This window comes from Streptomyces sp. MUSC 14 (genome assembly GCF_001866675.1).
GTDB lineage: Bacteria > Actinomycetota > Actinomycetes > Streptomycetales > Streptomycetaceae > Streptomyces.
Genome location: NZ_MLYN01000024.1, coordinates 55,699 through 163,612, shown reverse-complemented (window position 1 = coordinate 163,612; position 107,914 = coordinate 55,699). Strand labels below are relative to the sequence as shown.

Genomic DNA, 107,914 nt, shown 5'->3' with positions numbered 1-107,914 from the left:
GGTTCGGGGGGCTGCTGGCGGGGGGCGACGGCTGGCTTGGGGGGCTGCTGGCTGGGATCGGGGGCCGGATCGGGGGACTGCCGACGGGAGTTGGCGGCCGGCTCGGGGGACGGTGGACCGGAATCGGTGTCTGGAACGGGGGACGGCGGACCGGGATCGGCGGCTGGTTCGGACGTCGGCCGAAGGGGGTGGGCGGTGCGGTGGCCGAGGCCGGGCCGGCGGTGCGGCCGGCCGACCCCTCCGAGAAGATCCAGGTCAGCGCGCTCCAGGCGCTGTGCCGGCAGGTCTTCGGGTTCCGGCTGGCGATGATCGCCCTGGCGGCACCGGCGGCTCTGCTCCACGCTGCCCCGGGGCTGGGTGTCCGCCTGGTCGGCGTGGCCGTGGTCGTCACCTTCATGGTGTCCTACGTCCTCTTCCGCGACTGGGAACGCTTCGGCCCCCTCCTGCTGCGCCACCCCAGCCTCCTCGCCGCCGACACCCTCCTCGGCTCCCTCCTCCTCGTCTCGGCCGGCCCGGACACGACGCTGGCCTACGTCAGCGTGTGCACCCCGCTGCTGGCCGGGCTGGTGTACAGCTGGCGCGGCGCGGCCTGCTTCGCCTCCCTGCAGGGCCTGATCCTGCTGCTGGTCCACGCCACGTTGAAGGCCGACCGGCACGCACCGGTCGCCGAGGCCCTGCTCCTGCCCGGCCTGTGCGTCATCTCCGGCGCCATGGGCTCGACCCTGCGGGGCCTGATGCTCCGCTTCGGCGCCGCGACCCAGGCCCTGACGGCGACCCAGGCGCGCCTCGCGGCGGCGGAGGCGGTGAGCGCCGAGCGCGCCCGGCTGGCCCGTGAGATGCACGACTCCGTGGCCAAGACCCTGTACGGCGTGGCCCTGGCGGCCGACGGCCTGGCCGCCACCGCCTCGGCCGAGTCGCCCGACCCGGCCCGCGTCAGGTCCGAGGCCGACCTGGTGTCCCGCTCGGCGCGCCGAGCGGCCGCGGAGTCGAGAGAGCTGCTGCGGGATCTCCGCCGGGAGGCGGCGTCGGAGAGCCGTGACGAGGCGCCGCTGTGGTCCGAACTGCGGTCGTACGCCCACGATTTCACGGCCCGCACGGGACTGCCGGTGAGGTGCGCACTCCCGCCCCCGGACGCCCCGCCCCTGCCGCTGCCCTCCCCCCTGGCCCGCCATCTGCTGTCCATCACGTCGGAGGCGTTGGAGAACGTCCACCGGCACGCGTCCGCGACCCACGTCGAGGTGCGGGCCGGGATCCACGGCACCCTGCTGCGCCTGTCGGTCCACGACGACGGCACCGGCCTGCCGTCGGACACGACCCTGGAACGGCTCCGGGCGTCCGGCCACTTCGGTCTGCTCGGCATGGTCGAGCGGGCGGCACAGGCGGGCGCCCGGATCCGGATCGGCCGGGGCGACCGGGAACGGGGCACGGAGGTACGCGTGGAACTTCCCCTGCCGATCACGGCCGGGCCCGAGAGGAGGCACCGATGAACCCCTTCCCGCCGCGTGCGGACGCCGCCCCGCCGCTGCGGCTGCTGGTGGCCGACGACAACCCCGTGGTCCGGGCGGGCCTGACGGCCCTGCTGTCCGGGCGGGCGGACACCACGGTGGTGGCGGAGGCGACGGACGGCCGCGAGGCCTACGAGGCGGCGCTGCGGCACCGCCCGGACGTCATCCTTCTCGACGTCCGGATGCCGGAAATCGACGGAATCTCGGCATTGCCGCACCTGGTGCGGCTGGCCCCGGTCATGATGCTCACGTACAGCCACGAGACGGAGACCGTGCGGGAGGCGTTGCGGCTGGGGGCGGGGGGCTATCTGGTGCACGGCGAGTTCACCACGGAGCAGTTGGTGCGGGCCGTACGGGATGTGCGCGAGGGCCGGCCGCATGTGACACCGGGGGCGGCGAAGGCGTTGCTGGAAGGGATCAAGTCAAGTGCATCTGCACATGTCGACCCTCAACACCCCCCTATTTTAAGGGAAAGCCCAACCAAAACTCTTTCGCATATGCAACCATCTATGGGACAGTCGTCCCGGTCCCGGTACCGGCTGAGTACGAGGGAGGCGGAGATCATGGACCTCATCGCGTCCGGCATGACCAACCAGCAGATCGCCGCCACCTGCTTCATCAGCGAGAAGACGGTCAAGAACCACATCAACCGCATCTTCGCCAAGCTCCAGACCACCACCAGATCCCAGGCCGCGGCGAAGTGGCTGGGGGTGGCGTGACATGGGGGAGTGGGCCTGGAGTTGGGCCCAGGGGCCCTGTGGCGACCGCCACGTCCGGCCGTACGGTGCCCGGATCGGAGGCGAAGCTGGAGGGGAAAACCGTGAGCAAATGGTTCAACACCACCGTCGCGTACCTACAGACCCGCGCCGCCCGCAGCGACCGGGGCCAGACCGCGGTGGAGTACCTCGGCATCATCGCGGTGGTCGTGGCGATCGTGCTGGCGATCACGGGTACGAGTATCGGGCAGACGATCTTCGACGCGATCACGAGGAAAATCTCCGAGGTCACCGGCGGCTGACCTCTCCATACGGCGACGCAGGGCAGGCCTTCCCCATCTACATCACGGTGGTGGCAGGTCTGCTCTTTCTCGCTCTGGCCTATCTTGCCGTCGGTCAGGCCTCGGTGAACCGGAGCGGAGCGCAGACCGCCGCTGACGCGGCAGCCCTCGCCGCCGCCCAGAACACGCGCGACCAGCTCACGGGCGCGTGGGTGAAGGTCCTGCTGGACCCGACGAAGTGGCAGGACATCCTGGATGGCAGGGCGGGGATCGACGATCCCGGCGCCCCGTGCGGGCGGGCCGAGGCGCTCGCCGCGCAGAACGACGCCCGACTGAGCGACTGTTTCTCCCCGGAGCTGCTGAAGTACCAGGCCGATGTGGCGACGAACAAGTCCGTCGGCCGGTCCGTCGTACCCGGCACGGAGAACGTGAAGTCGAAGGCGCATGCCGTCGCCGAGATCGAACCCCTCTGCACGTTCAAGCTCCCCGGCGCGGGTGCCAAGGGTGCCGATCTGCCCGAACTCACCTGCAGGGACAAGGTCTGGCAGCCCAAGCCGGACGATCCGGCGGGGCTCCCGAAGCCCGAAGACCTCTTCGACGTCCACCTGGCCGGCTGAGCCGACCGAGCCGACCGAGCCGACCGAAAAGCGAACGATGAATGACGAAGGAAGCGGAGCGATGAGCATTCGGTTCACTGCGAAGGCCCGCAGGGGGATGGTCGCGTGGGCTCTCGCGGCCGGTCTGGCCGTCGGCGTGACGGCTTGCGGCGGCAGCGGTGGCGATGACGCCAAGAAGCCGGACGGCTCGCCGACCGCCTCCCGGGCGAGCGACTCCGGCCCGAGCCCCCAGGAAGGGCAGTCGGACCAGCCCCTGGCCGAGGTGCGAGGGTCGGACGGCCTGCTCCTCCAGATCATCTCCGCGCAACGGGACTCGGGCGGGTTCGTCACCGTCAACGGCACGATGAAGAACGACGGTTCACAGACCGACGTGATCCCCTCCGCGCTCAGCGGCAACGAGACCGAGATCATCAGGAACGGCAAGTCCCTGGGCGGGGCCACACTGGTCGACTCGCAGGGCAAGAAGCGGTACTACGTGCTGCGGGACACCGAGGGGCGTCCGCTGACCACGACCGGCTTCTCGACGCTCCAGGCCGGCGACACCCTGGCGGTCTTCATGCAGTTCCCGGCGCCTCCCGCGAACACGTCCGAGGTCGAGTTCCAGCTGCCGACGTTCACCTCCGCCAGCATCAAGATCTCCGGTTGAGGCCCCAGTGACCCCCACCCGTCTCGCGCTCACCCTCACCGCCGCCACCGCGCTGCTGCTCACCGCCACCCCGGCCCGGGCCGACGGCACCGACCCCAGCCAGCCCCCCGACACCGCGCCGTCCGCCGCGGCCCCGGTGAAGATCGACCCCACCTCGCCGAACCTCAAGCTCCCCGAGGGGGCCACCCTGGCCGCGCCCAAGGTGCTGGACATCAAGTCGGTCGTGGAGGACCAGAGCGGGGACGAACGCCGCGAGGACACCAACGCGGACGTCACCTTCGCACTGCAGGCCGAGGTCCTGTTCAGCAAGGACAGTGCCAAGCTCAGCGACGACGCGAAGTCCCGCATCACCACCATCGCCGACGAGATCAAGAAGCAGAACGCGACCCAGATCCGCGTCTTCGGCTTCACCGACAACCTCGGCTCCGCCGCCCACGGCGACGTCCTGTCCCGCCAGCGCGCCAACGCCGTCCAGGCCGTCCTGGACCAGGACCTGAACGACCCGAACATCACCTTCGAGGTCCGCGGCTACGGCGAGCAGTACCCGATCGCCGACAACTCCACGGAGGAGGGCAGGAGGAAGAACCGCCGGGTGGAGGTGTCCTTCCCACGCACCCAGGACTAGGACTGCTCACCCACCTCGTACTCGAACCACACCCGATGGGTGCCGTCCGCGTCGATCCGCAGACCGCCGGCCCCTCGGATCCCGGTCAGCGCCCCCGTCCCGCTCCCCGGCACGATCACGAAGAACTCGGCCTCTCTGCCCTCCCCGAGCGTCGTGGCCGAGTGGGCGAAGTTGAAGGAGCCGCTTCGCCCGCCCAGCGTCCCCTCGAAGGACTCCATCGCGACATACGTGCCGGACCCGCTGGACTGGTCGTACGCCGCGGTGAACAGCGTCCCGGACACTCCGGCGACCTCCCCCTCGTACCGCTTGCGCATCGTGGCCACTCCGACGGGCACCGCCGTCTCGGCCACCGGCTCCGGCAGCCGCACGTCCGCCGGAGTGAACTCCTCGACCTTGAACGTCCCTTGAGCCCTCATGCCCGCATGCTAGGCCGCCCCACTGACAACGCCCCCGGCTTCGACGCTCACCCGCACCCCCGCCCTCACCCCCCACCCCGCCATCGTCCCCGCCTGCGCCTCCAGTACGTGGCGGGAACGCAGGCGGGGGCGGCCCAGGCGGGCGGGGGGCATGGTGCGGACGGCGAGGACGGTGAGGTGGCGGTCCAGGTAGGCGACGTCGATCGGGATGCGCATGCCGAAGGTGTGCACTCCGCTCGCCGGGGTCAGCAGCATCGCCCCGTCGATCGCGTCCCGGCCCAGCAGGCCCTTCGTGCGGGCCCGGTAGGAGGCGGCGATCTCCAGGGGGACGGACGTACCGGGCCCGGCGGCGTCCGTGCCCACGACCAGCCTGCCCCGCCCGTCCCGCCAGCGCCGTCGGCTCATCCGCTCGCCCGTCCCTCCCGCTCGACACACCTGACCCGTGAACACGTTGCCGTTCCACTTCCTCCCCCACCAGGAAGGCCGGCATGACTGAACCCGGTGCCGTCTTCCGTCCCCAGCTTCCTCCCGAGCGGCTGCGGGCCGTCGTCCGGGCCGCCGACGCGACGGGGCTCGACGAGCTGTGGCTGTGGGAGGACTGTTTCCGGGAGGGCGGGATCTCGACCGCCGCCGCGGCGCCCGCCTGGAGCGAGCGGGTGCGCGTCGGGGCCGGACTGCTGCCCGTCCCGCTGCGGAACGTGGCCCTCACCGCGATGGAGGCGGCGTCCCTGCACCGCATGTTCCCCGGCCGCGCCACCCTCGTCGTCGGGCACGGCGTGCAGGACTGGATGGGCCAGGTCGGCGCCCGCCCCGCCTCGCCGCTCACCCTCCTCGGCGAGCATCTCGACGCCCTGCGCGCGCTCCTCGCCGGTGAACGGCTCACCGTGCGGGGGCGGTACGTGTCCCTCGACGACGTCGCCCTCGACTGGCCGCCGAAGGAGGCGGTCCCCGTCCTCGCCGGTGCCACCGGGCCGCGCACCCTCGGCCTCTCCGGCGCCAGGGCCGACGGCACCGTCCTCACCGCCGCCACCCCGCCGGACGGCGTACGGCAGGCGCGGCGGCTCATCGAGGAGGGGCGGCGGGAGGCCGGGCGGGCCGGTGAACCGCACCGGGTCGTCGCCTGCCTGCTGACCGCCACGGGCCCCGGCGCCGAGGCCCGGCTGCGGGCCGAACTCGGCGCCGAGGGGCTGGAGTCGGTGCCCGGCCTCGGGGTCGCGGCCGACGCGGCCGATGCCGCACGGCGCCTCGCCGAGGCCGGTGCCGACACGGTCGTCCTCCAGCCGACCGGCGACGAACCCGACCCGGAAGGCTTCGTCCGGTTCACCGCCGAGGAGGTCCGCCCCCTCGTACGAACCGTCCCCCGGCCGTGAACACCGACACCCTCCCGTCCCTCTGTGACCGCCCGCGCCCGCTCAGCCCGTCGTACCCCCGGCCGGCGGGTGGTCGCCCGTCGTGCCGTCGATCAGTTCCCGCAGGATGTCCATGTGCCCGGCATGCCGTGCGGTCTCCTCGACCATGTGGACCAGCGTCCAGCGCAGGCTGACGGTGATGTCCCGCCAGGCCGGGCGGCCCTGCGTGTCCAGCGGCAGCTCCGTGATCATCGTGTCGGCGGCGCTGCGGGCCCGGCCGTAGAAGGCGATGATCTGCTCCGTCGTCTCCTCGGCGGTGATCCGCATGTCGTCGTACGGGTCGAACCACAGCGGCTCGGCCCGGCCGCCGAACGTCTCCACGAACCAGCCGTACTCGACGGCGGCCAGATGCTTCACCAGGCCCAGCAGGCTGGTGCCGGTCGGTGTCATCGGCCGGCGCAGCCGCTCGTCGTCGAGGCCCTCCAGTTTCCACAGCACCGCGTCCCGGTGCCGGTCCAGGCTCGCGTGCAGTGTCTGCTTCTCGTCGGCGGAGTACATCGGCGCGGGGGGCGTTCCAGGGGTCGTCATGGGCGCGGAAATTAGCAGGCCGTACCGACACCGGACTGCGATCATGCGGGTATGACCGCCACGCCGACGCATCGTTCCTTCGAGGACCTCGTGGCCGAGGGGGCCTCCGTGCCGACCGAGGGCTGGGACTTCTCGTGGTTCGAGGGACGGGCCACCGAGGAGCGGCCCTCGTGGGGGTACGCCGCGCTGGCGGGGGAGCGGCTGGCCCGGGCGCATGCGGTGCTCGACATCCAGACCGGGGGCGGTGAGGTGCTGGACTTCGCGCTGGGCCGTGCCGAGCCGGCCCGGCCCGTGCTGGTCGCCGCCACGGAGGGCTGGCCGCCGAACGCCGCCAAGGCCACGGCGCTGCTGCGGCCGCGCGGCGCGGTGGTCGTCGCCGCCCCGGACGACGCGCCGCTGCCGTTCGCGGACGGGGCCTTCGACCTGGTGCTCAGCCGGCATCCGGTGCGCCCGTACTGGGACGAGATCGCGCGGGTGCTGAGCCCCGGCGGCACGTATCTCGCCCAGCACGTCGGGCCGGCCAGCGTCTTCGGACTCGTCGAGTACTTCCTCGGGCCGCTGCCCGCCGAGGTGCGCGCCGGCCGGGACCCCGGGCGGGAGCGGGCCGAGGCCGAGGCGGCCGGGCTGGACGTCGTCGGGCTGCGCGCGGAGCGGCTGCGGACGGAGTTCCACGACATCGCCGCCGTCGTCCACTTCCTGCGCAAGGTGGTGTGGATGGTCCCGGGCTTCACGGTGGCGGCGTACGAGCCCCAACTCCGCGCGCTGCACGAGCGGATCGAGCGGGAGGGCCCCTTCGTGGCGCACAGCACCCGGCATCTCTTCGACGCCCGCAAGCCGGTCCGCTGACGTTCGGGTCGGACAGCGGGGACGGGGCGGAAACAGGGCGGAAACGGGCGTGGTTCATACGGGGTTTGCCCGGGGTTTCCACATTGTTATGCGCTCGGGTTCACATCCGTCCCGCACGTCACGTAAGTTCAGACCAAGGTAATTCGCGTGAGCAAAGCTGCGCGGCCGGTACCGCGCAGTGGAGGGGGCTGCGCGGTGCCGTGAGCCCGTCGGATCTCCGCGTGGCGCCGCAGCGGAACCGTCAAGTCGCCGTTCGCGGGCCGGGTAGCCCGTCGGGGGGACCCACGGACAACTCACCGCAGAGTCCTCAAAATGGCTCAAACCTTACGAATTCTTCCGAATGCCTTCGTAGTCGACTGGTTTTCCCTGGGATTCCGCTGTGAACCAGCCATGAGCCACCCTTGGATCCAGGCTTCCGCAGTCGCCGGGGCGTCGCCGGATGATTCCGGAGAGTAGTTGTTCCACGCCGATGCACCCACCATCCCTTACGAAGGGTTATGGTGGAAACCCCCCCTCGGGCCGGTCCGTCTCCCCCCCACGGACCGGCCCGTTTTTTCTGCCCGCGCTCCGGAACCGCTCAGCATCGGGCCGACGTCCCCATCAGGGAGGGCGCGGGGCTGCGCCCGGCATGTGGCCCCGCCCCGTGGGCGCGACGAGCCTCACCCGCTCGCAGCCCGCCGGCCCGCAGTCCACCGATCCGCCGCCCATGTACCCCAACCCATGACCCCCAGCCGACGACGAACCCGCACGAACCCCTCAGTCCCAAACCCCGAGCCGTGGCAAGCCCCGCGCACCGGTAGGCTCAACGCCTCAGGCGCCGCACGGCTCCGGCACCCACCTCTCCCGCCAATCCCCCGGAGGGCCACGTGAACCTGCGCGACACCCTGCGCAGCCTGCTCGTCAGGCTCTACGCACGCCGGGTGGAGGGCCACCTGGACCACGATCAGGTGCCCAAGCACATCGGCGTCATCATGGACGGCAACCGCCGCTGGGCGAAGGCGTCCGGCTCGACCACCGTGCACGGCCACCGGGCCGGCGCCGAGAAGATCGAGGAGTTCCTCGGCTGGTGCACCGAGACCGACGTCGAGGTCGTCACCCTCTGGCTGCTGTCCACGGACAACTTCGACCGGCCGCAGGAGGAACTCGTCCCCCTGCTCGGCATCATCGAGGGCGTCGTCCGCTCCCTGGCCGCCGACGGCCGCTGGCGGGTCCACCATGTGGGCGCGCTCGACCTGCTGCCGGGCGGAATGCAGCGCACCCTGAAGGAGGCCGAGGAGGCCACCGCCCACATCGACGGAATAGTGGTCAACGTGGCCATCGGCTACGGCGGCCGGCAGGAGATCGCCGACGCCGTGCGCTCCATGATGCTCGACGCGCACGAACGAGGCGTGGCGATGGAGGACCTCGCCGAGTCCGTCGACGTCGAGATGATCGGACGTCACCTCTACACCAGCGCGCAGCCCGACCCGGACCTCGTCATCCGCACCAGCGGCGAACAACGGCTGTCCGGATTCATGCTCTGGCAGACCGCTCACTCGGAGTACTACTTCTGCGAGGTCTTCTGGCCGGCCTTCCGCAAGGTCGACTTCCTGCGCGCGCTGCGCGACTACGCCGCACGTCACCGCCGTTACGGCGGCTGACCTCCGCCGCACGCCCCGTCGCCGCCCGGTGACGGGGCGTTGCCGTGCGCCCTGGTTCAGAAGGACGTCACCAGGAGTTCACCGGCGCGCTGTTGGCCGCATTTGCATGGCGGCGCATGTTCGAGGGCATAAGCCAGACAGGTTGACGCCCGAACCACGGGCGTCGGATCTCAGCGGGCGGCACGGGGCCGTCCGCCCGGGAGGCCCTTTGCACCAGCCCGACCGTGCGGTCACTGCACGGAAGCAGCCGCGGAGGGCCGGTTCTCGGCCCGCCGTGTGCGAGGGCCGGCGGCCGGCCTGGTCTCTGCCCGTCCTCCCGGACGGGGCCTTCCCGCCCTCGTCGGCGGGATTTTCCCCACCCTCCCGGCCCAGTTTCCACCTCGTCGCTCCCCGACCTCATCCGAGGGGGTACGTCCTTCCGTGGTGACCAGCACAAAGCGCCACAAGCCAGACCGGCGCACCTATGTTCTCGACACCAGCGTCCTGCTGGCCGACCCGAACGCCCTGACCCGCTTCGACGAGCACGAGGTCGTGCTCCCGATCGTCGTGGTCACGGAGCTGGAGGCCAAGAGGCACCATCCTGAGCTCGGCTACTTCGCCCGGCAGGCCCTGCGCCTGCTGGACGACTACCGGGTGAAGAACGGCCGCCTCGACGCCCCCATCCCGATCGGGGAACTCGGCGGGACCGTACGGGTCGAGCTCAACCACTCGGACCCCAGCGTGCTGCCCAGTGGCTACCGCCTGGGGGACAACGACTCCCGCATCCTCGCGGTGGCCCGCAACCTACAGGCCGAGGGGTACGACGTCACCGTCGTGTCGAAGGACCTGCCGCTCCGCATCAAGGCCTCGTCCGTGGGCCTCCTCGCCGAGGAGTACCGCGCCGAACTGGCCATCACGGAGAACTCCGGCTGGACGGGGATGTCCGAACTCACCCTGCCCGGCGAGCAGGTGGACGTCCTCTTCGAGGAAGGGCACGTGTACGTCCCGGAGGCCGCCGGCCTCCCGGTGCACACCGGCCTGACCATCCAGTCGGAGCGCGGCAAGGCGCTCGGCCGGGTCACGTCCGAGGGCAACGTCCGCCTGGTGCGCGGCGACCGCGAGGCGTTCGGCATCAAGGGCCGCAGCGCCGAGCAGCGCATCGCGCTCGACCTGCTGCTCGACCCGGACGTCGGCATCGTCTCGATGGGCGGGCGGGCCGGCACCGGCAAGTCGGCGCTGGCGCTGTGCGCGGGCCTGGAGGCGGTCCTGGAGCGCCGCCAGCACCAGAAGGTGATGGTCTTCCGGCCGCTGTACGCGGTCGGCGGCCAGGAGTTGGGCTATCTGCCCGGCACCGAGGCGGAGAAGATGAGCCCGTGGGCGCAGGCCGTCTTCGACACGCTCTCGGCGGTCACCAGCCGTGAGGTCATCGAGGAGGTCACCGCGCGCGGCATGCTGGAGGTCCTGCCGCTCACCCACATCCGGGGCCGCTCGCTGCACGACGCGTTCGTGATCGTGGACGAGGCGCAGTCGCTCGAACGGAACGTCCTGCTGACCGTTCTGTCCCGGATCGGCGCCAATTCACGGGTCGTTCTGACCCATGACGTGGCACAACGGGACAATCTGCGGGTCGGTCGCTACGACGGTGTCGTCGCTGTCGTCGAGAAGCTGAAGGGGCACCCGCTGTTCGCCCACGTCACGCTGACGAGGTCCGAGAGGTCCCAGATCGCGGCGCTTGTGACCGAAATGCTGGAGGAAGGTCACATCTGACCCGTCCCGCAGCGCAGTTGACGCCGTCCGGCAAAGGCCAAGAGCCTAGCCGGGCGGCGTCTCGGCTTGTGGAGCTTTCCGGAAATCCCCTGGGCCAAACGGGATGTGAGCTTTCACACGCAACACAGAATTGCCACCCGGCGGCCGGTTACGGCAGAGTCTCAGTCCTGTCAGGCCCCGCATACGACACACCTGTACCCCCAGCGGTACAGCACCACAGAAGCATCACCAACTCCATAGAGTTCGTCGTATGCCGCCCGAGCACCACACGGCGCTCCCTCCGGGGGAGTTGCCCACCGGGCCCGTGCCTCCCGTGACCCCGCAGTTGGGAGGCCAGTGCCAGGGGCACGATTGCGTCCGCCAGGGTCACCGAAGCGGGCGATGCTGGAAGGAAACCGTGTGAGCCGGATTTCGGTCCGGGGATTCGCAGTGGCTTCGGCCACCGCGGTCACCGCCGTCGGAAGCGTCGTCGGAGTTGCGTCGGGCAGCGTCGCGCAGAACAACAACAACGACGCCGAGTCGACGGCTGCCGACACCACGCTCCTCGCGGACATACCCGCGGGTCAGCAGGCCCAGGTCCAGACCGCGTCCCTGACGCAGCAGGCCGACGCCCAGGCCATCGCCGCGGACGCGAGCGCCAAGAAGGACGCCGAGGCAGCGGCCCGCAAGGCAGCCGCCGATACCGCGTACGCGAAGAAGGCGGCCGCCGAGAAGGCGGCGGAGGAAGCCAAGCAGCGCACGGAGACGCAGGCCGCGGCCAGCCGCAGCACCGACCCCGGCGGCGGCGACTCCAGCTTCCCGGTGCAGTCCTCCTACACCGTGGCGCAGGTCCAGGCCATCGCCCGGCAGATCGTGCCGGCCGGCCAGTACCAGTGCTTCAGCAACATCGTGACCCGCGAGTCCACCTGGAACTACCAGGCGGTCAACGCCGCCTCCGGTGCCTACGGTCTGGTGCAGGCCCTGCCCGCCGGCAAGATGGCGTCCGCGGGCGCCGACTGGCGGACCAACCCGGCCACCCAGATCAAGTGGGGCGTGAGCTACATGAACGAGCGGTACGGCAGCCCGTGCGACGCCTGGACCTACTGGCAGGCGAACGGCAACTACTGAGTCCGGCCGCGGCTCTCAACCTCGCGAAGCCCCTCCCCGTCCTCAGGGGAGGGGCTTTCGCCCTGTACGGTCTACCCGGATACCTCCTGGGGGAGGAGAGGTGGCGAACACGCGGGGACGCGGGGGAAGAGGACGGATCATGTCGCGAGTGCCAGGGTGGCTCGGCAAGCTCGGTGCCGGCCTCACCGAGATGAGCGAGCGCCTGGACGAGCGCCGCGCGGAGGTGGAGCAGGAGAGCGACCCGCTCGCCGCGCCCGAGCCTCCGGCTCCCGCCCCGGTCGCCGGGCCCCCGGCTCCAGTCGCCGACCCCCCGCCCCCGGCCGGCCCCACCGTGCCGTCTACCGGCCCCCGCCCCGACCCGGCCCTGGCCGTCCCCTGGGGCGTACGCGTCGCCGCCGAGGCGGGCTGGCGGCTACTGGTCCTCGCCGGGACCGTCTGGGTGCTGATCCAGGTCATCAGCGCGGTCCAGCTGGTGGTGTTCGCCTTCGTCATCGCCCTGCTCGTCACCGCGCTGCTGCAGCCGACGGTCGCCCGGCTCACCCGCCGCGGAGTACCACGCGGCCCGGCCACCGCGCTCACCGCGATCAGCGGCTTCGTCGTCATAGGGCTCATGGCCTGGTTCGTGACCTGGCAGGTCATGGAGAACATCGACACGCTCTCCAGCCAGATCCAGTCCGGCATCGACGACCTGCGCAACTGGCTGCTGAAGAGCCCCTTCCACGTCACCGACAAGCAGATCAACCAGATCGCCAAGAACCTGCGCGAGGCGATCGGCGCCAACACCGACCAGATAACGTCCGCCGGTCTGGAGGGCGTCCAGGTCATCGTCGACTTCCTCACCGGCCTGCTGCTGGTGTTCTTCTCGACGCTGTTCCTGCTCTACGACGGCAAGCGCATCTGGGAGTGGTTCCTGAAGCTCGTGCCCGCCGCCGCCCGTCCGGGCGTGGCCGGCGCCGGCCCGCGTGCCTGGCGCACCCTGACCGCGTACGTGCGCGGCACGGTCCTGGTCGCCCTCATCGACGCCACCTTCATCGGCATCGGCATCTACTTCCTCAACGTGCCGATGGCCGTCCCGCTGGCCGTCTTCATCTTCCTGTTCTCGTTCATCCCGCTCGTCGGCGCCGTCGCCTCCGGCGCCCTCGCGGTGATCGTGGCCCTGGTCACCCAGGGCGTCTTCACCGCCGTCATGACCCTCGTCGTCGTCCTCGCCGTGCAGCAGATCGAGGGCCATGTCCTCCAGCCGTTCATCCTCGGCCGCGCGGTCCGCGTCCACCCGCTGGCGGTGGTCCTCGCGGTCGCGGCCGGCGGCATGGTGGCCGGCATCGGCGGCGCCGTGGTGGCCGTACCGCTGGTGGCGGTGACGAACACGGTGGTCGGATATCTGAAGCAGTACTCGGAAGAGCTGCAACAGCAGAAGGCTCCCGCCCCGCCCGCGGCCGAGCCGCAGAACGCCGAAGACCCCGTCCACGCGGAGTGAACGGGGCCCTCGGACAACGGCCTTACTCGGCGAGGACCGCCTCGGCCTCCAGCGTGACGCCCACGGCCTGAACCACGGAGGCGATCTTGAACGCCTCCTGGATCACGTCGCGCTCCACGCCGGCCTTGCGCAGGACCTGCTCGTGCGAGTCCAGGCACATGCCGCAGCCGTTGATCGCGGAGACCGCGAACGACCACAGCTCGAAGTCGACCTTGTCCACGCCCGGGTTGCCGATGACGTTCATCCGCAGGCCCGCGCGCAGGGTGCCGTACTCGTGGTCGGACAGCAGGTGGCGCGTGCGGTAGAAGACGTTGTTCATCGCCATGACGGCGGCCGCGGACCTGGCCGCGTCGTACGCCTCCGGCGTGAGGTTCGCCTTCGCCTCCGGCGCCAGCTCACGCAGCACGATCGGGGAGCGGGAGGCGATGGCGGTCGCCAGCACCGTGCCCCACAGCTGCTGCGCCGGCAGGTCGGAGTTGCCGATGACCGAGCCCAGGTTGAGCTTCAGGTCCTTGGCGTAGTCCGGGACGCGGGACTTCAGCGAGTCGAGCGACATGGGTCACTCACCGGCCAGCAGCGCGACCGGGTCCAGGGTGTCCTCGCCCTTGCTCCAGTTGCACGGGCACAGCTCGTCGGTCTGCAGGGCGTCCAGGACCCGCAGGACCTCCTTGGGGTTACGGCCCACGGAACCGGCGGTGACCATGGTGAACTGGATCTCGCGGTTCGGGTCGACGATGAAGACGGCGCGCTGTGCGAAGCCGTCCTCGCCCTCGATGCCCAGGTCGCGCATCAGCTCGTGCCTGGAGTCGGCCAGCATCGGGAACGGCAGGTCGGTCAGGTCCGGGTGGTCCTTGCGCCAGGCGTGGTGCACGAACTCGGAGTCACCGGAGAAGCCGAGGATCTGGGCGTCACGGTCGGCGAACTCGTCGTTCAGCTTCCCGAACGCGGCGATCTCGGTCGGGCAGACGAAGGTGAAGTCCTTCGGCCAGGCGAAGACGACCAGCCACTTGCCCTCGTAGGACTTGTGGTGGATCTGCTCGAACTCCTTGCCCTTCTCCAGCGAGACGCAGGCGGTCAGTTCGAACTCGGGGAACTTGTCACCGACAGTGAGCACACGCTCTCCTTGCAGCGAAGAAACACCCCTTTTGGGGGAGTTTCCCGTGATGGGTTGGACGCTGCTGATGGTGGCACAGGGTGCATTGATTAGTGAAATAGCTACACTCGGTCTTGTTGATCGGAGGTGGTTATCAGTGACCATCAGTAGCGGCAGACGGAGACAGCCGAGCCTCGCACAGCTGCGGGCCTTCGCCGCCGTCGCCGAGTATCTGCATTTCCGGGACGCGGCCGCCGCGATCGGGATGAGTCAGCCCGCGCTGTCCGGCGCCGTCTCGGCGCTGGAGGAGACCCTCGGCGTGACCCTCCTTGAGCGTACGACGCGCAAGGTGCTGCTCTCGCCCGCCGGTGAGCGGCTCGCGGTGCGGGCCAAGGCGGTGCTGGAGGCGGTCGGCGCGCTGCTGGAGGAGGCCGAGGCGGTCCGGGCGCCGTTCACCGGGGTGCTGCGCCTCGGCGTGATCCCCACGGTCGCGCCGTATCTGCTGCCGACCGTGCTGCGGCTCGTGCACGACCGCTACCCCCAGCTCGACCTCCAGGTGCACGAGGAGCAGACCGCGAGCCTGCTGGACGGCCTCCACTCCGGCCGCCTGGACCTGCTGTTGCTGGCGGTCCCGCTCGGCGTGCCCGGTGTGGCCGAACTCCCGCTCTTCGACGAGGACTTCATGCTCGTTACCCCGCTCGACCACTGGCTCGGCGGCCGCGAGGGCATCCCGCGCGAGGCGCTGAAGGAGCTGAACCTGCTGCTCCTGGACGAGGGCCACTGCCTGCGCGACCAGGCCCTCGACATCTGCCGCGAGGCCGGGCGCGAGGACGCCCCGGTCACGACCACGGCGGCCGGTCTGTCCACGCTGGTCCAGCTCGTCGCCGGGGGCCTCGGCTGCACGCTGCTGCCGCGTACGGCGCTGAAGCTGGAGACCGCCCGCAGCAGCCAGCTGCTCACCGGCGCGTTCGCCGACCCGGCGCCGAGCCGCCGGGTCGCCTTCGCCATGCGGGCGGGGGCCGCGCGGGCGGCCGAGTACGAGGAGCTGGCCGTGGCGCTGCGCGGAGCGCTCGCCGCGCTGCCGGTGCGGGTGCTCGGCCCGGACGCCTGAGCCCGCGAAGCGATCAAATGACCAGGCGCGGAGGGTCGTGCGGGAACACAGCCTGTGAGGAAGCGGTTGTGGGCCCCCTCCGGAGGGGAGGGGGCCCACAGTGCACCGTGCGCTACTCCGTGCGCAGTCCGTCCGGCCGCATCAGCCGCAGCAGCGGCGGCAGGCTCAACAGGGTCACCGTCAGGACCACCGCCGCCCCCGCGCCGGTCAGCCCCAGGACGCTCGGCCAGTCCACGCCGACCGTCGAGCCGGCCATCTTCAGCAGCACCACGCCGAGCGTCAGCCCCACGGCCGAGGCGAGCAGCAGGCCGAGCGCGATCGGGATCGCCGTCTGCCACAGCACCGACAGACTCAGCGTGCGCCGCCGGGTGCCGAAGGCGATCAGCGCCGACAGCAGCTTCCGGCGTTCGCGCAGCTGCTCCAGCTGGGAGACCAGCAGGCTCGCGCCGATCAGCGCCAGCACACAGATGGCGCCGGCGAACGTACCGGTGCGGATGGAGGAGAACTGCGCCGTCCGCTGGGTGGCCGACCACTCCATCGCGTCCGCGAGCGGGTCGATCCGCGCCGCGGTGTTGCGGGCGCGCTCGAACGCGTCCGGTACCGAGGTGTCCACCGAGAGGTAGACCGTCGCGTTCAGCAGGTGGCGCATCCGCTCGGGCACGGCGCCCGGGGTCAGCAGCACACCGCTGTCCCTGGTCCCGCTCGGGCCGGTGATCGCGGTGGCCTGCCGCAGCCCGCCCGGCACGGTCCAGGTGACGTCCTTGCCGCGGCCGGTGCCGTTGACGTCGTCGATGTGGAGCGTGCGGCCCGGCCGGACGATCCTGGCCACGTCCGCGTCGTTCGTCCCGCCCGTGGCCACGAACATGTCCCCGTCCGTGCAGGACGTCAGCCGGGCCTCCTCGCGCAGCGCCGCGCAGGTGCCGACGGTGAGCAGTGATGTGTGGGAGGGCCCGCTCCGCCAGTTCCCGTCGCCCAGTTCGGTGCTGCCGATCGCGGTCGCCCTGCGGACGCCCTTGGTGGCCGCGAACTGCCCGGCGGCCCGGCCGAAGTCGGCGCCCCGGGACAGGTTGACCTGAATCTGGGCCCGGGTGGTGTCCTGCCCGGTGTTCTTGGTGTAGTCGCCCTGGACGCCCGCGAACAGCATCTGCATCGCGACCGCTCCGGCCACCGCGACCGCGATGCCGTTCACCATGCGGGCCGCCGAGCCGCTGCTCAACTGCAGCCGCCGTACGGCCAGTTGCCAGGCCACCGAGCCGCGTCCGAGCCGGGCCACGACCGCTTCGACGACCCAGGGCAGCAGCGTGGTCACGCCGATGAGCAGCAGCAGGACACCGCCGATCACCAGGTACGCGTTGAAGTCGCCGTTCGAGCGGCCCTGGCCGATCATCGGGGCGAGCATCGCGAGGCCGCCGACCGGCAGCAGCAGCCGCCACCACAGCCGGCGGCGCGTGGGCTTGGCCGTACGGACCACGCCCAGGGGCTCGATCACCACCCTGCGCAGCGCGAACAGCGTGACCAGCACCGCCGCCGCGGGCACGGCGACCGCGACCAGGACGGCCAGCGCGGGCGAGGGGTTGAGATAGCTGGGGAACACGCTGATCCCCACGACCTCGACCGAGCCCGCGAGCTGGCGGCCGAGCAGGAAGAAGACCGTGCCGAAGGCCAGCCCGACCAGCGATCCGGCGAGCGCCTCGCCCGCCGCGATCCGCCGGGTCATCCGGCTGTCGGAGCCCACCAGCCGCAGCGCGGCCAGCCGGCGGTCGCGCCGCTCGCCGCCGAACCGTACGGCCGTGGCGATGAACACCGCGACCGGCATCAGCAGCACCACGAAGACGACCAGGATCAGCAGGATCAGCACCGGGTCCATGCTGTTCGACGACGCCGCGGGGCGCCCGAACCCGGAGATCCGGGCCGTCTTCCACCCGTCGATGTGTGCCGCGAGGTTCTTCCCGCCGGCGTAGTAGGTCAGTTCGCGCGAGCCGATCAGGCCCTTCTCGGCGATCGTCCCGACGATCCGGTACGGCAGCCGCTCGCGCAGCAGCGCGCCGTCGCCGGAGCCGAGCAGCTCCTTCAGCGCGGGCGAGACGACCATCTCGCCCGGCGCCGGGTACCTCGTCAGGCCCGGGGCGACGGGGGCCTTGGGCCCTTCCGGTTCCACCAGCCGGCCGCGGACGTCCTCGCCGTGGTACGTCGTGTCGGCGTCGGAGATCACCAGGGTGTTCGCGGCCTTGGCGCGGGGCGGACCGTAGGTGTAGTCCATGCGGGCGTCGTCGCGGGCGTGCCGTACCGACAGCGCGTTCGGTATCGCGGTCGTCAGCAGCAGCAGGGCCACGCCGAGCCCGACGCCGACCGCCGTCAGGAGCACCCGGACATGGCCCTCGCGCCCGCCGGTGAAGGCGAACTTGACGCCCATGCCGAGGTCCCGCCCCCAACGTGCGTTCATGCCACGCGCTCCATGTCCCGGGACTTGCCGTCGCGTACGACGATCTCGCGGTCGGAGTAGGCGGCCACCCGGGCCTCGTGCGTGACGAGGACGACGGCCGCGTTGCTGGAGCGGGCCGCGTCGGTCAGCAGCTCCATCACGCGCTCGCCGTTGAGGGAGTCCAGCGCGCCGGTCGGTTCGTCGGCGAAGACCACACGGGGCCCGGTGACCAGCGCCCGCGCCACCGCGACGCGCTGCCCCTGGCCGCCGGAGACCTCGCCGGGCCGCTTGCCCAACAGGTCGTCCACCTCCAGGCGCTCCATCCAGGTGAGCGCGGCCTTCTCGGCCTGCCTGCGGGAGGTGCCGTTCAGCCGCAGTGGGAGGGCCACGTTCTCCACGCAGGTCAACTCGGGTACGAGCTGGCCGAACTGGAAGACGAAGCCGAAGTCGGAGCGGCGCAGGGCGCTGCGCTGGGCGTCGTTCATGCCGGCGAGTTCACGGCCGTCGTAGACGATGGACCCGGAGTCCGGCGGCACGATGCCGGCGAGGCAGTGCAGCAGGGTCGACTTGCCGGAGCCGGAGGGGCCCATGACGGCGACGACCTCGCCGGGATGGATGGAGAACTCGGCGCCGTCGAGCGCGACGGTGGGGCCGTAGGCCTTGCGCAGGTCTTCGGCGGCGAGCAGGGAGCCGGCGGGGGCGTTCATCGGGTCACCTCCGCACGGAGCTTGTCCAGACGCGCGGCGGTCAGCTCCAGCCAGCGCAGGTCGGCCTCCAGGTGGAACAGCGCGTGGTCGCAGATCAGCTGGTCCGCGAGGTCGCCCTTGCGCTTGCGGTCGGTCAGGATCCGCATGCTGCGCAGGTGCTCGGCGCGCTGGGTGTCGAGTATGTCGGCCGCGTCGCGGTGGGTCAGCAGCGCGAGGACGACCTTGGTGTAGAGCGTCGACTGGAGGTATTCCTCCGGCTTCTCCGGAGTGGCGAGCCAGCGCTCGACGTCGGTGATGCCGGCGTCGGTGATCGCGTACCGCTTGCGCTCGGGGCCGCCGCCGGCCTCTATCCCGTCGACCTCGACGAGGCCGTGCTTCAGCAGTCGGGACATCGTCGAGTAGACCTGGCCGTAGTGCAGCGGCCGGTCCTGACCGAACTTTTCGTCGAAGGCCCGCTTCAGGTCGTAGCCGTGGCGCGGGCCGGACTCCAGGAGCCCTAGGAGGGTGTGACCGATGGACATGACGAGCACTCTACACACGGTGTATACGAGGTGTGTATACACCGAGTGTGCAGATCATGGCCCGGAGTACGGCGGTGCAGGTGGGAGCCGATTGTCACGGTTCCGAAACAGGCGGCCTGCCTCTGCGTGGCATCGGCCCCGTCTCCTTCGGCAGCCGGCCCGCCTCCGCGAGCGCGCGGCGCAGCAGGAACTCGATCTGCGCGTTGGCGGAGCGCAGTTCGTCCCCGGCCCAGCGGGCCAGTGCGTCGTACACCGACGGGTCCAGCCGCAGCAGCACCTGCTTGCGCTGCTGCGGCCGTCGCTTCGGCGTCCGCGGAGTGCCGTCCGGGGAGTCCGCGGTGTCCGGGGAGTCCGGGGAGTCCGTCACTGGTAGAGGGACCCGGTGTTGAGGACCGGCTGCGGGGCCCGGTCCCCGCACAGCACGACCATCAGGTTGGACACCATCGCCGCCTTCCGTTCCTCGTCCAGTTCCACGATGTCCGCCTCGGCGATGCGGGCGAGCGCCGTCTCGACCATGCCGACCGCGCCGTCCACGATCTGCCGCCGGGCGGCCACGACCGCGCCGGCCTGCTGCCGCTGGAGCATCGCGGAGGCGATCTCGGGAGCGTACGCGAGATGCGTGAAGCGCGACTCGATGATCTCGACTCCGGCCGCCTGTACGCGGATTCGCAGCTCGGCGGCGAGCTTCTCGGTGATCTCCTCGGCGTTTCCGCGCAGCGACAGCCCGCCCTCCTCATGGGAGTCGTAGGGGTACTCGATGGCGATGTGCCGCACGGCCGTCTCGGTCTGCGTGGCGACGAACTCGGTGAAGTCGTCCACCTCGAAGGTGGCCTGCGCGGTGTCCTGGACCTTCCAGACCACGACCGCGGCCAGCTCGATCGGGCTGCCGTAGGCGTCGTTGACCTTCAGTACGGCGGTCTCGTGGTTGCGCACCCGGGTGGAGATGCGGGTCCGCGAGGTGAAGGGGTTCACCCAGCGCAGGCCGTCCTCGCGGATCGTGCCCCGGTAGCGCCCGAAGAGCTGGACGACCCGGGCCTCGCCCGGCGCGACCGTGTTCAGGCCGCGCAGCGAGATGACCGCGGCGAGGAAGACGACGATCCCGGCGACGATGAGCCCGGCCTTGGCGCCAGGGGCGGAGACGGCCGAGGCGGTGGCGATCAGCGCGGCGGTGGCGCCGAGTCCCAGCAGGCCGAGCAGCAGGGCGAGCCCGCCGCCGATGCTGTGCGCGGTGAACTCCCGGGTACGGGGAGCGGGCATCGCGGGTGCGTCGGGTGCGCCGAGCGCCTCGGGTGCGGAGTCGTTCGTGGTCATGGTGGTCCCCGTTTCGGTGGTGTCGACGGCATCTATCGCCGACCTATCTAAGTGATAACACTTTTCCCCGCCGAAGCAACCCTGTGGCCTCGTCAGTCGTCGGTTCCGTTGGGGCGGGTGCTGATTGTCACGTCCGTAAAAGAGCGGATCGGACGCCCTTTGTCATAGAGGCGGGTGTTAGCTTTCGAAGCTGACCCCGAGACGGAAGCGGAGCGTAGGGACCCATGGGACGAGCGGACGAGAGACGAGCGCGACAGCGCGGCGGCCACCGCGCAGCGCCCAGGCGAGGCCGCTCGCAGTCCGCGCCGGCCGCCACCGCCTCCCCGTCCGCACCGGCCGGCGGCAAACCCCCCAAGGGCCGAATACGCAGGCTCTTCACCTGGAAGAAGATCCTCGGGACGTTCTTCGGCCTGGTGCTGCTCGTCATCGGCGCGTTCGTCGTGCTGTACATGACGATCGACATCCCGGCGGGCAACGCCACCGCCCAGTTGCAGAGCAACATCTACAAGTACAGCGACGGCACGGTCCTCGCCCGCACCGGCGAGCTCAACCGCGAGAGTGTCGACCTCGCCCAGGTCCCCAAGGACGTCCAGCACACCTTCGTCGCGGCGGAGAACAAGACCTTCTACTCGGACTCCGGAGTCGACCTGAAGGGCACTGCCCGCGGCATCCTCAACACCCTTGAGGGACACGGCACCCAGGGCGGTTCGACGATCACCCAGCAGTACGTCAAGAACTACTACCTGGACCAGAACCAGACCGTCTCGCGCAAGCTGAAGGAACTGGTCATCTCGCTGAAGCTGGACCGCCAGAAGTCCAAGGACTACATCCTCGCGGGCTACATCAACACCAGCTACTACGGCCGCGGCGCCTACGGCATCCAGGCCGCGGCGCAGGCGTACTACCGCAAGGACGCCAAGGACCTCACGGTCCAGGAGGGCGCCTACCTCGCGGCGCTGCTCCAGGCGCCGAACCAGTACGACTGGGCGCTCGCCAGCGACACGGGCAAGAAGCTGGCGGTCGCCCGCTGGAACTACGTCCTGGACAACATGGTCAAGCAGCACTGGCTGGACCCGGGCAAGCGCCAGGCCATGAAGTTCGAGACCCCCGAGGCCCCCAAGGCGGCGCCGGGCATGAAGGGACAGTCCGGCTACCTGGTGGACGCGGCCAACTCGGCGCTCTACAAGCAGCTCGTGTCCCAGGGGGACGCCGCCAGCGTCGGGGATGCCGAGGCGCTGGTGAAGAAGGGCGGCTGGACCATCACGCTCAACATCGACCGCAAGAAGCAGACCCAGCTGGAGCAGGCCGTCAAGGACCAGCTGACCAGCAAGCTGGACGCGAAGCAGCGCTCCGTCGACGGCGACGTGCAGCCCGGCGCCGTCTCCGTCGACCCGACGACGGGCAAGGTCCTCGCCATGTACGGCGGCACGGACTACTTCAAGCACTTCACCAACAACGCGACCCGGCGCGACTACCAGCCCGCCTCCACCTTCAAGCCGGTGATCCTCGCCGCCGCCCTGGACGGCGGCGCCACGACGCAGGACGGCCGGGCGATCACCCCGAACACGATCTACGACGGCACGAGCGGCCGCCAGGCCGTGTCGGGCGGCGCCAAGGTCGGCTTCGGCCCGCCGAACGAGGACGACCACAACTACGGCAACATCACTGTCCAGACGGCTATGAACGACTCCGTCAACTCCGTCTTCGCGCAGATGGGCGTCGACGTGGGCATGGACAAGGTGATGGCCACCGCAGGCAAGCTCGGCATGGACACCAAGGGCATGGAGGCGGTCCCCGCGCAGACGCTGGGCTCCATGGGCGCGAGCCCGCTGGAGATGGCGGGGATCTACGCGACGCTCGACAACCACGGCAAGAAGGTCACCCCGGCGATCATCAAGTCGGCCGAGCACAAGGACCGTACGGTCAACCTGCCGGACCCGATCGGCGACCAGGTGATCAGCAGGACCGCCGCCGACACGGTCACCTCGGTGCTCACCGGCGTGGTCGACGACGGCACCGCCCAGCAGTCGGTGGCCGGCAACCCGGAGCGAGACGGCCAGCAGGTCGCCGGCAAGACGGGTACGTCCGACAACAACAAGTCGGCCTGGTTCACCGGCTACACGCCCGGCCTGGTCACCTCGGTCGGCCTGTTCGGCGAGTCCGCCAAGACCCACGCGCAGGTTCCGATGATGGGCGCGACCGGCCTGCTCGGCCCCACCGGCGGTCCCGGACGCGTCAACGGCGGCGACTACCCGGCGAAGATCTGGGCCGCGTACACCTTCGGGGCGATGGGCGACGTCAGCAGCTTCGACCTGAACACCACGCAGGGCGCGGCCGTCCAGCCGGCCTACACGCCGACGACTCCCTCGACGCCGTCCCACACGCCGTCGAAGACGCCCACCAGCAAGCCGCCGACGTCCGCGCCGCCGTCGCGGCCGGCGACCAGCAAGCCGCCGACGTCCACGCCGCCCTCCCCGCCGCCGACGTCCACGCCTCCCACGCAGCCGCCGACGACGCCGCCGACGGGCGGCGTCACCGGCGACCCGCTCGATCCGGGCGGCGGCCAGAACTTCGGCCAGAGCGCCGGCCAGTAGGAGCGCACACGAAGGGCGCCCCGGGACCCCGGGGCGCCCTTCCCTGACGTGTGCGGAGCACTCAGCTCCGGTTCAGCTCGAACCACACCACCTTGCCGGCGCTCAGCCGGGTCGCGCCCCAGCGGCGGGCCAGCCTGTTGACCAGGTACAGGCCGCGCCCGCCCTCGTCGGTGGCGCGGGCCTGGCGCAGCCGCGGCAGTTGCGGCACGTCGTCGCCGACCTCGCAGCGCAGCACGTCGGTCCGCAGCAGCCGGAGCGTCACCGGCCGGGAGGTGTACCGCACGGCGTTCGTCACGACCTCGCTGACCAGCAGCTCCACCGAGTCCGTCAGGTCCTCGAGGTCCCAGCGGGCCAGCGCGCGGCGGGCCAGCCGGCGGGCCTGGCCGGGGGCCGTCTCCTCCGGATCCAGCCGCCAGTACGCGACGTCGCTCGGCGCGATCCCGTCGAAGCGGGCCGCGAGCAGCGCGATGTCGTCGTCCCGGTCGCCGGGCCCGAGCATGTCCAGCACCTCGTCGCACAGGGCTTCCAGCGGCGGCGGATGGTCCGGGCCGGTCAGCCGGGCGGTCGCGGCGAGCTTCTCGCGCAGCTGCTCTATGCCGGTCCAGACGTCGCGCAGCCGGGACTCCACCAGGCCGTCGGTGTAGAGGAGCAGGGTGGCTCCGGCGGGCGCGTCCAGCTCGACCGCCTCGAAGTCGACACCGCCGACCCCGATCGGGGCGCCCGGCGGCACCTTCAGCACCTCGGCCCGGCCGCCCAGGTGCAGCAGCACGGGCGGCGGATGCCCGGCGTTGGCGATCGTGATGCGGTGCGTGACCGGGTCGTAGACGGCGTAGAGGCAGGTCGCCATGCGGTCGGTGCCGAGCCGCTGTGCCTGCTCGTCCAGGTGGTGGAGCACCTCCTGCGGCGGCAGGTCGAGACCGGCCAGCGTCTGCGCGGTCGTGCGCAGCTGGCCCATGATCGCGGCCGAGGTCATGGAGTGCCCCATGACGTCGCCGACGACCAGCGCGACCCGGCTGCCGGGCAGCGGGATCGCGTCGTACCAGTCGCCGCCGACCCGCGCGGTCTCGGCGGCCGGCAGATAGCGGGAGGCCAGCCGGACGCCGGTCGGGCGGGGCAGGGTCTCGGGCAGCATGGTGCGCTGGAGCTCGTCGGCGATGTAGGCCTCCCGGCCGTACAGCACCGCCTTGTCGATGCCCAGCGCGCTGTGCGTGGCCAGCTGGGCGGCGACCAGCAGGTCGTCCGCCTCGAACGCGAGCCGCTCCGGGCGGCGCAGGAACAGGGCCGCCCCGATCACCCGGCGCCGGCCGCGCAGCGGGGCGAGGATCGCGTGCTGCCCGGACGGCACGAGTGCCTCGCCGCCGTCGCCGAGCAGCTCGGGCAGCGCGGCCCGGGCGGCGGGCGCGTCCGCGAACACCGGCCGGACACCGCGCAGCACTTCGTTCAGCGCGCCGCCGGGGCGCACCTCGCACAGCTCCGTGGTGAGCGAGGACAGTTCGGCCAGCACGCTCGGCTCCGGCTCGGGGTCGAAGGCCGGCGGCAGCAGGACACCCTCGGTGTCCCGCTCCTCCGGTATCCGGTCGCTGCGGCGCAGCCGCAGCACCACCGGGCCGGTGGGCCGCTCGTCGCCGACCGGCAGCGGGTCGCGCAGATAGACCAGGATCGCGTCCGAGAACGTCGGCACCGTGGCCCGGCACAGCCCCATCACGATCTCGTCCAGATCGAGGCCGCGCGCGATGCGCCGGGTGGCCGCGCCCACGAACCTGAGCCGGTCGCCGTCACGCCGCATCGGCATCGGCCGGCCGGGCGGCAGGCCGCGTCCGGTACGGCGCTCCTGGGCGGCGGCCGACCGCTCCTGCTCGGCACCGGGCTGGGGCGGAATGCCCTCCGGTGCCGGGCGGGGGCGGTGTGCGCCGGCGTCCGCGGCGGCGGGCTGGGAGTGCTCGGGGCCGTTGACTGGGGGCTCCTTCCCCTTGCCGACCGGGGGCTGTGTCCCCTTGCCGTCCTGTCCCACGGCCTGCGCCGGTAAGGCCGAGGCGCCGGGGGCTTTCTGGGTACGCAGGAACGCCCCGCGGCCCTCCGCGGGGTCGGCGCCCTGAGGGCGCTCGAAGGAGGTGGGCTGCTCCGTCACGCGTGTCGCATCCATCCGTCCGGGTCTGCACGCCGGGCGCGCAGTTGGTCCCGCCGAAATCCCGATACCCGCAATACGTGCCCCAGGAACGGAATTCCCGCGTGCTCAGGTGTTGTTCCTGCGCCACCGGCGTGTCCCGGCGGGCCGGCGGTGGTGGTGGTGCCCTGGTGCCCCTCGCTCACGTCCTGCCGCCCCTCGGTGACGATCGGTCAAGCCCGGCGCATGCTCCGACAGTTGTTGCTCATATGCGCCCTTGCGGAGGACGATCCTACGTTTCATGCCCGGGGGCGCATCAAGGGTCTCATGAGGACACATGCGCGGGCGTACGGTCCCAGTCCTCGGGGAGAGACGGTACCGCCCAGGACGGATCCGGGCGCCAGTGCTGCCAGCCGTCCGCGAACGGAGCGCCCCAGGCGGCGACGACCTCGATCGCCTCCTGCCCCGCCACCCGCACCGTTCGGGCCGTCCGGGCGTCCATCAGCCCGTCCCGCTGGGCCTGCGCGAACTCGTCCTCGTCACGCCAGTGCCAGCTGCGGTCCGGGTGTACGGAGATGTCCAGGAAGTAGTCCTCGGAGTCCACTCCGCCCTCCCAACGGACCAGCGGCTGCTCAAGATTGACGTACCAGTTCTTGAACCGCCAGCCCGGCTCCCAGAACAGCCACACCGACCACGGCCGGCCCGGCTGGGCCAGCTTCAGCACACCGGTGCCGAACCAGCGGTCCCGCTGCACCGTGCGCGGCTTGGTGTAGCGGGACCGGAGCGGCTCCTGGTGCACCGGCGTGCCGTCGGCCAGCACCGGCTTCACGCACTCGGTGCCCGGGGCCAGCCACACGGCGAGCAGATCCGCGTCGTCGCGTACGACGGTGACGGGCCGTGCGATGTGGACGTGGTCGCCGGCGTTCTCCCGGTAGCGCCACAGGATCGGGGTCCCCGGGGTCCAGTGGTCCGCGGGCCCCGCCGCCGTGCTCGTCATCGCTCCAACGTCCGTCATGCACAGATATTAGGTGCCGCGGGCATCCGACGCTGCGGCGCACATCACGGATCCCCGCTGGTGGCCGGAAAGGTTCGCTCGGGGTTACGGACGCGTCATCCGGAGGACATCCAGCGCCTCGTCGAGCTGCTCCGCCGTCAGATCGCCGCGTTCGACGTACCCGCCCTCCAGCACCACCTCCCGGATGGTCTTCCGCTCGGCGAGGGACTTCTTGGCGACCTTCGCGGCCTCCTCGTACCCGATGAACTTGTTGAGCGGGGTGACCACGGACGGGGACGACTCGGCGTACTCACGGGCCCGCTCCCGGTCGGCGGTGATGCCGTCGACGGTCCGGTCGGCGAGCAGCCGGGACACGTTGGCGAGCAGCCGCACGGACTCCAGCACGTTCTTGGCGATGACCGGGAGCATCACGTTCAGCTCGAAGTTCCCGGCGGCACCGGCGGTGGTGATCGTGGCGTCGTTCCCGATGACCTGGGCGGCGACCATCAGCACGGCCTCGGGCACGACCGGGTTGACCTTGCCCGGCATGATGGACGAACCGGGCTGCAGGTCCGGGAGCCGGATCTCGGCGAGCCCGGTGCGCGGCCCGGAGGACATCCACCGCAGGTCGTTGGCGATCTTCGTGAGCCCGACGGCGATGGTCCGCAGCTGCCCGCTGGTCTCCACGACGGCGTCCCGGGCCCCCTGTGCCTCGAAGTGGTCGCGGGCCTCGGTGAGCGGCAGTCCGGTGGCGCGGGCGACCTCCTCGATGACGGCGGCGGAGAACCCGGGCGGGGTGTTGATCCCGGTCCCGACGGCGGTGCCGCCGAGCGGCAGCTCGGCCAGCCGGGGCAGGGAGGCGGTCAGCCGCTCGACGCCGTAGCGGATCTGGGCCGCGTACCCGCCGAACTCCTGCCCCAGGGTCACGGGCGTCGCGTCCATGAGGTGGGTCCGGCCGGACTTCACGACGTCGGCGAACTCCTCGGACTTGCGGGTGAGGGCGTCGGCGAGATGGGTGAGGGCCGGGATCAGGTCGTGGGTGACGGCGGCGGTGGCGGCGATGTGGATCGAGGACGGGAACACGTCGTTGGACGACTGCGAGGCGTTGACGTGGTCGTTGGGGTGCACGTCCCGGCCCAGCCGCTCGCTCGCGAGGGTGGCGAGGACCTCGTTGGCGTTCATGTTGGACGAGGTCCCGGACCCGGTCTGGAACACATCGACGGGGAAGTGCTCGTCCCAGTCCCCGCGGGCCACCTCCGCCGCCGCCTCCTGGATCGCCTCGGCGACGTCCTTGTCGAGCACCCCGAGACGCGCGTTCACCTTGGCGGCGGCGCCCTTGATCCGGGCGAGGGCCTCGATGTGGGCGCGCTCGATGCGCTGGCCGGACACGGGGAAGTTCTCGACGGCCCGCTGCGTCTGCGCGCGCCACTTGGCCTGCGCCGGGACCCGGACCTCACCCATGGAGTCGTGCTCGATGCGGTATTCGCTCATGCCCGGTACAGCGACCCGGGGCGTCGGGTTGTTCCGGGGGCTGGGCCGGGCGGGTGGCGGCCCGCTCGGTGCGCGGGCGGACCGGAAGCGGTCCGGAAGCGGGGGACGGGTATCGGCGGCAGCGAGGGCGGGGATGTGCTGGGGGCATGGAAATGACCAGGTCACGGCACCGTGGCGGGCGGGGCGGCCGGCCCCCGCTCGTCCACGCCGCGCAGGAACGCCTCGACCGCCGACAGGTCGGTCCGCGCCAGGTCGTCGGCGCGTATGACCACGCGCAGCTCGGGGGAGACGGCCGGGTCCTGGCGCAGGCTCTGCGTGAAGGTCTCGACGATCAGAAGCACGAGCTGGGTCCGGTCGAGTTCGACGATGCGGGACAGACCCGTGCCGATCAGCGGTATCGCCACCGGTTTGAACAGCCCGTGCAGCGCGACCGAGGGCCACAGCCGCTCCAGGCTCAGCCGCAGGTCCGCCGGTCCGGACCGGGCCCGCAGGTCGTTGCCCAGGCGGGAGTAGGCCAGCGCGAACACCCGGCGCCGGCCGGCCGGCACCGCCACGACCGTACCGACGGGATAGCGCACGCGACGGCCGCGCCGCTTCGTCCGCACGCTCTCCGTGCCCAGCGGGGTGAACCGGCCCAGACCGCGCCGCAGGTGGACGTCGAGGAGCTTGTGCCGGCCCCCGAAGAGGCGGTCGACCAGCTGGCCCTGCACGCTCTCCCGGCTGATCACGACGTCGTCGGGGAAGGTGTCGAACGTGTCGGAGAAGCCCACGACCAGGTTGGCGTCCTCCTGGTCGAACAGGTCGCCGCGCACCACGACGACGTCCACGCGCAGCCCGCGCAGGGTGTGGCGCAGCAGTTCGCCGCCGTGCCGCTCGCGCAGCCGGGCGTTCAGCCGGGTGAGGACGGCCGCGGCCTCGACGTCGTCCGGCCGCTCCCGGACGGTCTGTTCGGCCACCGGCAGGGCCAGGTCGTAGCGGCCCAGCGCGGTGTGTCCGTCGACCAGTTCGCGCAGCGCGGTCTCCCGGAGCCGGGTCAGCCGGCGCACCGGCGCGCCCGCGAACTCCTCGTCGTGCACCTCGGTCAGCGGCCGGCCGCGCCACAGCCGCAGCGCCTCCATGAGCAGCCGGACGGCCGAGGCCGGTGCCGCGCGCAGCGCGTCGCCCACCAGGCGGGTGAACTCCGTGCTGTCCAACTCCTCCTCTGTGAGGTCGAGTTGATAGGTGCTCTGGATGCCGCGCCCGGACGGCAGCTGCCCGGTGCGGATGATCCGGGCGCCGTGCCCCGGCCCGGCGAGGTCGAAGGCGCGCCGCAGCTCCAGGATCCGCTTCTGCACCTCGTTGCGGTTGCGCAGCTCCTGGTGCGGCAGTTCGACGGTCTGCTGCCACACGTCGCGGTAGAGCTGCCGCGCGGTCACGGCTTCGCCGTCGGCGGCGATCAGCCGCACCAGCAGACGGGCCGTCAGCGGGGTGAGCCGTACCGGAGTGCCGTTCACATCCAGCCGTACGGGGCCGAGCACGCTCACACGTACGCACGATGTGCGGATCTGCACGCGCCTCGCCCCCTCTGCCGCGTGACTGTGCGTCAGCGTACCAAGGGGTTCTGGAGGGAAACATGCGATTGTCCGGTTTGCGGATACGGCTTCCGAGGTGGTCGCGGCGCGGGCGGCGGATGTTCACGGGCAGCGTGCTCGCGGCCTTCGGCGCCGTGTCGGCCGTCGTCCAGTTCGTCGGACAGCTCTTCCCTCGCGCCGTGGACCGCCCCGGACTGGTGCTGGCCGCCTCCGTCGCCCTGTGCCTGGCCTGGGGGCTCGCCCGGGCGCGCCCGCAGCCCGCGGTACGGCAGGAGTTCGGGCGCCCCGGGATGACCGTGGTCGTCGAGGAGGGCGACCTCTTCGCGCAGCCGGGCCATCTGGTGGTGGGGTTCACCGACACCTTCGACACCCTCGTGGACGACGGCGTCGTCATCAACGACACGAGTGTGCAAGGGCAGTTGCTCGACCGCCGCTACGGCGGGGACACCCGGCTGCTGGATGCCGCGCTGGACGCCGCGCTGGCCGGGGTCGCGCCGGTGGCCTGGGAGAGCGCGCGGGACAAGCCGCGGGGCAAACGGGCGCGGTATCCGATCGGGACCGTCGCCACCCTCGGCAGCCGGCCGCAGCTGGTCTTCGCCGTCGCCTACAGCCGGATGGGCAACGACTGCGTGGCCGCCTCCAGCGTGCACGACCTGTGGTTCGGCCTGGACCGGCTGTGGGACGCCGTCCACCGGCACGCCCAGCTCGAACGCGTCACCATGCCGCTGACCGGTGCGGGGCTCGCCCGGCTGCACGACCTCGACGAGGACAGTCTGCTGCGGCTGATCCTGCTGTCGTTCGTGGCCCACTCGTGGGAGCGGACGGTCTGCCGCGAGCTGCGCGTGCTCGTCCGCCCCGGTGAGCTGGGGCGGATCGATCTGCCGGAGGCCGGCGCGTTCCTGGCGACGCTGGCGGCGGGTGCCCGGCGGCATGTGTGACCCCGGGCACCCGCCCACCCCCCCGGTGATGCGGTACGGGCCCTCCCCCGGTCAACGGGCCCGTACCGCGGCTCAACGGGCCGGCGGCACCTCCCGCCCGGTGCGGTGGTACGCCGACAGATGGCGGTACGGCCAGGTCTGGCGCCAGTCCGAGCCGGTGTCGTTGACCTTGCAGCCCGCCAGCTTCAGCCGCTCGACGATCTTGCCGAGAGCGGTCGCCGAGCCGTCGAACCGGATGACGTTCATCCCCCCGATGTCGGAGATCGCGCGCAGTGCGCCGATCTCCACCATCAGCGTGCGTTCCGGGTAGGCCATCAGCACCATGCCGAGCTCGATCAGCACGTTCGGCCGGGGCTGACCGGTCGGCTCGCTCTCGTACGGCGGCTCGTTCGGTCCCCTGAGGTCAGGGTGCAGTTGCACGACGTCGTCCGGGGTGAGCAGCACCAGTGCCGCCTGGGCCTGCGCGGGGGCCTGCGCGATGACCTCGCCCAGGAACGGCGCCGTCCTGCCCGTGGCTCTGACCAGGTCCTCCCACTCCAGCGGGCGCAGATCGAGCAGGCGCAGCAGGTCGAAGATCTTCAACCGCGCCTCCTCGTCCCGCCCGTGGACGACGAAGACGCTGCGGCCGCGGTCCGGGGCGGCGGCTCCGGAACCGCCCTGCCCGGCATCCGCCGGTCGGGGGGCCGACGGCCGGGGGGCTGCCGGGGCGCCGCCGTCGTAGAAGTTCTGTGTCCCCGAGTTGACGGAGCCGCTGTTGTCGTTCACGAAGTTGTTGTTGTGGCCGAAGTCGTTGCCGAGTCCGAAGTCGTTGCCGGTCATGAGGCCCCCGCCCCCTTGCCGCCGCCGGAGCCGTGATGCACGTTCTGCGTCCCCGAGTTGACGTTGCCGTGGTTGTTCTCGACGTGGTTGTTGTGGTGCCGGTAGTCGTTGAGGATGTTCGTCTGGCGGGCCTCGTGCTCCGCCAGGTCGACGTTGTGCGCCTGCAGGAAGTCACGGACGAACTGGAGGAGTTGGCGCTCCACGATCTGCGTGTACTTGATCGTGTCCGTCTCCTGGAAGAAGACGTGGAAGTCGGCGCTGGTCGCCAGCTCGCGGACGCTGGTGAGCGCGCCGGTGTTCCGCGCGGGGACGGCGTAGCGGCCGAGGCGGAACTCACTGGGGTCGTTCGTCCGCACCCGGCTGTCGCCCCGCCCGAGGAAGGCCAGCACGGCCGGTACCCAGGAGAACAGGGCCCCCACGGCCGCCCCGGGCGTGGCCAGCAGGGTGTCCTTCGCGACCCTGAGCAGCAGCGGGCCGTTCAGGGCGGCCGGGAGCCGGTCGACCAGGTGGAAGCTCCTGCGGATCGGCGCCAGCACGTACGAGTAGAACTCGGTGTGCAGGGTGTTGCCCTTGAGGTCGAAGCCCACGAACGCCGTGGTGACCAGCTCCTGGTTCCACGAGCCGACCCGGACGCACAGGTACACGCGCTGCGCGTCGTAGCCCTCCGCCCAGCCGGCGCCGCGGTGTGCCCGGTCCGGCTCGCGCCCGCCGGGACGGATCGTCGTGACGGCCCGGGTGAACGCGGACTGTTCGACGGCGAGCCCGCCGATCCGCTCCGACCGGCGGGCCCGGTCGCGCAGTTCCGCGTTCATGCGCCCGGCGACGTAGTCGGTGATCTCCTTGCCGGTGAAGGGGACGACCTCCTTGCGCCGGGGTTCCTGGGCGCCCGCGGCCGTGGGCGCGCCCGCGCCGCCGCGGTGCTGGTCGAGCACGTTGACCGGCGCGCCGATCAGCAGTTCGGCCGTGGACCACCGGCGCACCTGGCCGCCGGCGCCGACGAACGGCTTGTAGCCGCCGTAGCGGATCAGGCTGCCGTCCGCCGTCTGCTCGTGGTTGATCTTCTCCACCGTCCGGGCCGTGAGCAGGGGGTGGTCGGGGTAGGAGCCGTCGAACCCGTCCCGCGCACCCGCCGCACCGGTGCCGGCGCGCAGCCGGTTCGTGAGCGTCTGCAGCGTGACGACCCGCTGCAGGAACGCGGTGACCCACACCAGCCACAGCATCGTCAGCAGCGCGACGATCCCGGACAGGACACCGGTGACCATGAGGACGACCGTGCCGGCGAGGCCCGCGCCGAGGACGGCGAGCCGCAGCCGGTGCAGCCGGCGCGCCGCCAGCGCGTGGGCGAGGACGGGGACCGCGTCGTACCCGTACGACGGTGCCACGACCCGGAACGGGTGGGTCAGGACGCGGATGACGGCGGCGCGGTACTCGCGGTCGAGGTAGGCGCCGGCGCACAGCAGCCGGGTGGCGTCGCTCGTGGCGTCCGGGGCTGTCCGGCCGGGAACCGGGTCCGCCGGTTCCGGCGGCGAAGCGGGGACGGAAAGAATGTCACTGGCCATGTCTTCACAGCTCCGCTCTGCTCAGTCGGCCGGGGTGACCGAGGCATGGGTGATGACCCCGTCCACCACCGTGTACTGGCCGCTGTACGACTTCTGCGTGCCGTCGGTCTGCTGCGCGAGCAGGCTCACGGAGACGGTCGTGTCCTGGACGGACGCGACGCTGACGGTGTCCTGTTCGGTGCCGGCGAAGCCCGCCACGAAGGACGCGTAGGACGAGTCGAGGTTCTTGCCGCCGAGGTCCCAGGCGGTCTTGAAGTCATGGCCGTTGATGGCGTCGAAGTACCGCTGCACCGTCGCGCCGGGATCGGCCGCGCCGTCGGTACCGGGGGTGGCGCTGTCCGTGCCGGTCGGGCTCTGCGTGTCGGCCGGGCTCGGGGAGAGTGCCGTGGCGTCCGTGCCGCCCGTGCTCTCCGCGCCGTAGGTGGTGGAGGCGGGGATGGAGGCCGTGGAGGTGTCCGGCGTCGCCGGATCCGGGACGGTGGGCTGGTAGGAGTAGCCGCCGTTGCCGGACACAGCGCCGGACGCGGATCCGCCGCCGTCCGAGGCCGACTGGGGCAGGACGGCGGTCAGGAGTATCAGCAGCAGCGGGACGCCGGCGATGATCAGCGCGTACGTCCGTTCCTGCCCGGCGGCGGGTAACAAGCCCAGCGGCTTGTGGGTGTGGTTCATGGGTCCTCGCAGTTCCCGGCAGACCGGCCGGGTCTCGCTCGTCTCGTGCGGTACGAACGGAGCTACCTTGCCCGACCCCTGCCGGACTTCGGCCGGTTTCAGCGCTTCCGAAGCGCTTCCGATCCGGGCCCGGGACCCGGACGCACGGGAGCCCCCGGCCGACGACGGCCGGGGGCTCCCGCGCTGCCTTGCGGGGCGGAGGTCAGGCGAGGCCCGGGCCCCGGACCGGGATCGACGTGAACGTCGGCTGCGGGGCCGGGTCCTGGAAGAAGTCGTTGCCCTTGTCGTCCACCACGATGAACGCCGGGAAGTCCTCGACCTCGATCTTCCAGACGGCCTCCATGCCCAGCTCCTCGTACTCCAGGACCTCGACCTTCTTGATGCAGTCCTGGGCGAGGCGGGCGGCGGGGCCGCCGATGGAGCCGAGGTAGAAGCCGCCGTGCGCGTCGCACGCGTCGGTGACCTGCTTCGACCTGTTGCCCTTCGCCAGCATCACCTTGGAGCCGCCGGCGGCCTGGAACTGCTCCACGTAGGAGTCCATCCGGCCGGCCGTCGTCGGACCGAAGGAGCCGGAGGCGTATCCCTCGGGGGTCTTGGCGGGGCCGGCGTAGTACACCGGGTGGTCCTTCAGGTACTGCGGCATGTCCTCGCCCGCGTCCAGCCGCTCCTTGATCTTGGCGTGCGCGATGTCGCGGGCCACGACCAGCGGGCCGGTCAGCGAGAGCCGGGTCTTGACCGGGTACTTGGTCAGCTCGGCGAGGATCGTGTCCATCGGCTGGTTGAGGTCGATCCTCACGACGTCGGAGGACTCGTCGAGGTGCTCGTCGGTCGTCTCCGGCAGGAAGCGCGCCGGGTCGGTCTCCAGCTGCTCCAGGAAGACGCCCTCGGCGGTGATCTTCGCGACGGCCTGGCGGTCGGCCGAGCAGGAGACGGCGATGGCGACCGGGCAGGACGCGCCGTGGCGCGGGAGGCGGACGACGCGGACGTCGTGGCAGAAGTACTTGCCGCCGAACTGCGCGCCGATGCCGATCTTCTGCGTCAGCTCGAAGACCTTCTGCTCCAGGTCCTTGTCCCGGAAGCCGTGGCCCAGCTCGGAGCCCTCCGCCGGGATCTCGTCCAGGTAGTGCGCGGAGGCGTACTTCGCGGTCTTCAGCGCGTACTCGGCGCTCGTGCCGCCGACGACGATCGCCAGGTGGTACGGCGGGCAGGCGGCCGTGCCCAGCGAACGGATCTTCTCCTCCAGGAACTTCATCATGGAGGCCTCGTTCAGGACGGCCTTCGTCTCCTGGTACAGGAACGACTTGTTCGCGGAGCCGCCGCCCTTCGCCATGATCAGGAACTTGTAGGCGCCGCCGTCGGTCGCGTACAGCTCGATCTGGGCGGGGAGGTTGGAGCCGGTGTTCTTCTCGTCCCACATGGTGAGCGGGGCCATCTGCGAATAGCGCAGGTTGAGCTTGGTGTAGGCGTCGTAGATGCCGCGGGACAGGGCCGCCTCGTCGCCGCCCTCCGTGAGGACGTTCTGGCCGCGCTTGCCCATCACGATCGCGGTGCCGGTGTCCTGGCACATCGGCAGCACGCCCGCCGCCGCGATGTTCGCGTTCTTCAGCAGGTCCAGCGCGACGAACTTGTCGTTGCCGGACGCCTCGGGGTCGTCGATGATGCGGCGCAGCTGGGCCAGGTGGGCCGGGCGCAGGTAGTGCTGGATGTCGTGGATGGCCTCTTCGGCCAGCGTGCGCAGCGCCTCCGGCTCCACCTTGAGGAACGTCCGCCCGTCCGGTCCCTCGACGGTGGACACGCCCTCGGAGGTCACCAGCCGGTACGGGGTGGTGTCTTCTCCTTGTGGGAGCAGATCGGTGTACGCGAACTCAGGCATCTCAGCCCATTCCTCACTGTGACGGACGGCCGCCCGCCGACGCTGGCGGGCCTCACCAGCGTAGAACCTGCCACCGACACCGATCCTGTGAGGTAAGGCTCAGTTCGACACGCCCGGGGTCGTCCACACCCCTAGTCGCGATCTATCGCGTTTCGGTACCCTGCTGTCGTGGACCTTCAGAAGCCCGCCCGTACCCATGACAACGACGCCGCACCGAGCGTCGCCGAACTGCGCGCCTCGGACGCCGACCGCGACCGGGTCGCCGACATCCTGCGCGAGGCCCTCGCCGAGGGCCGGCTGACCGCCGACGAGCACGCCGACCGTGTCGAGGGAGTGCTGCACGCCAAGACGGTGGGTGAGCTGGAGGTCTTCATCCGGGACCTGCCTGCCGCCCACCAGCAGCCGGCCGGCCCCGCCTACACGCCCGTGCCGCCCCGCCCCGCCGACGGCGCGATACCCCAGGAGGCGGACGCCAACGTGGTCGCGGTCTTCAGCAGCGCCGTGCGCCGCGGCCGCTGGCGCGCCGGGCGCCGGCTGCACGCGTACTCGGTCTTCGGCAGCGTGGAGATCGACCTCAGCGAGGCGATCTTCGAGTACCAACAGGTCGTGATCAAGGCGGTCTCGGTCTTCGGCGACGTCCAGATCCGTGTCCCGGAGAACGTGTCGCTGCGCGGCACCGGCGGCGGCGTCCTCGGCAACTTCGAGGTGGACACGCTGGACTCGGTCGACACCGACGCCCCGGTGGTCTACGTCGACGGCTGGGCCGTCCTCGGCAACGTGGAGGCGCGGCCCAAGCGCGGCAAGCGCGTCGGCGACATCCTGGAGCGGGTCCAGAGCAAGGTCGACCGCAAGCTGGAGCGGGTCCAGGACAAGGTCGACGCGAAGTTGCGCAAACACCTGGACCGTTGACAGTCGCGAATCCGCCGGTGACGGGAAGGGCCGGTTCCCCCGCGCGGCGAACCCCGGGGGCGTGAACGAGCCGTCGTGCGCCCGCGGTTGGGAACGCAGTGCATAGGCGCGCGTACAGCGGGTAGGCCTTGCTGCATCGTCTCTCGCTCGCGAAGCCGTCGTCAGGAGTAGACCCGTGCTGCAACCGCCGCATTCGTCCCTGCAGGTAGCTGCCGTTCCGGCCCAGCGGGGTCCGGCGCGGGACAGGGACCAAGACGCCCCCTGGCACACCGAGGCGGTGTGCCGGCGCGACGAGGCCGGCCTGTTCTTCGCGCCGTCGAAAGAGCCGACCGCGGCACGGCTGTCCCGCGAGGAGGCGGCCAAGCGTGTCTGCGCCCGCTGCCCCGTGATGGTCGAGTGCCGCGAGCACGCCCTCCTCCAGCCCGAGCCGTACGGCGTCTGGGGCGGCCTGACGGCAGCGGAGCGCCGCGTGGTCCTGGCGAGGCGCCGCCGCAGGGAGATGGAGCTGAAGAAGGCGGCGCGGGCGACGGCGGCGAACAGGATGGCGGGCTGAGCGTCCCGAAGGGGCGCGGGGAACCGCGCGAGCGACCGCGTACGACCCGCGGTCGCCGACGCTCCACGCGCCCCCTCTGAAGAGGCGCAGCCGCCCCCGGACCTACTTGGCCTTGTCGAAGTCGATCGCGCTGTACGCCCGCAGCTTGCGCAGCCGGTGCTCGGAGTCGATCCTCCGTACCGTCCCCGACTTGGACCGCATCACGATCGACTCGGTCAGTGCGGTCTCCGACCGGTACCGCACACCGCGCAGCAGCTCACCGTCGGTGATACCGGTGGCGACGAAGAACACGTTCTCACCCGAGACCAGGTCGTCCGTGGTGAGTACGCGGTCCAGATCGTGCCCGGCGTCGAGCGCCCGCTGCCGCTCCACGTCGTCCTTCGGCCACAGCTTGCCCTGGATCGTGCCGCCCAGGCACTTCACGGCGCAGGCCGAGATGATGCCCTCGGGCGTGCCGCCGACGCCGAGCAGCAGGTCGACGCCGGTGCCCTCGCGCAGCGCGTACACCGAGCCGGCGACGTCGCCGTCGGAGATCAGCTTGATGCGCGCGCCGGCCTCGCGGACCTCCTTGATCAGGCCCTCGTGCCGCGGCCGGTCGAGGATGACGACGGTGACGTCCTCCGGCGCGGACCGCTTGGCCTTGGCGATGCGCCGGATGTTCACGGCGACCGGCGCGTTGATGTCGACGAAGTCCGCGGCCTCGGGGCCGGTGACCAGCTTGTCCATGTAGAACACGGCGGACGGGTCGAACATGGCGCCGCGCTCGGCGGCGGCCAGGACGGCGATCGCGTTCGGCATGCCCTTGGCCGTCAGCGTGGTGCCGTCGATCGGGTCGACGGCGATGTCGACCTCGGGGCCGGTGCCGTCGCCCACGCGCTCCCCGTTGAAGAGCATCGGGGCTTCGTCCTTCTCGCCCTCGCCGATGACGACGACGCCGTTCATCGACACGGTCGAGACGAGGGTCCGCATGGCACGTACCGCGGCACCGTCGGCGCCGATCTTGTCGCCACGCCCCACCCAGCGGCCGGCCGCCATGGCGGCGGCCTCGGTCACCCGGACGAGTTCCAGGGCGAGGTTGCGGTCGGGAGCCTCGGAGGGAACATCGAGCTCGGACGGCAGGTGATGATTTTCGGTCATCGGAGCGCACCTTTCTGATACGGCGACGGCCGGATGAGGGTTTGGCCCCGACTCTATCGTTAGGCAGACAAAATGAGCAGGGGACCCCACGGATGAGCGCTTGGGGCACCTGCGACGATAGGGGGCGTGGCAGGTTCCAAAGGTAAGCAGAAGACGGCCCGGGACATGATCCTCTCCCTGGCCGTGATCGGCATCGCGGCGGCGGGCGTCTACTTCCTCGCGATCCCGCACAGCGACCACGCTCCCGACCTCCCGAGGGTCCCCTACCGGGTCGAGCTGATCGGTGCCCGGCGCGACGCGGGCTACCCGGTGGCCGCTCCCGCGGGCCTGCCGGACACCTGGAAGGCGACGTCCGTACGGTACGACCCGCCCACCAAGCGCTGGCACCTGGGCTACCAGACGCCGGACGGCCAGTACGTCCAGCTCGAACAGTCCACGCAGAAGGCCGCCGACTTCATCGCGGACGCCAGCCAGGGCGCCTCGGCGACGAAGCGGACCCAGACGATCGACGGCCGCACCTGGACCCGGTACACCGGCGGCCGCTACGACGCCCTCGTCCTCGACGGCACGCACGGCTCCACCACGGTCGTGGCGGGCACGGCGTCCTTCGACGAGATGGCGAAGCTGGCGGCGGCGCTGAAGACCGGGTGACCTGCCCGCACCCCGCGCACGACGAAGGCCCCCGGCGGTGCTGGGGGCCTTCGTCGTGCGATGTGCGGTGTGCCGGGCGGCTCAGACGGTCGTGATGACGTCCTCGTAGGCCAGGCGCGGCGAGCGCGGGTACCAGGCGTCCGCGCCCGGCTTGCCGATGTTGACGACCATCAGCGGGGTGTGGTCGTCGTCCAGGAACTCCTTGCGGACGCCCTCGAAGTCGAAGCCGGTCATCGGACCGGCGGCGAGGCCCGCGGCGCGGACGCCGACGATGAAGTAGGCGGCCTGGAGGGCGGCGTTCAGCGCGGCGGAGCCCTCGCGGGCCGGGCGCTCGGCGAAGAAGACGTCCTTGGCCTGCGGGAAGGCCGGGAACAGGGCCGGCAGCTCCTCGTGGAACTCGTTGTCCGCGGAGAGGATCGCGACCAGCGGGGCGGTGGCCGTCTTGGGCTGGTTGCCCTCGGCCATGTGCTTCACCAGGCGCTCGCGGGCCTCGGCGGAGCGGACCAGGGTGATGCGCAGCGGGGTCTGGTTGAAGGCGGTGGGGCCGTACTTGACCAGGTCGTAGATCGCCTGGACCTGCTCGTCGGTCACCGGCTCGTCGGTGAAGGTGTTCGCGGTACGGGCCTCGCGGAACAGCAGGTCCTGGGCGGCGGGGTCAAGAACGAGAGACATGCGTGAACTTTCTGGGTCGCGCCTGTTCCGACGTACCGGACCACGGTCCGGATCGGCTGACAGGACGACCTTACGGCAACGAAGTTCAACCTTCAACGAAGATGGCGGCGCGGTGACCCGCTTCACAGCCTCCTCCCGTGTCCTGCCGCCGGCCCCTACTCCGCGTCCTCCTCCTCGGCCTCCTCGGCGAGCGCCGCGTCCAGCCGGGCCCGGGCGCCCTCCAGCCACCGCCGGCACACCTTGGCCAGCTCCTCGCCGCGCCCCCACAGCCCCAGGGACTCCTCCAGCGACGTACCGCCCGCCTCCAGGCGCCGCACGACCTCGATCAGCTCGTCCCGGGCCTGCTCGTAGGAGAGCGCCTCTTCGGCCTTGTTCGTCATTCGCCTGCCTTCACTGTGAATTCACCCTCGGCCACGCGGGCGCGCAGCGTCTCGCCGTCCGTCACCTCGGCCGGATCCCGCACCACGTGTCCGTCGGCCTTCTGGAGCACCGCGTAGCCCCGCCGGAGCGTGGCCGCGGGGGAGAGGGCCACCACGCGCGCGTGCGTGTGCGTCAGCTCCGAGTCCGCCCGGTCCAGGAGATGGCCGAGCGTGCGCCGGGAACGCTCGGCCAGCGAGGCGACATGGTCCGACCGCTCGTCGATCATCCGGTGCGGATCCTCTATCGAGGGGCGGGCCAGGGCATGGGCCAGCCCCCGGGCCTCGCGCTCCACGAACGCCTCCACGCACCGCCGTGCCCGGCCGCGCAGCATCCGCACCCGCTCCAGCTCCTCGCCCACGTCCGGCACGACCTTCTTCGCGGCGTCGGTCGGGGTGGACGCGCGCAGGTCCGCGACGTAGTCCAGCAGCGGGGTGTCCGGCTCGTGCCCGATCGCGGAGACGACGGGCGTACGGCACTCCGCCACGGCCCGCACGAGCTGCTCGTCGGAGAAGGGCAGCAGATCCTCCACGCTGCCGCCGCCGCGCGCGACGACGATGACCTCCACCTCCTCCAGCGCGTCCAGCTCCTTCACCGCCTGCACGACCTGCGGCACGGCGTGCACGCCCTGCACCGGGACGTTGCGCACCTCGAAGCGGACGGCGGGCCAGCGGTGCCGGGCGTTCTCCAGCACGTCCCGCTCCGCGGCGGAGGCGCGGCCGCAGACCAGCCCGATCAGCTGCGGCAGGAACGGCAGCGGCTTCTTCCGCTCCGCCGCGAACAGCCCCTCGGTGGCCAGTGCCTTCTTCAACTGCTCCAGCCGGGCCAGCAGTTCACCGACGCCGACGGGTCTGATCTCGGTGGCGCGCAGGGACAGCTGACCACGCGGGGCATACCACTCCGGCTTGGCCAGCACGACGACGCGGGCGCCCTCGCCGACCACATCGGCGACGGCGTCGAACACCTGTCGGTAACAGGTCACGCTGACCGAGATGTCGTGCGACGGATCCCGCAGGGTCAGGAACACCACCCCGGCGCCGGGCCGCCGCGACAGCTGCGTGATCTGCCCCTCGACCCACACCGCCCCGAGCCGGTCGATCCACCCCCCGATGAGCCGGGAGACCTCACCGACCGGGAGGGGGGCTTCGGGGGAGGTGTTGGCAGCCATGCGATCGAGAGTATCGGGGCGTACTGACAGCGGGCCCCACGCCGCCCGGCCGTCCCGCGCGTGCAGGCGGACACCGAGCCCGCCTGCGGTGGACCCGCACCGTCCGCGCCTGACGGAACGCGGGCCGAACGCGGCCGAAGGCGAGCCGGCACGGGCTTTACGATGGGACGCATGACCTCTTCGACTGGCCGCCGTGTCCTGCTCGCCGCACCCCGTGGTTACTGCGCGGGCGTGGACCGCGCCGTGATCGCCGTCGAGAAGGCCCTCGAACAGTACGGGGCGCCGATCTACGTCCGGCACGAGATCGTCCACAACAAGTACGTCGTGCAGACCCTGGAGAAGAAGGGCGCGATCTTCGTCGAGCGGACCGAGGAGGTGCCGCCCGGCAACATCGTGATGTTCTCCGCGCACGGCGTCGCCCCGGTCGTGCACGAGGAGGCCGCGCGGGGCCGGCTCGCCACCATCGACGCCACCTGCCCCCTGGTCACCAAGGTCCACAAGGAGGCCGTCCGGTACGCCAAGGACGACTACGACATCCTCCTGATCGGGCACGAGGGCCACGAGGAGGTCATCGGCACCTCCGGCGAGGCCCCCGAGCACATCCAGCTCGTGGACGGCCCCGGCGACGTCGCCAAGGTCGAGGTCCGCGACCCCTCGAAGGTCGTCTGGCTCTCCCAGACCACCCTCTCCGTGGACGAGACCATGGAGACCGTCGACGCCCTGAAGACCAAGTTCCCCGGCCTCGTCTCCCCGCCCAGCGACGACATCTGCTATGCCACGCAGAACCGTCAGCTGGCCGTGAAGCAGATGGGCGCCGAGGCCGAGCTGGTCATCGTGGTCGGCTCGCGCAACTCCTCCAACTCCAAGCGGCTGGTCGAGGTCGCCAAGCTGGCCGGCGCCCGCGACGCCCACCTGGTGGACTTCGCCGCCGAGATCGACGAGGCCTGGCTGGAGGGCGTGAGCACCGTCGGCGTCACCTCCGGTGCCTCCGTGCCCGAGGTGCTGGTCGAGCAGGTGCTGGAGTGGCTCGCCGGGCGCGGCTACGGCGACGTGGAGCTGGTCAGGGCGGCCGAGGAGTCCATCACCTTCTCTCTGCCCAAGGAACTCCGCCGTGACCTGCGTGAAGAGGCCGTCGAGCTGGTCGCCGAGCGTGGCGGCAGCGGCGCGGCGGAGGCGTGAGCGCGGCGTGACTGTCAGTGGTCCGTCGTAACGTGGTGCCATGCAGATCTTCGGCGTGGACATCGGCGGATCCGGGATCAAGGGCGCCCCTGTGGACCTGGACAAGGGCGAGCTGGCCCAGGAGCGCTGCAAGGTGCTCACCCCGCATCCGGCGACACCGGACGGCGTGGCCGACGGGGTCAAGCAGGTTGTGGACCACTTCGGCTGGACGGGCCCGGTCGGCCTGACCTTCCCCGGAGTGGTCACGGGCGGCGCCATGGTCCGTACGGCGGCGAACGTCGACGAGAGCTGGATCGACACCGACGCGCGCGCCCTGTTCAGCGGCAGGCTGGGCGGACTCCCGGTGACCGTCCTCAACGACGCGGACGCGGCGGGCGTCGCCGAGATGCGCTTCGGCGCCGGCCGCGACCGCAAGGGCACGGTCATCCTGCTCACCTTCGGCACGGGCATCGGCAGCGCCGTCTTCGTCGACGGCGTCCTCGTGCCGAACACCGAGCTGGGCCACCTGGAGCTGAACGGCCACGACGCCGAGAAGCGCGCCTCCAGCAAGGCCAAGGAGGACGGCGACATGACCTGGGAGCACTGGGCGCGCCGCGTCCAGAAGTACCTGGCCCATGTGGAGATGCTCTTCTCGCCCGAGCTGTTCATCATCGGCGGCGGGGTCAGCCGTAAGTCCGACAAGTTCCTGCACCTCATCGAGGGCATCAGAGCCGAGATGGTCCCCGCGCAGCTCCAGAACGACGCGGGGATCGTCGGGGCGGCGATGAGCGCCGCCGAGCACGGGTAGACGGGTCCTTCGGCCCAGGCCGTCAGGTCCGGCGGCGACTGCGCACCCGGCTCACACGCCGGACGAGCACGATGGCCCAGGCCGCGACCGTCCCGCCGTAGAGCCAGCCGGCCTGGGTGGCGAGTCCGGTGAACACCCCCACCAGCCGGCCGAGCACCCCGGCCTTCCCGTCGGCGACGGGGAACAGCCCGAGGGTGAACGCGATCGGCAGGACGACGGGAGCGGTCAGCAGATCCCCTTCGCGCACCCACAGCGCGGTCAGTACGCAGACCGGCACGAACAGCACGCCGTACGTGGTCATGGACGCGTCGAACAGCAGCGCGTCGAGGCAGCCGAGGAGGAACATCACGACCGTGCAGAACAACCCGCTGCCCAGCCCGGTGAGCCGGGGATTCGGCAGTCGCGCCCCCGCCGCCGGCCGCGCGACACGCGCCTGCCGCCCCGCCTGACCCGCTCCCGCCCAGGGGCCGCGCCGGGCCTGAGGGGGAAGCTGCGCGTGCGGCGATGTACCGCGGCGCGGTCCGTCATTCGGGGGTCGCTTGCTGTGTTGCTCCACTGGACCAACTTAGGTCTGTTTATGTGCCGAATCGGCCATCAGACACGCCGGTGAGCAGAGCTTGGCCGGGCGTTCGACGCTCCCGCGAGCCGGTCGGCGGGGACGCCGTAAACTGGTGGATCGCGCCCACTCATCGCCCACTCATCCACGGGAAGTCGCAACGTGTCGCTCACGATCGGAATCGTCGGCCTGCCCAATGTCGGCAAGTCGACCCTGTTCAACGCCCTGACCAAGAACGACGTGCTCGCGGCCAACTACCCGTTCGCCACGATCGAGCCGAACGTCGGCGTGGTCGGCGTCCCCGACGCCCGCCTGGCCCAGCTGGCCTCGATCTTCGGCTCGGAGCGCATCCTCCCGGCCACGGTCGACTTCGTCGACATCGCCGGCATCGTGCGCGGCGCCTCCGAGGGCGAGGGCCTCGGCAACAAGTTCCTCGCGAACATCCGCGAGTCCGACGCGATCTGCCAGGTCATCCGCGCCTTCAAGGACGAGAACGTCGTCCACGTCGACGGCAAGGTCTCGCCGAAGGACGACATCGAGACGATCAACACCGAGCTGATCCTCGCCGACCTCCAGACGATCGAGAAGGTCCTCCCGCGCCTCCAGAAGGAGTCGCGGATCAAGAAGGACGTGGCCCCCAAGGTCAAGGCGGTCGAGGAGGCCAAGGAGATCCTTGAGAAGGGCGACACCCTCTTCTCCCAGGGCATCCTCCAGGGCACCGAGCGCGCGGAGCTGCTCCACGACCTGCACCTGCTGACGACCAAGCCGTTCCTCTACGTCTTCAACGTCGACGAGGACGAGCTGACGGACGACGCCTTCAAGGACGAGCAGCGCGCCCTGGTCGCCCCCGCCGAGGCGATCTTCCTCAACGCCAAGCTGGAGGCGGACCTCGCCGAGCTGGACGAGGAAGAGGCGCTGGAACTGCTGGAGTCCGTCGGCCAGCACGAGCCCGGCCTCGCCACCCTCGCCCGCGTCGGCTTCGACACCCTCGGCCTGCAGACCTACCTCACGGCCGGCCCCAAGGAGTCCCGCGCCTGGACGATCAAGAAGGGCGCCACGGCCCCCGAGGCGGCCGGCGTGATCCACACCGACTTCCAGAAGGGCTTCATCAAGGCCGAGGTCATCTCCTTCGCCGACCTGCTCGCCACGGGCTCGGTCGCCGACGCCCGCGCCAAGGGCAAGGCACGGATGGAGGGCAAGGAGTATGTGATGCAGGACGGGGACGTGGTGGAGTTCCGGTTCAACGTCTGACCGGACGAAGTGAGCCCACGTCGCTGAGGCGGCAGACATACGGGGAAGAAAGGGCCGGGCCGCTGAGGGCCCGGCCCCTTCGTCGATTGTGCGGCGTCCGCTGCGGACGGCTTTCCGGGGTGGGCCGCCCGACGGAACTCCGCGCTACGGGTGACGAGTTCGCGGAGTTCGCCGACGAGTCCGGGCGTGGACAGGGCGACCCGGCGGGTCTCCCAGGAGGCGCCTGGTCGCTCTCTAGGTCCACGCCGGCGGATACGGTGTCGGGTCCGTCACCCAGCCCGCCACCAGTACCAGCCGGGACTCGCGGTCGGCGGCGAGGAAGGCGAAGGGGCGGTCGAGGACGGTGCGGACGACCGTGGACTCGTAGCGGGGCTGGGGCGGTGCGCCGCCCGGTGCCGCCATGACCGCCGTCACCGCCGCCGACCGGAAGCCCAGTGGGCCGAACTGTGCCAGCGCCGACTGGCGGGCCTGGCCGATGGCGAGCGGGTGGGGGCTGATGCCGGGGAAGTGGCCGTGGTTCGCGTCCGACGCCGTCGTCAGGCCGAACAGCGGGGCCAGGGACAGCAGATCGTGATCGGCGCGCACTTCGTAGGCCACCGTCCGCACGTCCAGCGAGGGCGGTTCGGGACTGACGGTCGGCTGCTGTTCCACGTGCAGGCCCGGTCCCACGTGCCCGTGCGGCAGCGTGCCGCCCGGCGTGAGCGGCAGGGCCCGCTCCACGATCTCCACCCCGGCCGTGAGCACCTGACCCGGGGTCATCCGCTCCTCGCCGAGCACCAGGTGGACGTCGATGCCGTTGTCGCCGGGCACCGTCAGCGCCGTCACGAAGCCGTCCGGGGTGCCCGTCACACCCACCCGGTCCGGGCGTGGGCCGCGCCGGTGCAGCCCGCGCAGGGTACGGCCCTGCCAGGGGCCCGTGTCCGGCCGGAGCGGCTGTTCGTCGAAGGGCTGGCGCCAGGTCGTACGCAGCGCGAGCGCGCCGGCCAGCACCATCCGCGCGTCCCGGGTCAGGGTCACCGGCATGCGCTCGACCAGCCCGCCGGTCCGCTCGGACGCCCATCTGTCCAGCCGCTCCTGCGCGGTGACCAGGTCGTCGCCGAACGCCCCGTACGTCCCCGCCGGCAGCCCGGTCCGCCACTCCTCGCGCAGGGGCAGCCCCTGGTGCGCCCACAGGCCGAGCGCCGCGTCCAGGCCGGACACCGAGGCGAGTGCGGCCAGCAACTCCCGTGCCGCGCCCGCCGCCTGGCCGGCCGGCACCCCCAGCGCCTCGGCCAGTTCCGCGCGGGCGGGGCCCGCGGCGCCGTCGGCCAGGAACGCGAGCAGGGGCCAGACGCCCGTCGCCGAGAACGCCGTGCCGTCCTGCGCGGCCGACGCCCATCGCCGGGTGAGCCGGTTCACCGCCCGGACCGCCTCCGCGCTCGCCCGACTCCCCGTCAGGGTCGTTCCTGCCGTGGTCATTACCGCCCCCCACCCGTTCTGTGACTGTTCCCGCCCGGAAGCACCGTATCGGTACCGGCGTCCCGGTCCCGCGCCCCCGTGGGGCGACGAGCGGGCCGGGCGGAGGTGTGAGCGCGCCTATACGGGGGAGAAAGTGCCTGGGTAAAGCCCTTCCCCGCCTCATGTCATCACATCGAGTGATTCTCTGGCCTTTGCTTGCACGGCACAACCCACGGTTGCCACGCTGTTGCTGTCTGTACAGCCTGATAGGAGCGGCCAGTGACTTTCGGTGAGCAGCCGGCGTACCTGCGTGTCGCGGGTGATCTCCGCAAGAAGATCGTCGACGGTTCGCTGCCGCCCCACACCCGTCTCCCCTCCCAGGCCCGCATCCGCGAGGAGTACGGCGTCTCGGACACGGTGGCGCTGGAGGCCCGCAAGGTGCTGATGGCCGAGGGGCTGGTCGAGGGCCGCTCCGGCTCGGGGACGTATGTGCGCGAGCGGCCGGTGCCGCGCCGGGTGGCCCGCTCCGGATACCGCCCGACGGGCGGTGCCACGCCCTTCCGGCAGGAGCAGGCCGACGCCTCCGTGCGCGGCACCTGGGAGTCCAGCAGCGAGCAGGCACCGGCCGGGGCCGCCATCGCCGAGCGGCTCGCGATCCAGGCCGGGGACCGGGTGATGCGCACCAGGTATCTGTTCCGGGACGCCGGAGAGCCCATGATGCTCTCCACCTCCTGGGAGCCCCTCGCCCTCACCGGCCGTACCCCGGTGATGCTGCCCGAGGAGGGGCCGCTCGGCGGGATGGGCGTGGCCGAGCGGATGCGGGCCATCGACGTCATCGTGGACAACGTGACCGAGGAGGTCGGGGCCCGCCCCGGTCTCGCCGAGGAGTTGCATGTGCTGGGCGGGGTCCCCGGCCATGTGGTCCTCGTCATCCAGCGCACGTACTACGCCTCCGGCCGCCCGGTGGAGACCGCCGACGTGGTGATCCCGGCGGATCGGTACCGGGTGGCGTACCACCTGCCGGTGAGATGACCGGCGCGGCCGTTCAATGGTTGCCGGTGGGCGCGGGTGCGCGGCCGTCGGCGGGCGGGTGCGCGCGCCCCTCGGAGTGAGGTAGCGCACACCCTCGGCGCTCCATGTGCATGTCCACCCGGTCGCGCGCCCGCCTCCCGGCCTCGGTGTGCCACCGCGATCCGGCCGTTTTCCCAGGTGGTCACCGGTCACTCGGATATGCCTGCGACGCGCGACGGTGGCGTTCGCGACGGCGCATTCGTACGCGTGCGCCCCTGGTGTTCTGGCTGGTTGCGTACCTCTTTGTGAAAAGGCGTATTCGCTGAGTAAAGGTTGGGCGTACGCTCGGGCATATGCGGATTGCGGTTTCCTTAGGCGGGGCCCGGCGGGGGTCCGAGGCGGGATGGGGGTGCCCCCGCGCGAGCGCCGCCGAGAGTGGGGGAGGGTGCGGCCATGCGACACGGAGTGTCGGGGGCGGTGGGAGCCATGAATGAGGGGACGGTCTCCCTGCCCTGGATCGTGATACGGCAGGACGACAACGGCAATCGCTACCGCGTGGGCCGGTACGCGACCCGGGCCGAGGCCCAGAAGATCGCCGACAGCCTCGACGACCGGGGCCACAAACAGGTCTACTGGGTCGAGCGCATCGGGCAGAACGGGGACGGCACGCGCAACTGACCCTCGGCGGCCTCCCGTAGGCTCCGCTGCATGACGCCCAGCACGCCCATGACACCCCGCGCGGACCGGATCGTGGTGGTGGGGGCCGCCCTGTTCGACGGAGGCCGGCTGCTCGCGGCGCGCCGCAGCGCGCCCGCCGATCTGGCCGGACGGTGGGAACTGCCCGGCGGCAAGGTCGAGGCGGGCGAGCGCCCCGAGGACGCCCTGGCACGCGAGTTGCGCGAGGAGCTCGGCATCGACGCCGAGCCGGTCGAGCGTGTGCCGGGGGAATGGCCGCTCAGGGCGCCGTACGTCCTGTGGGTGTGGACCGCCCGCCTGGGCCCCGGCTCACCCGCGCCCCGGCCCCTCCAGGACCACGACGAACTGCGTTGGCTGACGCCGGACGAGACCTGGGACGTCGCCTGGCTGGACCAGGACGTCCCGGCGGTCCGGGAGGCGGTGGCCCGATCGGGAGCGGGACTGCCTGGACGTGCGGTCGCCTCTCGGGGTGCGAGCAACTCCCTGAGACCCGCGAGTGACCCACAGGGATCGCAAGGTCCCGCGAGCAGCCCACAAGAACCGGCGAGCGATCCGCAAGCTCCCGCAGCCGCACGGCAACCGCGCGGCCCGGGCTCCTAGGCGGACGGCTCCTCGCGCGGAGCGCCGCGTACGCCGTTCGTGCCACTGTGCGCCCCGTTGCACGGTACTGCCCACCGGATATCGGGTATGTGCCCATTAACCCCACGAAACCGGACATGGGTGAAGCTCGCTGGCCTGGGAAGTGATCGGCGTGATCGACACCGATGGTGACTGCGCCGAGTGGACTTTTCCCGCGGAGCCGGGAGCCGTACGCACCGCGCGTGCCGTGGTCCGCGGCCAGTTGCACGGCTGGCATCTCGACTGCGTCGCCGACCTGACCGCGCTGCTGGTCAGTGAGCTGGTCACCAACTCGCTGCGGCACGCCACCGGCCCCATCGGCGTACGGCTCGTGCGACCCGCCGGGCTCGACGGGGCCGGGACGCTGCTGGTGGAGGTCTCCGACCCGCTGCCGGACCCGCCGCGCGAGCGCGTCGCCCGGCCCGAGGACGAGGGCGGGCGCGGCCTGCAACTGGTCGCCGGTTCCTCGCGCCGCTGGGGCACCCGGCCCGGCGTGAGCGGAAAGACCGTCTGGTTCGAACTCGTGCTGCCGCAGTGACGTACCCGGGGGCAGTAGTGCTGAACGGACGGGACCGGAGCGACGTATCGGCGGGGCCGGGGTGATGGGGGGGCACACGAGGGGCACAGGGGTGTACGGACGGCGACGGACCGTCCCGCGTGCGCCCCGGGCACACGACCCGTCACCGACTGCGTGATTCGAGGGCGTGTTCCCTGGTTAGAAGAGTGGAAGTGTTGTCACGGACTGGTCCGAAAAACACCTGGACCATGCTGTGATCGTGAACACCGTGTCGTGCGGCGCCGTAGTGCTGGATACTGCGGGCAGCCGCCCCCGGTGACCGGTGCCGGGCGCGGTGAGCTGGAGGGGACGGTTCGCGTGAGCGAGATACCAGCGAAGGCCACGGAGTCCGAGGACCCGTCGGACGGCGCGAGGAACCAGGCCGCGGTGGCTGCCGTACACGGCGACGCGCGGCGCGAAGCGGTACCCGGCGACGCCATGTGGCAGAGCAGCCCGCCCGGTTCGATCTACGACTACATCCGGGTCGCGTCCTTCTCCATCGGTCCCGGCGGACTGGTCGACCAGTGGAGCCTGCGCGCCGAGCAGCTCTTCGGCATCCCCGCCCGACGCGCCGTCGGCATGGACCCCATAGAGGCCTTCGTCGATCCCGACCTGCGCGAGCACGGCCAGCGCAAGATGGCCGAGATCCTCGACGGGCGGGAGTGGACCGGGGTCGTGCCCTTCCGGATGCCGGACGCGCCCGACGGCGCGCGCGGCGAGGAGGGGCTGGCCGAGGTCTACGTCATGCCCACCCGGACCGCCGAGGGCGAGAAGGCCGCCGTGTGCATCGTCGTCGACGTCCGCACGCTGCGCAGCATCGAGACCGACCTCGCCGCGTCCCAGGCGATTTTCGGCCAGTCCCCGTTCGGGTTCCTCCTGATCGACACCGATCTGAGGGTCCGACGGGCCAACGAGCGATTCGCCTCCATCTTCGGCGGTGCCCCGGACGACCACCGGGGCAAGGGCGTGCACGACTACCTGCCGCGGGGCGAGGCCGAGCGGGTTTCGGCCACCCTGCGCCGGGTGCTGGAGACCGGCCAGTCCATCACCGACATGCATGTCACCGGGCACGTGCCGAACTCGGCGGAGCGCCGGCACTGGTCGGTCAACCTCTACCGGGTGCACGGCGGCAGCGGCCGGCCCATCGGCATCGCCTGGCTCGGCACCGACATCACCGCCCGCCGGGCCGCCGCCCGCGAGGCCGCCGCGGCCCGGCGCAACCTCGCCCTGCTCAACGAGGCCGGGGCCCGCATAGGGAATTCGCTGGACCTGGAGACCACCGCGCGTGAACTCCTCGACGTCGTCGTCCCCGGCTTCTGCGACCTCGCCACCGTCGACCTCTACCAGGGGCTGCTGACCGGCGACGAGACCCCGCCCGGCCGGGCCGACGGCAGCGCGGAACTGCGCCGCGTCGCCTACGCCAGCGCCGTCTCCGGCGCACCCCTCGGCATCACCGGCAAGCGGGTCGCGGTCGGTGCCGTCCACCACTTCCCGTTCGCCTCGCCGTGCGCCGACGCCCTGCGCACCGCCCGGCCGCAGCACGTGCCCGCCGAGGACGGCGGCCTCGTGCAGTCAACGCTGGCCGTGCCGATGGTGGCCCACGACACCGTCGTAGGCCTCGCGCAGTTCGCCCGGACGAAGGGCAGCGAGCCGTTCGGTGACCGCGACCGGGACCTGGCGGTGGAGCTGGCGGCGCGCGCGGCGGTCTGCATCGACAACGCGCGGCTGTACCGCAGGGAGCACGAGCGGGCGCTGATCCTGCAACGGTCCCTGCTCCCACCCGGCGACCCCGAGGCCTCCGGGCTGGACATCGCCTGCCGCTACCTGCCCGGCAACGCGGCGACCGAGGTGGGCGGCGACTGGTTCGACGTGATCGAACTGCCCGGCCACCGTACGGCGTTGGTGGTCGGCGACGTGATGGGACGCGGTCTGCGCGCGGCCGTGGCCATGGGTGAACTCCGCACGGCGGTACGGACCCTGGCGCTGCTGGACCTCGAACCCGCCGAGGTGCTCTCGGCGCTGGACGAGATCGCGCGGGGCCTCGGCACACCGGGGGGCGTCCAGCAGGCCGGCCGCACGGCCCGCCAGCCGCGCGACGCCGACCTGTCCGAGGTGTACCTCGCGACCTGCGTGTACGCGGTGTACGACTCGGTCACCAGACGCTGTACCTTCGCCAACGCCGGCCATCTGCCGCCGGTGCTGGTCGAGCCCGGCGAGAGCGCGCTCATGCTGGACGTGCCGCCCGGCATGCCGCTGGGCGTGGGCGGCGAGCCGTTCGAGGAGGTCGAGGTCGAACTCCCGGAGGGCGCCCTTCTCGCCCTCTACACGGACGGCCTGGTCGAGTCCCGCGATCATCCGCTGGACGAAGGACTCCAGGCGTTCGTGGGCGCGCTCAGCGATCCCGCCCCGCAGCTGGAGGACGTCTGCGACCACGTCCTCAACACCCTCGACACGCATCACGGCGAGGACGACATCGCGCTGTTGATGGCACGGGTGCAGGGGCTGCCGGCCGAGTCGGTCGGCGACTGGACGCTGCCGCGCGAGCCGAAGAGCGTGGGCCGGGCCCGGGAGTTCGCCCGGGGGCAGCTGCAGAGCTGGGACCTGGAGGCGCTGGTCGACACGACGGAACTGCTCGTCAGCGAGCTGGTCACCAACGCGCTGCGGTACGGCGAGGGCGAGATAAGGCTGCGGCTGCTGCTGGACCGGACGCTGGTGTGCGAGGTCTGGGACTCGGGGCTGGTCCAGCCCCGGCGCCGGCGGGCCCGGGACACGGACGAGGGGGGCCGGGGCCTGCAGCTGGTGGGGCTGCTCAGCGCGGCCTGGGGCTCCCGCCGGACCCCGCGGGGCAAGACGGTGTGGTTCGAACTGCCGCTGCCCGGCGCCGAAACAGGCCTGACGGACCCGGCGGGGGCCCTCCTGAGCCTCTTCTGACCGGCTCCCGTCGACAGGCGACACGCCGACTCCGGTTCGCCGTCACGACGGAGCCAGCCGGCGGCGGCCCCTGGTCTCCGGGCCACCGTAGCTCGCCGGCGGGCCTCCGTCCTCCTCCTCCGCGAGGAGGAGACCGCCCAGGACCGCGCCCGGCACGCCGGGGGCGGCCGTGGAGACGGCGGTGTACGGGGTGCCGTGGGAGCGGACGTCCTGTTCGGCCCGGTCCCGGGAATCCCGGGCCGCCCGGTCGGCCCCCGCAACGTCTCCCGCGGACAGGTCGCGCACCGCCTCCGCCAACCGCACCCGGGCCTCCGCGCCCACCGCGCCCCGGTGCACCCCTATGAACTCCTCCGCCCCGGCCACCGAGCCGCGCGCCACCAGCAGCGCCGCCACGGACAGCACGCCCGCGTGGCCGTTCTCCAGACGTTCCACCGCCCGCGTCATCCGGTACAGGGCGTCCAGCGGGTCGTACGGGCCCGACGTCATCTCGTCGCGCACGGTGGCCAGCACGGTGTCCGCGTGCGTCAGCCGGGCGTGCAGCTCGCCGTACGGCAGGGGTTTGCGCGCGCCCCCGCGCCGGGCCGCCGCCAGTTCCGCCTCCGCGCCGGTCAGCGCGGCCGGCAGCAGACCGGCCGCCGCCCGCAGCTGCCCGGCCACCCGGTCCACCCCGGATATCAGCACCTCGGCCTGCGCCACCGCGCCCTCGGCGGCGCGCAGCCGGCGGGCGGCCAGGTCGCCGTCGTCGCGGTCGGCGGCCTGCCGGGCCTCGTTGAGCTGCGAGGTGGCGAACACGAGCCTGTCCTTGGCCTGTTCGACGTACCCGGTGACCGGCTCGACGGCAGACCGTGCACAGCGCTCGCGCAGCGCGGCCAGCGTCTCCTGCGCGGTCACCGTCCGCCCCGCCAGTTCCCGGAAGCGCCCCTCGGCAACCTCCAGCGCCTCGGCCAGCCCCGGCCCCTCCAGCCCCCGCAGCAGGTCCAGCTCCGCCGCCTCGGAATCCAGCCGGCGCCCGACCTCCGCGCACCGGCCGATCACCCCGACCAACGCCTGCCGCCGGGCCGCCGGGTCCCGCGGCACCCCCTGCTCGTAGCGCCGCCAGATCGCGCACGCGGCCGACAGTTCGGTCTCGGCGGCCCGCAGGGCGTGGGCGAAGACCTCGGTGTCCGGCCGTGCGAACCGCTGCCGGACGAAGGAGAGTTCCTCCCGGCTCGTACGGACACAGTCGTCGGCCGTCACCAGCGCGGTGCGGGCCTGGCGGTCGAAGTCCGCCGCGGTGGGGGCGGCCGGTGCCGCCGGGACGACCCCCGGCGTCGTGCGGGTACGGGCGCGGCGGGTACGGCGCAGACAGCCGTAACCGGCCAGCACCACGGCCGCGCCCCCGGCGACGAGGGGCAGCACGAGGTCCGCCGTGGACGTACCGTCCTGCTGGGCCGCGGCGGCGCTCGCGACCGTCCCGCCGGCCGTCGCGGGAACCGGATCCTGCGTCGCCACCGTCATCACCGGCAACACCAGCCACCCGACCCCGGCCGCGGCGCCCAGCACGGCGTGCGCCAGCCGCACCGGTATGTGCGCCTTGGCGCGCCGGGGCCGGCCCCGGATGAGGGAGGACGTCACATTTCGGAGCGTATGGGCAGGTAGGCGCCTTCGCGAGCGGGGCGGATACGGGCGGGGGACAAGGGGAGAGGGGGCCGAAAATGGACGACAACGGCACAGGGCAGCGAGACCTGACCTCCTCCGCGGAGGCCGGTGGCAGCCGGAGGAAGAGGCTCCGCCGGCGCGTCCTGCGCTGGGCCCTCGCCGGCCTCGCCGTCCTGCTCGTCCCCCTCCTCACCGACGAGACGGCCCTGCGCGTCAACGACACCGGCACCCCGCGACCCGGCACCACCACCCGCGGCCAGGACGCCATCTGGCTGGGCCACGCCTGGGTCGACGGCCGCAAGAACGACGGCGACGTGCGCGCACTCGCCCGGCGGCTGAAGGACACCGGCATCCGCGACCTGTACGTCCACTCCGGCCCGCTGGAACACGACGGCACACTGCCCGACTCGGCTTATCCCGAGGCCCGCCTGCTGGTCTCGGCCGTGCACCGGGAACTGCCCGGGGTCCGGGTGCAGGCCTGGCTCGGCGACGAGCTGGCCACCGAGAGCCCCGACGGGCTGCACCTGGAGCGCGCCGCCACCCGCGCCGCGATCCTCGCCTCCGCCCGCCGCGTCCTCGCCGCCGGCTACGACGGTGTGCATGTCGACCTGGAGCCGCTGCACTCCGGCGACCGCCACTACCTCTCCCTCCTGGACGGCCTGCACACCCTCACCCGTGCCCGGCACGCGCTGCTGTCCGTCGCCGCCCACCAGATCGACCCGCTGCCCGCGTTCCACTCCCTCTGGGGCACGACCACCGGCCACCCCAAGTGGTGGTCGCAGGCCTACTTCGGGCAGGTGGCGCGGCGCGTGGACCAGATCGCCGTGATGTCGTACGACACCATGCAGCCGTTGCAGAGCCTGTACGGCGGTTACGTGGCCCAGCAGACGAGCCTCGCCCTGGAGGTGACCCCCGAGACCACCGACCTCCTCATGGGCCTGCCCTTCTACCACGAGAACCGTTTCGGCCACTGGGCCCACGCGGAGACCGTCCCGGCCGCCGTGCGCGGGGTCCGGCTCGGTCTGTCCCGCACCGACGCCGACCGGGTCCGCTTCGGCGTCGCGCTGTACGTGGACTTCGCGGCGACGGAGGCCGACTGGCGCGCCTACCGGGAAAACTGGGTGCGGTGAGCCCTCCCGCCCCGGAAGACTCCCGGCGGTGACCGAGACCCGACACCCCCGGACCGTCGCCGACCTCGCGCCCCTCGCCCGCGCCGCCCTCGGCCCGCACCGCACGCTCCGCGCCGTCACCCGGCTGCGCGGCGGCTCCAAGAAGGGCGTCTACCGGCTCGGCCTCGACGACGGCGGCACCGCGATCGCCTACGTCTGGGCACCGGACGAGGACTACTGGAGCCCTGCCGCCGCCGATCCCCGCGACCCCTTCTCGCACGCCTCCGGGCTCGACCTGTTCACGGCCTCCCACGACCGTCTCACCGCCGCCGGTGTCCGCACCCCGCGCCTGCTCCACGTGGACCCCGTGGCGGGCGCGGCCGTGGTCGAGGACCTGGGCGGCAGCGGCAGCCTGGAGGAGGCGCTGCACCGGGATCCGGACGCCGCCCTCCCGGCCCTGAACCGGCTCGCCGACACCCTGCGCACACTGCACGGCGCCCGCTGCACCGCCTACGGCAAGGTGGCCGTGATCGACAACGGCGGTACGGCCCACGGGGATTCCTGTGCCGGGCTGGTCACCGACCGCGCCCTGGCCGACATCGCCCGGACCGCCGTACGCGAGCCGCGGATCGCCGCGGCCCGGGAGCGGCTGGAGGACGCCGTGCGCGCCCTGGCCGCGCAGGTCCGTCCGCGCGCCGCCCATGTCCTGGTGCACGGCGAACTCGGCCCGGACCACGTCCTGTTGGACGACCACGGCAGCCCCGTCCTGATCGACATCGAAGGGCTGATGTACTTCGACGCCGAGTGGGAGCACGTCTTCCTGCGGCTGCGCTTCGGGCCGCACTACGACGTCCTGCGCGCCGACGGCCTGGACGAGGACCGGCTGCGGCTGTACCGGCTGGCACTGCACCTCGACCTCGTCGCCGGCCCCCTGCGACTGCTCGACGGGGACTTCCCCTTGACGGAATCCATGCGCGCCATCGCCGAGTTCAACCTGGCGGAGGCCCTGGCGCTGGTGGGAGCATGATCGACATGCACGTGTTCCTGGCGGTGGCGGCCGGGGTGGCCGTGGCGTTCATGGGTGTGGCCGGTGTCGCGGCCGTCGTCGCGGAGTGGGTGCCCCCGGTGGCCCGGCGCAGGGTGCTGCGGCCACGGCTGTGGGGGTACGGGGCGCTGGCGACCGCCGTCGGGCTGGGCCTGTTCCTGTTCCTCGGGCCGCTCGCCGACGCGGGGCCGGCAGGTTTCGCGGGCCTCGGGTGGTGTCTGTGGATGGGTGGGATGGCCGTCCAGCACCTCGCCCAGCGCCCCGGCCGCGGCGCTACGGCGTCCGCCTCCTGATCTTCGAGCCCAGCCACACCAGCGGGTCGTACTTGCGGTCGACCACGCGTTCCTTCATCGGGATCAGGGCGTTGTCCGTGATGTGGATGCCCTCGGGGCAGACCTCCGTGCAGCACTTGGTGATGTTGCAGTAGCCGAGGCCGTGTTCGTCCTGGGCGGTGCGGCCCCGGTCGAGGCCCGTCTCGGCGGCCTCGTCCAGCGGGTGCATGTCCAGCTCGGCGATCCGCATCAGGAAGCGCGGGCCCGCGAACGCCGGCTTGTTCTCCTCGTGGTCGCGCACCACATGGCAGGTGTTCTGGCACAGGAAGCACTCGATGCACTTGCGGAACTCCTGCGAGCGGTCCACGTCCTCCTGCATCATCCGGTACTCGCCGGGGCCCACCCCGGCGGGCGGTACGAACGCGGGGACCTCCCTGGCCTTCTGGTAGTTGAAGCCGACGTCCGTCACCAGGTCGCGGATCACCGGGAAGGCGCGCATCGGGGTCACGGTGATCGTCTCGTCGCGGGAGAACACCGACATGCGCGTCATGCACATCAGCCGGGGCCGGCCGTTGATCTCCGCCGAGCACGAACCGCACTTGCCCGCCTTGCAGTTCCAGCGCACGGCCAGGTCGGGCGCCTGGGTGGCCTGGAGGCGGTGGATGATGTCGAGGACCACCTCGCCGTCGTTCACCTCGACGGTGAAGTCCCGAAGGCCTCCGCCCTCGATGTCACCCCGCCACACCTTGAAGCGGGCCTCGTAGCTGCTCACTCGTACAGCTCCTCTTCGGCGAGGTACTTGACCAGCTCCTCCTTCTCGAAGAGGGCGAGCAGGTCCGGGCGGATGGGTTCGGTGGTCTCGCGGGTGAGGCGGATCTGCCCGCGGGCGGGGTCGGTGGCCGCGAGGCCGCCGGTGGGATCGGCGAGGGCGCACAGCAGGTTCGCGTTGCGCCACCGGCGGTCCATCGTGGGGTGGTCCTCGCGGGTGTGGCCGCCGCGCGACTCGGTGCGCTCCAGCGCCGCGCGGGCCACGCACTCGCTGACCAGCAGCATGTTCCTGAGGTCCAGGGCGAGATGCCAGCCCGGGTTGAACTGGCGGTGGCCCTCCACCCCGGCGCGGCGGGCGCGCAGGCGCAGCTCGGCGAGCTTCTCCAGGGCCTCGCTCATCTCGCCCTCGCGGCGGATGATGCCGACCAGGTCGTTCATGGTCTGCTGGAGTTCCTGGTGCAGGGTGTACGGGTTCTCCGGCGGGCCCGCCGCGCCCGTCCGGTCCGCGCCCGCCTCCGCCTCCGCCGAGAAGGGCCGCAGCGCCTCGGCGGACGCCGCGTCGGCCTGGGCGTCGTCGACGGCCGGCCGGTCGCCCGCGTGCCGCGCGGCGTGCTCGGCCGCGTGCCAGCCGGCCCGGCGGCCGAACACCAGCAGGTCGGACAGCGAGTTGCCGCCGAGCCGGTTGGAGCCGTGCATGCCGCCCGCCACCTCACCGGCCGCGAACAGCCCCGGCACCCCGCGCGCCGCCGCCGTGTCGGAGTCGACGGCGATGCCGCCCATCACGTAGTGGCAGGTCGGGCCGACCTCCATCGCCTCCGCCGTGATGTCGACGTCCGCCAGCTCCTTGAACTGGTGGTACATCGAGGGCAGTCGGCGCCGGATGACCTCGGCGGGCATGCGCGTGGAGACGTCCAGGAAGACCCCGCCGTGCGGCGAGCCCCGGCCCGCCTTCACCTCGGAGTTGATCGCGCGGGCGACCTCGTCGCGGGGGAGCAGCTCAGGGGGGCGGCGGTTGTGCTCCGGATCCTCGTACCACCGGTCGCCCTCCTCCTCCGACTCGGCGTACTTCTCCTTGAAGACGTCCGGAACGTAGTCGAACATGAACCGCTTGCCCTCGGAGTTCCTGAGCACCCCGCCGTCGCCGCGCACCGACTCGGTGACGAGGATGCCCTTCACCGACGGCGGCCAGACCATGCCGGTCGGGTGGAACTGCACGAACTCCATGTTCAGCAGGGGCGCGCCCGCCAGCAGGGCCAGCGCGTGCCCGTCGCCCGTGTACTCCCACGAGTTCGACGTCACCTTGAACGACTTGCCGATCCCGCCGGTCGCGACCACGACGGCGGGAGCCTCCAGGACGAAGAAGCGGCCGCTCTCGCGCTCGTAGGCGAAGACACCGGACACCCGTGAACCGTCTTTCAGGACCCTCGTGACCGTGCACTCCTGGAAGACCTTCAGCCGGGACTCGTAGTCCCCGGTCTCCCTGAAGTCCTGCTGCTGGAGGGCGACGATCTTCTGCTGGAGCGTGCGGATCAGCTCCAGGCCCGTACGGTCGCCGACGTGGGCGAGGCGCGGGTACTCGTGGCCGCCGAAGTTGCGCTGCGAGATCCTGCCGTCCTTCGTGCGGTCGAACAGCGCGCCCCAGGTCTCCAGCTCCCACACCCGGTCCGGGGCCTCCCGCGCGTGCAGCTCGGCCATCCGCCACTGGTTCAGGAACTTGCCGCCGCGCATCGTGTCGCGGAAGTGGACCTGCCAGGTGTCGTGCTCGTTGGCGTTGGCCATCGCCGCCGCGATGCCGCCCTCGGCCATCACCGTGTGCGCCTTGCCGAACAGCGACTTGCAGATCACCGCCGTACGGGCGCCCCGCTCGCGTGCCTCGATCGCGGCCCGCAGCCCGGCGCCGCCGGCACCGACCACGACGACGTCCCACTCCTGCCGGTCCACCACGGACATCAGTCGGCTCACCTGTTCCTAGAAGAAGCGCGGGTCGGCGAAGACCCCGGACGCGACGAGATAGACGTAGAAGTCGGCGAGCCACACGCTGAACAGTGACGCCCACGCCAGCTGCATGTGCCGGGCGTTGAGCCGGCCGACGAACTGCCACGCCTTGTAGCGCACGGGGTGTTGGGAGAAGTGCCTGAGCTTGCCGCCCACGATGTGCCGGCACGAGTGGCAGGAGACGGTGTACGCCCAGATCAGCACGATGTTGACCAGGAAGACCAGGGTGCCGAGGCCCATGTGGCCCCACCGGTAGTGCGTGTCGCGGAACGACAGCACGGTGTCGTAGGTCAGCACGCCTGCGACCAGCAGGGCGGCGTAGAAGAAGTACCGGTGGACGTTCTGGAGGATCAGCGGGAAGCGGCTCTCGCCGGTGTACTTCGCGTGCGGCTCGGCGACGGCGCAGGCGGGCGGGGACGCCCAGAAGCTGCGGTAGTACGCCTTGCGGTAGTAGTAGCAGGTCAGCCGGAAGCCGAGCGGGAAGATCAGGATGATGATGGCGGGGGAGATGCCCCACCAGCTCCCGAAGAGGTCGGCGTTCGGGCCGGCGTGCATGGTCTTGCAGTTCTGTGCCAGGCAGGGCGAGTAGAACGGCGAGACGTACGGCGCCGCGTAGTAGTCCGCGCCTGCGAAGGCCCGCCACGTCGAGTAGACGACGAAGGCGAGCAGACCGGCCGCGGTGACGGCGGGGGCCAGCCACCAGCGGTCGGTCCGCAGATGCGGGGCGGCGATCGCGGCGCGCGTACGGGTCCGTACGCCGCCGCTGTTCTGTTGGGGTTCCGTACCAGTGGCCAAGGGATGACTCCGGTCGGTTCAGGTCGGTTCAGGGGGCGTGGCGGTCGCGGGCCCCCAGCCCCTCGTCGTCCGTATCGATCCACAGGGAGCGGTCGTACGGCGTGTCGGAGATGGTGACGAGGTCGGGCCGGCGGGGCGCGGTGCCGTTGTCGGCCGCGTCGCGCAGCAGCCCGAGGCTTTCGCGCAGATGGTCGGCGTCCATCCGGACCCGGCGCATCTCCAGGCCGTTGCTGCCGAGCTGGTGCTCCAGGCGCCCCAGCGAGCGGTTCAGTTCGTCGAGGGAGCGCTGGACCGAGGCGATGTCGTCGTGCACGGACATGGTGTGCCCTCACTTCCGCGGGTCCGGCGGGCCCTGGGCGGCAACGTTCATGCGCCTTGGAGTGTTGCGCGTCACACGTGCCGATGTGAAGGCATGTGCAGCGATTGGCGGAGGCGTACGGATGCATCAGCGGTGGTGTTGCGCCACACGGGTGAGGTCACTACCCGTCATCGCCGTGTCGCCCTCGGTTGCCGGATCCTTTCCTCTTCAGTGGGCCGCATAGATCTGATCAGCTCCATATACCGCCAAACGTGATCATAACGCCCGCGGCTTCCCGGAGGTAGCAGAGATGTCTCACGACGTGCGGCAGCGACAGCGCCCCGAAGGGGCGCGGGGAACTGCGCGCTCAGCCACGACGGTGCCGCGGCCGGCCAAGTGCACTTCGCGGCACTTCATGCGCTCGGTCGCCTTCCTGGCGGCCGGCGCCCTCGTGCCGTTCCTCGCGGGCTGCGGCTCCGACGTCGACGAGGCCGGCAAGCCGCTCGCCGGGCTGGACATCGCCCCGGCCGCCCGGGACCAGGTCGCCGACGGCGGGACGCTGAAGTGGGCCGTCGACGCCGTCCCGGAGACCCTGAACACCTTCCAGGCCGACGCCGACGCCGGCACCACCCGGATCGCCCAGGCCGTCCTGCCGTCGATGTTCCGCCTCGACGCCGAGGGGCGGCCGGTGCCCGACTCCGCCTACCTGGAATCGGCCAAGGTCATCGAGACCGAGCCGCGCCAGGTGGTGCTGTACAAGCTGAACCAGCAGGCCGTCTGGAGCGACGGCCGGGAGATCGGCGCCGCCGACTTCGTCGCCCAGTGGCACGCCCTGTCCGGCAAGGACAGCTCGTACTGGACGGCCCGCAACGCCGGTTACGACCGCATCGAGAAGATCGAGCGCGGCGCCAGTGACCTCCAGGTCCGGGTCACCTTCGCGCGTCCCTACGCCGACTGGAAGTCGCTGTTCTCGCCGCTGTACCCGAAGCAGGTCATGGGCAGCCCGGACGCCTTCAACGACGGCGCCCGGCGCAAGCTCCAGGTCACCGCCGGACCCTTCCGGGTCGACAAGGTCGACACCGCCGCGAAGGACGTCGTCCTCACCCGTAACCCCCGCTGGTGGGGCAGGCCGGCCAAGCTGACCCAGATCGAGCTGCACGCCGTACCCCGCGACAAGCGGGCCGCCGCGCTCGCCGACGGCAGCCTGGACGTCGCCGACATCGACCCCGCCGAGGCCCAGCTGATCGGGCTCGCCGCCCAGGGTGCCGGAAGCCCGCTCCAGGGCTCCGGCAGGACCTCCGTGAAGAAGCTGCGCTCCTGGGCGCGGGCGCACGGCTTCGGCCCCGACAAGGCCAGGGCCGACGAGAACGAGCTGCGCAAGGACGTCGGCGCGTACCTGGACGAGCAGCAGGCGCTGCGCGCCTTCGACGTCCGCAAGTCGCTGGAGCCCACCTACACCCAGCTCGCCCTCAACGGCTCCGAGGGCCCCCTCGCCGACGAGCGGGTCCGCCGGGCGATCGCCCGCGCCCTAGACCGCAAGGAACTGGCCAAGCTGGTGCTCACCCCGCTGGGCCTGCCCGCGGTCCCGGTCGGCAGCCACCTCGCCCTGTCCGGGCAGAGCGACTACGCCGACAGCAGCGGCGCCCTCGGGCAGGCGGACACCAAGGAGGCCGCGGCGCTGCTCGCCGACGCCGGCTGGGTGGCGGGCGGCCCGGTCAAGGAGCAGAAGAAGGGCAAGAAGGCGGCCGGCCCCGAGAGCGACAAGGCCGGCAGGCAGAAGCCGTCGGACGGCGGCAAGGACGGGCAGTACGTCGTCGGCGAGGACGACAACAAGAGCGGCGGCCGGGGCGACGGCGGCGACCGGCACCTCGCGCAGGAGGGCAGGCAGGGGGGAGTGCCCGGCGCGTACGCCCCCAAGGGCACGGCGGCCCCGGCCGGTGTCCCGGCCGGGCCGCTCGCCAAGGACGGCAAGGCGCTCGCGCTGCGCTTCGTGCTCCCCTCCGGGCCCGGCTCCGAGACGCTGCACGCGGTCGCCGAGCGGATCTCCGCGATGCTGGACCGGGTCGGCATCCGCACGACGATCAGCAAGGTCCCGGACGAGAGCTACTTCAAGGACCACATCGCCTCCGGCGACTACGACCTCGCGCTGTACTCGTGGCCGTCGTCCGCGTACCCGGCGACCGACGCCCGCCCGATCTACGCCAAGCCTGTGCCCGCCGCCGACGGCTCGGTGAACGTCGAGCAGAACTACACACGGGTCGGCACGGACCAGGTGGACCAGCTCTTCGACCAGGCCGCGGCGACCCTGGACGAGGGCGAGGCGCGGGACCTGATCAGGAAGGCCGACTCCAGGATCTGGGCCGCTGCCGGATCGATTCCGCTGTACCAGCGGCCGCAGCTGGTGGGGACGCGGAAGAACCTCGTCAACGTCGGCGCGTTCGGATTCCAGACGCCCGTCTACGAGGACATGGGCTATCTGAAGAAGGGTGCGAAGATCTCCCCCAGCCCCACGAAGTGACCGCCGCCCGGCCTCCGCGGTGATGATCACACGGCCCTGAGGAGGCCGACCGGCTCGGGGCCACGTACCATGGGGTGAGGCCGTGGCGTGTCAAGCCCGGCAAGGCCCGCGTAACGCAGACGTACGCGCAGGCTTTCCTCACCATCCGGGAGTACGGCAACTTATGACGGCGTCTTCTACGCGTCACGACATCCGCAACGTCGCCATCGTCGCCCACGTCGACCACGGCAAGACCACCATCGTCGACGGCATGCTGAAGCAGGCCGGCGCGTTCGCCGCCCACCAGCTCGACCAGGTCGACGACCGGGTGATGGACTCGAACGACCTGGAGCGTGAGAAGGGCATCACGATCCTCGCCAAGAACACGGCGGTGAAGTACCACCCCAAGGACGGCGGGGAGCCCATCACGATCAACATCATCGACACCCCCGGCCACGCCGACTTCGGCGGCGAGGTCGAGCGCGGTCTGTCGATGGTCGACGGCGTCGTGCTGCTCGTGGACGCCTCCGAGGGCCCGCTGCCGCAGACCCGCTTCGTGCTGCGCAAGGCGCTCCAGCAGCGCCTGCCCGTCATCCTGTGCATCAACAAGACGGACCGCCCGGACTCCCGGATCGACGAGGTCGTCAACGAGACCTACGACCTGTTCCTGGACCTGGACGCGGACGAGGACCAGATCGAGTTCCCGATCGTCTACGCCTGCGGCCGTGACGGCGTCGCCTCGCTGACCAAGCCGGCCGACGGCACGGTCCCGGCCGACAGCGACAGCCTGGAGCCTTTCTTCTCCACGATCCTGGAGCACATCCCGGCCCCGACGTACGACGAGGACGCGCCGCTCCAGGCCCACGTCACCAACCTCGACGCCGACAACTTCCTCGGCCGTATCGCGCTGCTCCGCGTCGAGCAGGGCGAGCTGCGCAAGGGCCAGACGGTCGCCTGGATCAAGCGCGACGGCACCATCAGCAACGTGCGCATCTCCGAGCTGATGATGACCGAGGCGCTCACTCGCAAGCCCGCCGAGGTGGCCGGCCCGGGTGACATCTGCGCGGTCGCCGGTATCCCGGACATCATGATCGGCGAGACCCTGGCCGACACCGAGAACCCGATCCCGCTGCCGCTGATCACGGTCGACGAGCCCGCGATCTCCATGGTCATCGGTACGAACACCTCGCCGCTGGTCGGCCGGGGCGGCACCGGCAAGGGCGCCGACGCGAAGTCGGCCGTGAAGGACCGCAAGGTCACCGCCCGCCAGGTCAAGGACCGCCTGGACCGCGAGCTGATCGGTAACGTCTCGCTGCGCGTCCTGGAGACCGACCGGCCGGACGCCTGGGAGGTCCAGGGCCGTGGTGAGCTGGCGCTCGCCATCCTGGTCGAGCAGATGCGCCGCGAGGGCTTCGAGCTGACCATCGGCAAGCCCCAGGTCGTCACCAAGGACGTCGACGGCAAGGTCTACGAGCCGGTCGAGCGCATGACGATCGACGTGCCCGAGGAGCACATGGGCGCGGTCACGCAGCTCATGGGCGTCCGCAAGGGCCGCATGGACAACATGTCCAACCACGGCTCCGGCTGGGTGCGCATGGAGTTCGTCGTGCCGTCCCGCGGTCTGATCGGTTTCCGGACCGAGTTCCTGACCCAGACCCGCGGCACGGGCATCGGCCACTCCATCCACGAGGGCCACGAGCCCTGGTTCGGCACGCTCCAGACCCGTAACAACGGCTCGCTGGTCGCCGACCGCTCCGGCGCCGTCACCGCGTTCGCGATGACGAACCTCCAGGAGCGCGGCGTGCTCTTCACCGAGCCGGGCACCGAGGTGTACGAGGGCATGATCGTCGGCGAGAACTCCCGCTCCGACGACATGGACGTCAACATCACCAAGGAGAAGAAGCTCACCAACATGCGGTCCTCGACGGCCGACGTGGCCGAGTCGATCGTGCCGCCGCGCAAGCTGTCGCTGGAGCAGTCGCTGGAGTTCTGCCGTGACGACGAGTGCGTCGAGGTGACTCCGGAGGCCGTTCGCATCCGCAAGGTGAACCTGGACGCCCGCGAGCGCGCCCGCGCCGCGAGCCGCGCCAAGCACGGCTGATCCACCGGTAGTTGAGCCCGGGTGCCCCGAGGGTGGGGTGCCCGGGCTCTGTGCTGCCCGTGACTGAATTGAGATCTACGGGCAGTGGTCGGTAGTCGGGCCATGGCAGATAGTTAGCCGCGAAACCCCCTCCTGTTGGTGCATGCCTGGATCACTCACACCTTGAAACGGATAAACCGTGGCAAGTACTGTCGAGACAGAAGCCGATGCCGTCAAGCTAGAGGGCCGGTCGCCCGGCCGCCTGATGTGGCTGCGCTTCAAGCGCGACCGCACGGGCGTCATCTCGGCCTACGTCGTGGGCTGCTTCTTCCTGATCGGCCTGCTCGCGCCGCTGATCTCCAAGGTGTACGGCAAGAATCCGTACACGGTGTACGCGGACGAGCGCCCGGACCTCTTCGACAGCGCCGGTGTGCCGGTGAAGCCCAACGGCGGTATCAGCGCCGACTTCTGGTTCGGACTCGAACCCGGCAACGGCTACGACGTCTTCACCAAGCTGGTCTACGGCATCCGCACCTCGCTGATGATCTCGGTGGCCGTCACCGTCGCGGTCGTCGTGACCGCCATCCTGCTCGGCGTCACGGCCGGCTATCTCGGCGGCCGGACCGACTACGTCCTCGGCCGGGTCATCGACTTCCTGCTCGCCTTCCCGGCCCAGCTGTTCTTCATCGCGAGCATGCCGGTCGTCGTCTCCCTGTTCGTCAGCCCCCGTGACCAGACCCCCACCTACGTCCGGGTGATCGCCCTGATCCTCGTGCAGTGGTTCCTGGGCTGGATGGGCCTCGGCCGCATCCTGCGCGGCACCGCACTCGCCCTGCGCGAACGGGAGTTCATCGAGGCGGCCAAGGTCAGCGGCGCCTCGCCGTGGCGGATCATCCGCAAGGAGATCCTGCCGAACATCGTGACCCCGCTGCTGGTGCAGGCGACCTATCTGCTGCCCAACTTCGTGACCGCCGAGGCCGGTCTGTCCTTCCTCGGCGTGGGCATCGTCGAACCGACGCCGGACTGGGGGCAGATGTTCTCCAAGGCGTCCACCCAACTGGTGATGGAGAACGACATCACCTACATGTTCTTCCCCGGCATCTCGATGATCATCTTCGTCGTCGCGTTCAACCTGCTCGGGGACTCGGTCAGAGACGCCTTCGACCCCAAGACCGCGCGCTGACCCCCGTACCGCAACTCCCGTACCGCACTCCCGGCACCGCAATCCGACGGAAACGTCAGTTTCACAGATGGGTGGGATCCTCGTGATGAGTAGGGGCGGACGCCACGCATACGGCGCACTCTGCGTGCTCGCGGCCGGAGCACTCGTGCTCACCGGTTGCAGCAAGGGCGGCAGCGACACCGGCACGAACGACAAGAAGGACCAGCAGAACGCCAAGAGCCAGCAGGCGCCCATCAAGTTCGGGGACGCCGCAGACTCCACCGGCCCCGCGGCCCCGGTACCCGGCGCCAAGTCCGGCGGTGCCATGGAGGTGCTCGCCCGCGACAGCTACGCCCACCTCGACCCGGCCCAGATCTACGTCCAGGACCAGATGGCGATGGCACAGCTGATCCACAGAGGCCTCACCGGCTACAAGGCGACCAGCGACGACGGCCACCAGCACGAGGTGGTCGGCGACCTCGCCACCGACTCCGGCACCACCACCGACGGCGGCAAGACCTGGAAGTACACGCTCAAGGACGGCATCAAGTTCGAGGACGGCACCCCGATCACCTCCGCGGACGTCCGCCAGACCGTCGAGCGCCTCTTCGCGCCCTTCATCACCCAGGGCCCGAGCTACCTCCAGCAGTGGCTCGCGAACACCTCGGGCACCGGCTACCGCAAGCTGCTCCCCGACGGTCCCTACAAGGGCAAGCACCTGCCGGACAGCGTCCTGTCCACGCCCGACGCGAAGACCATCGTCTTCCACTTCGCCAAGCCGCACCCGGACCTGCCGTACACCCTCGCGATGGCCGGCTACGCCGTCGTCTCCGCCAAGGGCGACACCCAGCAGAAGTACGACAAGAACCCGGTCACCACCGGACCGTACAAGATCCAGTCGTTCCAGTCCGGCAAGTCGATGGTGCTGGTCAAGAACCCGAACTGGGACCCGAAGACGGACCCGATCCGGCACCAGTACGTGGACCGGTTCAACATCACCTTCAACCAGCAGTACGAGACCTCCACCAAGGCGCTGCTCGCCGACAGCGGGCCCGACCGGACCGGCGTCAGCTTCAGCAACCAGGTCGACGCGGGCAACCTCTCCCGGGTGCTCGGGGACCCGAAGCTCAAGTCCCGCACGGTCGCCGGCTACCAGCCCTACGTCGGCCAGATGAACATCAACATGAGCAAGCCCGAGATGAAGGACATCCGGGTCCGCGAGGCCATCGCCTACGCCCTGCCGATCTCGCCGTTCGTGCGGGCCTACGGCGGCACCGACGCCATGGAGGTCGCGGGCGGCATCATCTCCCCGACCGTCTCCGGCTACGACCCCGCCTTCGACCCCTTCGGCAAGAAGAAGAACCCCGGCGGCGACCCGGCGAAGGCGAGGAAGCTGCTCCAGGAGGCCGGCAAGCTCAACATGAAGCTGACCTTCGGCTACATCAACACCAACGAGGGCCAGCAGTACTCCACCGCCATGGCCGCGGGCCTGAGCAAGGCCGGATTCAACGTGCAGCGCCAGGAGATCCCGTCCGAGACCTACTACGACCAGGTCTCCAAGCTGAACAACAACTACGACATCTTCCACAGCGCGTGGGGTGCCGACTGGCCGTCCGCCTCCACGGTGATCCCGCCCTCCTTCGACGGCCGGCAGATCGCCGACGGCGCGGCGAACTACTCGCAGGTCAACGACGCGCACGTGAACAGCGAGATCGACCGCATCAGCGCGATCACCGACCCGGTCAAGGCCGCGGCCGAGTGGGAGAAGCTCGACAAGTACCTGCTGACCAAGGTGGTCAACGTCGTCCCGACGGGCTACTACAAGCAGGTCCAGATCGCCGGCTCGGGCGTCGGCGGGTTCGTCTACGACGACGTGATCGGCGGCGTCGACCCGCGCCGACTCTTCATCAAGTAACCGTCCCCGTACGGCACTCGGCGCGCCCCGGTCAGGGTGCGCGCCGGGAGCCGGCCCGGCCGTCGACGTCTGAGAGCTGCCTGTCATGCTGCGCTTCCTCGTGCGCCGGATCATCGGTGCCGTCGTCATCCTGTTCCTGCTGAGCATCGTCGCGTTCCTGCTCTTCTTCGGGGTGCCCCGGGACCCGGCACTCCTGATGTGCGGCAAGACCTGCAACCCGGACAGCATCGCGAACATCCACCATGTGCTCGGCCTCGACAAGCCCATCACCGAGCAGTACTGGATCTTCCTGCACAACCTCGTCCTGGGCAGCAGCCAGTTCGCCCAGGGCCCGTGCCCCGCCCCCTGCTTCGGCTACTCGTACCACACCGACGAGCAGGTCTGGGGCACGCTGATGGACCGCCTGCCCACCACCGTCTCGCTCACCCTGGGCGCGGCCGTGTGCTTCCTGCTCGTCGGCCTCGGCACCGGACTGCTCGCCGCCTGGCGGCGCGGCACGCTGGTCGACAAGACGGCCACCGCCGGCGCCATGGTCGTCAGCTCGCTCCAGATCTACTTCCTCGGCCCGCTGGCGCTCGCGGTCCTCGTCTACCAGACCCACTGGTTCGACAAACCCGCCTACACCCCGATCACCCAGAACCCGGTCAGCTGGTTCGGCGGCCTGGTCATCCCCTGGGTGGTGCTGTCCACGATCTTCGCGGCGCAGTACACCCGCATGGCCCGGTCCTCGATGATCGAACAGCTCCAGGAGGAACACGTCCGCACCGCCCGCGCCAAGGGCATGTCCCGGGCGTACGTCTTCTTCCGCTACGCCTGGCGCGGCTCGCTCATCCCGATCGTCACCATCTTCGGCATCGACCTCGGCTCGCTGTTCGGCGGCGCCATCATCACCGAGTACACCTTCGGCCTGCCGGGCCTCGGCAACCTCGCCGTGCAGGCCGTCAACTTCAGCGACCTGCCGCTGCTGCTCGGCGTGATGCTCTTCTCGGCCAGCATGATCCTGCTCTTCAACATCATCGTCGACGCCGCGTACGCCTTCATCGACCCGCGCGTGCGGCTGTCCTGAGGCCGAAGGAGAAGCAGACGTCATGAGCAATCCCCTTCTCTCCGTACGGGACCTGTACGTCAGCTTCCGGACCGAGGACGGCGTCGTACGGGCCGTGGACGGGCTCTCCTTCGACCTGGAGCGGGGCAGGACGCTCGGCATCGTCGGGGAGTCCGGCTCGGGCAAGTCGGTGACCAATCTGACCGTCCTCGGCCTGCACAACCCCGTGTTCACGACGGTCGAGGGCGAAATACTTCTCGACGGGCGGGAGTTGACCACCGCGCGCGAGTCCGAGCTGGAGAGGCTGCGCGGCAACAAGGTCGCCATGATCTTCCAGGACCCGCTCACCGCGCTCTCCCCGTACTACACCGTCGGGCGGCAGATCGCCGAGCCGTACATGAAGCACAACGGCGCCTCCAAGAAGGCCGCCTGGGAGCGGGCCGTGGAGATGCTCGGCAAGGTCGGCATCCCGAACCCGAAGGAGCGGGCGAAGGACTACCCGCACCAGTTCTCCGGCGGTATGCGCCAGCGCGCGATGATCGCCATGGCGCTGGTCTGCGACCCCGACCTGCTCATCGCCGACGAACCGACCACCGCCCTCGACGTGACCGTGCAGGCGCAGATTCTCGATCTGCTCAAGGACCTGCAACAGGAGTTCGGATCCGGCATCATCTTCATCACCCACGACCTGGGGGTGATCGCCGACATGGCCGACGACATCATGGTGATGTACGCGGGCGGAGCGGTGGAACGGGGCACCACGCGCGAGGTGCTGCGCTCGCCCCAGCACCCGTACACCTGGGGTCTGCTGAACTCCATGCCGCGCCTCGACTCGGATCCCGGCGGCCGGCTGTCCCCGATCCCCGGCACACCGCCCTCGCTGCTCCGCCCGCCGTCCGGCTGCCGCTTCCACCCCCGCTGCACCTTCCAGGACCGGGTGGCGGGGACCGGCCGCTGCACGGGGGAGCGACCGCTCCTCGCCCCCGACCGGGCATCGGCCTGCCATCTCACCGCGGACCAGAAGCGGACCATCTTCATCGAGGAGATCAAGCCCGGACTGGGCTAGGTCGACAGCGTTCCAGGCGTTCCATACGTTCCAGGAGGTCACCGGCATGACAGAGGAACTGGTCGTCCCGGCTCCGCGCGAGCGGGGCACGGGCACGGACGCGGAGCCGTTGCTGCAGGTCTCGAAGCTGACCAAGTACTTCCCCGTCAAGGGCGGCTTCCCGATCCGCCGGACCGTCGGCCACGTCCAGGCCGTGGACGGCATCGACCTGACCGTGCACGCCGGGGAGAGCTTCGGCCTGGTCGGCGAGTCGGGCTGCGGCAAGTCGACCACCGGCCGGGTGATCACCCGGCTGCTGGAGCCGACGTCCGGATCGGTCACGTACCGCGGCCGGGACATCAGTCACGCCGGCCGCAGGGAGCTGGCGCCGATCCGCTCCGAGATCCAGATGATCTTCCAGGACCCGTACTCGTCGCTTAACCCGCGGCAGACGGTCGGCACGATCATCTCCGGCCCGATGGAGATCAACGACATCCAGCCGGAGGGCGGCCGGGAGAAGCGCGTCCGCGAACTCCTGGAGATCGTCGGTCTCAACCCCGAGCACTACAACCGCTTCCCGCACGAGTTCTCCGGCGGCCAGCGCCAGCGCATCGGCGTGGCACGGGCGTTGGCCATGGAACCGAAGCTGATCGTGGCGGATGAGCCCGTGTCCGCCCTGGACGTGTCGATCCAGGCGCAGGTCGTGAACCTGCTCCAGCAGGTCCAGAGGGACTTGGGCATCGCGTTCGTCTTCATCGCCCATGACCTCGCGATCGTCCGGCACTTCTCGCAGCGCGTCGCCGTGATGTACCTCGGGAAGATCATCGAGGTGGGCGACCGCGAGTCCATCTACGTCCGCCCCCGGCACCCCTACACCCACGCCCTGCTGTCCGCCGTACCCGAGGTGAACCTCACGGACGACGACAGCGCGGGCCGCGAGCGCATCCGCCTGGCCGGCGACGTCCCGTCCCCGATCGCCCCGCCCTCGGGCTGCCGCTTCCGCACCCGCTGCTGGAAGGCACAGGACAAGTGTGCGACGGAGGAACCGCCGCTGGTCCGGCTCTCCGGGAACCACGAGGGCCACCTGACGGCGTGCCACTTCCCGGAGGAGCCGACGATCGAGGCACGGGACGAGGACATCGTCCTGGACCCGGCGCTGGCGGCGCTGGAGGAGGGCGCGGGGGACTGAAGCCCGGCGGAGGCGTGTTCAGCGTGCCCTTTCGGCCACGGTGATGATCTCCGGGGTGGTGGTGGTGAGGGGGGTGCGCTTCCAGTCGCCGTACTGTGCCACGACGCTCAGCCCGGCCTCGCCGAGGCCGTCCCGCAGGGTGCGGTCGTCGAGGAACCGCAGGAGGCCGTGGCTGACACGAGGCGCGGGCCAGCCGTCGCTCGCGTACGTCTCGGTGAACCGTAGGCGTCCGCGGTGGAGCCCGTCGTCCTGGACCTCGTGCCAGACCCGCACGGGGGTGCCGTCGGCCGCCGTGACCTCGTACACCCGCTCCGGGGTCCACCGCTCCCAGGCCCGGGCGGCTGGATTCCGGGTCTCGAACACGAACCGCCCGCCGGGCCCGAGAGCCTCCCGCACGGCGTGCAGCAGGCGGCGGATCTCCTCGTCCCCGGTCAGCTGCTGGAAGGCGTGCCCGGTCATCACGACGAGGTCGAACTCCCCGTGCCACACCCGGGTTTGCATGTCCCCGAGCACCCACTCGACGCCGTCCGGCCGGGCTCTGCGCGCCTGGACGAGCATGGCGGCGGCCGGATCGAGTCCCATCAGCCGCCCCGGATGCCCCTCGGCCCTGGCCCGCCGCAGCAGCCGCCCGGTCCCGCACCCGATGTCCAGCACCGCGCGGGCCTCCCGCACCAGACCGAGGTAGAAGTCGTCACCCGGTCCCCAGGGGTTGAGGCTGTCGTAGAGCGCGGCGAGCGTGAGATCGGTGAACGAATGATCTACCACCGCGGCAGTTTGACACACGATGCTGAACGGTGTGTCAGGTTCCGGTGGAGTTCTTGAGGGTCTCTCAACTTTGGTGTTTCAGAGCGTTGATGAAGGAGGCGAAGGTTGCGGGAGGCAGGGCGAGGGTGGCTCGGGTGGGGGCTTTTGAGTCGCGGACGGCTATGTGGGTGTGCTGGTGGGCGACTTCGACGCAGGCGTCGCCCTGGCCACCACCTGAGAAGGAGGACTTCCGCCAGGCGCCGGGGGTCAGCATGCTTACAGCTCCTTAAAGGGCGGTGGATGAAGTCACGCGAGCGGTCGAGCCGACTTCAGGTGCTGGAGGAACGGCGTGAAGGTGGTGGGGGTGAAGGTCAGGATGGCCCTGGCTGGTGCCTTTGAGTCACGGATGGCTATGTGGATCCGTGTGGCGGCGATCTCCACGCACGCGTTTCCGTCGCCGCTACCGCTGTAGGAAGACTTCCGCCAGTCGTCGGGGGTGTTCACTGGTCGCCTCACAGTTCCTTGGCCAGCCGGTAGATGAGGTCACGCGACCGTTCGGGGTCGAGTGACGCCTCCTCCACTCTACGGAAGAGCGTTCGATAGACGGCGAGCTGTGCTTCCGACTCGATGAAGAGCGATCCATGTGGGCCATCGCGTACGACGGTGTCCAGCCTCGGTACCGTCCCACCGGCATACACCATCGCGGCTGTGACGTCCGCGAACTCGTCCAAGTCGAAGGGGATGACGCGGACGGTGATGTGATCCGCCTCCGACACGTCCAGAATGTGTGTGAGTTGCTCCTTTGAGATGGCGCGCCCACCGACGCGGATGCGCAGCGCTGCCTCGTGAACCACCGCGTCATACGGAATCGGCTGTGGACTCTCTATGACGACGCGCCGCTGTAGGCGGTGGCGGACGCGCAACTCAAGGTCATCTTTGGGGAGTTCCGGTACCCGGCAGGAGAACAAGGCGCGGGCGTAGGCTTCCGTCTGGAGAAGGCCTGGGACGTGCAGAAAGTCTGCGTCCCCGCGGTAGGTGGCGTGCCACTCCAGCTCGGACAGGTTCAAGAACGCCGTGGGCAGATGCTCCCGGTACTCCTCCCACCACCCACGTGTGCGATCTGTCGCCATCGTCACCAGAGCGTCGATGAATTTTTCGTCGGTGCAGGAGTAATGGGCTGCAAGTCGGCGTAGTCGCTGTTCGCTCACGCCTGTGAGTCCGGACTCGATGTGGCTGATCTGTACGTGGCTCACGCCGAGGAGTGCTGCGGCATCACGGGCGGCCAGTCCTGCGGCATCGCGGAGTCTGCGAAGTTCGGCCGCCAAACGTAGCTGACGTGCCGTCGGTTCGCGTCTCAGGACCATCACTTGCTCCTTGGCTCAACGCGTCTGCAGGGGGCACTTTCGAGGTCAGATTACGCGACTGGCTTGCTCTGGATGACATGTTAGCCCTACCGTCGGTCATATACCGCACACGCAGCGGAAGTGCACCGCGTGACGCGGCGTTGCCACCCTGCGCGCGAAATCCACCTCGTTCCCCTGGAGTTGATGACGCATGCCCGAAACCTGGGACTACACCCTCCACATCCCCAACGACCTCAGGGCGGTGACCGTGTGCCGCCGCACCCTGCGCCTGATCCTCACCCTGCACGGACTGATCGGACTGGTCGACCTCGCTGAGCTGCTGGCGACGGAGCTGGTGTCGAACGCGGTACGGCACACGAAGGGGCCGGCGGCGCTCAGGGTTCGCCGTACCCCGGAGGGTGCCGTGTGGATCGGGGCGTGGGACACCGACCCCGCGCCGCCGGATCCGCCGCGTGCGCTGGAGGAGGTGGGGGAGTCGGAGGACGGGCGGGGTCTGGGGCTGGTGTCGGCCTGCGCGCAGGTGTGGGGGTGGCAGCCGTCGGCGCGGTTCGGGGACCGGGGGAAGTTCGTGTGGTGCGAACTTCTCGCGGCGTAGCTCGTTGATCACGACGTCGTACGAAAGGAGAACTGATGGTCGGCTCGTCGCACGAGGCGCTGCACCGGATCTTCCAGAAGGATCCGACGCTGCTGACGAAGGCGTTACAGAAGGTCCTGAATGTGCCCTTCCCCGAACCGAGGGAGATCGCGGCGCTGAACGTGGACCTCACGGAGACCGAACCGGTCGAGCGCCGCGTGGACACCCTGCTGCGGGCGGAGACGGACGAGGGCACGTACCTGCTGGTGGTGGAGTCGCAGGGCAAGACGGATGAACGCAAGCGGGGCAGCTGGCCCTACTACCTGAGCTACCTCTACGAGAAGTACCGCTGCGAACCGGTCCTCATCGTCATCACGCAGAGCAGCCGTACCGCCAAGTGGGCCTCGCGTCCGATCCGGCTCGGTTTCCCCGGCTGGGAGTCGCTGACGGTACGCCCCCTCGTGCTGGGTCCGGACAATGTGCCCGTGATCGCGGACGAGCGGCAGGCCGAGAAGGACGTACCTCTCGCGGTGCTCTCGGCCATGACACACGGGCGTGGACCCGAGGCTCCGGCCATACTGGAATCCCTGGCCGCCGCCCTGCGGACCATCGACCCCGACAGCGCCGCCGTCTTCGTGCAGTTCATCGACTCGTGCCTGGCCGACCCCCAGGCGAAGCAGATGTGGAGGGACCTGATGACCGCGATCCAGTACTTCTGGCGACACCCGCTCGCCGAGCAAGTGCGGCAGGAAGGGCGAGATCAGGGGCTGGAACAAGGCCTGGAACAAGGCCTCGAACTGGGCCGGGAGGAAGGCCGGGAGGAAGGCCGGGAGGAAGGCCTGGAACAGGGTCGGGCCGAGGCCAAGGCCGAGATGGTGCTCCACATTCTGGAATGGCGCGGCATCCCGATGCTTGACGCCGACCGTAAGCGAGTGGCGGCGTGCAGGGACCTTGCCCAACTGGAGCTCTGGGCCCAGCGGGCCGTACACGCCACGGTCGCGAGTGAACTGTTCGCTGAGCAGTGAGTCAGAGGCCTGGCCCACGACGAGGGCCCGCGCCTGCCCAGGCGCGGGCCCTCGGTCTGAAAGAGGTGTGTCAGGCTGCCGCCTCCGGGTCTTTGGAGAGGTCGGCCTTGGCCGGGCCGGCGGCGGGGACCGTCTCCGCCGTCTCCGGGTAGTGGCAGGCCGTGAGGTGGCCCGGCTTGTTGCCGTCCACCTGGACCAGCGTGGGGGCCTCCGTCGCGCACTTCTCCGTCGCCTTCCAGCAGCGGGTGCGGAAGCGGCAGCCGGAGGGCGGGTTGATGGGGGACGGGACGTCGCCGGCCAGGCGGATGCGCTCGCGCGGCTCGGCGTCCACCGTCGCCTCGGGCACGGCGGAGAGCAGCGCCCGGGTGTAGGGGTGACGGGGGTTTTCGTAGAGGTCCGCGCGGTCGGCGATCTCGACGATCTTGCCGAGGTACATCACGGCGACGCGCTGCGAGAAGTGCCGGACGATCGCGAGGTCGTGGGCGATGAAGACGAACGCGATGCCCAGGTCCCGCTGGACCTGCTGGAGCAGGTTGACGACCTGCGCCTGGATGGAGACGTCCAGGGCCGAGACCGGCTCGTCGGCGACGATCAGCTTCGGTTCCAGGGCCAACGCCCGTGCCACGCCGATGCGCTGGCGCTGGCCGCCGGAGAACTCGTGCGGGAAGCGGTTGTAGTGCTCGGGGTTCAGGCCCACGATCTCCAGGAGTTCGCGGACGCGCTTCTCCCGGCCGCCCTCCGGCTGGATGTCGTTGATCTCCATCGGGCCGGAGATGATCTTGCCGACCGTCTGCCGCGGGTTCAGCGAGGCGTACGGGTCCTGGAAGATCATCTGGATCTCGGAGCGGATCGGCGCCAGCTCCTTGCGGCCCGCGTGCGTGATGTCCTGCCCGCGGTAGCTGATCTTGCCGCCGGTCGGTTCGAGGAGGCGGGTGATCAGCCGGCCGGTGGTCGACTTGCCGCAGCCCGACTCGCCGACGAGGCCCAGGCTCTCGCCCTCGGCCACCTGGAAGTCCAGGCCGTCGACCGCCTGCACCGCGCCGACCGTACGGCGGATGGGGAAGCCGCCCTTGATCGGGAAGTGCTTCGTCAGCCCGGAGACGTCCAGGAGGGGGTTCGTGTTGCTCATGGTCGTGAAGTCCCGTCTGGTGTCCGTCAGTTGTGCCGGGTTCCGGCGAAGTCGGCGAAGAGGTCCTGCTTCTGCTCCGTGGTGAGGTGGCAGGCGGAACCGCGGCCCTCGGACACGTCGAGCACCGGGCGCTCGGTGGAGCAGCGGCCGTCCGGCACCTTCTCGGCGAACGCGCAGCGCGGGTGGAAGCGGCAGCCGGACGGCGGGTTGAGCAGCGAGGGCGGAGAGCCGGGGATGGGGGAGAGCGGCACGTCGACCGGGCCCTCCAGGCTCGGCATCGAGTTCAGCAGACCCAGGGTGTAGGGGTGGTCCGGGGTGCTCAGCACCTGCTTCTTGGTGCCGCGCTCCACGCACCGGCCGCCGTACATCACCAGCACGTCGTCCGCGATGTCGGCGATGACGCCGAGGTCGTGGGTGATGAAGATGATGGCGGTGCCGAACTCCTGCTGGAGGTCCTTGAGCAGGTCCATGATCTGGGCCTGGACCGTCACGTCGAGGGCCGTGGTCGGCTCGTCGGCGATCAAGAGCTCGGGGTCGCAGACCAGCGCCATGGCGATCATCGCGCGCTGGCGCATACCACCGGAGAACTGGTGCGGGTAGTCGTCCACACGGACGTCCGGCTGCGGGATGCCCACGCGGCGCAGCATCTCGATCGCCCGGTCCCGGGCCTCCTTCTTGGAGGCGCCGGTGTGCTTGCGGTACGTCTCGGCGATCTGCGCGCCGACGGTGTGGTACGGCGACAGCGAGGCCAGCGCGTCCTGGAAGATCATGGACATCTTGTTGCCGCGCAGCTTCTCCAGGTCCCGCTCGCCGGCGGTCAGCAGTTCCTGGCCGTCGAGCAGGATCTCGCCTTCGAGGGTGGTGTGCTCGCGGTTGTGCAGACCCAGGATCGCCAGGTTCGTGACCGACTTGCCCGAGCCGGACTCGCCGACGATGCCGAGCGTCTTGCCCTTCACCACGTCGAAGGAGAGCCCGTCGACGGCCTTGACGACACCGTCTTCGGTGGAGAAGTGCACATGCAGATCACGGACGGAGAGGAAGGGGGTGCTCATGGTTTCTCTCCTTACGCGAGGCGCACGCGCGGGTCGATGACGGCGTAGATCGCGTCGACGATGATGTTGAACACGACGATCGCGGCGGCAGCCACCAGGATCACGCCGAGCAGCATGGGCAGGTCGTTGTCGCGCACGGCCTTGATCGACAGGGCGCCGATGCCGTGCAGACCGAAGGTCTGCTCGGTGATGATCGCGCCACCGAGGAGAGTGCCCAGGTCGATGCCGAAGATGGTCACGATGGGGGCCATCGCGCCCCGCCAGGCGAACCGGAAGAACACCGTGCGCCGGGACAGGCCCTTGGCGCGTGCGGTGCGAACGTAGTCCTCGTTGAGCGTCTCCACCAGCTGCGAGCGGGTCATACGGGTGTAGTTGGCGGTGAAGATGATCGCCAGGACCAGCCACGGCAGGAGCAGGCCGCCGAACCACGCCACCGGGTCCTGGGTGAAGCCCGAGTGGTCGTTGGGGCGGGTGAGGAGGTGCCACTGGTCCGAGAGGTAGTACATCGCGATGATGCCGACGATGTAGATCTGCAGCGAGGACCCGATCAGGGAGGCCGAGGAGGCGATCTTGTCGAGGGCCTTGCCCTGCTTGACCGCGGCGATCATGCCCGTGCCGACACCGAAGGTCACGAACACCACGGCGGCGCCGATGGAGAGCCCGATCGTGGTCGGGAAGCGGTCGAGGATCATGCTGAGGACCGGCGTCTGCGACTGGAACGAGTAGCCGAGGCAGGGGGCCGAGCAGTGGCCGAACGAGGCGTAGTCGCGGCCCACGAAGATGCCTTCGAGCCAGTGCCAGTACTGCACCGGAATCGGATCGGCGATCCCCAGGTTGTGCCGCACCAGGTTCAGGGTCTGCGGTGTGCAGACCTTGCCGCAGGCCACTCGGGCGGGGTCGCGGGGCGCGACGTAGAACAAGAAGAACGTGATGGCACTGATGATCAGAAGGATCACCGCTGCGCCGAGTGTCCGGCGGATGAGGAAGCGGATCATGGCGATGGGATTCCCTGGGGACGCCTGCGAGAGGGGCTATGGGGGGCGGGCGGGGCGCCGCGACGGGCGCCCCGCCCCTGGACCGGCAGGCGTCAGGCCTTGACGTACAGCTTGTACAGGACGAATGCGGAGAAGTTCGGGTCGAACAGCGCGCCGCCGACCTTGCTGCCGTACAGGTAGAAGCGGCGCTGGAAGGTCTCGGGGATGATCGGCGCCTCTTGCGTCATGATCTTCTCGTCCAGCGCGGCCCAGGCATCGCCCGCCTTCACCGGGTCGGTGATCAGGGCGTTCTGCTTGATGGCCTGGTTGACCCACGGGACGTTCAGCTGCGAGACGTTGTTCGAGCCGTTGGCGATGGTGGCGCCGTCGAACAGCGGCTGGATCACGCTGTAGCCCGCCGGCCAGTCAGGGGACCAGCCGAACCACATCACGTCGAACTGGTTGTTGATCTGCTGGACCTGGTCGTAGTAACTGGTCCCGTCGACAGGCTTGATGACGGGGTTGAAGCCCGCCTCCTTCAGCGCGTTGGCGATGACGATCTTGGTCTTCTCGTACGCGCTCTCCCGGCCCTGGGGGTACGTGTAGACGATCGTCTGGCCGAGCTTGCCGGCCTCCTTCAGCAGCGCCTTGGCCTTGGCCGTGTCACCCTGCGGCTTCTTCAGCTTGCCGAAGACGTCCTGGTGTGCGTAGCCCAGGATGTCGGGGCTGAGGATGGAGGTGGCGTAGTCACCCGCGGACGGGCCGCCGTAGATGCGGCGGATCTGCTCCAACGGCCAGGCGTAGTTGAGGGCCTGACGGACCTTCGGGTCGGTGATCCGCTTGCAGTTGATGGCGTAGTAGTACAGGCCGGTGAGCAGGCCGTTGATGGTGCGCTGCTTCAGGGCAGGGGTGGTCAGCACCTTCTGGATGCGCTCGGCGGGCACGCCGTTGTACGCCATGATCGTGTACTGGTCGTTGCCGCTGTCGGCGATCAGGCGGTCGGACTCCGGCAGCGACTCGATGCCGAACTCGAAGCTGAAGCTGTCCGGGTAGGCGTTGCGGATGGGGTCCGTCTTGGGGTCCCAGTGCGGGTTGCGGGCCATCTTCAGGGACTTGTCGGGCGCGTGTGCCGCCAGCTTGTACGGGCCGCAGGACACCGGGTCCTTGTCGTACTTCTCCTTGGTGTCGTGCTTGACCGGCACGGCGCCGTAGGAGTGCATCGCCAGGATGAAGTTGAGCTGCGGCTGCGCGGTCTTCAGGTTGAAGGTGATGGTCTTCTTGGCGCTGTCGATGACGACGCCCTCAAGGTGCTTGCCGTCGTACGGGCCCTTGTAGACGGAGCGGAAGTCGGCGGAGCCGGTGAGCGCCGTCTGGACGTACTGGGCGCCCTCGGTGGTGAAGGAGGCGAAGCCGCGCTCGATGCCGTGGCGGACGTCCTCGACGGTGAGGTCGCTGCCGTCCTCCCACTTGACCCCGTCCTTCAGGGTGAAGGTCCAGGTCTTGCCGCCGTTGGACATGGTGCCGGTGTCGGTGGCGAGGTCACCGACCAGCTTCTGCGAGCCGTCGGGGGCGATCTTGTAGCCGGTCAGGCAGCGGACGTACAGGAGGGCCAGGGCGGAGTTCCACGCAAAGTAGATGCGCTGCGGGTCCAGGTGCGAGAAGTCGGAGGGGGACAGGCCGTTGATGTTGCCGCCCTTGACCGCGCCCTGGATCTCGGGGGCCGGTCCCTGGGAGTCCTGCGCGGTGCCGACGGTGACGTGCCCCGTGTACTTGTGGGTGCCCGCGCCGTTGGACGTGCTGTTCCCGCCGCCTCCGCCGCTGCTGCACGCGGAGAGGACCATGGAGCCGCCGGCCGCGACCGACGTGGCGATGACGAAGTTTCTGCGGGAAAGGGACATGGGTTCCTGATCCTGCTCTGTCGATGGAGAGATACGGACTGCTCCGGTGGTGGGCCCCGTCGCCCGCGCCGGAAGGTGGGAGGGACTGTTCAGCGCCTGGCCTTGGGGTCCAGAGCGTCGCGCACCGAGTCACCGAGGAGGTTGAAGGCGATGACGAAGATCACCATCGTCAGGCCGGGGAAGAGCATGTACGTGATGTCGGACTGGTAGTACTGGGCGCCGTACTGCATCATCACGCCCCAGTCCGGTGTCGGGTCCGACAGGCCGACGCCGAGGAAGGCGAGGCCGGCTTCCGTGGTCACGTACATCGGAAGGGCCAGGGTGGCCTGGATCAGGATCGGCGTCCACAGGTTGGGCAGCAGTTCCTTGAAGATGATGCGGGCCGGGGAGGCGCCGGTGACCTTGGCCGCCTCGACGAACTCCCGCTCGCGCAGGGCGAGTACCTCACCGCGCAGGAGGCGGGCGATGGAGGCCCAGCCGAACGCCGTCATGATGGAGATGAGGCTGACGACGGTGAGCCAGGTCGGGGTCGCCTCGTTCGGGGCGACCAGGATGTTCAGCACCACAGGCCAGAACGAGATGAAGAACAGCGTCTGCGGGAAGGCCAGCAGGACGTCGATGATCCGGCCGACCAGGTAGTCCGTCTTGCCACCCAGGTAGCCGGCGGTGAGGCCGATGGCGATGCCGAGGCCGGTCACCAGCAGGGCCGTCGCCGTCGCGATCAGCAGCGAGTTGCGGATGGCGTACATCAGGAACGTGAAGACGTCCCGGCCCAGCTGGGGGTCGATGCCGAACCAGAAGTCGCCGCTCATGCCGCCGTTGGGCTTCACCGGGAAGCCGAAGTCGTTGAGCAGGCTGGGGTCGTTCTGGCCGTACGTCGTGTACGGGTCCTTCCCGTACAGCTTGGCGATCAGCGGCGCGCCGATGCCGATGACGAAGAAGAAGATCACCACAAAGGCGGATATGACGCCCGTCCGGTCCCGCTTGAAGCGGATCCAGGCCAGGCGCCCCGGGGAGCGGCTCTCGGAGCCCTTGGGGTTGCCGGGCTTCGCCGATGCGGCGCTGTCTTCGTCGGTCACCTCGAGTGGGGCGGCCGGGGAAGGGGATGCGGGGGTGGTCATGATGCTCCGTGCCTTGTGGGTCAAGGCTCCGCAGGGCGCTCCCTACGGGCTACGCCGGACTTTTTCAACGCAATTCATTCAAGGTCAATAAATTCTCGGTCGCCTTGGTTGCGTCTTTACCTTCTTTACTCGGGCTTGACTGTTCCGTAGCTACGCGGGTAGTGCGCTGTAATCAATCCGTGCTTCTCATCGGACTTACTGCGCAAATCAGTCAATGAGTTCGATATGCGGACGGTGGTGTGTCGACATGCGTACATCGACCCGTCTCAATCCAACGTTTCGGCATCGTTACGCGAAGATCTGTTGCGCTCCTCCCGCAAGATCGTCCGACCGCCCGCGGGCGGGTGCCTGCATTCGGCTGACGTGTCCCCCTAAAGGCCTCTCAATCCGGCGGCGCGCATGCGGAATGTTCGCAATCGGCCGATATTGACCGGTACCGGGTTGTTGATCGCGGAGGAGGCGGCCATGGGTGGAACAGCGCTCACGCGATGGGCCGCCGGGGCGGGGGTCCTGGCGCTCGTCGCGACGGGCTGCGGGGGCGGCACCGGCGGCAGCGTCGGCACCGCCGTGCTCAGCTCCTCCTGGGGCGACCCGCAGAACCCGCTGGAGCCGGCCAACACCAACGAGGTGCAGGGCGGCAAGGTCCTCGACATGATCTTCCGCGGGCTGAAGAGGTACAACCCGAGGACCGCCCAGGCCGAGAACTGGGTCGCGCGGTCCGTCTTCACCACGGACTCGCAGAACTTCACCGTCAGGCTGAAGGACTGGCGCTTCTCCAACGGCGAGAGGGTGACCGCCCGCTCCTTCGTGGACGCCTGGAACTACGGGGCGAGCCTGAGGAACAACCAGAAGAACGCCTACTTCTTCGGCTACATCGACGGGTACGACAAGGTCCACCCCGAGAGCGGCACCCAGAGCGCCGACACCCTGTCCGGGCTCAGGGTCGTGGACGACCACACCTTCACCGTCCGGCTGAACCAGAAGTTCTCCGGCTTCCCCGACACCCTCGGCTACGCCGCCTTCGCCCCGCTGCCCCGCGCCTTCTTCACGCACCACGCGGCCTGGCTGGACAAGCCGGTCGGCAACGGTCCGTACACCATCGAGTCCTACACGAAGGGCTCGCAGATGACCCTGAGGAAGTGGGACGCCTACCCCGGCTCCGACAAGGCCCGCAACGGCGGCGTGACCCTGCGGGTCTACACGGACAGCAACACCGCCTACACCGACCTGATGTCCGGCAACCTCGACCTCGTCGACGACATCCCCGCCGCCCAGCTGAAGAACGTCAGGAGCGACCTGGGCAACCGCTACATCAACACGCCCGCCGGCATCATCCAGACGATCGCCTTCCCCCACTACGACCCCGCCTGGAACAAGCCGGGCTCGCAGAAGGTCCGCACCGGACTCTCCATGGCGATCGACCGGGCGCTGATCACCCGGACCATCTTCCGCGGCACCCGCACCCCGGCCACCGACTGGACCTCGCCGGTGCTCGGCGTGGCCGGCGGCTACAGACCCGGCCTGTGCGGCAGCGCCTGCGACTACCGCCCCGCCGAGGCCAGAAAGCTGATCAAGGAGGGCGGCGGGATCCCCGGCGGCCAGGTCAGGATCACGTACAACGCGGACACCGGTTCGCACAAACAGTGGGTGGACGCCGTGTGCAACTCCATCAACAACGCCCTCGGCAACGGCAGCGCCTGCGTCGGCAACCCCGTCGGCACCTACGCCGACTACCGCAACCAGATCGGGCAGCACAGGATGACCGGCCCCTTCCGCTCGGGCTGGCAGATGGACTACCCCCTCATCCAGGACTTCCTCCAGCCGCTCTACTACACCGACGCCTCCTCCAACGACGGCAAGTGGTCGAACAAGGACTTCGACCGGCTCATCGACCGGGCCAACGCCGAGACGGACCGGCCCAGGGCGATCGCCGACTTCCAGAAGGCCGAGGAGGTCGTCCGCGACGACATGGCCGCCATCCCGCTCTGGTACCAGAACGGCAGCGGCGGATACTCCGAGCGGCTGTCCGACGTGGCGCTCAATCCGTTCAGCGTCCCCGTCTACTACGCGATCAAGGTCAGCTGAGCCGGCATGGGGCGCTACGTCGTCCGGCGACTCCTCCAGATGGTCCCGGTGTTCATCGGCTCCACGCTGCTGATCTTCCTCATGGTGAACGTGATGGGCGACCCCATCGCGGGCCTGTGCGGCGAGCGGGCCTGCGACCCGGGCACCGCCGCCCAGCTGCGCCGCGAGTTCGGCCTGGACAAGCCCGTCTGGCAGCAGTACGCGACCTACATGGGGAACGTCTTCACCGGCGACTTCGGTACGGCGTTCAACGGGCAGAAGGTCACCGAGCTGATGTCGACGGCGTTCCCCGTCACCATCCGGCTGACCCTCGTCGCGATCGTCCTCGAAGTCGTCATCGGCATCACGCTGGGCGTCGTGACCGGCCTGCGCCGCGGCCGCCCCGTCGACACCGGCGTCCTCCTCGGCACGCTGGTGGTGATCTCCGTCCCCACCTTCGTCACCGGCCTCCTCCTCCAGCTCCTCCTCGGCGTCCGGTGGGGCTGGATCAGACCGTCCGTCTCGCCGGCCGCCCCGGTCGACGAGCTGATCGTGCCGGGCCTGGTCCTCGCCTCGGTCTCCCTCGCCTACGTCGTCCGGCTGACCCGCGCCTCGATCGCCGAGAACAGACGCTCCGACTACGTCCGCACGGCCGTCGCCAAGGGCCTGCCCCGCCGCCGGGTCGTCGTACGGCACCTGCTGCGCAACTCGCTCATCCCCGTGGTCACCTTCATCGGCACCGACATCGGCGCGCTGATGGGCGGCGCGATCGTCACCGAGCGCATCTTCAACATCCACGGCGTCGGCTACCAGCTGTACCAGGGCATCCTGCGCCAGAACACCCAGACGGTCGTCGGCTTCGTGACGGTCCTCGTCCTGGTCTTCCTGGTCGCCAACCTCGTCGTCGACCTCCTGTACGCCGTACTCGACCCGAGGATCCGCTATGCCTGAGCAGCCGTACGAGCCCGAGCGCGCGATCGCCGGGACCGGCATGGGCGGCGCCATGGACCTCGCGGCGAGCGAGGCGACGACCCTGGAACAGGCGCCGACCGGCCCGGCGCCCGCCGGACCCGTCGGCAGGCCTCGCTCCCTCTGGTCCGACGCCTGGCGCGACCTGCGGCGCAACCCGGTCTTCCTGCTCTCCGCCCTGGTCATCGTCTTCCTGGTCTTCGTCTCCCTGTGGCCCTCGGCGATCGCCTCCGGCTCCCCCCTGACCTGCGACCTGGCCCGCTCCCAGGACGGCCCGGGACCGGGCGCGCCCTTCGGGTACGACGGCCAGGGCTGCAACGTCTACACACGCACCGTCTACGGCGCCCGTACGTCCGTCACGGTCGGCGTGCTGGCCACCCTGGGGGTGTCCGCCCTCGGCTCCGTCCTGGGGGGCCTCGCGGGCTACTTCGGCGGCGTGTGGGACGCGGTCCTGTCCCGGATCACCGACATCTTCTTCGCGATCCCGGTCGTCCTCGGCGGTCTCGTCCTCCTCTCCGTGGTGACCAGCAATACGGTCTGGCCGGTCATCGGGTTCATGGTGCTGCTCGGCTGGCCGCAGATCTCCCGCATCGCGCGCGGCTCGGTCATCACCGCCAAGCAGCACGACTACGTCCAGGCCGCCCGCGCCCTCGGCGCCTCGGACACCCGCATCCTGCTGCGCCACATCGCCCCCAACGCGGTGGCGCCGGTGATCGTGGTCGCCACCATCGCCCTCGGCACCTACATCGCCCTGGAGGCGACCCTGTCGTACCTCGGCGTCGGCCTCAAACCGCCCAGCGTCTCCTGGGGCATCGACATCTCCGCCGCCTCCCCCTACATCCGCAACGCCCCCCACGCCCTCCTGTGGCCCTCGGGCGCCCTGGCCGTCACGGTGCTGGCCTTCATCATGCTGGGCGACGCGGTCCGCGACGCTCTCGATCCGAGGCTGAGGTGATCGTGCCGTGTTGCTCGAAGTGCGGGATCTGCACGTGGAGTTCCGGACCCGGGACGGGGTCGCCAAGGCGGTCAACGGGGTGTCGTACGCCGTGGACGCGGGGCAGACGCTGGCCGTGCTCGGGGAGTCCGGGTCGGGCAAGTCGGTGACGGCACAGGCCGTGATGGGGATCCTCGACATGCCGCCCGGCAGGATCACCGGCGGACAGATCCTCTTCGACGGACAGGATCTGCTGAGGCTGAAGGAAGAGGAGCGGCGGAGGATCAGGGGCGCCGGGATGGCCATGATCTTCCAGGACGCCCTGTCGGCTCTCAACCCCGTTGTCAGCGTGGGCGATCAGCTCGGCGAGATGTTCGTCGTGCACCGGGGCATGTCGAGGAAGGACGCCCGGGGCAGAGCCGTCGAGCTGATGGAGCGGGTGCGGATCCCGGGGGCGGCCCAGCGGGTGCGGGACTACCCCCATCAGTTCTCCGGCGGCATGCGCCAGCGCATCATGATCGCCATGGCGCTCGCCCTGGAGCCCGCGCTGGTCATCGCCGACGAGCCCACCACCGCCCTCGACGTCACCGTGCAGGCCCAGGTCATGGACCTGCTCGCGGAGTTGCAGCGCGAGTACCGCATGGGGCTCATCCTCATCACCCATGACCTCGGCGTCGTCGCCGACGTCGCCGACCGCATCGCGGTGATGTACGCGGGCCGCATCGTCGAGTCCGCGCCCGTCCTCGACCTCTACAAGGCCCCGGCCCACCCCTACACCCGGGGCCTGCTGGACTCCGTCCCGCGCCTGGACCAGAAGGGCCAGGAGCTGTACGCCATCAAGGGCCTGCCGCCGAACCTGACGGACATCCCGCCCGGCTGCGCCTTCCACCCCCGCTGCCCGATGGCCCAGGACGTCTGCCGCACGGACGAGCCGGCCCTGTACGCGGTGTCCCCGGCCCGGGGCAGCGCCTGCCACTTCTGGAGGGAGTGTCTGCATGGGCCCGAGCAGTGAGCCGATCCTCCAGGTCAGCGGGCTCGTCAAGCACTACCCGCTCACCCGGGGCGTCCTCTTCGGAAAGCAGATCGGCGCGGTCAGGGCCGTCGACGGCGTCGACTTCACCCTCGGCCGGGGCGAAACCCTCGGCGTCGTCGGGGAGTCCGGCTGCGGCAAGTCCACGGTCGCCAAGCTGCTGTGCAACCTGGAACGCCCGACGGCCGGGGCGATCCGGTTCAAGGGCGAGGACATCACCGGGCTGTCCGGCCGCGCCCTGAAGGCCGTACGCCGCAACATCCAGATGGTCTTCCAGGACCCGTACACCTCCCTCAACCCGCGCATGACCGTCGGCGACATCGTCGGGGAGCCGTACGACATCCATCCCGAGGTGGCCCCGAAGGGCGACCGCCGCCGCCGGGTCCAGGAACTGCTGGACGTCGTCGGCCTCAACCCGGAGTACGTCAACCGCTATCCGCACCAGTTCTCCGGCGGCCAGCGCCAGCGCATCGGCATCGCCCGGGGGCTGGCGCTGCGCCCGGAGGTCATCGTCGCCGACGAACCCGTCTCCGCCCTCGACGTCTCGGTCCAGGCCCAGGTGATCAACCTGCTCGACCGGCTCCAGTCCGAGTTCGACCTCTCCTACGTCTTCATCGCCCACGACCTGTCGATCGTGCGGCACATCTCGGACCGGGTCGGGGTCATGTACCTGGGAAGGATCGTGGAGACCGGCCGGGACGCCGAGATCTACGACCATCCCACGCACCCCTACACCCAGGCGCTCCTGTCGGCGGTCCCCGTCCCCGACCCCGAGGCCCGTCACCGGCGCGAGCGGATCATCCTCACCGGTGACGTGCCCTCGCCGACGGACATCCCCTCCGGCTGCCGCTTCCGCACCCGCTGCTGGAAGGCCCGGGAGCGGTGCGTGGTGGAGGTCCCGGCGCTGGCGGTCCCGGAGGCCTTCCGGGGCGGCACGGGCCCGGCGGCCCACGACTCCGCCTGCCACTTCGCGGAGGAGCTCCAGGTGGTCCCGGCGGAGGGCGGCACCGAGGGGAACGGCAGCGAGGGGAACGGCAGCGGGCCGGGATGACTTGGCGCATCCCGGCCCGCTCACGGCACCCGCACGGCCGTACGCTGTTCAGGATCCGGCGTCCGTATATCGGTACGGCTTCCGTGAAGTTGCCTGTGTGTTAACGCGGTTGACGGGCGGGTGCGGGGCTATGCCATGCCCAGCGACCGCTTGAGGAAGTCCAGCTGGAGCCGGAGCAGGTTCTCGGCGACCGTCTCCTGCGGGGTCATGTGCGTCACCCCGGACAGCGGCAGGACCTCGTGCGGGCGGCCGGCGGCCAGCAGGGCGGAGGACAGCCGCAGGGAGTGGGCGACCACCACGTTGTCGTCCGCCAGACCGTGGATGATCATCATCGGGCGGTGCGGCTCGGCCGGGTCGACCAGGCCCGCGTCGTCCACCACCGAGTTGCGCCGGTAGACCTCGGGCCGTTCGCCCGGGTCGCCGAGGTAGCGCTCCTGGTAGTGGGTGTCGTACAGCCGGAGGTCGGTGACCGGTGCTCCGACGACCGCCGCGTGGAAGACGTCCGGGCGGCGCAGTGCCGCGAGCGCCGCGAGGTAGCCGCCGAAGGACCAGCCCCGGATCGCCACCCGGCCCAGGTCGAGCGGGAACCGCTCGGCGAGCGCGTGCAGCGCGGCCACCTGGTCCTCCAGCGTGACGGCCGCGACCTCGTCCCGGATCGACTTCTCCCAGCCCGGCGAACGCCCCGGGGTACCGCGCCCGTCGGCGACGATCACCGCGAAGCCCTGGTCGGCGAACCACTGCGAGGTGAGGTGGGCGTTGTGCGCGGCGACCACCCGCTGGCCGTGCGGACCGCCGTAGGGGTCCAGCAGCACCGGCAGGGGCGTGTCCCCGGGGTAGTCCCGTGGCATAAGCACGGCGCACGGAATCCGACGTGCGCCCCCCTCGACCAGCGTCACCCTGGGGGACAGACCGGGATCTTCGGCGTACGACCGGACAGTGGCCACCGCCTTTCCGTCATGCAGCACCTGTGCCCGGGCGCCGGGCCGCTCCAGGCTCGTGGACACGAGCACCGTCACGTCCCCCGCACGCGTCGCCGTGTGCACACCGGGCTCCTGGGAGACGCGCTCCACGCCCAGTTCGTTCACGCGGTACACATGAACTTCGCCAATTTCCCCGGCATGTGCCTCGTGGCCGGACGAGGCGGAGACCAGCACGTCGCCGTCGCCCACGTCCAGCACCGCACGGATGTGCAACTGACCGCTGGTCAGGGGGCGTTCGCCGACCGCCAGGGCCCGGGTGCCGGCCTCGTCCACGATGCGGACAAGCTGCCCGGAGGGGCTCCAGCAGGGCACTCCAGGGAAAAGTTCCAGCCAAATCGGATCTTCGTCGGCGTGCACCATCCGCGTGGCCCCGGTGTCCGGGTCCACGGCCAGGAACAGCTGGCTCCGCTGGTCCCGCGCCTGTACCAGCAACAGCGGCGCACCCGCCGCTGACCAGTGCACACGCGCGAGATAGGGGTAGCGCTCCCGGTCCCAGCCGACCTCCGTACGCTCCCCGTCGAGGCCGAGCACGAACAGCCGTACGTCCGCGTTCGGGGTGCCGGCGGCCGGGTAGGCGACGTCAACCGGCTCACGCTCCGGGTGGGCCGGATCCGCGATCCACCACCGCTTCACCGGCGTGTCGTCCACGCGCGCCACGAGCAGCCGGCGCCCGTCCGGCGCCCACCAGAAGCCCCGCGAACGCCCCATCTCCTCCGCCGCGATGAACTCGGCGAGGCCGTAGGCGACGTGCTCCGACTCCGGTTCCGCGAGGGCCCGGTCCTGCTCGCCGTCCGCGCCCACGATCCGCAGCGCGCCCCGCGCGACGTACGCGACGTGCCGGCCGTCGGGGGCGGGACGCGGGTCGATCACCGGTCCCGGGACCCGGAGTTCACGCGTGGTGCCGGCTCGCAGCTCAGCTGTGAAAAGCCGCCCTGACAAGGCGAAAGACGCCAGTTCCACGGCCGCGTCGGTGGCGTAGCCGACGATCCCGGCCCCGCCCTCCCGGCTGCGCTCGCGGCGCGCCCGCTCCTGCGCGGACAGTTTCTCGGAGGCGCCCGCGAGGAGCGCGCGCGGATCGGCGGCCGGCCGCTCGGTGCCGTCCGGAAGGTCGAGAACCCAGAGGGAGTTGGCCCGGTCGTCGCCGGAGCCGGAGCGGAGGAACGCGACACGCGAACCGTCGGGTGCCACGGTGAACGAACGCGGCGCGCCGAGCGTGAACCGCTGTGTCCGGGCGTGCCGTCGGGGGAAGGAGTCAGCCTCGGTCGTCATACCCTGACCATATTGGCCATGCGCCCCCTTGTGCGGCCGTGCGCCGAGCGATGCGCGAGCACGCATAGTTATGATCACTACCGCTGTGTGGGTATGAACCCGCTGGCGTACGTGTGGACTTGGTCAACTGATCCGGATCTGGCGATCTTTGGAGGTGAGCCGCCGTGGCACTCTCGATTTCGGCGGTGGTGCTGCTGGCGATCATCGTCTTCCTGCTGATCAAGAAGTCGGGGCTGAAGGGCGGGCACGCGGTCGTCTGCATGCTGCTCGGCTTCTACCTCGCCTCCTCGACCATCGCACCCACGATCAGCCAGCTGACGACGAACGTCGCGAGCATGATCGGCAGCATCAAGTTCTGACCGGTTCTGCTTCTCCCCGCTGCCTGACTTCGTAAGCTTGGCCGTCCTGAGGACGCATGAGGCTGGGGGCAGCGGGTGGACGGGCAGGGCATGGACATACGGCTCCGGGAGCTGGCGAAGGCGTCGCCCAACTTCGGGCGTCTGTACCGGCATCAGCCGCTCCTGGCGATCTACGGATCGCAGGCGGAGCTGACGGTGCTGAGCAACCCGAACGCCGCCTACGTCAGCGCCGGCCAGTTCGGTGAGGTGCTGGCCGAGGAGTTCGTCACCCGTACGGGCACCCGTGTCGAGGGCACCCGCCAGGTCGACCGCCTGAACGCACTGACGAGGGCCGGCGTCCTGGTCGGCTGGAGCCGTGATGCCCTCGACAAGCTCCGCAGGGGCCGGAACGACGCCGCGCACAACCACCTCTTCGACACGACGAAGGCCCTGGAAGCCCTGAAGCTGTGCTGGCAGCTCGGCGACCTGTTCGACCGGGCCCTGGGCGGCACGCGCACGGTGACGGCCTTCGTGCCGCCCACGCTGCCGGCCGAGGCGCCCTCGGTCTCCCCCGAAGAGCTCGCAGAGCTCCAGGAGGCCGTGGCGGAGCACCGTCGTACGCTCGCCGAGTCGCAGGTGAAACTCTCGGAGACCAGCGACCGCCTGGAGGCCGAGCGCCGCGCCCGCGCCAGGGCCGAGGAACTCATGGCCAGTGCGGAGCGGGCCAAGGTGACGTACGCCGCGGAAGTCGAGGACCTTCGGGCTCAGGTCGTTCAGCTGCGGGCGGCGCACCAGCAGCAGTACGACCGTGAGCGCCTCCAGCCCCGCAGGATCGCCTCCGCCGCGCGCGACGCGATCGTGGAACGCGCTCAGCGCCCCGCACCGCTCAACGAGGTCCAGGCGCGGGCGAAGATCGACGCGATGCTCGTCAAGGCGGGCTGGGTGATCCAGGACAAGGCGGGCGCGAACCCGCTGGACGAGCGCAGCAAGGGCGTCGCCATCCGCGAGTTCACCGTGGCGACGGGCCGCGCCGACTACGTCCTCTACGTCGACGGCAGGATCGTCGGTGTCATCGAGGCCAAGCGCGAAGGCACGCCACTGGCCGGTGCGCTGGCCCAGAACGAGCGATACGCGGCGGGCGTGCTCAAGGAGCACGCGATGGCCGTGTGGCGCCGAGAGGAGCCCTTCGCGTTCCGCTACGCCACCACCGGCGCGGAGACGTACTTCCTCAACCGGATCGACCCCGAGGCGCGTTCACGGGAGGTCTTCGCCTTCCACCGCCCTGAGACCCTGCTTGCGTGGATGCGGTACGCGGACGAGCACCCGGACGCGCCGACCTTCCGGGGGGCTCTGCGCACGAGCATGCCGCTGCTGGAGACGCACGGCCTGCGCATGGCCCAGGTCGACGCCATCACGGGCCTGGAGGAGTCTCTGGCGGCCGACCGTCCGCGTGCCCTCATCCAGATGGCCACGGGCGCGGGCAAGACCTTCACGGCGGTCACGGAGACCTACCGGCTCCTCCGCCACGCGGGCGCCCGCCGGATCCTCTTCCTCGTCGACCGCAACAACCTGGGCCGTCAGGCGCGCGCCGAGTTCGACAAGTACCGGACGCCCGACGAGAACCGGAAGCTGACCGACCTCTACAACGTCGACATGCTGGGCCGCACCGGGCTCCAGGAGACGTCCTCGGTCGTCGTCTCGACGATCCAGCGGATGTACGCGCTCCTCAAGGGTGAGCCGCTGACGGACGAGCCGGAGACGACGGACGAGCCGGAGAGCGAGGAGACGGCGGGAGGCCCGACGGGTTCCCCGCTGACCGAGACCTACGCGGCGGACGAACCGATCACCGTCGAGTACAACCCGGACGTGCCGATCGAGTCGTTCGACGTGATCGTCGTCGACGAGTGCCATCGCTCGATCTACGGCCTGTGGCGGGGCGTCCTGGAGTACTTCGACGCCCACCTCGTCGGTCTGACGGCGACTCCCACCCGCCAGACCAAGGGATTCTTCGACAACAACATGGTGTCGCAGTACACCTACGAGCAGGCCGTGGCCGACGGCGTCAACGTCGACTTCGACATCGTGCGCCTCAAGACGGACATTCGGGACGAGGGTGTCGTCGCGAAGATCGAGGCCGGAACGACGGTACGGATCCGCGACCGCCAGACCCGCGCCCAGCGCTACGAGGAGCTGGACGAGGACTTCACCTATGCCGCTCCGCAGATCGGCCGGACGGTCATCACGGAGGACGAGATCCGTGCCGTGCTGACGACGTACAGGAACAACTGGCAGCGGTGGTTCCCGGGCCGGGCCGATCTTCCCAAGACCCTGGTCTTCGCGGCGGGGGACGACCACGCCGAGGAGGTGCTGAAGCAGGTCAAGGAGGTCTTCGGGCGAGGTGACGAGTTCGCGAAGAAGATCACCTACCGGTCCCGGGCGAAGGGCGACGACCCCGACTCCCTGATCAACGACCTGCGCAACTCCCCCCGGCTGCGGGTCGCGGTCACGGTCGACATGATCGCCACGGGCACGGACGTCAAGCCGCTGGAGTGCGTGATATTCCTCCGGTCGGTCAAGAGCCCGGTGCTCTTCGAGCAGATGAAGGGGCGGGGTGCTCGCTCGATCGACGCGAACGAACTGAAGGCGGTCACTCCGGAAGCGGCTTCGGACCTGAAGAAGGACCGTTTCGTTCTGATCGACGCCGTCGGTGTCACGGACTCTCCCCTGGTGGACGCCCGCCCGCTGATTCCCGCGGGCGAGCAGAAGGGCATCCCTCTGGCGAAGCTGCTGGAGAAGGCGGGCTCAGTGTCTCTGACCGCCGACGAGGCGGAGACGCTCGGCCGGCGCCTGTCGCGTATCGACCGCCAGCTGGATGACGCGGACAAGCAGCTGGTCGCCGAGGCCGCCGGAGGCGTCGGCCTGGCCGACCTGGCGCGTCGTATCGCGGACGCGGTGGACGTGGACACGCAGGACCGGGCCCGTCACGAGGGCGGCCCGGAGCTGGCCAAGAAGCTGGTCCGGGACGCGATGGCTCCGCTCACCTCCCGGCCGGAGCTGCGCAAGCTCATCCTCGAAATCCGCCACCAGCAGGACCTGACGTACGACGAGACGACAGAGGTCCTGGTCACAGAGCTGCGCGAGATACCGCGGGAGGAGCGGGCCCGGAAGGAACTCGCGGAGTGGAACTCGTTGCTCGAAAAGGAGCAGCGGGATGAGAACGCGGCGATCCAGGTCGCCCTGGGCAGTGGTGCCCGAGTCAGTCCTCAGGAGGCGCGGAACGCGCTGAAGGAACTGGCGGCCAAGGTGCGAGCCACCAACCGTGCCTGGACGGCGACGGTCCTGTGGGACCACTACGAGCAACTCGGCAAAGCCGCGGCCGGCCCCGGCAAGGAGGCCGGCCTGGGCGACCTCATGCGCCTCATCCGCTACGAGCTCGGTGCGGACGACGAGCTTCGTCCATACCGTACGGTGGTCGAGGAGCGCTTCGAGGGCTGGCTGCTGCGGCAGCGGCAGGCGGGCGTGGAGTTCACGGAGGACCAGCTGTGGTGGCTGGACCGGATAAAGGACGCCATCGCCACCGACATCGGCATGGAGCCGGGAGACTTCGGACACGCACCTTTCTCCGAGCGCGGCGGAGGCCGGGGCTTCATGCGGGCGTTCGGTGACAAGGACAAGGCGCTGGAACTGTTGGATGAGCTGAATCAGGAACTGGCGTGAGTATGAGCGCGGGCGTGGACGGCGAGAGGGAGCTTCCGGCGGGGTGGGCTTGGGTCAGGCTCGATCAGGTCTGCGATGTGACTGGCGGAATTCAAAAGCAGGCCAAGCGTCGTCCGGTTGAGAATAAGTTTCCCTTCCTTCGCGTGGCCAACGTCGGGCGAGGTTCGCTTGATCTATGGGATGTGCACGAGATCGAGCTTTTCGATGGGGAATTGGAGAGGTTCCGGCTGGAGCCGGGCGATCTGCTGGTTGTTGAGGGAAACGGGAGTCCCGAGCAGATCGGTCGTGCTGCTATGTGGCGCGGCGCGATCAAGGACGCTGTACATCAGAATCATCTGATCAAGGTGCGTCCGACGTCCGTTATTGACCCCAGGTTTCTTGAACTTCTGTGGAACTCACCTGATATCTCAGCGCAGTTGACCCGAGTTGCTCAATCGACGAGTGGGCTCTATACGCTCAGCACATCCAAGCTGAACCGTGTTGAGTTTGGGTTGCCGCCGCTCGCGGAGCAGCACCGCATCGTCGAGGTTCTGGAAGAACAATTGTCGCGACTTGATGTCGCTGAACGTGAAGTGCACCGTAGTGTGCATAGGGTAAGTCGAGTTTGGGATTCCGTCAGGAACGCGGCAGCGCAGGGTGGCCTGAATGGGTTCTCGGCTAATTCTCGTGACTATCGCGTGGACGAGATCGCGACTGTTAGCGGTGGGATTCAGAAACAGAAGAAAAGGATCCCCGTTGAGAATAAGTTTCCCTTCTTGCGGGTGGCCAATGTAGGTGCCGGTGAGCTTGACCTTGCCGAAATGCATGAAATTGAGTTGTTTGATGGTGAGCTTGAGAAGCATCGTGTGGAAAAGGGAGACCTTCTAGTCGTTGAAGGGAACGGCAGTCCGGGGCAAATCGGACGAGCGGCCATGTGGCACGGGCAGATCTGTGATGCCGTGCACCAAAACCATCTCATTAGGGTCCGACCTTCCAGGCAAATCCTTCCCGAGTATCTGGAGCTGATCTGGAACTCCCCCCTAGTTGTGGATCAATTGCGACGAGTGGCGAGGTCTACGAGTGGTCTATATACCTTGAGTACATCCAAGGTGAAATCTGTGACGATTCCGGTTCCTGGGATTGGTGATCAGAAAAAACTGATTGACGAAGCAGGGAACTGGAAGAGTTATCTAGCTGCGGCTGGCGGATCACTGCAACTCGCTGCAACCCGTTCCAAGTCTCTACGCGTAGCGCTATTGAGGCAGGCTTTCAGTGGCGAACTCGTGTACCAGAACCCCAAAGATGAATCTGCATCTGTGCTCTTGGGCCGCATCACCGCCGAGCGTGCCGCGAAGGCGAAGGGTAAATACGTGCGTAAGGTCACGCCCAAGAAATTGGCCAAGCCCCCCGCCCCCCGAGCCGCCGAGGCAAGTGCGTCCGCCCCCGAACCAACCCCCGCCCCCACCCTCGCCGTACAGCAGGAGTTCGACCTGTGACCGCCCCCGCAGACGCCCAGCAGCCCGCCGAGAAAGCCAAGGTCGCTGCGCAGACCAACACCCTGGTCGCCAAGCTCTGGAACTACTGCAACGTCCTGCGCGACAACGGCATGTCCACCATCGAGTACGTCGAGCAGCTCTCCTACCTGCTCTTCCTCAAGATGGTCGACGAGATCGAGAACGATCCGTGGGACGGCCAGGACATGAGCGCCATCGTCCCCGCCGACTACAACTGGACGTCACTCGTCGGTAAGCGTGGCCCTGATCTTGAGAAGCACTACCGCGACGTTCTCGAACACCTCGGCAGCCAGCCCGACACCACCATCGGCACGATCTTCGCCGACGCCCAGAACCGCATCACCAAGCCCGCCCTCCTCGAAAAGCTCGTGGTCGACCTGATCGGTCGCGAGGAGTGGACCGTCACGGGAACGGACCTCAAGGGCGACGCCTATGAAGGCCTCCTCGCCAAGGGCGCTTCCGATACCAAGACGGGCGCCGGCCAGTACTTCACGCCCCGCGCGCTCATCGACGCCATCGTCGACGTCGTTCAGCCCGACTCGGACGACACCGTCACCGACCCGGCCTGCGGCACCGGCGGCTTCCTCATCGCGGCCCATTCCTACATCCGCAACCACCACATGAAGACCATGTCGCTCGACGAGCGCATGGCCTACGACAGCGGCCGGAAGATCTGGGGCAACGAGCTGGTCACGGGCACGGCCCGTCTCGCCGCCATGAACATGCTTCTCCACGGCATCGGCAAGAGCGACGGCCCGAGCCTCATCACCGTCGGCGACGCCCTCGCCGACAAGCCCAGCGGCAAGCACGCCACCCTCGTCCTCGCGAACCCTCCCTTCGGCCGCAAGTCCGCGATCACCGTGGTCGGTCAGGACGGCGAGGTCGAGAAGGAGGACATCCAGTACGAGCGCGACGACTTCACGGCGACGACCACCAACAAGCAGCTCAACTTCCTGCAACACATCATGTCGCTCACCGCAGTTGGGGGACGCGCGGCAGTCGTTCTGCCTGACAACGTCCTCTTCGAGGGCGGCGCCGGTGAGAAGGTCCGGCGCAAGCTGCTGAACGAGTTCGACTTGCACACCGTCCTGCGACTGCCCACCGGCATCTTCTACGCAGGCGGCGTCAAGGCCAACGTGCTCTTCTTCGACAAGAAGGCCCCACGTGCCGACGGCAAGCCGCACACCACCGAGACGTGGGTCTACGACTTCCGCACCGGCCAGCACTTCACGATGAAGCAGCGGCCTCTCACCCGCGCCCACCTGGACGACTTCGTCGCCGCCTACCGGCCCGGAGAGCCCCGCTCGACCCGCGTCGAGTCCGAAGACGAGAACGGGCCGTTCAAGAAGTTCAGCTACGAGGACCTGATCGCCCGCGACAAGGTGAACCTCGACATCACGTGGATGAAGGACCCCGCCCTCGACGACGCCGACAGCGGCCTGCCGCCCGAGGTGATCGCCGAGGAGATCGTCCGTGACCTCCAGTCCGCCCTGAACGAGTTCACGGCCATCGCCCGCTCCCTGGGCGGCGAGGTGGACGTACCGGAGGCCGAGGTCGAATAACGGGGCCGTCGGTCAGTCTTCGGACGCGTACGACACGAAGCGGGTCCAGGCCCCTGGCGTCAGCATGAGCCGGGGGCCTTCGACGTTCTTGGAGTCGCGGATGTGGACGGTGCGAGGCGCTATCGCGATTTCGACACAAGAATTGCCGTCGTTGCCGCCGCTGTAGCTGCTCTTGAACCACACCAGCTCGGACGCGTCCCCGGCAGTGGTCTTGCGGATCATGCTTCTCCCAGCAGTTGCTCGATGAAGGCCAGCGACTCCCGCGGAGAGAGTGCCTGAGCCCGGATCGTGCCATACCGCAACTCAAGAATGCGCAGGTCTTTGGGTTCTGTGATCGGTCGGCCGTTGAACGGGCCGTCAGAGCGACCCACGGCCGCGCCGTCTGCGAACTTCAGTAGTTCGATCCGACCGTCCAGCCCGGAGTGGGTGTCGCAGTTCATCGGCATCACCTGAAGCACGACGTTGTGCAGTCGCCCGACTTCCAGCAGACGTTCGAGCTGCTGACGCCAGACCATTGTGCCCCCGATGGGACGCCGCAGGACCCCCTCTTCCAGGACGAAGCTGAGGGCTGGAGAGGGCGAGCGTTCGAAGATCGACTGGCGAGCCAGGCGAGCGGACACCATGCGTTCCACGTCGTCCGGCGAATATGGCGGCTGCGCTGCTCCGATTACCGCTCGTGCGTGCTCTCGCGTCTGCAACAACCCAGCGATGATGTGGCTCTCGTAGAGGGCGATCTCGACGGCCTTGGCCTCCAGTTCCGCCAGCGCCCGCACCTTCTTCGGATACCGGACCTTAGCCACGTCCGCCTTCATCGCCGACACCAACCCACCCGCCCCCAACACCCTGTCGGCGTTGTCCAGATACCCGGGCTGGGGAATCCGCTTGCCCCCCTCCACCTTGTAGACCAGGTCCTCGCCATAGCCGATGGCCTTGCCGAACTCGCCGGCCTTCATCCCCGCCGACTCCCGCCGGAGCTTCAACTGCCGCCCGACGGTGGCGATGACCGCGACACCCCACTCGTCGTCCGGATCCACCTCCCAACCCGGCTCGTCCGACTCGCCCTTGAGCTCGTCCGTCATCACCCCTCCTGACAAGCGCCGACACACCGGACAACCGCCGGACAGTCACCGTACGCAACGGTGTAATCACTCATCACGGTAGAGGTCACCGGCCACTCTGAGTGACGTGAATCAGAAATTCGCCGACCCCGACACCCAACTCGGCAGCGGAATCCCCCACTTCACCGTCCTGCTGTCCTCCACCCCACGCGGTGCCCGCCTGGGCAGGCTGCTCGCGGCCGACCAGCTCCGAAGCTGGGGGCTCCCCACCGACCCCGCGACACACATCGTGGCCGAGCTGGCGGCCAACGCCGCGACTCACGGTCGCCTGCCCGGCCGCAGCTTCCGCCTCACGCTCTACGTGGTCGGCCGCACCCTCCGCATCGAGGTCACCGACACGCGCGGTGACCGTCTGCCCAGGCTCCAAGTGCCGGACAACCATGCCGAATCCGGTCGTGGCCTCCTTCTCGTGGACGCGCTCGCGGACCGCTGGGATGTCGCAGAGGGCCGCTATCCGCGCAAGACCATCTGGGCCGAACTGGCGCTCCCCGCACCGGAACCCGCCCCCACGGGTTCCGGTGACACCAGCGACTGAAAGCCAAGAACGGACGGGGAAAGGAACCAACCACACCCCACCCCTCCAGCCCGCGCCGCCGCCCGCTCACTCGGCCGGGTGAATATGCCTGCGTCAGCTGGATTTCACAGCCCCGGACACCCATACGCTCAGCGCAACAGCACCGCAGACATGCGACGGCCCTCGCCGGGACGGCAATCCCGTTGCGAGGGCCTGACCACCGAGGAAGAGGCAACTTCCCGATGGGTAACCAGAACCCTAGCGTGCCCATGCACGCCCAGCCCCCCATCGCGGGCAACAACCACCCGAACCGGCACCCCCAAGCCCCCCACTCCGGCGGCCTCGTCCACGCCAACACCCGTCACACCACCCGCTTCACGGTGATCGGCAACCACCTCACCCAGCACCCCGACCTCTCCCTCCTCGCGATCGGCCTGGCCTGCCACATCCAGTCGCTGCCGAAGGGCGCCCGGGTCGACATCAAGACCCTCACCGCCCGCTTCCCCGAGGGCGCCACCCGCATCGCCGCCGCCCTGCGCGAGCTGGAGGCCCATGGCTACCTGCGCCGCGAACGTGCACGCGTCCCCGGCGGCCGTATCGTCACGCGGACCATCTCCTGCAACCAGCCGGTAGCCCGGTGCCACCACCCCGACAGGCCCAGCCGCCCCACCCGGCGGCCGACCGGCCCGGCGACGGCACCGGCAAAGCAGGTCTTCGAAGGTGAGGGGCGGCCTGCCGGGAGCGATTGGCACATCCGGGCCACCGCCGACGCCAGTGAAGCCTGCACGAAGCCGTCAGAGACGGCCCGGATCCGCCGATCGCCGAACCGGCCTGACGGCCCGACCGTGCGGCCCGCGGCTCACGTACCGCTCAACCTCGAAAACCCGGCAGAGCGCCCTCCCCGCACCGCCCCCAAACCCCTCCCCGCCGTACCCCAGCCTGCCTGCACCGCTCCCGCCCTCCTCCAGACCGCCACCGGCCTGCTCGCCGACCTGCGCCGTCTCGACCCAGGCCTACTCCTCTCGGAGCAGGACACGACCCACCTTGCCCCCGGCGTCGCCGCCTGGCTGGAGCGCGACGTCAGCCCCACCGCCGTACGCCAGGCCCTGACCACCGACCTGCCACCCGAGGGACCACGACGCCCCGCCGCCTTGCTGGCCCACCGCCTCGCCACGCAGCTGCCGCCCCCACCCCCGTTTCGCGCACCAGCAGCCCCGCCGGCCGCACGACACCCGCTTCAGACCTGCGACGGCTGCGACCGCGCCTTCCGGGCGCCCGGACCGGGCCGCTGCCGCGACTGCCGATCCGATCTCCTGGAGGCCGCCTAGCATGAAAGCGACGATCCTTGCCCCTGGGCACAGACGAGGAGCGAGCGCCATGACCATCGCACCGGACGACGCGCGACAGGGCGCCTCCCACCTCTACCGGGCCATGCGTGACTTCGTGCAGTCCACGGACGACACCCTCCCCGGCAAGTTCGAGATCACCAAGGAAGGGATCGTCCTCGACATGATGTCGCCCGTGAAGCCGCACGAGCTCACCGTGCTGCGCATCCGGAAGCGCTTGGAGAAGGTGATGCCGGAAGAGCTCGTGGCGCATACGGGCGAACCCGACGTGGAGGACGAGCCCGAGAGAATCCTCCGCCGCCCCGACGTGATGGTGATCGCCGAGTTGGAGATGGAGGGAGAGGGCACTTTCGATCCCCGCACGCTCATCGCCGCCGTCGAAGTCGTCTCGCGTTCCAATCCCGACAACGACTGGGGCACCAAGATGCGCGACTACCCCTTGATCGGCGTCCCCGTCTACGCCGTGTTCGACCCACGCACCGGCACCGGCGCCGTCCTCTCCGACATCCACCCCACCCCCGACGGCCCCCGCTACGCCACCCGCAAGGACTTCGTCTACGGCGAGGACGTCACCATCGCCGACTGGACCATCCCGACCGACGGCCTGCCGCGCTACCAGGACGAGAACGCCCGCGGCGAGGGCGAGCCACAGCCCTGACACCTGAGGGGCGTCTTCCGGATACGGGGGAGCAGTTTTCGGCCACCTTGGTCCGAGGTGTCGTCGCCCGGCTTGACTGACCCCCCTGCCCCTCGGGAATCGTTCTCGTAAAGATCTTCGCGATGAGTTCCCACGGGGTAGGGCATGGCCATTTCCACACCGCAGACACGCCAGTTCGAGGCGTTCATGACGAATCTGTCCTACGCCCGACGTATGGTCAAAACGGGCGGGATGCTGACTCCGTTCCGTTCCCCGACCATCGACATCGACGACTTCTACCGGGCGGCCTGGGTGCAGGCGGTGGCAGCCATAGACCACTGGCTCCATGAGGAGGTCCTGCGCCGGGTCGCGGAGTTGGCGGCCATGGACAGCCCCGAGATGCCGTACCAGCTCCGGGTCTACGAGCTTCCCCTGCACAGGGTGGAGGCAGTGCGGCGAGGGGAGGTGACACTGTCCGAAGCCGTGGTCGAGCACTTGCGGGAGAAGCTCGCGCCCCAGGCACTCCAGCATCCCGGGAAGATTTCCGAAGTGCTGAAACTCGTGACTGAGAAAAAGGTCTGGTACGAGGCCGCTGGGTGCATCAACAAAGAGTTCTTCCAGGGGCGCACCTCACTCAATGAGAAGAAACTCCGCAGCCGCTATCTGGAGATCACCCAGCGGCGTAACAAAATCGCGCATGACGCCGACCTCATCGACGGCGACCTGAAGCAGAGGCGCCCCATTGACGAGGCAGAGGTGACGGACGCCATCGACTGGATCGAGCGGATCGCGCTGGCCATCGCTCACGTTCTCGACGGCGAAGGCCAGGAGGTGCCCGAAGGGAGCCCGGCCGCCTCGTAGGGTGGACCCCATGACGGAACTGCCCGACCGGCGTCTTCTCCTGGTGCACGCGCATCCGGACGACGAGTCGATCAACAACGGCGCGACCATGGCCCGGTACGCGGCCGAGGGGGTCCATGTGACCCTGGTCACCTGCACCCTCGGGGAGCGTGGCGAGGTCATCCCGGCCGGGCTGCGGCATCTGACCGGTGCCGCGCTGGGCCTGCACCGGCGTGGCGAGCTGGCCGACGCCGTGCGTGCGCTGGGCGTGAGCGACGCCCGGTTGCTCGGCGGTGCGGGGCGCTACGGGGACTCCGGGATGATGGGGACCTCCGACAACGAGGACCCCGGGTGCTTCTGGCGGGCCGACGTCGACGAGGCCGCCGGGCGGCTCGCCGATGTGATCGTCGAAGTCCGGCCCCAGGTGCTCGTGGCCTACGACGACAACGGCGGATACGGCCACCCGGACCACATCCAGGCCCACCGTGTCGCCGTGCGCGCCGTCGAGCTGGCGGACGAGCGGGGCCATCGCATCGCCAAGGTCTACTGGAACCGTGTCCCGCGCTCGGTCGCCGAGGCCGCCTTCGAGCGGCTTCAGGAGGAGCTGCCCGGACTGCCGTTCGACAAGAGCGCGTCCCTGGCCGACGTGCCGGGTGTCGTGGACGACGAGCGGATCACCACCGCCGTCGACGGGGCGCCGTACGCCGCCGCCAAGGCCGCCGCCATGCGTGCCCACGGCACCCAGATCGAGGTGGCCGAGCCGTACTTCGCGCTCTCCAACGAACTGGCCCAGCCGCTGTTCACCACCGAGTACTACGAGCTGGTGCGCGGCACGGCCGAGCCCGGGGAGAGCGACCTGTTCGCGGGCGTCGAGGAGGCAGGGGCATGAGCAACCCGGGACAGGGCCCGCTGCTCGCCCAGCCGCTGCCGCGGCCCTCCGCCGGACGCGTCGCCGCGTACGCCGGCCTCTTCCTGCTCGGCGCGGTCGTCGGCCTCGCCGGGACCCTGGTGCAGGCGGGCTGGTTCCCCGGCGGGCTGCTGCTCGCCCTCGCCGGCGCGGCCGGGCTCTTCCTCGGCGGGGCGTACGCCACCGGCGGGCGGGGCGGGGCCGTGGCGCCGGTGGCCGGCTGGATCATCGCCGTCATCCTGCTCACCACCTCGCGCCCCGAGGGCGACTTCCTGTTCAGCGCCGGGGGTTCGTCCTATCTCTTCCTGCTGGGTGGCATGGTGGTCGCTGTGATCTGCGCCACCATCGGTGCGGGGCGGCAACCTGGCGGCGGCCCCGCCCGACTTGGCAAGTGACGTACCACTTCGCCGTACCGCACACGTGCGAGTCCGGTGTGGGTTTCCTCAGCGGTCATGGGATAAGCGCCAGAAGTGGCCAGTATGGTGGTGCGCGCCGCCGAGCCGCCCGCGAGGTCGTACCGGGCGGCGGAGCCAACTGGGAGAACCTGCCTTGAGTCGTGAAACTGACACTCCGTCCTCCGGGCCCAACGGGCGCGGGGGAGCCGCATACCCCTCCGGCACGCCGCCGTACGGGACCCCCATGGCTACCGATGACGGTTCGGGTGCGGGCCGTTCGGGCTCGCAGCCGGAGGAGAAGAAGACCGAGACCACGCTGACGACCCGGATCCGGATCAACATCCCCGGATCCCGGCCCATTCCGCCGGTCGTCGTGCGCAAGCCCGTCGGTGACACCGACGCCGGTGAGGACGCGCCCGCCGCCGACACGCGGCCCGCGCCCGAGCGTCCGGCCGCCGCCGAGGCCCCCGCCGCGCCGCCGGCGCAGGCCGACGAGAAGCCCAGCGACTGGTTCGCGCCCCGCAAGTCCTCGGCCCCCAAGGGCGGTCCGGGCGGCGGCGCGGCGAGCGGTCCCGGAACCCAGGGCGGTGCCACCGGCGCCACGGGTGCACCGGCCGCCCGTCCGGGTGGTCCGGGGGCAACGGGTACGGCGGGTACCACCGGCGCACGCTCCGGCGGCGGCCGTCCCGGCGGTGTCGTCGGCTCCATGAGTGTGCCCGGCGCCGGCCGCTCCGGCACCACGAACGGCACGGGTCTGCCCGGCGCCACCGGCGGCCCCGTCGCCCCCGGCCACGGCGGCGGCACCGGCTCCTTCGACGTGACCGAGGCGCTGAACGCGGGCCCGCTGGCGGGCGGTTCCCGCTCCGGCCCGGCCGCGAACGCCGAGCCGCGCCGCGACGAACTGCCGTACTTCTCGGAGAACGGCGGCCAGGACACCTACGGCGGTGCGGGCGCCCCCGGACACGACGGCTTCGGCACGGGCGCGAGCGGTGCCAACGGACACGGCGGCGCCAGCGGCCTGGGCGGTCCGAACGGCCCCGGCGGCCTGGGCGGCGGCCCGGCCGGCCCCACCAGCGGCCCGGTCACCGGCGACGGCGCCCTCGCCCCGTCGCCCGGCGGCCCCCGCCCCGGCGGCGATCCGTTCGCCGCCCCGGGCAGCGGTGACCCCTTCGGCGGTCCGGCCGGAGGCGAGCCCTTCGGCAGCCCGGCCGGCGGCTTCGACGCCCCCGGCGGCCGGAGCACTCCGCCCCCGCGCAGCGCCCTCGCCGACATCGCCGACCTCGACGGTCCGACGGCGCCCGGCGCCCCGGCCGCACCCCTGGGCGGTCCCGGAGGTCTCGGCCCCGGCGGCGGGATCAGCGACGACACCGCGATCCTCACCCCGCAGAAGCCGGCCCCGGAACCGGGCACGCCCGGCTACCGCCGCAGCGACAACGTCTCCGGACACACCGTCACCAGCGGCATCCCGGTCGTCCCGAGCGGCGGCAACTCCCCGTTCGGCGGCCCCGGGAACCAGACCGCCCCGGGCGCCACGCCGGAGCCCGCCCCCGCGCCGAAGCCCAAGGCGCAGGCCGCGCCGAAGAAGAAGGGCCGCAGCAAGCTGGTGCTGCTCGGCGTCGGCGTGGTCGTCGTCGCGGGCGGTGCCTACGGCGCCGGGCTGCTGATGAACCACACCGACGTGCCCAAGGGCACCACGGTGCTCGGCGTCGACATCGGCGGCGGCACCCGCGACGACGCCGTCAAGAAGCTCGACGACGCGTTCGGCAGCCGGGTGAACAAGCCGCTGAAGCTCACCGTGGACGGCAGGACGGTGGCCCTCACGCCGGAGAACGCCGGGCTCCAGTTCGACTTCCAGGCCACCGTCGGCAAGGCCGCGACCAGCGACTACAACCCCATCAGCGTCATCGGCTCGCTCTTCGGGCAGAAACGTGTGATCGCGCCCGAGATGCCGGTGGACGAGGAGAAGCTCCAGGCCGCCCTCCAGCAGGCCGGCGGCGGCTCCGGTCTCTCGTCCGACGGCACCATCAGGTTCGAGGCGGGCCGGGCCGTCGCCGTTTACGGCAAGGCCGGCAAGGGCATCGACGCGGCCTCCTCGACCCAGGCGGTCGAACAGGCCTACCGCACCGCCGTGGAGACGGACACCGCGGCCCCGGTCGCCCTTCCGACGACCACGCAGCAGCCGACGGTGCCGAACGCCGAGGTCGACCGCGAGATGAAGCAGTTCGCGGAGCCGGCGATGTCGGGCAAGGTGACCGTGATGACGGACGCCGCGCACTCGATCCCGATGAGCCCGCAGAAGTCGCTGTGGAAGTTCCTCCGGGTGAAGGCCGTCAACGGCAAGCTGGTCGACAGCCCCGACATGGCCGCGCTGCAGCAGCTCTACGGCAACGCCTTCAACGGTGTGCTCATCACCCGCGGCAACGGGAAGAAGACGCCGGTCACGCCGCAGGACGTCTACGGCGCCCTGCGCCAGGCGCTGATGAGCAAGACCAACCGGGTCGCGGTCATCTCGACCAACCCCAGTTAGCCACGCGGCACTTGGAGGGGCGCCCGGTGCGGACACCGGGCGCCCCTCCGCCGTGCCCGTCCCCCGGCCCCGCCGTGCCTGTCACCCGATCCGTATGACATCTGTCATCCGCCTCTCGGGACCGCCGACACTGCCGGGTCCGGCGCCCGTTCGGCGAGCATGGGGGCATGACAACGACTGCGGCACCGGCCACCGCCACACCGGTGGTCGGCTTCGACCAGGTGACCAAGACGTACGGCAGTGTGCGGGCGGTGGACGGGCTCTCCCTGGCCCTGCACCCCGGCGAGACCGTCGCCCTCCTCGGCCCGAACGGGGCCGGCAAGTCCACCACGCTCGATCTGCTCCTGGGTCTGAAGAACGCCGACAGCGGCACGGTCAACGTGTTCGGCACCAGCCCGCGCGAGGCCATCGTCGCCGGTCGCGTCGGCGCCATGCTGCAGAGCGGCGGCCTGATGGACGAGGTCACCGTCGGCGAGATGGTGAAGCTGGCCTGCTCACTGCACCCCAAGGCGTACCAGGCCGCCGACGTGATGGCCCGCGCGGGCATCACGCAGATCGCCGACCGCAAGGTCAACAAGCTCTCCGGCGGACAGTCCCAGCGCGTACGGTTCGCCCTGGCCACCGCCGGTGACAGCGACCTGATCATCCTGGACGAGCCGACCACCGGCATGGACGTCTCCGCCCGCCAGGCCTTCTGGGCCACCATGCGAGAGCAGGCCGACCAGGGCCGTACGGTCCTCTTCGCCACCCACTACCTCGAAGAGGCCGACGCGATCGCCGACCGGGTGCTCGTGCTGCACCGCGGCCGGCTCCTCGCCGACGGCACCGCCGCCGAGATCAAGGCCAAGGCCGGCGCCCGCCGTATCGCCTTCGACCTGGAGGGCGCCATCGACGAGGCCGCCCTGCGCGCCCTGCCCTTCCTGACCTCCGTCGACGTGTCCGGGCAGACCGTCCGCATCCAGTCGTCCGACGCCGACGCCACCGTCCACGCCCTGTACGGCCTCGGTGTCTACCCCCGCAACCTCGAAGTCGCCGGCCTCGGTCTGGAGCAGGCCTTCGTCGCCATCACGCAGGCCGAGGAGGCCAAGCAGTCATGAACGCCCTGATCAAGCTGGAACTGATCCGCGCCTTCCGCAACAAGAAGTTCCTGTTCTTCTCGGTGCTCTACCCCGCGATCCTCTTCCTGATCATCGCGGGCAACGCCAAGGACACCAAGGTCGACGGCACGGGCCTGACCCTCCCGACGTACATGATGGTCTCCATGGCCTCCTTCGGCGCCCTGACCGCCGTGCTGATGGGCAACAGCGAGCGCATCGCCAAGGAGCGCGAGAGCGGCTGGGTACGGCAGCTGCGGCTGACCCCGCTGCCGGGGCGCGGCTACGTCCTCGCCAAGACCGCCAGCGCCGCCGTGGTGAGCCTGCCGTCGATCGTCGTGGTCTTCGCGGCCGCCGCCGTGATCAAGCACGTACGCCTGGACGCCTGGCAGTGGCTCGCCCTCACCGGCATCATCTGGGCCGGCAGCCTCGTCTTCGCCGCGCTCGGCGTCGCCATCGGCTACGTCGCCTCCGGGGACGCGGTCCGCCCCATCACGATGATCATCTACTTCGGCCTGTCGATCCTCGGCGGCCTGTGGATGCCGACGACGACCTTCCCGCAGTTCCTCCAGGACATCGCGAAGTGGCTGCCCACGCACGCGTACGCTGCTCTCGGGCGGGCGATCGAGCAGAGTCAGGCCCCGCACACGACGGACGTCGCCCTCCTCGCCGTCTACTTCGCCCTGTTCGCGGGCGGCGCGGCCTGGCTGTACCGGAAGGACACGCTGAAGGCGTGAGCACCATGACGGAAGACCAGTGGGCCGGCGACAAGCGGCCGGAGACCCAGGTACGGATCGGCCAGGCGCCCCGAGTCCGGCGCGAGGTGCTGGTCAAGGCGCTGTGGATCGGCGTCTGGCTGGTCTTCCTCAGCTCGCCGGTCCACGACCTGGTGGCCGGCGACCACACCCAGGGTGCCACCGTGGCCGGCGCCATCGGGCTCACCGCGTTCGTCGGCGCCTATCTGACGCTGGTCTTCCGGAACATGGGCCGGCCCTTCGACCCGTCGTTCGCCGTCACGCTGCTCGCGGTGATGGGGGTCCTCGCCCCGCTGCTGAACTACACCCTCGGTGACGCCTGGGGCGGACTGTTCGTCTACGTATCGGTGGCCTGCGGGGTGACCCTGCCCCTGCGCGCCGCGTCCTGGGCGATCCCGGCGACGGCCGTGGTGATGTACCTGGTCGCCCTGCACAACGGCCGGCCCGGCTGGGACGAGTCCCTGCTCCTCGTCTTCCTCATCGGCTTCGCGATGGTCGGGGTGGGCCAACTGGTCCGTACGACGATCGAGTTGCGCAAGGCCCGGGCCACCGTCGCCCACCTCGCCGCCAACGAGGAGCGCCTGCGCCTCGCCCGCGACCTGCACGACCTGCTCGGCCACTCCCTCTCCCTGATCACGCTGAAGAGCGAGCTGGCCGGCCGGATGCTGCCCGACCACCCCGACAAGGCGGCCCAGCAGGTCGCCGACATCGAACAGGTCAGCCGGCAGGCGCTGGTCGACGTGCGGGAGGCCGTCACCGGCTACCGGCGGCCCCGGCTCGCCGCCGAACTCGCCGGCACCCAGGTCGCCCTGACCGCCGCCGGCGTCACCGCCGACGTGCCCGCCGAACCCGACCTCGCCGGCGTCCCGGAGGAGTCCGAGTCCGCGCTCGCCTGGGCGCTGCGCGAGGCGGTCACCAACGTGGTCCGGCACAGCGGCGCCGACCGCTGCCTCGTCCAGCTCACCCACCGGCAGACCCTCGACGGGCCGGTCCTCGAACTCTCCGTCGAGGACAACGGATCCGGCGGCGCCGGGAGTGTCCCGGGCAACGGTCTGACCGGGCTCACCGAGCGGCTGGAGAAGGCCGGCGGCAGCCTGGAGGCGGGCCGCGCGGGGCACGGCTTCCGGCTCGTCGCCCGCGTCCCCACGGCCCCGTCGGGGGACGTAGGATCCGGGGCATGACGCGCACGATCAAGGTCCTGTTGGCCGAGGACCAGTCGATGGTCCGCGAGGCGCTGGCCGCGCTGCTCGGCCTGGAGGCGGACATCGAGGTCGTCGCCCAGGTCGCGCGCGGGGACCAGGTGCTCGCCGCCGTCGGCGCGCACGGCGTGGACGTGGCGCTGCTCGACATCGAGATGCCCGGCTGCACCGGCATCGAGGCGGCCGCCCGGGTGCACCGGGAGTTTCCGCAGGTCAAGCTGGTCGTCCTGACCACCTTCGGCCGGCCCGGCTATCTGCGCAGCGCCATGGAGGCGGGCGCCGACGCCTTCCTCGTCAAGGACGCCCCGGCCGCCCAGCTCGCCGAGGCGATCCGCAAGGTGCTCGCGGGCGAGCGGGTCATCGACCCGACCCTCGCCGCCGCCGCGCTCGCCGAGGGCGCCAACCCGCTCACCGAGCGCGAACGCGAGGTGCTGCGCGCAGCGGCCGACGGCGCGACGAACGCCGAACTGGCGGGGGCCCTGCACCTCTCCCAGGGCACGGTCCGCAACTACCTCTCCACCGCCATCCAGAAGCTGGCGGTGCGCAACCGCGCGGAGGCGGTGCGGACGGCCCGGG

Annotated in this window: 98 protein-coding genes and 1 pseudogene (1 of these 99 cut by a window edge); 58 read left to right on the top strand and 41 right to left on the bottom strand. The window is 70.4% G+C overall.

Going from position 1 to position 107,914, the window contains the following annotated elements:
- Positions 1–188: 188 nt before the first annotated feature.
- The 6 genes from BIV25_RS16280 (at position 189) to BIV25_RS16255 (ending at position 4,390) form a co-directional block, all read left to right on the top strand.
- On the top strand, positions 189–1,487 hold the full coding sequence (locus tag BIV25_RS16280) for a sensor histidine kinase (protein WP_371273030.1): 1,299 nt from the start codon (positions 189–191) through the stop codon (positions 1,485–1,487).
- Positions 1,484–2,224, top strand: a complete 741-nt coding sequence (locus BIV25_RS16275) for a response regulator transcription factor (RefSeq protein WP_071373045.1) — start codon at positions 1,484–1,486, stop codon at positions 2,222–2,224. The genes BIV25_RS16280 and BIV25_RS16275 overlap by 4 nt, the downstream gene beginning before the upstream one ends.
- A gap of 101 nt (positions 2,225–2,325) precedes the next feature.
- Entirely contained in the window at positions 2,326–2,523 is a 198-nt protein-coding gene (locus tag BIV25_RS49270; RefSeq protein ID WP_071373058.1) for a Flp family type IVb pilin, read from the top strand.
- Positions 2,520–3,119, top strand: a complete 600-nt coding sequence (locus tag BIV25_RS16265) for a pilus assembly protein TadG-related protein (protein WP_071373057.1) — start codon at positions 2,520–2,522, stop codon at positions 3,117–3,119. The genes BIV25_RS49270 and BIV25_RS16265 overlap by 4 nt, the downstream gene beginning before the upstream one ends.
- 61 nt (positions 3,120–3,180) lie before the next feature.
- Positions 3,181–3,765, top strand: coding sequence for a hypothetical protein (locus tag BIV25_RS16260; protein ID WP_071373044.1), 585 nt, complete (start codon positions 3,181–3,183; stop codon positions 3,763–3,765).
- A 7-nt stretch (positions 3,766–3,772) separates the two neighbouring features.
- The gene (locus BIV25_RS16255) at positions 3,773–4,390 is read left to right on the top strand and encodes an OmpA family protein (protein WP_071373043.1); all 618 of its coding nucleotides are present in this window, start codon (positions 3,773–3,775) and stop codon (positions 4,388–4,390) included.
- On the opposite strand, the gene BIV25_RS16250 is transcribed toward BIV25_RS16255, so the two are convergent.
- The gene (locus tag BIV25_RS16250) at positions 4,387–4,806 is read right to left on the bottom strand and encodes a DUF3224 domain-containing protein (RefSeq protein ID WP_071373042.1); all 420 of its coding nucleotides are present in this window, start codon (positions 4,804–4,806) and stop codon (positions 4,387–4,389) included. The two genes, BIV25_RS16255 and BIV25_RS16250, sit on opposite strands and share 4 nt — an antisense overlap.
- 9 nt (positions 4,807–4,815) lie before the next feature.
- A complete protein-coding gene (locus BIV25_RS16245) occupies positions 4,816–5,211 on the bottom strand; it encodes a DUF192 domain-containing protein (protein WP_071373041.1) in 396 nt (131 codons plus the stop codon).
- An 83-nt stretch (positions 5,212–5,294) separates the two neighbouring features.
- Here BIV25_RS16245 and BIV25_RS16240 point away from each other — a divergent pair, with 83 nt between their 5' ends.
- Positions 5,295–6,176: an LLM class flavin-dependent oxidoreductase gene (locus tag BIV25_RS16240; RefSeq protein ID WP_071373040.1), complete on the top strand. Its 882-nt coding sequence runs from the start codon at positions 5,295–5,297 to the stop codon at positions 6,174–6,176.
- A 42-nt stretch (positions 6,177–6,218) separates the two neighbouring features.
- Here BIV25_RS16240 and BIV25_RS16235 read toward each other — a convergent pair whose 3' ends face one another.
- Positions 6,219–6,743 carry a DinB family protein gene (locus BIV25_RS16235; protein ID WP_071373039.1) on the bottom strand — a complete coding sequence of 175 codons (525 nt, stop codon included), beginning with the start codon at positions 6,741–6,743 and terminating at the stop codon, positions 6,219–6,221.
- A 51-nt stretch (positions 6,744–6,794) separates the two neighbouring features.
- Here BIV25_RS16235 and BIV25_RS16230 point away from each other — a divergent pair, with 51 nt between their 5' ends.
- The 5 genes from BIV25_RS16230 to BIV25_RS16210 all read left to right on the top strand — a co-directional run bounded on the left by BIV25_RS16230 (position 6,795) and on the right by BIV25_RS16210 (position 13,559).
- Positions 6,795–7,589, top strand: coding sequence for a methyltransferase domain-containing protein (locus BIV25_RS16230; RefSeq protein ID WP_071373038.1), 795 nt, complete (start codon positions 6,795–6,797; stop codon positions 7,587–7,589).
- 866 nt (positions 7,590–8,455) lie between these two features.
- Positions 8,456–9,229, top strand: a complete 774-nt coding sequence (locus tag BIV25_RS16225) for an isoprenyl transferase (RefSeq protein WP_071373037.1) — start codon at positions 8,456–8,458, stop codon at positions 9,227–9,229.
- 420 nt (positions 9,230–9,649) lie between these two features.
- The gene (locus BIV25_RS16220) at positions 9,650–10,975 is read left to right on the top strand and encodes a PhoH family protein (RefSeq protein ID WP_071373036.1); all 1,326 of its coding nucleotides are present in this window, start codon (positions 9,650–9,652) and stop codon (positions 10,973–10,975) included.
- A 399-nt stretch (positions 10,976–11,374) separates the two neighbouring features.
- Complete coding sequence (locus BIV25_RS16215) at positions 11,375–12,082, top strand: transglycosylase SLT domain-containing protein (protein ID WP_177235301.1); 708 nt, start codon at positions 11,375–11,377, stop codon at positions 12,080–12,082.
- A gap of 139 nt (positions 12,083–12,221) precedes the next feature.
- Positions 12,222–13,559: an AI-2E family transporter gene (locus BIV25_RS16210; RefSeq protein WP_071373034.1), complete on the top strand. Its 1,338-nt coding sequence runs from the start codon at positions 12,222–12,224 to the stop codon at positions 13,557–13,559.
- A 22-nt stretch (positions 13,560–13,581) separates the two neighbouring features.
- Here the strand turns inward: BIV25_RS16210 and BIV25_RS16205 are convergent, their stop codons facing one another.
- A complete protein-coding gene (locus BIV25_RS16205; RefSeq protein WP_071373033.1) occupies positions 13,582–14,115 on the bottom strand; it encodes an alkyl hydroperoxide reductase in 534 nt (177 codons plus the stop codon).
- A 3-nt stretch (positions 14,116–14,118) separates the two neighbouring features.
- On the bottom strand, positions 14,119–14,673 hold the full coding sequence (locus BIV25_RS16200) for a peroxiredoxin (protein WP_071373032.1): 555 nt from the start codon (positions 14,671–14,673) through the stop codon (positions 14,119–14,121).
- 142 nt (positions 14,674–14,815) lie between these two features.
- On the opposite strand from BIV25_RS16200, the gene BIV25_RS16195 reads away from it, so the two are divergent.
- Positions 14,816–15,763 carry a LysR substrate-binding domain-containing protein gene (locus BIV25_RS16195; protein ID WP_371273029.1) on the top strand — a complete coding sequence of 316 codons (948 nt, stop codon included), beginning with the start codon at positions 14,816–14,818 and terminating at the stop codon, positions 15,761–15,763.
- A gap of 112 nt (positions 15,764–15,875) precedes the next feature.
- On the opposite strand, the gene BIV25_RS16190 is transcribed toward BIV25_RS16195, so the two are convergent.
- The 5 genes from BIV25_RS16190 to BIV25_RS16170 form a co-directional block, all read right to left on the bottom strand.
- Positions 15,876–18,206: an ABC transporter permease gene (locus BIV25_RS16190; protein WP_071373030.1), complete on the bottom strand. Its 2,331-nt coding sequence runs from the start codon at positions 18,204–18,206 to the stop codon at positions 15,876–15,878.
- The gene (locus tag BIV25_RS16185) at positions 18,203–18,892 is read right to left on the bottom strand and encodes an ABC transporter ATP-binding protein (protein WP_071373029.1); all 690 of its coding nucleotides are present in this window, start codon (positions 18,890–18,892) and stop codon (positions 18,203–18,205) included. Before BIV25_RS16185 ends, BIV25_RS16190 begins: the two co-directional genes overlap by 4 nt.
- Positions 18,889–19,413 (bottom strand): PadR family transcriptional regulator, encoded by a 525-nt coding sequence (locus BIV25_RS16180; protein ID WP_071373028.1) that lies wholly within the window; start codon positions 19,411–19,413, stop codon positions 18,889–18,891. Before BIV25_RS16180 ends, BIV25_RS16185 begins: the two co-directional genes overlap by 4 nt.
- Positions 19,414–19,507: 94 nt before the next feature.
- Positions 19,508–19,831 (bottom strand): hypothetical protein, encoded by a 324-nt coding sequence (locus tag BIV25_RS16175; RefSeq protein WP_371273027.1) that lies wholly within the window; start codon positions 19,829–19,831, stop codon positions 19,508–19,510.
- Positions 19,777–20,724 (bottom strand): SPFH domain-containing protein, encoded by a 948-nt coding sequence (locus BIV25_RS16170; RefSeq protein ID WP_071373026.1) that lies wholly within the window; start codon positions 20,722–20,724, stop codon positions 19,777–19,779. The genes BIV25_RS16175 and BIV25_RS16170 overlap by 55 nt, the downstream gene beginning before the upstream one ends.
- Before the next feature lie 224 nt (positions 20,725–20,948).
- On the opposite strand from BIV25_RS16170, the gene BIV25_RS16165 reads away from it, so the two are divergent.
- Positions 20,949–23,318 carry a transglycosylase domain-containing protein gene (locus BIV25_RS16165; protein ID WP_071373025.1) on the top strand — a complete coding sequence of 790 codons (2,370 nt, stop codon included), beginning with the start codon at positions 20,949–20,951 and terminating at the stop codon, positions 23,316–23,318.
- A 61-nt stretch (positions 23,319–23,379) separates the two neighbouring features.
- Here the strand turns inward: BIV25_RS16165 and BIV25_RS16160 are convergent, their stop codons facing one another.
- The 4 genes from BIV25_RS16160 to BIV25_RS16145 form a co-directional block, all read right to left on the bottom strand.
- Entirely contained in the window at positions 23,380–25,446 is a 2,067-nt protein-coding gene (locus BIV25_RS16160; protein WP_071373024.1) for an ATP-binding SpoIIE family protein phosphatase, read from the bottom strand.
- Positions 25,447–25,747: 301 nt separating this feature from the next.
- Positions 25,748–26,437 carry a DUF402 domain-containing protein gene (locus tag BIV25_RS16155; RefSeq protein WP_071373023.1) on the bottom strand — a complete coding sequence of 230 codons (690 nt, stop codon included), beginning with the start codon at positions 26,435–26,437 and terminating at the stop codon, positions 25,748–25,750.
- An 84-nt stretch (positions 26,438–26,521) separates the two neighbouring features.
- Positions 26,522–27,907, bottom strand: a complete 1,386-nt coding sequence (locus tag BIV25_RS16150; protein ID WP_071373022.1) for an aspartate ammonia-lyase — start codon at positions 27,905–27,907, stop codon at positions 26,522–26,524.
- 161 nt (positions 27,908–28,068) lie between these two features.
- Complete coding sequence (locus tag BIV25_RS16145; protein ID WP_256255847.1) at positions 28,069–29,430, bottom strand: macro domain-containing protein; 1,362 nt, start codon at positions 29,428–29,430, stop codon at positions 28,069–28,071.
- A gap of 146 nt (positions 29,431–29,576) precedes the next feature.
- Here BIV25_RS16145 and BIV25_RS16140 point away from each other — a divergent pair, with 146 nt between their 5' ends.
- Positions 29,577–30,416: a macro domain-containing protein gene (locus tag BIV25_RS16140; protein ID WP_071373021.1), complete on the top strand. Its 840-nt coding sequence runs from the start codon at positions 29,577–29,579 to the stop codon at positions 30,414–30,416.
- 72 nt (positions 30,417–30,488) lie between these two features.
- On the opposite strand, the gene BIV25_RS16135 is transcribed toward BIV25_RS16140, so the two are convergent.
- The 4 genes from BIV25_RS16135 to BIV25_RS16120 form a co-directional block, all read right to left on the bottom strand.
- Positions 30,489–31,235 carry a TIR domain-containing protein gene (locus tag BIV25_RS16135; protein WP_071373020.1) on the bottom strand — a complete coding sequence of 249 codons (747 nt, stop codon included), beginning with the start codon at positions 31,233–31,235 and terminating at the stop codon, positions 30,489–30,491.
- Positions 31,232–32,794, bottom strand: coding sequence for a hypothetical protein (locus BIV25_RS16130; RefSeq protein WP_071373019.1), 1,563 nt, complete (start codon positions 32,792–32,794; stop codon positions 31,232–31,234). Before BIV25_RS16130 ends, BIV25_RS16135 begins: the two co-directional genes overlap by 4 nt.
- 21 nt (positions 32,795–32,815) lie before the next feature.
- A complete protein-coding gene (locus tag BIV25_RS16125; RefSeq protein ID WP_071373018.1) occupies positions 32,816–33,463 on the bottom strand; it encodes a hypothetical protein in 648 nt (215 codons plus the stop codon).
- Positions 33,464–33,665: 202 nt separating this feature from the next.
- Positions 33,666–35,336, bottom strand: a complete 1,671-nt coding sequence (locus BIV25_RS16120; protein ID WP_071373017.1) for a fumarate hydratase — start codon at positions 35,334–35,336, stop codon at positions 33,666–33,668.
- 168 nt (positions 35,337–35,504) lie between these two features.
- Here BIV25_RS16120 and BIV25_RS16115 point away from each other — a divergent pair, with 168 nt between their 5' ends.
- A complete protein-coding gene (locus BIV25_RS16115; RefSeq protein ID WP_071373016.1) occupies positions 35,505–36,245 on the top strand; it encodes a DUF1707 domain-containing protein in 741 nt (246 codons plus the stop codon).
- Positions 36,246–36,420: 175 nt separating this feature from the next.
- Positions 36,421–36,798, top strand: a complete 378-nt coding sequence (locus BIV25_RS16110; RefSeq protein ID WP_071373015.1) for a WhiB family transcriptional regulator — start codon at positions 36,421–36,423, stop codon at positions 36,796–36,798.
- Positions 36,799–36,900: 102 nt separating this feature from the next.
- On the opposite strand, the gene glpX is transcribed toward BIV25_RS16110, so the two are convergent.
- Complete coding sequence (glpX, locus tag BIV25_RS16105; protein ID WP_071373014.1) at positions 36,901–37,935, bottom strand: class II fructose-bisphosphatase; 1,035 nt, start codon at positions 37,933–37,935, stop codon at positions 36,901–36,903.
- A 126-nt stretch (positions 37,936–38,061) separates the two neighbouring features.
- Here glpX and BIV25_RS16100 point away from each other — a divergent pair, with 126 nt between their 5' ends.
- A complete protein-coding gene (locus BIV25_RS16100; protein WP_079176669.1) occupies positions 38,062–38,586 on the top strand; it encodes a DUF4245 domain-containing protein in 525 nt (174 codons plus the stop codon).
- Positions 38,587–38,667: 81 nt separating this feature from the next.
- On the opposite strand, the gene BIV25_RS16095 is transcribed toward BIV25_RS16100, so the two are convergent.
- From BIV25_RS16095 to xseA, 3 genes are all read right to left on the bottom strand, one after another.
- A complete protein-coding gene (locus BIV25_RS16095) occupies positions 38,668–39,258 on the bottom strand; it encodes a malonic semialdehyde reductase (RefSeq protein WP_071373012.1) in 591 nt (196 codons plus the stop codon).
- Between the two features lie 155 nt (positions 39,259–39,413).
- Positions 39,414–39,638, bottom strand: coding sequence for an exodeoxyribonuclease VII small subunit (locus tag BIV25_RS16090; RefSeq protein WP_071373011.1), 225 nt, complete (start codon positions 39,636–39,638; stop codon positions 39,414–39,416).
- Entirely contained in the window at positions 39,635–40,843 is a 1,209-nt protein-coding gene (gene xseA / locus BIV25_RS16085) for an exodeoxyribonuclease VII large subunit (protein WP_071373010.1), read from the bottom strand. Before xseA ends, BIV25_RS16090 begins: the two co-directional genes overlap by 4 nt.
- 171 nt (positions 40,844–41,014) lie before the next feature.
- Between xseA and BIV25_RS16080 the strand changes: the two genes are divergently transcribed.
- Together BIV25_RS16080 and ppgK are read left to right on the top strand one after the other, a co-directional pair.
- Positions 41,015–42,022 (top strand): 4-hydroxy-3-methylbut-2-enyl diphosphate reductase, encoded by a 1,008-nt coding sequence (locus BIV25_RS16080; protein WP_071373009.1) that lies wholly within the window; start codon positions 41,015–41,017, stop codon positions 42,020–42,022.
- A 40-nt stretch (positions 42,023–42,062) separates the two neighbouring features.
- Positions 42,063–42,809: a polyphosphate--glucose phosphotransferase gene (gene ppgK / locus BIV25_RS16075; RefSeq protein ID WP_071373008.1), complete on the top strand. Its 747-nt coding sequence runs from the start codon at positions 42,063–42,065 to the stop codon at positions 42,807–42,809.
- Positions 42,810–42,831: 22 nt separating this feature from the next.
- Here ppgK and BIV25_RS16070 read toward each other — a convergent pair whose 3' ends face one another.
- On the bottom strand, positions 42,832–43,185 hold the full coding sequence (locus tag BIV25_RS16070; protein ID WP_371273028.1) for a DUF6542 domain-containing protein: 354 nt from the start codon (positions 43,183–43,185) through the stop codon (positions 42,832–42,834).
- 342 nt (positions 43,186–43,527) lie between these two features.
- On the opposite strand from BIV25_RS16070, the gene ychF reads away from it, so the two are divergent.
- Positions 43,528–44,616, top strand: a complete 1,089-nt coding sequence (ychF, locus tag BIV25_RS16065; RefSeq protein WP_071373007.1) for a redox-regulated ATPase YchF — start codon at positions 43,528–43,530, stop codon at positions 44,614–44,616.
- A gap of 234 nt (positions 44,617–44,850) precedes the next feature.
- Here ychF and BIV25_RS16060 read toward each other — a convergent pair whose 3' ends face one another.
- Positions 44,851–46,074 (bottom strand): serpin family protein, encoded by a 1,224-nt coding sequence (locus BIV25_RS16060; protein ID WP_071373006.1) that lies wholly within the window; start codon positions 46,072–46,074, stop codon positions 44,851–44,853.
- Positions 46,075–46,332: 258 nt separating this feature from the next.
- Between BIV25_RS16060 and BIV25_RS16055 the strand changes: the two genes are divergently transcribed.
- The 5 genes and pseudogenes from BIV25_RS16055 to BIV25_RS16035 all read left to right on the top strand — a co-directional run bounded on the left by BIV25_RS16055 (position 46,333) and on the right by BIV25_RS16035 (position 51,865).
- The gene (locus BIV25_RS16055) at positions 46,333–47,085 is read left to right on the top strand and encodes a GntR family transcriptional regulator (protein WP_071373005.1); all 753 of its coding nucleotides are present in this window, start codon (positions 46,333–46,335) and stop codon (positions 47,083–47,085) included.
- 465 nt (positions 47,086–47,550) lie between these two features.
- Positions 47,551–47,742, top strand: coding sequence for an SPOR domain-containing protein (locus BIV25_RS16050; RefSeq protein ID WP_071373004.1), 192 nt, complete (start codon positions 47,551–47,553; stop codon positions 47,740–47,742).
- A 30-nt stretch (positions 47,743–47,772) separates the two neighbouring features.
- Positions 47,773–48,201: pseudogene (locus BIV25_RS16045) on the top strand ((deoxy)nucleoside triphosphate pyrophosphohydrolase); the annotation flags it as partial.
- A gap of 301 nt (positions 48,202–48,502) precedes the next feature.
- Positions 48,503–48,916, top strand: a complete 414-nt coding sequence (locus tag BIV25_RS16040) for an ATP-binding protein (protein WP_177235299.1) — start codon at positions 48,503–48,505, stop codon at positions 48,914–48,916.
- Positions 48,917–49,252: 336 nt separating this feature from the next.
- Positions 49,253–51,865, top strand: a complete 2,613-nt coding sequence (locus BIV25_RS16035; RefSeq protein WP_071373002.1) for a SpoIIE family protein phosphatase — start codon at positions 49,253–49,255, stop codon at positions 51,863–51,865.
- A 42-nt stretch (positions 51,866–51,907) separates the two neighbouring features.
- Here the strand turns inward: BIV25_RS16035 and BIV25_RS16030 are convergent, their stop codons facing one another.
- Complete coding sequence (locus BIV25_RS16030) at positions 51,908–53,479, bottom strand: hypothetical protein (protein ID WP_071373001.1); 1,572 nt, start codon at positions 53,477–53,479, stop codon at positions 51,908–51,910.
- A gap of 80 nt (positions 53,480–53,559) precedes the next feature.
- Between BIV25_RS16030 and BIV25_RS16025 the strand changes: the two genes are divergently transcribed.
- From BIV25_RS16025 to BIV25_RS16015, 3 genes are read left to right on the top strand one after another with little or no spacing between them, the layout of a single operon-like run.
- Complete coding sequence (locus BIV25_RS16025; RefSeq protein ID WP_071373000.1) at positions 53,560–54,633, top strand: hypothetical protein; 1,074 nt, start codon at positions 53,560–53,562, stop codon at positions 54,631–54,633.
- A 28-nt stretch (positions 54,634–54,661) separates the two neighbouring features.
- On the top strand, positions 54,662–55,639 hold the full coding sequence (locus BIV25_RS16020) for a phosphotransferase (protein ID WP_071372999.1): 978 nt from the start codon (positions 54,662–54,664) through the stop codon (positions 55,637–55,639).
- Positions 55,636–55,950, top strand: coding sequence for a hypothetical protein (locus tag BIV25_RS16015; RefSeq protein WP_071372998.1), 315 nt, complete (start codon positions 55,636–55,638; stop codon positions 55,948–55,950). The genes BIV25_RS16020 and BIV25_RS16015 overlap by 4 nt, the downstream gene beginning before the upstream one ends.
- Here BIV25_RS16015 and BIV25_RS16010 read toward each other — a convergent pair.
- Genes BIV25_RS16010 through BIV25_RS15995 form a run of 4 tightly spaced genes read right to left on the bottom strand, consistent with a single transcriptional unit; the run spans position 55,931 to position 59,806 of the window.
- A complete protein-coding gene (locus tag BIV25_RS16010; protein WP_071372997.1) occupies positions 55,931–56,701 on the bottom strand; it encodes a succinate dehydrogenase/fumarate reductase iron-sulfur subunit in 771 nt (256 codons plus the stop codon). The genes BIV25_RS16015 and BIV25_RS16010 overlap by 20 nt on opposite strands.
- Entirely contained in the window at positions 56,698–58,647 is a 1,950-nt protein-coding gene (locus tag BIV25_RS16005; RefSeq protein ID WP_071372996.1) for a fumarate reductase/succinate dehydrogenase flavoprotein subunit, read from the bottom strand. The genes BIV25_RS16010 and BIV25_RS16005 overlap by 4 nt, the downstream gene beginning before the upstream one ends.
- Positions 58,648–58,665: 18 nt before the next feature.
- A complete protein-coding gene (locus tag BIV25_RS16000; protein WP_071372995.1) occupies positions 58,666–59,487 on the bottom strand; it encodes a hypothetical protein in 822 nt (273 codons plus the stop codon).
- A gap of 28 nt (positions 59,488–59,515) precedes the next feature.
- On the bottom strand, positions 59,516–59,806 hold the full coding sequence (locus BIV25_RS15995; RefSeq protein ID WP_071372994.1) for a hypothetical protein: 291 nt from the start codon (positions 59,804–59,806) through the stop codon (positions 59,516–59,518).
- Positions 59,807–60,200: 394 nt separating this feature from the next.
- Here BIV25_RS15995 and BIV25_RS15990 point away from each other — a divergent pair, with 394 nt between their 5' ends.
- From BIV25_RS15990 to BIV25_RS15960, 7 genes are all read left to right on the top strand, one after another.
- Entirely contained in the window at positions 60,201–62,303 is a 2,103-nt protein-coding gene (locus BIV25_RS15990) for an ABC transporter family substrate-binding protein (RefSeq protein ID WP_256255843.1), read from the top strand.
- A 163-nt stretch (positions 62,304–62,466) separates the two neighbouring features.
- Positions 62,467–64,383 carry a translational GTPase TypA gene (gene typA, locus BIV25_RS15985; protein ID WP_071372992.1) on the top strand — a complete coding sequence of 639 codons (1,917 nt, stop codon included), beginning with the start codon at positions 62,467–62,469 and terminating at the stop codon, positions 64,381–64,383.
- Positions 64,384–64,561: 178 nt separating this feature from the next.
- Positions 64,562–65,545, top strand: coding sequence for an ABC transporter permease (locus tag BIV25_RS15980; protein ID WP_071372991.1), 984 nt, complete (start codon positions 64,562–64,564; stop codon positions 65,543–65,545).
- Positions 65,546–65,630: 85 nt separating this feature from the next.
- The gene (locus tag BIV25_RS15975; protein ID WP_071373054.1) at positions 65,631–67,439 is read left to right on the top strand and encodes an ABC transporter substrate-binding protein; all 1,809 of its coding nucleotides are present in this window, start codon (positions 65,631–65,633) and stop codon (positions 67,437–67,439) included.
- 85 nt (positions 67,440–67,524) lie between these two features.
- Positions 67,525–68,505, top strand: a complete 981-nt coding sequence (locus BIV25_RS15970; RefSeq protein ID WP_071372990.1) for an ABC transporter permease — start codon at positions 67,525–67,527, stop codon at positions 68,503–68,505.
- A gap of 22 nt (positions 68,506–68,527) precedes the next feature.
- Positions 68,528–69,550, top strand: coding sequence for an ABC transporter ATP-binding protein (locus tag BIV25_RS15965; protein WP_071372989.1), 1,023 nt, complete (start codon positions 68,528–68,530; stop codon positions 69,548–69,550).
- A gap of 46 nt (positions 69,551–69,596) precedes the next feature.
- Positions 69,597–70,718: an ABC transporter ATP-binding protein gene (locus BIV25_RS15960; protein WP_071372988.1), complete on the top strand. Its 1,122-nt coding sequence runs from the start codon at positions 69,597–69,599 to the stop codon at positions 70,716–70,718.
- A gap of 18 nt (positions 70,719–70,736) precedes the next feature.
- Here BIV25_RS15960 and BIV25_RS15955 read toward each other — a convergent pair whose 3' ends face one another.
- The 4 genes from BIV25_RS15955 to BIV25_RS15945 all read right to left on the bottom strand — a co-directional run bounded on the left by BIV25_RS15955 (position 70,737) and on the right by BIV25_RS15945 (position 72,826).
- Positions 70,737–71,483 (bottom strand): trans-aconitate 2-methyltransferase, encoded by a 747-nt coding sequence (locus BIV25_RS15955; RefSeq protein ID WP_071372987.1) that lies wholly within the window; start codon positions 71,481–71,483, stop codon positions 70,737–70,739.
- Positions 71,484–71,547: 64 nt separating this feature from the next.
- Positions 71,548–71,736, bottom strand: coding sequence for a DUF397 domain-containing protein (locus tag BIV25_RS46985; protein WP_079176666.1), 189 nt, complete (start codon positions 71,734–71,736; stop codon positions 71,548–71,550).
- Positions 71,737–71,768: 32 nt separating this feature from the next.
- Positions 71,769–71,966: a DUF397 domain-containing protein gene (locus BIV25_RS15950; protein ID WP_071372986.1), complete on the bottom strand. Its 198-nt coding sequence runs from the start codon at positions 71,964–71,966 to the stop codon at positions 71,769–71,771.
- 8 nt (positions 71,967–71,974) lie between these two features.
- A complete protein-coding gene (locus tag BIV25_RS15945; protein WP_071372985.1) occupies positions 71,975–72,826 on the bottom strand; it encodes a DUF5753 domain-containing protein in 852 nt (283 codons plus the stop codon).
- A 190-nt stretch (positions 72,827–73,016) separates the two neighbouring features.
- Between BIV25_RS15945 and BIV25_RS51050 the strand changes: the two genes are divergently transcribed.
- Both BIV25_RS51050 and BIV25_RS15935 read left to right on the top strand, forming a co-directional pair.
- A complete protein-coding gene (locus tag BIV25_RS51050) occupies positions 73,017–73,421 on the top strand; it encodes an ATP-binding protein (RefSeq protein ID WP_071372984.1) in 405 nt (134 codons plus the stop codon).
- Between the two features lie 35 nt (positions 73,422–73,456).
- Positions 73,457–74,425: a hypothetical protein gene (locus tag BIV25_RS15935; RefSeq protein ID WP_071372983.1), complete on the top strand. Its 969-nt coding sequence runs from the start codon at positions 73,457–73,459 to the stop codon at positions 74,423–74,425.
- Between the two features lie 70 nt (positions 74,426–74,495).
- Here the strand turns inward: BIV25_RS15935 and BIV25_RS15930 are convergent, their stop codons facing one another.
- The 5 genes from BIV25_RS15930 to BIV25_RS15910 all read right to left on the bottom strand — a co-directional run bounded on the left by BIV25_RS15930 (position 74,496) and on the right by BIV25_RS15910 (position 80,599).
- Positions 74,496–75,554, bottom strand: a complete 1,059-nt coding sequence (locus BIV25_RS15930) for an ABC transporter ATP-binding protein (RefSeq protein WP_071372982.1) — start codon at positions 75,552–75,554, stop codon at positions 74,496–74,498.
- A gap of 26 nt (positions 75,555–75,580) precedes the next feature.
- Positions 75,581–76,606, bottom strand: coding sequence for an ABC transporter ATP-binding protein (locus BIV25_RS15925; RefSeq protein ID WP_071372981.1), 1,026 nt, complete (start codon positions 76,604–76,606; stop codon positions 75,581–75,583).
- Between the two features lie 11 nt (positions 76,607–76,617).
- A complete protein-coding gene (locus BIV25_RS15920) occupies positions 76,618–77,601 on the bottom strand; it encodes an ABC transporter permease (RefSeq protein WP_071372980.1) in 984 nt (327 codons plus the stop codon).
- A 92-nt stretch (positions 77,602–77,693) separates the two neighbouring features.
- Positions 77,694–79,478, bottom strand: a complete 1,785-nt coding sequence (locus BIV25_RS15915; protein ID WP_071372979.1) for an ABC transporter substrate-binding protein — start codon at positions 79,476–79,478, stop codon at positions 77,694–77,696.
- Positions 79,479–79,567: 89 nt separating this feature from the next.
- On the bottom strand, positions 79,568–80,599 hold the full coding sequence (locus BIV25_RS15910; protein WP_079176676.1) for an ABC transporter permease: 1,032 nt from the start codon (positions 80,597–80,599) through the stop codon (positions 79,568–79,570).
- Positions 80,600–81,064: 465 nt separating this feature from the next.
- Between BIV25_RS15910 and BIV25_RS15905 the strand changes: the two genes are divergently transcribed.
- The 5 genes from BIV25_RS15905 to BIV25_RS15885 are packed head-to-tail and all read left to right on the top strand — an operon-like array spanning position 81,065 to position 86,647.
- Positions 81,065–82,684, top strand: coding sequence for an ABC transporter substrate-binding protein (locus BIV25_RS15905; protein WP_071372978.1), 1,620 nt, complete (start codon positions 81,065–81,067; stop codon positions 82,682–82,684).
- Positions 82,685–82,690: 6 nt separating this feature from the next.
- Positions 82,691–83,614, top strand: coding sequence for an ABC transporter permease (locus tag BIV25_RS15900; protein WP_071372977.1), 924 nt, complete (start codon positions 82,691–82,693; stop codon positions 83,612–83,614).
- Positions 83,607–84,587, top strand: a complete 981-nt coding sequence (locus BIV25_RS15895; RefSeq protein WP_071372976.1) for an ABC transporter permease — start codon at positions 83,607–83,609, stop codon at positions 84,585–84,587. Before BIV25_RS15900 ends, BIV25_RS15895 begins: the two co-directional genes overlap by 8 nt.
- 7 nt (positions 84,588–84,594) lie before the next feature.
- On the top strand, positions 84,595–85,578 hold the full coding sequence (locus BIV25_RS15890; protein WP_071372975.1) for an ABC transporter ATP-binding protein: 984 nt from the start codon (positions 84,595–84,597) through the stop codon (positions 85,576–85,578).
- The gene (locus BIV25_RS15885) at positions 85,562–86,647 is read left to right on the top strand and encodes an ABC transporter ATP-binding protein (protein WP_071372974.1); all 1,086 of its coding nucleotides are present in this window, start codon (positions 85,562–85,564) and stop codon (positions 86,645–86,647) included. The genes BIV25_RS15890 and BIV25_RS15885 overlap by 17 nt, the downstream gene beginning before the upstream one ends.
- Positions 86,648–86,775: 128 nt before the next feature.
- Here the strand turns inward: BIV25_RS15885 and BIV25_RS15880 are convergent, their stop codons facing one another.
- Entirely contained in the window at positions 86,776–88,896 is a 2,121-nt protein-coding gene (locus tag BIV25_RS15880) for a S9 family peptidase (protein ID WP_071372973.1), read from the bottom strand.
- 164 nt (positions 88,897–89,060) lie between these two features.
- Here BIV25_RS15880 and BIV25_RS15875 point away from each other — a divergent pair, with 164 nt between their 5' ends.
- The 4 genes from BIV25_RS15875 (at position 89,061) to BIV25_RS15865 (ending at position 96,006) form a co-directional block, all read left to right on the top strand.
- The gene (locus tag BIV25_RS15875; protein WP_071372972.1) at positions 89,061–89,255 is read left to right on the top strand and encodes a hypothetical protein; all 195 of its coding nucleotides are present in this window, start codon (positions 89,061–89,063) and stop codon (positions 89,253–89,255) included.
- Positions 89,256–89,345: 90 nt separating this feature from the next.
- Positions 89,346–92,951 (top strand): DEAD/DEAH box helicase family protein, encoded by a 3,606-nt coding sequence (locus BIV25_RS15870; protein ID WP_071373052.1) that lies wholly within the window; start codon positions 89,346–89,348, stop codon positions 92,949–92,951.
- A gap of 14 nt (positions 92,952–92,965) precedes the next feature.
- A complete protein-coding gene (locus tag BIV25_RS46980; protein ID WP_177235298.1) occupies positions 92,966–94,426 on the top strand; it encodes a restriction endonuclease subunit S in 1,461 nt (486 codons plus the stop codon).
- On the top strand, positions 94,423–96,006 hold the full coding sequence (locus BIV25_RS15865; RefSeq protein WP_071372971.1) for a class I SAM-dependent DNA methyltransferase: 1,584 nt from the start codon (positions 94,423–94,425) through the stop codon (positions 96,004–96,006). Before BIV25_RS46980 ends, BIV25_RS15865 begins: the two co-directional genes overlap by 4 nt.
- Before the next feature lie 12 nt (positions 96,007–96,018).
- Here BIV25_RS15865 and BIV25_RS15860 read toward each other — a convergent pair whose 3' ends face one another.
- Complete coding sequence (locus BIV25_RS15860; RefSeq protein WP_071372970.1) at positions 96,019–96,228, bottom strand: DUF397 domain-containing protein; 210 nt, start codon at positions 96,226–96,228, stop codon at positions 96,019–96,021.
- The gene (locus BIV25_RS15855; RefSeq protein ID WP_071372969.1) at positions 96,225–97,085 is read right to left on the bottom strand and encodes a helix-turn-helix transcriptional regulator; all 861 of its coding nucleotides are present in this window, start codon (positions 97,083–97,085) and stop codon (positions 96,225–96,227) included. Before BIV25_RS15855 ends, BIV25_RS15860 begins: the two co-directional genes overlap by 4 nt.
- A 97-nt stretch (positions 97,086–97,182) precedes the next feature.
- Here BIV25_RS15855 and BIV25_RS15850 point away from each other — a divergent pair, with 97 nt between their 5' ends.
- From BIV25_RS15850 to BIV25_RS15800, 11 genes are all read left to right on the top strand, one after another.
- Positions 97,183–97,659 carry an ATP-binding protein gene (locus tag BIV25_RS15850; protein WP_079176664.1) on the top strand — a complete coding sequence of 159 codons (477 nt, stop codon included), beginning with the start codon at positions 97,183–97,185 and terminating at the stop codon, positions 97,657–97,659.
- A gap of 221 nt (positions 97,660–97,880) precedes the next feature.
- Positions 97,881–98,966 carry a helix-turn-helix domain-containing protein gene (locus tag BIV25_RS15845; protein ID WP_071372967.1) on the top strand — a complete coding sequence of 362 codons (1,086 nt, stop codon included), beginning with the start codon at positions 97,881–97,883 and terminating at the stop codon, positions 98,964–98,966.
- Positions 98,967–99,015: 49 nt separating this feature from the next.
- Positions 99,016–99,642, top strand: a complete 627-nt coding sequence (locus tag BIV25_RS15840) for a Uma2 family endonuclease (protein WP_071372966.1) — start codon at positions 99,016–99,018, stop codon at positions 99,640–99,642.
- Positions 99,643–99,786: 144 nt separating this feature from the next.
- Complete coding sequence (locus tag BIV25_RS15835; RefSeq protein WP_071372965.1) at positions 99,787–100,482, top strand: hypothetical protein; 696 nt, start codon at positions 99,787–99,789, stop codon at positions 100,480–100,482.
- A 10-nt stretch (positions 100,483–100,492) separates the two neighbouring features.
- Positions 100,493–101,350, top strand: a complete 858-nt coding sequence (mshB, locus tag BIV25_RS15830; RefSeq protein WP_071373051.1) for an N-acetyl-1-D-myo-inositol-2-amino-2-deoxy-alpha-D-glucopyranoside deacetylase — start codon at positions 100,493–100,495, stop codon at positions 101,348–101,350.
- The gene (locus tag BIV25_RS15825; protein ID WP_071372964.1) at positions 101,347–101,763 is read left to right on the top strand and encodes a DUF6113 family protein; all 417 of its coding nucleotides are present in this window, start codon (positions 101,347–101,349) and stop codon (positions 101,761–101,763) included. The genes mshB and BIV25_RS15825 overlap by 4 nt, the downstream gene beginning before the upstream one ends.
- Positions 101,764–101,917: 154 nt before the next feature.
- A complete protein-coding gene (locus tag BIV25_RS15820) occupies positions 101,918–104,290 on the top strand; it encodes a hypothetical protein (protein ID WP_071372963.1) in 2,373 nt (790 codons plus the stop codon).
- Positions 104,291–104,457: 167 nt separating this feature from the next.
- On the top strand, positions 104,458–105,387 hold the full coding sequence (locus tag BIV25_RS15815) for an ABC transporter ATP-binding protein (protein WP_071372962.1): 930 nt from the start codon (positions 104,458–104,460) through the stop codon (positions 105,385–105,387).
- Positions 105,384–106,121, top strand: a complete 738-nt coding sequence (locus BIV25_RS15810; RefSeq protein WP_071372961.1) for an ABC transporter permease — start codon at positions 105,384–105,386, stop codon at positions 106,119–106,121. The genes BIV25_RS15815 and BIV25_RS15810 overlap by 4 nt, the downstream gene beginning before the upstream one ends.
- A gap of 5 nt (positions 106,122–106,126) precedes the next feature.
- On the top strand, positions 106,127–107,320 hold the full coding sequence (locus BIV25_RS15805; RefSeq protein WP_071373050.1) for a sensor histidine kinase: 1,194 nt from the start codon (positions 106,127–106,129) through the stop codon (positions 107,318–107,320).
- On the top strand, positions 107,317–107,914 hold the 5' portion of the coding sequence (locus tag BIV25_RS15800) for a response regulator transcription factor (RefSeq protein WP_071372960.1). The gene runs 17 nt beyond the window's last position; 598 of the gene's 615 nt are visible here — the first part of the coding sequence; its start codon is at positions 107,317–107,319; its stop codon lies beyond the right edge, outside the window. The genes BIV25_RS15805 and BIV25_RS15800 overlap by 4 nt, the downstream gene beginning before the upstream one ends.

Coding starts and splice junctions, on each gene's coding strand:
- BIV25_RS16275 (WP_071373045.1), top strand. CDS start 1,484: ATGAACCCCTTCCCGCCGCGTGCGGACGCCGCCCCGCCGCTGCGGCTG.
- BIV25_RS16260 (WP_071373044.1), top strand. CDS start 3,181: ATGAGCATTCGGTTCACTGCGAAGGCCCGCAGGGGGATGGTCGCGTGG.
- BIV25_RS16250 (WP_071373042.1), bottom strand. CDS start 4,806: ATGAGGGCTCAAGGGACGTTCAAGGTCGAGGAGTTCACTCCGGCGGAC.
- BIV25_RS16245 (WP_071373041.1), bottom strand. CDS start 5,211: ATGAGCCGACGGCGCTGGCGGGACGGGCGGGGCAGGCTGGTCGTGGGC.
- BIV25_RS16240 (WP_071373040.1), top strand. CDS start 5,295: ATGACTGAACCCGGTGCCGTCTTCCGTCCCCAGCTTCCTCCCGAGCGG.
- BIV25_RS16235 (WP_071373039.1), bottom strand. CDS start 6,743: ATGACGACCCCTGGAACGCCCCCCGCGCCGATGTACTCCGCCGACGAG.
- BIV25_RS16230 (WP_071373038.1), top strand. CDS start 6,795: ATGACCGCCACGCCGACGCATCGTTCCTTCGAGGACCTCGTGGCCGAG.
- BIV25_RS16210 (WP_071373034.1), top strand. CDS start 12,222: ATGTCGCGAGTGCCAGGGTGGCTCGGCAAGCTCGGTGCCGGCCTCACC.
- BIV25_RS16205 (WP_071373033.1), bottom strand. CDS start 14,115: ATGTCGCTCGACTCGCTGAAGTCCCGCGTCCCGGACTACGCCAAGGAC.
- BIV25_RS16190 (WP_071373030.1), bottom strand. CDS start 18,206: ATGAACGCACGTTGGGGGCGGGACCTCGGCATGGGCGTCAAGTTCGCC.
- BIV25_RS16185 (WP_071373029.1), bottom strand. CDS start 18,892: ATGAACGCCCCCGCCGGCTCCCTGCTCGCCGCCGAAGACCTGCGCAAG.
- BIV25_RS16180 (WP_071373028.1), bottom strand. CDS start 19,413: ATGTCCATCGGTCACACCCTCCTAGGGCTCCTGGAGTCCGGCCCGCGC.
- BIV25_RS16170 (WP_071373026.1), bottom strand. CDS start 20,724: ATGACCACGAACGACTCCGCACCCGAGGCGCTCGGCGCACCCGACGCA.
- BIV25_RS16165 (WP_071373025.1), top strand. CDS start 20,949: ATGGGACGAGCGGACGAGAGACGAGCGCGACAGCGCGGCGGCCACCGC.
- BIV25_RS16155 (WP_071373023.1), bottom strand. CDS start 26,437: ATGACGGACGTTGGAGCGATGACGAGCACGGCGGCGGGGCCCGCGGAC.
- BIV25_RS16150 (WP_071373022.1), bottom strand. CDS start 27,907: ATGAGCGAATACCGCATCGAGCACGACTCCATGGGTGAGGTCCGGGTC.
- BIV25_RS16140 (WP_071373021.1), top strand. CDS start 29,577: ATGTTCACGGGCAGCGTGCTCGCGGCCTTCGGCGCCGTGTCGGCCGTC.
- BIV25_RS16135 (WP_071373020.1), bottom strand. CDS start 31,235: ATGACCGGCAACGACTTCGGACTCGGCAACGACTTCGGCCACAACAAC.
- BIV25_RS16130 (WP_071373019.1), bottom strand. CDS start 32,794: ATGGCCAGTGACATTCTTTCCGTCCCCGCTTCGCCGCCGGAACCGGCG.
- BIV25_RS16125 (WP_071373018.1), bottom strand. CDS start 33,463: ATGAACCACACCCACAAGCCGCTGGGCTTGTTACCCGCCGCCGGGCAG.
- BIV25_RS16120 (WP_071373017.1), bottom strand. CDS start 35,336: ATGCCTGAGTTCGCGTACACCGATCTGCTCCCACAAGGAGAAGACACC.
- glpX (WP_071373014.1), bottom strand. CDS start 37,935: ATGACCGAAAATCATCACCTGCCGTCCGAGCTCGATGTTCCCTCCGAG.
- BIV25_RS16095 (WP_071373012.1), bottom strand. CDS start 39,258: ATGTCTCTCGTTCTTGACCCCGCCGCCCAGGACCTGCTGTTCCGCGAG.
- BIV25_RS16090 (WP_071373011.1), bottom strand. CDS start 39,638: ATGACGAACAAGGCCGAAGAGGCGCTCTCCTACGAGCAGGCCCGGGAC.
- xseA (WP_071373010.1), bottom strand. CDS start 40,843: ATGGCTGCCAACACCTCCCCCGAAGCCCCCCTCCCGGTCGGTGAGGTC.
- BIV25_RS16080 (WP_071373009.1), top strand. CDS start 41,015: ATGACCTCTTCGACTGGCCGCCGTGTCCTGCTCGCCGCACCCCGTGGT.
- ppgK (WP_071373008.1), top strand. CDS start 42,063: ATGCAGATCTTCGGCGTGGACATCGGCGGATCCGGGATCAAGGGCGCC.
- BIV25_RS16060 (WP_071373006.1), bottom strand. CDS start 46,074: ATGACCACGGCAGGAACGACCCTGACGGGGAGTCGGGCGAGCGCGGAG.
- BIV25_RS16050 (WP_071373004.1), top strand. CDS start 47,551: ATGAATGAGGGGACGGTCTCCCTGCCCTGGATCGTGATACGGCAGGAC.
- BIV25_RS16025 (WP_071373000.1), top strand. CDS start 53,560: ATGGACGACAACGGCACAGGGCAGCGAGACCTGACCTCCTCCGCGGAG.
- BIV25_RS16015 (WP_071372998.1), top strand. CDS start 55,636: ATGATCGACATGCACGTGTTCCTGGCGGTGGCGGCCGGGGTGGCCGTG.
- BIV25_RS16005 (WP_071372996.1), bottom strand. CDS start 58,647: ATGTCCGTGGTGGACCGGCAGGAGTGGGACGTCGTCGTGGTCGGTGCC.
- BIV25_RS15995 (WP_071372994.1), bottom strand. CDS start 59,806: ATGTCCGTGCACGACGACATCGCCTCGGTCCAGCGCTCCCTCGACGAA.
- BIV25_RS15990 (WP_256255843.1), top strand. CDS start 60,201: ATGCGCTCGGTCGCCTTCCTGGCGGCCGGCGCCCTCGTGCCGTTCCTC.
- typA (WP_071372992.1), top strand. CDS start 62,467: ATGACGGCGTCTTCTACGCGTCACGACATCCGCAACGTCGCCATCGTC.
- BIV25_RS15975 (WP_071373054.1), top strand. CDS start 65,631: ATGAGTAGGGGCGGACGCCACGCATACGGCGCACTCTGCGTGCTCGCG.
- BIV25_RS15970 (WP_071372990.1), top strand. CDS start 67,525: ATGCTGCGCTTCCTCGTGCGCCGGATCATCGGTGCCGTCGTCATCCTG.
- BIV25_RS15965 (WP_071372989.1), top strand. CDS start 68,528: ATGAGCAATCCCCTTCTCTCCGTACGGGACCTGTACGTCAGCTTCCGG.
- BIV25_RS15960 (WP_071372988.1), top strand. CDS start 69,597: ATGACAGAGGAACTGGTCGTCCCGGCTCCGCGCGAGCGGGGCACGGGC.
- BIV25_RS46985 (WP_079176666.1), bottom strand. CDS start 71,736: ATGCTGACCCCCGGCGCCTGGCGGAAGTCCTCCTTCTCAGGTGGTGGC.
- BIV25_RS15945 (WP_071372985.1), bottom strand. CDS start 72,826: ATGGTCCTGAGACGCGAACCGACGGCACGTCAGCTACGTTTGGCGGCC.
- BIV25_RS51050 (WP_071372984.1), top strand. CDS start 73,017: ATGCCCGAAACCTGGGACTACACCCTCCACATCCCCAACGACCTCAGG.
- BIV25_RS15935 (WP_071372983.1), top strand. CDS start 73,457: ATGGTCGGCTCGTCGCACGAGGCGCTGCACCGGATCTTCCAGAAGGAT.
- BIV25_RS15930 (WP_071372982.1), bottom strand. CDS start 75,554: ATGAGCAACACGAACCCCCTCCTGGACGTCTCCGGGCTGACGAAGCAC.
- BIV25_RS15925 (WP_071372981.1), bottom strand. CDS start 76,606: ATGAGCACCCCCTTCCTCTCCGTCCGTGATCTGCATGTGCACTTCTCC.
- BIV25_RS15920 (WP_071372980.1), bottom strand. CDS start 77,601: ATGATCCGCTTCCTCATCCGCCGGACACTCGGCGCAGCGGTGATCCTT.
- BIV25_RS15915 (WP_071372979.1), bottom strand. CDS start 79,478: ATGTCCCTTTCCCGCAGAAACTTCGTCATCGCCACGTCGGTCGCGGCC.
- BIV25_RS15910 (WP_079176676.1), bottom strand. CDS start 80,599: ATGACCACCCCCGCATCCCCTTCCCCGGCCGCCCCACTCGAGGTGACC.
- BIV25_RS15905 (WP_071372978.1), top strand. CDS start 81,065: ATGGGTGGAACAGCGCTCACGCGATGGGCCGCCGGGGCGGGGGTCCTG.
- BIV25_RS15900 (WP_071372977.1), top strand. CDS start 82,691: ATGGGGCGCTACGTCGTCCGGCGACTCCTCCAGATGGTCCCGGTGTTC.
- BIV25_RS15895 (WP_071372976.1), top strand. CDS start 83,607: ATGCCTGAGCAGCCGTACGAGCCCGAGCGCGCGATCGCCGGGACCGGC.
- BIV25_RS15885 (WP_071372974.1), top strand. CDS start 85,562: ATGGGCCCGAGCAGTGAGCCGATCCTCCAGGTCAGCGGGCTCGTCAAG.
- BIV25_RS15880 (WP_071372973.1), bottom strand. CDS start 88,896: ATGACGACCGAGGCTGACTCCTTCCCCCGACGGCACGCCCGGACACAG.
- BIV25_RS15870 (WP_071373052.1), top strand. CDS start 89,346: ATGGACATACGGCTCCGGGAGCTGGCGAAGGCGTCGCCCAACTTCGGG.
- BIV25_RS15860 (WP_071372970.1), bottom strand. CDS start 96,228: ATGATCCGCAAGACCACTGCCGGGGACGCGTCCGAGCTGGTGTGGTTC.
- BIV25_RS15855 (WP_071372969.1), bottom strand. CDS start 97,085: ATGACGGACGAGCTCAAGGGCGAGTCGGACGAGCCGGGTTGGGAGGTG.
- BIV25_RS15845 (WP_071372967.1), top strand. CDS start 97,881: ATGGGTAACCAGAACCCTAGCGTGCCCATGCACGCCCAGCCCCCCATC.
- BIV25_RS15840 (WP_071372966.1), top strand. CDS start 99,016: ATGACCATCGCACCGGACGACGCGCGACAGGGCGCCTCCCACCTCTAC.
- BIV25_RS15835 (WP_071372965.1), top strand. CDS start 99,787: ATGGCCATTTCCACACCGCAGACACGCCAGTTCGAGGCGTTCATGACG.
- mshB (WP_071373051.1), top strand. CDS start 100,493: ATGACGGAACTGCCCGACCGGCGTCTTCTCCTGGTGCACGCGCATCCG.
- BIV25_RS15825 (WP_071372964.1), top strand. CDS start 101,347: ATGAGCAACCCGGGACAGGGCCCGCTGCTCGCCCAGCCGCTGCCGCGG.
- BIV25_RS15815 (WP_071372962.1), top strand. CDS start 104,458: ATGACAACGACTGCGGCACCGGCCACCGCCACACCGGTGGTCGGCTTC.
- BIV25_RS15810 (WP_071372961.1), top strand. CDS start 105,384: ATGAACGCCCTGATCAAGCTGGAACTGATCCGCGCCTTCCGCAACAAG.
- BIV25_RS15805 (WP_071373050.1), top strand. CDS start 106,127: ATGACGGAAGACCAGTGGGCCGGCGACAAGCGGCCGGAGACCCAGGTA.